Source organism: Vibrio lentus (assembly GCF_002875945.1).
GTDB lineage: Bacteria > Pseudomonadota > Gammaproteobacteria > Enterobacterales > Vibrionaceae > Vibrio > Vibrio apostichopi.
The window spans coordinates 1-115343 of the sequence record NZ_MCZK01000101.1 but is presented as its reverse complement, the minus strand read 5'-3'; the positions used below and the strand labels follow the sequence as shown (position 1 = coordinate 115343).

General features: G+C 44.0%; 92 protein-coding genes, 1 tRNA gene, 3 pseudogenes and 1 riboswitch (1 of these 97 running past the window's edge). Of the genes and pseudogenes, 37 read left to right on the top strand and 59 right to left on the bottom strand.

Annotated features, from left to right (window positions below):
* Positions 1 to 60, top strand: the final stretch of a protein-coding gene (locus BCT49_RS08110; protein WP_102311435.1) for a GspS/AspS pilotin family protein. It extends 336 nt beyond the left edge of the window; 60 of the gene's 396 nt are visible here — the last part of the coding sequence; the start codon falls outside the window, past its left edge; its stop codon occupies positions 58 to 60.
* 92 nt (positions 61 to 152) lie between these two features.
* On the opposite strand, the gene metE is transcribed toward BCT49_RS08110, so the two are convergent.
* A complete protein-coding gene (gene metE, locus BCT49_RS08105; protein ID WP_102434808.1) occupies positions 153 to 2519 on the bottom strand; it encodes a 5-methyltetrahydropteroyltriglutamate--homocysteine S-methyltransferase in 2367 nt (788 codons plus the stop codon).
* 279 nt (positions 2520 to 2798) lie between these two features.
* Between metE and BCT49_RS08100 the strand changes: the two genes are divergently transcribed.
* A complete protein-coding gene (locus tag BCT49_RS08100; protein ID WP_102434807.1) occupies positions 2799 to 3710 on the top strand; it encodes a LysR substrate-binding domain-containing protein in 912 nt (303 codons plus the stop codon).
* A 180-nt stretch (positions 3711 to 3890) separates the two neighbouring features.
* On the opposite strand, the gene BCT49_RS08095 is transcribed toward BCT49_RS08100, so the two are convergent.
* Together BCT49_RS08095 and BCT49_RS08090 are read right to left on the bottom strand one after the other, a co-directional pair.
* A complete protein-coding gene (locus BCT49_RS08095; protein WP_017076390.1) occupies positions 3891 to 4091 on the bottom strand; it encodes a DUF4250 domain-containing protein in 201 nt (66 codons plus the stop codon).
* A gap of 132 nt (positions 4092 to 4223) precedes the next feature.
* Positions 4224 to 4904, bottom strand: coding sequence for a hypothetical protein (locus tag BCT49_RS08090; RefSeq protein ID WP_065111093.1), 681 nt, complete (start codon positions 4902 to 4904; stop codon positions 4224 to 4226).
* A gap of 330 nt (positions 4905 to 5234) precedes the next feature.
* On the opposite strand from BCT49_RS08090, the gene BCT49_RS08085 reads away from it, so the two are divergent.
* Positions 5235 to 7541 (top strand): YgiQ family radical SAM protein, encoded by a 2307-nt coding sequence (locus BCT49_RS08085; protein ID WP_241908044.1) that lies wholly within the window; start codon positions 5235 to 5237, stop codon positions 7539 to 7541.
* Between the two features lie 128 nt (positions 7542 to 7669).
* On the opposite strand, the gene BCT49_RS08080 is transcribed toward BCT49_RS08085, so the two are convergent.
* Complete coding sequence (locus tag BCT49_RS08080) at positions 7670 to 8308, bottom strand: helix-turn-helix domain-containing protein (protein WP_102434805.1); 639 nt, start codon at positions 8306 to 8308, stop codon at positions 7670 to 7672.
* A gap of 132 nt (positions 8309 to 8440) precedes the next feature.
* Here BCT49_RS08080 and BCT49_RS08075 point away from each other — a divergent pair, with 132 nt between their 5' ends.
* Positions 8441 to 9655, top strand: a complete 1215-nt coding sequence (locus tag BCT49_RS08075; RefSeq protein ID WP_102434804.1) for a benzoate/H(+) symporter BenE family transporter — start codon at positions 8441 to 8443, stop codon at positions 9653 to 9655.
* Between the two features lie 82 nt (positions 9656 to 9737).
* On the opposite strand, the gene BCT49_RS08070 is transcribed toward BCT49_RS08075, so the two are convergent.
* Genes BCT49_RS08070 through BCT49_RS08060 form a run of 3 tightly spaced genes read right to left on the bottom strand, consistent with a single transcriptional unit; the run spans position 9738 to position 12692 of the window.
* A complete protein-coding gene (locus BCT49_RS08070; RefSeq protein ID WP_102434803.1) occupies positions 9738 to 10202 on the bottom strand; it encodes a GtrA family protein in 465 nt (154 codons plus the stop codon).
* Positions 10189 to 11676 (bottom strand): ArnT family glycosyltransferase, encoded by a 1488-nt coding sequence (locus BCT49_RS08065; RefSeq protein WP_102434802.1) that lies wholly within the window; start codon positions 11674 to 11676, stop codon positions 10189 to 10191. Before BCT49_RS08065 ends, BCT49_RS08070 begins: the two co-directional genes overlap by 14 nt.
* Entirely contained in the window at positions 11673 to 12692 is a 1020-nt protein-coding gene (locus BCT49_RS08060; RefSeq protein ID WP_102434801.1) for a glycosyltransferase family 2 protein, read from the bottom strand. Before BCT49_RS08060 ends, BCT49_RS08065 begins: the two co-directional genes overlap by 4 nt.
* Before the next feature lie 125 nt (positions 12693 to 12817).
* On the opposite strand from BCT49_RS08060, the gene BCT49_RS08055 reads away from it, so the two are divergent.
* From BCT49_RS08055 to BCT49_RS08040, 4 genes are all read left to right on the top strand, one after another.
* Positions 12818 to 13495, top strand: a complete 678-nt coding sequence (locus BCT49_RS08055) for a response regulator transcription factor (RefSeq protein WP_102434800.1) — start codon at positions 12818 to 12820, stop codon at positions 13493 to 13495.
* Complete coding sequence (locus BCT49_RS08050) at positions 13492 to 14790, top strand: sensor histidine kinase (protein WP_102434799.1); 1299 nt, start codon at positions 13492 to 13494, stop codon at positions 14788 to 14790. The genes BCT49_RS08055 and BCT49_RS08050 overlap by 4 nt, the downstream gene beginning before the upstream one ends.
* A gap of 127 nt (positions 14791 to 14917) precedes the next feature.
* Positions 14918 to 15847, top strand: a complete 930-nt coding sequence (locus BCT49_RS08045; RefSeq protein WP_102434798.1) for a 1-aminocyclopropane-1-carboxylate deaminase/D-cysteine desulfhydrase — start codon at positions 14918 to 14920, stop codon at positions 15845 to 15847.
* 217 nt (positions 15848 to 16064) lie between these two features.
* A complete protein-coding gene (locus BCT49_RS08040) occupies positions 16065 to 16802 on the top strand; it encodes a dienelactone hydrolase family protein (RefSeq protein WP_102434797.1) in 738 nt (245 codons plus the stop codon).
* Positions 16803 to 16880: 78 nt separating this feature from the next.
* Here BCT49_RS08040 and BCT49_RS08035 read toward each other — a convergent pair whose 3' ends face one another.
* The 6 genes from BCT49_RS08035 to BCT49_RS08010 all read right to left on the bottom strand — a co-directional run bounded on the left by BCT49_RS08035 (position 16881) and on the right by BCT49_RS08010 (position 23152).
* A complete protein-coding gene (locus BCT49_RS08035; RefSeq protein WP_102434796.1) occupies positions 16881 to 18134 on the bottom strand; it encodes a D-amino acid dehydrogenase in 1254 nt (417 codons plus the stop codon).
* A gap of 129 nt (positions 18135 to 18263) precedes the next feature.
* On the bottom strand, positions 18264 to 19196 hold the full coding sequence (locus BCT49_RS08030) for a LysR family transcriptional regulator (RefSeq protein WP_102434795.1): 933 nt from the start codon (positions 19194 to 19196) through the stop codon (positions 18264 to 18266).
* Between the two features lie 255 nt (positions 19197 to 19451).
* On the bottom strand, positions 19452 to 20237 hold the full coding sequence (locus tag BCT49_RS08025; protein ID WP_102434794.1) for an HAD-IIB family hydrolase: 786 nt from the start codon (positions 20235 to 20237) through the stop codon (positions 19452 to 19454).
* Between the two features lie 35 nt (positions 20238 to 20272).
* Positions 20273 to 21556, bottom strand: coding sequence for a TRAP transporter large permease (locus BCT49_RS08020; RefSeq protein WP_102434793.1), 1284 nt, complete (start codon positions 21554 to 21556; stop codon positions 20273 to 20275).
* Positions 21557 to 21565: 9 nt separating this feature from the next.
* The gene (locus BCT49_RS08015) at positions 21566 to 22030 is read right to left on the bottom strand and encodes a TRAP transporter small permease (RefSeq protein WP_102434792.1); all 465 of its coding nucleotides are present in this window, start codon (positions 22028 to 22030) and stop codon (positions 21566 to 21568) included.
* A 108-nt stretch (positions 22031 to 22138) separates the two neighbouring features.
* On the bottom strand, positions 22139 to 23152 hold the full coding sequence (locus BCT49_RS08010) for a C4-dicarboxylate TRAP transporter substrate-binding protein (RefSeq protein WP_065103288.1): 1014 nt from the start codon (positions 23150 to 23152) through the stop codon (positions 22139 to 22141).
* Positions 23153 to 23425: 273 nt separating this feature from the next.
* Here BCT49_RS08010 and BCT49_RS08005 point away from each other — a divergent pair, with 273 nt between their 5' ends.
* Together BCT49_RS08005 and BCT49_RS08000 are read left to right on the top strand one after the other, a co-directional pair.
* On the top strand, positions 23426 to 24130 hold the full coding sequence (locus BCT49_RS08005) for a glycerophosphodiester phosphodiesterase family protein (RefSeq protein ID WP_102434791.1): 705 nt from the start codon (positions 23426 to 23428) through the stop codon (positions 24128 to 24130).
* A 9-nt stretch (positions 24131 to 24139) separates the two neighbouring features.
* Positions 24140 to 24883 carry a DeoR/GlpR family DNA-binding transcription regulator gene (locus tag BCT49_RS08000; RefSeq protein ID WP_102434790.1) on the top strand — a complete coding sequence of 248 codons (744 nt, stop codon included), beginning with the start codon at positions 24140 to 24142 and terminating at the stop codon, positions 24881 to 24883.
* A gap of 80 nt (positions 24884 to 24963) precedes the next feature.
* Here the strand turns inward: BCT49_RS08000 and BCT49_RS07995 are convergent, their stop codons facing one another.
* The 6 genes from BCT49_RS07995 to BCT49_RS07970 are packed head-to-tail and all read right to left on the bottom strand — an operon-like array spanning position 24964 to position 35731.
* On the bottom strand, positions 24964 to 28737 hold the full coding sequence (locus tag BCT49_RS07995; RefSeq protein ID WP_102434789.1) for a cellulose synthase subunit BcsC-related outer membrane protein: 3774 nt from the start codon (positions 28735 to 28737) through the stop codon (positions 24964 to 24966).
* Positions 28728 to 29837: a cellulose synthase complex periplasmic endoglucanase BcsZ gene (gene bcsZ, locus BCT49_RS07990; RefSeq protein ID WP_102434788.1), complete on the bottom strand. Its 1110-nt coding sequence runs from the start codon at positions 29835 to 29837 to the stop codon at positions 28728 to 28730. Before bcsZ ends, BCT49_RS07995 begins: the two co-directional genes overlap by 10 nt.
* Positions 29834 to 32128 carry a cellulose biosynthesis cyclic di-GMP-binding regulatory protein BcsB gene (bcsB, locus tag BCT49_RS07985; protein ID WP_102434787.1) on the bottom strand — a complete coding sequence of 765 codons (2295 nt, stop codon included), beginning with the start codon at positions 32126 to 32128 and terminating at the stop codon, positions 29834 to 29836. Before bcsB ends, bcsZ begins: the two co-directional genes overlap by 4 nt.
* Positions 32118 to 34751: a UDP-forming cellulose synthase catalytic subunit gene (bcsA, locus tag BCT49_RS07980; protein ID WP_102434786.1), complete on the bottom strand. Its 2634-nt coding sequence runs from the start codon at positions 34749 to 34751 to the stop codon at positions 32118 to 32120. Before bcsA ends, bcsB begins: the two co-directional genes overlap by 11 nt.
* Positions 34752 to 34754: 3 nt before the next feature.
* Positions 34755 to 35537, bottom strand: coding sequence for a cellulose biosynthesis protein BcsQ (gene bcsQ, locus BCT49_RS07975; protein ID WP_102434785.1), 783 nt, complete (start codon positions 35535 to 35537; stop codon positions 34755 to 34757).
* Complete coding sequence (locus tag BCT49_RS07970) at positions 35534 to 35731, bottom strand: hypothetical protein (RefSeq protein ID WP_065585144.1); 198 nt, start codon at positions 35729 to 35731, stop codon at positions 35534 to 35536. The genes bcsQ and BCT49_RS07970 overlap by 4 nt, the downstream gene beginning before the upstream one ends.
* A gap of 476 nt (positions 35732 to 36207) precedes the next feature.
* Here BCT49_RS07970 and bcsE point away from each other — a divergent pair, with 476 nt between their 5' ends.
* Genes bcsE through bcsG form a run of 3 tightly spaced genes read left to right on the top strand, consistent with a single transcriptional unit; the run spans position 36208 to position 39592 of the window.
* A complete protein-coding gene (gene bcsE / locus BCT49_RS07965; protein WP_102434784.1) occupies positions 36208 to 37791 on the top strand; it encodes a cellulose biosynthesis protein BcsE in 1584 nt (527 codons plus the stop codon).
* Positions 37788 to 37964, top strand: a complete 177-nt coding sequence (locus BCT49_RS25800; protein WP_198595833.1) for a hypothetical protein — start codon at positions 37788 to 37790, stop codon at positions 37962 to 37964. Before bcsE ends, BCT49_RS25800 begins: the two co-directional genes overlap by 4 nt.
* On the top strand, positions 37964 to 39592 hold the full coding sequence (bcsG, locus tag BCT49_RS07960; protein ID WP_102434783.1) for a cellulose biosynthesis protein BcsG: 1629 nt from the start codon (positions 37964 to 37966) through the stop codon (positions 39590 to 39592). Before BCT49_RS25800 ends, bcsG begins: the two co-directional genes overlap by 1 nt.
* A gap of 84 nt (positions 39593 to 39676) precedes the next feature.
* Here the strand turns inward: bcsG and gltS are convergent, their stop codons facing one another.
* The 5 genes and pseudogenes from gltS to BCT49_RS07940 form a co-directional block, all read right to left on the bottom strand.
* Positions 39677 to 40891 carry a sodium/glutamate symporter gene (gene gltS / locus BCT49_RS07955; RefSeq protein WP_102434782.1) on the bottom strand — a complete coding sequence of 405 codons (1215 nt, stop codon included), beginning with the start codon at positions 40889 to 40891 and terminating at the stop codon, positions 39677 to 39679.
* Positions 40892 to 41144: 253 nt separating this feature from the next.
* A tRNA-Ser gene (locus BCT49_RS07950) sits at positions 41145 to 41235 on the bottom strand.
* A gap of 180 nt (positions 41236 to 41415) precedes the next feature.
* Positions 41416 to 41865, bottom strand: a complete 450-nt coding sequence (locus BCT49_RS07945) for an L-alanine exporter AlaE (protein ID WP_017105736.1) — start codon at positions 41863 to 41865, stop codon at positions 41416 to 41418.
* Between the two features lie 248 nt (positions 41866 to 42113).
* Positions 42114 to 42395 (bottom strand): annotated as a pseudogene (locus tag BCT49_RS26380) (histidine kinase); the annotation flags it as partial.
* 137 nt (positions 42396 to 42532) lie between these two features.
* Positions 42533 to 44681 (bottom strand): annotated as a pseudogene (locus BCT49_RS07940) (ATP-binding protein); the annotation flags it as partial.
* A 172-nt stretch (positions 44682 to 44853) separates the two neighbouring features.
* Here BCT49_RS07940 and BCT49_RS07935 point away from each other — a divergent pair.
* Complete coding sequence (locus BCT49_RS07935) at positions 44854 to 45423, top strand: UPF0149 family protein (RefSeq protein ID WP_017083925.1); 570 nt, start codon at positions 44854 to 44856, stop codon at positions 45421 to 45423.
* A gap of 110 nt (positions 45424 to 45533) precedes the next feature.
* Here BCT49_RS07935 and BCT49_RS07930 read toward each other — a convergent pair whose 3' ends face one another.
* The 18 genes from BCT49_RS07930 to aspS form a co-directional block, all read right to left on the bottom strand.
* A complete protein-coding gene (locus BCT49_RS07930; protein ID WP_102434780.1) occupies positions 45534 to 46565 on the bottom strand; it encodes a potassium channel protein in 1032 nt (343 codons plus the stop codon).
* Between the two features lie 212 nt (positions 46566 to 46777).
* A complete protein-coding gene (gene nadA / locus BCT49_RS07925) occupies positions 46778 to 47839 on the bottom strand; it encodes a quinolinate synthase NadA (protein WP_102434779.1) in 1062 nt (353 codons plus the stop codon).
* 206 nt (positions 47840 to 48045) lie between these two features.
* Positions 48046 to 48834, bottom strand: a complete 789-nt coding sequence (ybgF, locus tag BCT49_RS07920; protein ID WP_048659646.1) for a tol-pal system protein YbgF — start codon at positions 48832 to 48834, stop codon at positions 48046 to 48048.
* 33 nt (positions 48835 to 48867) lie between these two features.
* Entirely contained in the window at positions 48868 to 49410 is a 543-nt protein-coding gene (gene pal, locus BCT49_RS07915) for a peptidoglycan-associated lipoprotein Pal (protein ID WP_004736484.1), read from the bottom strand.
* 111 nt (positions 49411 to 49521) lie between these two features.
* Positions 49522 to 50874, bottom strand: a complete 1353-nt coding sequence (gene tolB, locus BCT49_RS07910; RefSeq protein WP_102434778.1) for a Tol-Pal system beta propeller repeat protein TolB — start codon at positions 50872 to 50874, stop codon at positions 49522 to 49524.
* 12 nt (positions 50875 to 50886) lie between these two features.
* Positions 50887 to 51954 carry a cell envelope integrity protein TolA gene (gene tolA, locus BCT49_RS07905; RefSeq protein ID WP_017105744.1) on the bottom strand — a complete coding sequence of 356 codons (1068 nt, stop codon included), beginning with the start codon at positions 51952 to 51954 and terminating at the stop codon, positions 50887 to 50889.
* A 13-nt stretch (positions 51955 to 51967) separates the two neighbouring features.
* Positions 51968 to 52411, bottom strand: a complete 444-nt coding sequence (tolR, locus tag BCT49_RS07900) for a protein TolR (RefSeq protein WP_017105745.1) — start codon at positions 52409 to 52411, stop codon at positions 51968 to 51970.
* A 3-nt stretch (positions 52412 to 52414) separates the two neighbouring features.
* Positions 52415 to 53098 carry a protein TolQ gene (tolQ, locus tag BCT49_RS07895; RefSeq protein WP_017111033.1) on the bottom strand — a complete coding sequence of 228 codons (684 nt, stop codon included), beginning with the start codon at positions 53096 to 53098 and terminating at the stop codon, positions 52415 to 52417.
* Positions 53088 to 53525 carry a tol-pal system-associated acyl-CoA thioesterase gene (gene ybgC / locus BCT49_RS07890; protein ID WP_102434777.1) on the bottom strand — a complete coding sequence of 146 codons (438 nt, stop codon included), beginning with the start codon at positions 53523 to 53525 and terminating at the stop codon, positions 53088 to 53090. The genes tolQ and ybgC overlap by 11 nt, the downstream gene beginning before the upstream one ends.
* A 173-nt stretch (positions 53526 to 53698) precedes the next feature.
* Positions 53699 to 54001: a cyd operon protein YbgE gene (gene ybgE, locus BCT49_RS07885; protein ID WP_017111034.1), complete on the bottom strand. Its 303-nt coding sequence runs from the start codon at positions 53999 to 54001 to the stop codon at positions 53699 to 53701.
* Positions 53994 to 54101, bottom strand: a complete 108-nt coding sequence (gene cydX / locus BCT49_RS07880; protein WP_000270284.1) for a cytochrome bd-I oxidase subunit CydX — start codon at positions 54099 to 54101, stop codon at positions 53994 to 53996. The genes ybgE and cydX overlap by 8 nt, the downstream gene beginning before the upstream one ends.
* A 31-nt stretch (positions 54102 to 54132) precedes the next feature.
* On the bottom strand, positions 54133 to 55269 hold the full coding sequence (gene cydB / locus BCT49_RS07875; RefSeq protein ID WP_017111035.1) for a cytochrome d ubiquinol oxidase subunit II: 1137 nt from the start codon (positions 55267 to 55269) through the stop codon (positions 54133 to 54135).
* 13 nt (positions 55270 to 55282) lie between these two features.
* Positions 55283 to 56869, bottom strand: a complete 1587-nt coding sequence (cydA, locus tag BCT49_RS07870) for a cytochrome ubiquinol oxidase subunit I (RefSeq protein ID WP_029223557.1) — start codon at positions 56867 to 56869, stop codon at positions 55283 to 55285.
* A gap of 552 nt (positions 56870 to 57421) precedes the next feature.
* Entirely contained in the window at positions 57422 to 58438 is a 1017-nt protein-coding gene (ruvB, locus tag BCT49_RS07865; RefSeq protein ID WP_017105751.1) for a Holliday junction branch migration DNA helicase RuvB, read from the bottom strand.
* Between the two features lie 118 nt (positions 58439 to 58556).
* Positions 58557 to 59168 (bottom strand): Holliday junction branch migration protein RuvA, encoded by a 612-nt coding sequence (ruvA, locus tag BCT49_RS07860; protein WP_102434776.1) that lies wholly within the window; start codon positions 59166 to 59168, stop codon positions 58557 to 58559.
* Between the two features lie 92 nt (positions 59169 to 59260).
* Positions 59261 to 60721 (bottom strand): methyl-accepting chemotaxis protein, encoded by a 1461-nt coding sequence (locus tag BCT49_RS07855; RefSeq protein WP_102434775.1) that lies wholly within the window; start codon positions 60719 to 60721, stop codon positions 59261 to 59263.
* Between the two features lie 215 nt (positions 60722 to 60936).
* Complete coding sequence (gene ruvC / locus BCT49_RS07850) at positions 60937 to 61458, bottom strand: crossover junction endodeoxyribonuclease RuvC (RefSeq protein ID WP_004736470.1); 522 nt, start codon at positions 61456 to 61458, stop codon at positions 60937 to 60939.
* A gap of 212 nt (positions 61459 to 61670) precedes the next feature.
* Positions 61671 to 63443 (bottom strand): aspartate--tRNA ligase, encoded by a 1773-nt coding sequence (gene aspS / locus BCT49_RS07845; RefSeq protein WP_017111038.1) that lies wholly within the window; start codon positions 63441 to 63443, stop codon positions 61671 to 61673.
* Between the two features lie 316 nt (positions 63444 to 63759).
* On the opposite strand from aspS, the gene BCT49_RS07840 reads away from it, so the two are divergent.
* The 6 genes from BCT49_RS07840 (at position 63760) to BCT49_RS07815 (ending at position 70202) form a co-directional block, all read left to right on the top strand.
* Entirely contained in the window at positions 63760 to 64644 is an 885-nt protein-coding gene (locus tag BCT49_RS07840) for a DUF72 domain-containing protein (RefSeq protein WP_102434897.1), read from the top strand.
* 139 nt (positions 64645 to 64783) lie between these two features.
* Positions 64784 to 65512 carry a carboxy-S-adenosyl-L-methionine synthase CmoA gene (gene cmoA / locus BCT49_RS07835; protein WP_102434774.1) on the top strand — a complete coding sequence of 243 codons (729 nt, stop codon included), beginning with the start codon at positions 64784 to 64786 and terminating at the stop codon, positions 65510 to 65512.
* Between the two features lie 182 nt (positions 65513 to 65694).
* On the top strand, positions 65695 to 66666 hold the full coding sequence (cmoB, locus tag BCT49_RS07830; RefSeq protein WP_102434773.1) for a tRNA 5-methoxyuridine(34)/uridine 5-oxyacetic acid(34) synthase CmoB: 972 nt from the start codon (positions 65695 to 65697) through the stop codon (positions 66664 to 66666).
* Positions 66667 to 66954: 288 nt separating this feature from the next.
* Positions 66955 to 67695 carry an ATP-dependent zinc protease family protein gene (locus BCT49_RS07825; RefSeq protein ID WP_102361408.1) on the top strand — a complete coding sequence of 247 codons (741 nt, stop codon included), beginning with the start codon at positions 66955 to 66957 and terminating at the stop codon, positions 67693 to 67695.
* Positions 67696 to 67712: 17 nt separating this feature from the next.
* Positions 67713 to 69218: an inactive transglutaminase family protein gene (locus tag BCT49_RS07820; RefSeq protein WP_102434772.1), complete on the top strand. Its 1506-nt coding sequence runs from the start codon at positions 67713 to 67715 to the stop codon at positions 69216 to 69218.
* A gap of 3 nt (positions 69219 to 69221) precedes the next feature.
* Positions 69222 to 70202, top strand: coding sequence for an alpha-L-glutamate ligase-like protein (locus BCT49_RS07815; RefSeq protein ID WP_102434771.1), 981 nt, complete (start codon positions 69222 to 69224; stop codon positions 70200 to 70202).
* Between the two features lie 154 nt (positions 70203 to 70356).
* On the opposite strand, the gene fdhF is transcribed toward BCT49_RS07815, so the two are convergent.
* The 5 genes from fdhF to cmoM all read right to left on the bottom strand — a co-directional run bounded on the left by fdhF (position 70357) and on the right by cmoM (position 82421).
* Positions 70357 to 74586 (bottom strand): formate dehydrogenase subunit alpha, encoded by a 4230-nt coding sequence (gene fdhF, locus BCT49_RS07810; RefSeq protein WP_102434896.1) that lies wholly within the window; start codon positions 74584 to 74586, stop codon positions 70357 to 70359.
* A 349-nt stretch (positions 74587 to 74935) separates the two neighbouring features.
* Positions 74936 to 79396, bottom strand: a complete 4461-nt coding sequence (mukB, locus tag BCT49_RS07805; RefSeq protein WP_102434770.1) for a chromosome partition protein MukB — start codon at positions 79394 to 79396, stop codon at positions 74936 to 74938.
* Entirely contained in the window at positions 79393 to 80193 is an 801-nt protein-coding gene (mukE, locus tag BCT49_RS07800) for a chromosome partition protein MukE (RefSeq protein ID WP_102434769.1), read from the bottom strand. The genes mukB and mukE overlap by 4 nt, the downstream gene beginning before the upstream one ends.
* Positions 80174 to 81511, bottom strand: a complete 1338-nt coding sequence (gene mukF, locus BCT49_RS07795; protein WP_102434768.1) for a chromosome partition protein MukF — start codon at positions 81509 to 81511, stop codon at positions 80174 to 80176. Before mukF ends, mukE begins: the two co-directional genes overlap by 20 nt.
* Before the next feature lie 124 nt (positions 81512 to 81635).
* Positions 81636 to 82421: a tRNA uridine 5-oxyacetic acid(34) methyltransferase CmoM gene (cmoM, locus tag BCT49_RS07790; RefSeq protein WP_102434767.1), complete on the bottom strand. Its 786-nt coding sequence runs from the start codon at positions 82419 to 82421 to the stop codon at positions 81636 to 81638.
* A gap of 115 nt (positions 82422 to 82536) precedes the next feature.
* Between cmoM and elyC the strand changes: the two genes are divergently transcribed.
* Positions 82537 to 83382, top strand: coding sequence for an envelope biogenesis factor ElyC (gene elyC / locus BCT49_RS07785; protein ID WP_102434766.1), 846 nt, complete (start codon positions 82537 to 82539; stop codon positions 83380 to 83382).
* 194 nt (positions 83383 to 83576) lie between these two features.
* Here elyC and torR read toward each other — a convergent pair whose 3' ends face one another.
* Complete coding sequence (gene torR, locus BCT49_RS07780) at positions 83577 to 84290, bottom strand: two-component system response regulator TorR (protein ID WP_102434765.1); 714 nt, start codon at positions 84288 to 84290, stop codon at positions 83577 to 83579.
* 288 nt (positions 84291 to 84578) lie between these two features.
* Between torR and torD the strand changes: the two genes are divergently transcribed.
* The 5 genes from torD (at position 84579) to BCT49_RS07755 (ending at position 88683) form a co-directional block, all read left to right on the top strand.
* Positions 84579 to 85226, top strand: coding sequence for a molecular chaperone TorD (gene torD, locus BCT49_RS07775; protein ID WP_102434764.1), 648 nt, complete (start codon positions 84579 to 84581; stop codon positions 85224 to 85226).
* Between the two features lie 317 nt (positions 85227 to 85543).
* The gene (gene purR / locus BCT49_RS07770) at positions 85544 to 86548 is read left to right on the top strand and encodes an HTH-type transcriptional repressor PurR (protein WP_017105767.1); all 1005 of its coding nucleotides are present in this window, start codon (positions 85544 to 85546) and stop codon (positions 86546 to 86548) included.
* 170 nt (positions 86549 to 86718) lie between these two features.
* Positions 86719 to 86804: riboswitch (cyclic di-GMP riboswitch) on the top strand.
* 127 nt (positions 86805 to 86931) lie between these two features.
* Positions 86932 to 87522, top strand: coding sequence for a TfoX/Sxy family DNA transformation protein (locus tag BCT49_RS07765; protein WP_076668914.1), 591 nt, complete (start codon positions 86932 to 86934; stop codon positions 87520 to 87522).
* A 133-nt stretch (positions 87523 to 87655) separates the two neighbouring features.
* Positions 87656 to 88336, top strand: a complete 681-nt coding sequence (locus BCT49_RS07760; RefSeq protein WP_065111049.1) for a TVP38/TMEM64 family protein — start codon at positions 87656 to 87658, stop codon at positions 88334 to 88336.
* Positions 88337 to 88365: 29 nt separating this feature from the next.
* Entirely contained in the window at positions 88366 to 88683 is a 318-nt protein-coding gene (locus BCT49_RS07755) for a DUF2007 domain-containing protein (RefSeq protein ID WP_102434763.1), read from the top strand.
* A gap of 107 nt (positions 88684 to 88790) precedes the next feature.
* Here BCT49_RS07755 and BCT49_RS07750 read toward each other — a convergent pair whose 3' ends face one another.
* The 4 genes from BCT49_RS07750 to topA form a co-directional block, all read right to left on the bottom strand.
* On the bottom strand, positions 88791 to 89588 hold the full coding sequence (locus BCT49_RS07750) for an alpha/beta fold hydrolase (protein ID WP_102434762.1): 798 nt from the start codon (positions 89586 to 89588) through the stop codon (positions 88791 to 88793).
* Positions 89589 to 89874: 286 nt separating this feature from the next.
* Complete coding sequence (glgA, locus tag BCT49_RS07745; protein ID WP_102434761.1) at positions 89875 to 91329, bottom strand: glycogen synthase GlgA; 1455 nt, start codon at positions 91327 to 91329, stop codon at positions 89875 to 89877.
* Positions 91319 to 92548: a glucose-1-phosphate adenylyltransferase gene (gene glgC / locus BCT49_RS07740; RefSeq protein ID WP_076668920.1), complete on the bottom strand. Its 1230-nt coding sequence runs from the start codon at positions 92546 to 92548 to the stop codon at positions 91319 to 91321. The genes glgA and glgC overlap by 11 nt, the downstream gene beginning before the upstream one ends.
* A gap of 524 nt (positions 92549 to 93072) precedes the next feature.
* Positions 93073 to 95703: a type I DNA topoisomerase gene (gene topA, locus BCT49_RS07735; RefSeq protein ID WP_102434760.1), complete on the bottom strand. Its 2631-nt coding sequence runs from the start codon at positions 95701 to 95703 to the stop codon at positions 93073 to 93075.
* A 440-nt stretch (positions 95704 to 96143) separates the two neighbouring features.
* Between topA and BCT49_RS07730 the strand changes: the two genes are divergently transcribed.
* Entirely contained in the window at positions 96144 to 96389 is a 246-nt protein-coding gene (locus tag BCT49_RS07730; RefSeq protein ID WP_017105775.1) for a YciN family protein, read from the top strand.
* 62 nt (positions 96390 to 96451) lie between these two features.
* Here the strand turns inward: BCT49_RS07730 and aroA are convergent, their stop codons facing one another.
* On the bottom strand, positions 96452 to 97732 hold the full coding sequence (aroA, locus tag BCT49_RS07725; protein ID WP_102434759.1) for a 3-phosphoshikimate 1-carboxyvinyltransferase: 1281 nt from the start codon (positions 97730 to 97732) through the stop codon (positions 96452 to 96454).
* A gap of 162 nt (positions 97733 to 97894) precedes the next feature.
* Positions 97895 to 98350 (bottom strand): glycine zipper 2TM domain-containing protein, encoded by a 456-nt coding sequence (locus BCT49_RS07720; RefSeq protein WP_102434758.1) that lies wholly within the window; start codon positions 98348 to 98350, stop codon positions 97895 to 97897.
* Between the two features lie 53 nt (positions 98351 to 98403).
* On the opposite strand from BCT49_RS07720, the gene aat reads away from it, so the two are divergent.
* The 3 genes from aat to infA all read left to right on the top strand — a co-directional run bounded on the left by aat (position 98404) and on the right by infA (position 100112).
* On the top strand, positions 98404 to 99117 hold the full coding sequence (gene aat / locus BCT49_RS07715) for a leucyl/phenylalanyl-tRNA--protein transferase (protein WP_102434757.1): 714 nt from the start codon (positions 98404 to 98406) through the stop codon (positions 99115 to 99117).
* Positions 99114 to 99812 carry an arginyltransferase gene (locus BCT49_RS07710; protein WP_102434756.1) on the top strand — a complete coding sequence of 233 codons (699 nt, stop codon included), beginning with the start codon at positions 99114 to 99116 and terminating at the stop codon, positions 99810 to 99812. The genes aat and BCT49_RS07710 overlap by 4 nt, the downstream gene beginning before the upstream one ends.
* Before the next feature lie 81 nt (positions 99813 to 99893).
* Positions 99894 to 100112: a translation initiation factor IF-1 gene (gene infA, locus BCT49_RS07705; RefSeq protein ID WP_001040192.1), complete on the top strand. Its 219-nt coding sequence runs from the start codon at positions 99894 to 99896 to the stop codon at positions 100110 to 100112.
* Between the two features lie 363 nt (positions 100113 to 100475).
* On the opposite strand, the gene clpA is transcribed toward infA, so the two are convergent.
* Positions 100476 to 102749 (bottom strand): ATP-dependent Clp protease ATP-binding subunit ClpA, encoded by a 2274-nt coding sequence (gene clpA / locus BCT49_RS07700; RefSeq protein WP_102434755.1) that lies wholly within the window; start codon positions 102747 to 102749, stop codon positions 100476 to 100478.
* 39 nt (positions 102750 to 102788) lie between these two features.
* Positions 102789 to 103109, bottom strand: a complete 321-nt coding sequence (clpS, locus tag BCT49_RS07695; RefSeq protein WP_017105781.1) for an ATP-dependent Clp protease adapter ClpS — start codon at positions 103107 to 103109, stop codon at positions 102789 to 102791.
* 568 nt (positions 103110 to 103677) lie between these two features.
* Between clpS and cspD the strand changes: the two genes are divergently transcribed.
* Complete coding sequence (gene cspD, locus BCT49_RS07690; RefSeq protein ID WP_017105782.1) at positions 103678 to 103899, top strand: cold shock domain-containing protein CspD; 222 nt, start codon at positions 103678 to 103680, stop codon at positions 103897 to 103899.
* A gap of 323 nt (positions 103900 to 104222) precedes the next feature.
* Here the strand turns inward: cspD and BCT49_RS07685 are convergent, their stop codons facing one another.
* A complete protein-coding gene (locus BCT49_RS07685) occupies positions 104223 to 106448 on the bottom strand; it encodes an NADP-dependent isocitrate dehydrogenase (protein ID WP_102434754.1) in 2226 nt (741 codons plus the stop codon).
* 320 nt (positions 106449 to 106768) lie between these two features.
* On the opposite strand from BCT49_RS07685, the gene BCT49_RS07680 reads away from it, so the two are divergent.
* Positions 106769 to 107497, top strand: coding sequence for a pseudouridine synthase (locus BCT49_RS07680; protein ID WP_102434753.1), 729 nt, complete (start codon positions 106769 to 106771; stop codon positions 107495 to 107497).
* Positions 107498 to 107630: 133 nt separating this feature from the next.
* On the opposite strand, the gene BCT49_RS07675 is transcribed toward BCT49_RS07680, so the two are convergent.
* Entirely contained in the window at positions 107631 to 108668 is a 1038-nt protein-coding gene (locus BCT49_RS07675) for a porin (protein WP_102434752.1), read from the bottom strand.
* A gap of 514 nt (positions 108669 to 109182) precedes the next feature.
* Here BCT49_RS07675 and dinG point away from each other — a divergent pair.
* The 5 genes from dinG to BCT49_RS07650 all read left to right on the top strand — a co-directional run bounded on the left by dinG (position 109183) and on the right by BCT49_RS07650 (position 114060).
* Positions 109183 to 111258 (top strand): ATP-dependent DNA helicase DinG, encoded by a 2076-nt coding sequence (gene dinG / locus BCT49_RS07670; protein ID WP_102434751.1) that lies wholly within the window; start codon positions 109183 to 109185, stop codon positions 111256 to 111258.
* A 128-nt stretch (positions 111259 to 111386) separates the two neighbouring features.
* A complete protein-coding gene (locus BCT49_RS07665; protein WP_102434750.1) occupies positions 111387 to 112166 on the top strand; it encodes a sulfite exporter TauE/SafE family protein in 780 nt (259 codons plus the stop codon).
* A gap of 22 nt (positions 112167 to 112188) precedes the next feature.
* Entirely contained in the window at positions 112189 to 112737 is a 549-nt protein-coding gene (locus BCT49_RS07660) for a primosomal replication protein (protein WP_102434749.1), read from the top strand.
* Positions 112727 to 112897: a pleiotropic regulatory protein RsmS gene (rsmS, locus tag BCT49_RS07655; protein ID WP_102434748.1), complete on the top strand. Its 171-nt coding sequence runs from the start codon at positions 112727 to 112729 to the stop codon at positions 112895 to 112897. Before BCT49_RS07660 ends, rsmS begins: the two co-directional genes overlap by 11 nt.
* Before the next feature lie 29 nt (positions 112898 to 112926).
* Complete coding sequence (locus tag BCT49_RS07650; RefSeq protein ID WP_102434747.1) at positions 112927 to 114060, top strand: cupin domain-containing protein; 1134 nt, start codon at positions 112927 to 112929, stop codon at positions 114058 to 114060.
* 173 nt (positions 114061 to 114233) lie between these two features.
* Here the strand turns inward: BCT49_RS07650 and BCT49_RS07645 are convergent.
* Positions 114234 to 115325, bottom strand: a pseudogene (locus tag BCT49_RS07645) (methyl-accepting chemotaxis protein); the annotation flags it as partial.
* Between the last annotated feature and the right edge of the window lie 18 nt (positions 115326 to 115343).

Here is a 115343-nt window from a genome sequence, read left to right as displayed (position 1 = left end):
CGCGGACAATTGATGGTTGAGAAGCTGATCAGCAAAGATACTTGCCAAAGCAGCAGCTAAATTCGAGATTCGAACAAGCATCAAGCAGAAAGGCCTCGCATTTGCGAGGCCTTTGTTTTTTGAGAGTAATCAAACCCTAACGTTAGCTAAACTTAAACTCCTGCCGATTCCCACTCTTTACGCAGTGTCTTAGTCGCCGATACAAGATTGGTCAGTGCGGCTTCTGTCTCTGCCCAGTTACGCGTCTTAAGGCCACAATCTGGGTTTGCCCACAAACGTTCTGCCGGGATTTTCTCTGCCGCCTTCTTCAGCAAATCAACAATCCACTCTTCTGATGGAATGTTTGGTGAGTGAATATCGTAAACACCTGGGCCAATCGCATTCGGGTAGTTGAACTCTTCAAACGCTTTCAGCAGTTCCATGTTCGAGCGAGAGGTTTCAATAGTGATCACATCGGCGTCTAGCGCAGCCACTGAATCAATGATCTCGTTGAACTCGCTGTAACACATGTGTGTATGGATCTGAGTCTCTGGCTTGGCACTCGCTGCTGAAATCTTAAAAGCATCGACTGCCCACTCTAAGTATTCGGCATGGTCGCGTTTTTTCAGCGGCAGGCCTTCACGAATAGCAGGCTCATCGATTTGAATAATGTTGATACCAGCGTCTTGTAAATCCGACACTTCATCACGCAGCGCAAACGCTAATTGATTGGTGATCTCTTTGCGTGAGATGTCTTCACGTGGGAATGTCCAACACAAGATAGTGACAGGCCCTGTGAGCATCCCTTTCATCTGCTTTGACGTCAGAGATTGAGCATAGGTCGACCATACCACCGTCATTGGTTTTTCACGTTCGATATCTGCAACCACAATCGCAGGTTTTACACAGCGAGAACCATAGCTTTGTACCCAACCAAATTTGGTGGTTTGGAAGCCTGCTAGATTTTCTGCAAAGTATTCCACCATGTCATTACGCTCGGCTTCACCATGCACAAGCACATCCAAATCGAGTGCTTCTTGACGTTTGACCGCATCCGCGATGTGACCTTTTAGTGCGGTGGTGTATTCCGCTTCACTCAATTGACCAGTGCGGTAGGCGCTACGTTGAACACGAATCTCACCGGTTTGTGGGAAAGAACCGATCGTTGTGGTTGGTAACAACGGTAAGCCGAGAACTTCAGACTGATGCGCCGCTCGTTCTGCATAAGGTGCACTTCGCTCAGCTAACGCTTTAGTGATGGTATTAAGGCGAGCTTGTACCTGAGGCTTGTTGACATGAGTCGCGCTCTTACGAGCAACAATTGGCTGGCTGTACGTCTCACAAGCTAAAATGGCATTTTGATCGCCGTCTAACGCAGCTCCCAATAAACTCACCTCGGTGACTTTCTGTTTCGCGAAAGCAAACCAACTCTTCACTTCTTCACTGAGCGAATCTTCTAACTCCAAATCTACTGGGCTGTGCAGCAGCGAGCATGAACTTGCCACCCACAGTTTGTCTCCTAGCTTCTCTTTCACTGGCTGTAGTAGCTCCAACTGCGCGGCCAAATCAGCACGCCACACATTGCGACCGTTAATCGCCCCTGCAGAAAGCACCCAATCTTCCGGTAACTTGTTCACCACCTCATCAAGTTGCTGCGGTGCTGCAGCCAAGTCGATGTGTAAACCGTTGACGGGCAGTTCTACGATTTTATCTAACGTGTCAGTCACTGAATCAAAGTAAGTGGTAAGCAGCAGTTTGACATCGCTTTGAATCACTTGATAAGCCAACTTGAATGAATCAGCCCAACGCTTTTCAAGTTCCAGAGAAAGGATAGGTTCGTCGATTTGCACCCACTCAACACCCAACTTGGATAGTTTAGCCAAAATCGCTTGGTAGGCAGTAAGAAGGCGAGGCAACAGGGTTAAGCGGTCAAAGCCCTCTTCCACTTCTTTGCCTAGGTACAAGTAAGACAGTGGGCCGAGAAGTACAGGCTTAACCTTGTGTCCTGCTTTTATTGCTTCGTTCACTTCGTCAAACAGCTGTGGCCAACTCACCTCGAACGAATCATCTTTACTGAATTCAGGAACAATATAGTGGTAGTTAGTGTTGAACCACTTGGTCATGTCAGACGCTGCTGAGTTATCTTTTGTGCCACTTTCCAAACCATGCTTACCACCACAACAGGTTGCCTGCGTTTGAGATTGTATTTGAGTTTGAGATTGACCACGACCAACGCGGAACAAAGTATCTAAATCTGGAAAGGCTTTTTCACCGTCGGAACCACCAGCATGACGCTTTGGCACGTGGCCTAGAAGTAATGTCGTTGTCAGAACATGGTCGTACCATGCGAAGTCGCCCGCAGTTGCAAAGCTTAGATTCGCGTCGGCTTGTACATTCCAGTTACGATTTCTTAGCTCGCTGCCGAGCAGCTTAAGTTCTGATTGGTCAATCTCACCACGCCAGTATTTCTCTAGTGAGAACTTAAGTTCGCGTTTTTCGCCGATGCGTGGGTAACCAAGAATATGCGTTGTTGTCGTCATGAGTCTGTTCCTTATTCGATAATTTTAATTTCCGGTCAGACTACCTTTGATGATTTTACTTTTTCACAAAGGCGTCTGGATGGCTAAACTATCGCCCTAATCCGATCTATGGACAACGTCCAAATATTCATCTTGTTTATTAATAATATTCATCTTGAATCGTCCAAAGATGAACAGTTTAAATCCATCTGGACATCTAGACGTTTACAAAGCATCAAAAACACCGTAGGGTGATTATTAAGAAATATTGAATTGGCTTAGGGAATATGAGGAATACTCATGATAGAGCTTAAACACCTTCGAACATTGACCACCTTGAGAGACAGCGGCTCGCTTACAGCCACTGCGACTTCTCTTCATCTGACTCAGTCGGCGCTTTCTCACCAATTGAAAGACCTTGAGGCTCGTATTGGCGGTCAGCTTTTCCTGCGTAAAACTAGGCCCGTAAAATTCACCTCTGAGGGGGAGATCTTGCTTAAGCTCGCAGATGAGATACAACCAAAAATTGCCAAAGCAGAGAATGAACTCGCGAGCCTGAAAGAGGATGTGAATGGTCGATTGCACATGGCGATCGAATGTCACTCTTGCTTCCAATGGTTAATGCCTGCTTTGAAGGAGTACCAAGTTGCTTGGCCAAGCGTGACGCTCGATTTCTCATCAGGCTTTGGTTTTGAACCTTTACCGGCTTTGATGGCTGGGGAATTGGACTTGGTGATCACCTCGGACATTCAACCGCGTTCAGAGGTCCATTACGAACCGCTCTTTGATTTCGAAATGCGTTTGATCACCGCCATCAACTCACCTTTGGCAGAAAAGCCAAGCATCGAACCACAAGATCTTAGCGATATCACGATGCTCTCTTATCCGGTTCAAAAACAGCGCCTCGATGTTGTGAAGCACTTTTTGCAACCGGCAGGTGTAGAGCCGAAGAAATGGAAACAGGCAGACAACACATTAATGTTGGTGCAAATGGTATCAGCCGGTCTAGGTGTTGCAGCCTTACCTAACTGGGCGATCAGCGAGTTTTCAAGACAAGGGTTAATCGCCAGTAAACCATTGGGCAACGGCCTTTCAAGACGACTGTTTGCGGCGGTAAGAAACTCTGAGAAAGACAAACGTTATCTGCAGGCTTTCTTTAGCACGGCAAGACAGCAGAGTAAGAGTCACCTAGATGGCATTGAAGTCGTTTAACGGTATTGATTGTTGAGTGGAATGAGCCTGCGCTCAACATTAGATGCAAGCTTCAAAAGCAAGCGCCAGAAACAAAAAAGTCACAGATAATCTGTGACTTTTTTCTCAGTATCTATTCAGTATCAACTAGTAGTAGACGATACTTAATTGAACACGAACAATGATGCGCCAACTCGATGTTTATCTTGGATAAGACTTGAACTGATTCGTCAATGGATCATATTGATAGCCAAGCATATCCAGCTTACCGACGACACTTTCTATATCCATTTCATACATGCTGACCAGCTCTTCAAAGCTATCACATTCCAAACGAAGCTTTTCGTTGACGATCCCGAGCAAGATAATGCTATCGAAACCTTTGACGTTGCTTAAATCCATCCTGAACTCCTAACGAACACACGATTAGAATTAAGTTTAGAACGCTTACCAGTCGCATGCTTAAAAACAGATCACACTTCTTTCGCTACAACGGATTTTATCAACTAAAAGTTTCGAGAGTTCGACAACCTCTTACAACGCCCAAACAGGTGTTAAGCCAATCACTGATGCTAATAACATCAGCAATGCTATCGTTAATTGCAGCTTCTCAGGTGTTTTGACAAACAGCAAATGCCAACACCAAACCACGATAGAAGAGATAAGCAAAGCAAAGCTAAACAACAAGGTTGAAATAACAGGTTCTAGTTGCGCTTCAGACAGTGAATAAACGTTAATCACGGTCGCCAACACCACCAGCATGCCACTCAATACGCCCACAACAGGCAGAACGCGGTGAAATGCTTGTAAGCGCGTTCTTGCGATAGTCAGCAGTAAATGTCCGAAAGAAGCACCCAGTAAAGCCACCAGCAACACAGTCGCAATAATACCAACTGGGTTTACCTGTTCGCTTGCTTGAATAGCAACGTATGACAGCGCCAAACCACACGCAAGATACATCACCCAGATAGGACCTGAATCACGCGTCTTCTTAGTTTGAACTTGAGAATAGAAATAGAAGATAGCGAATACGATCAGAAACGCTTCAATTCTTAATGAAGCAACAGCAAGCCAAAGCACGCCAATCGCAGGTAACATCTTGTGAATACGGCCACGTTGGCCAGGGCAAATATCACCCTTCACTAAGATTAAAGTTAAGATCAGTTGGGCTCCTAATAGCATGGGAGCAAATTGTACTAATAATGATTCGACCATTGTGGATCTACTTATTCAGACTTATTTTCGCGAATAATATCAAAAACTGCTGCGAACACTAATCAAAATCACAAATTAGCGACGTTATTCAAGGCTTCAACTATGCTGTTGTATGGTTCTTTTGTCAGCATTATCTGCAAAATGGCGAAAGACATCAGAACTAACAAGGGCATGTTCTACTGGCTAGTCTAGGCTCATGCCGCTATAATTCCCGCCTCAAAAATCAGAGGTTGAAATATGTACAGCGATATCACTCCTATTCATGAACACAAAAAATACTGGGCCGAGTGCTACGGAACAGCACCCTTTTTACCTACCAGTAGAAAGGAGATGGATGCTCTTGGATGGGATAGCTGTGACATTATTATTGTAACTGGTGACGCTTATGTCGATCACCCGAGCTTTGGTATGGCTATCATTGGCCGTTTGCTTGAAGCTCAAGGTTTCCGCGTGGGCATCATTGCCCAACCAAAGTGGGACAGTAAAGATGCCTTCATGGAACTGGGTCGACCTAACCTATTCTTCGGCATCACTGCGGGTAACATGGATTCCATGATCAACCGCTACACCTCTGATCGCAAACTTCGTCACGACGATGCCTACACACCAAACAATGAAGGTGGTAAGCGTCCTGACCGTGCAACTCTGATTTATTCTCAACGTTGTCGTGAAGCCTACAAAGGCACGCCAATCGTTCTTGGTGGTATTGAAGCGAGTTTACGTCGCGTTGCGCACTACGACTACTGGTCTGATAAAGTTCGTCGCTCTGTATTGTTTGATGCAAAAGCAGACATCCTTCTTTTCGGTAACGCTGAGCGTGCACTGGTTGAAGTAGCACATCGCATTGCTGACGGCGAAGACATGTCAACGCTGACAAACATTCGCGGTACTGCAATCAACCTGCCTGCAGCGCCTGAAGGTTACAAAATTATCGATTCTTCTCGTATCGAAAAACCGAACAAAGCTTATGTTCCGGTTAACCCATACGAAGTAGAAACGCAGTGTGATACCAAGAAAGACGAAAAAGAAGAAGTAAAGGCGCAACCAATTACGATTCGCCCTTCTCGTCACGATGCAAAAACAACCGCGGTTCGTATCCCTGGTTTCGAAAAACTCAATAACGACCGTATTCTTTACGCTCATGCTAGCCGTATTCTGCACCTAGAAACTAACCCGTATTCAGGTCGTGCTCTTATTCAACGACACGGTGACCGCGAGCTTTGGGTAAACCAAGCGCCAATTCCTCTTGCAACTGAAGAGATGGATTATGTGTTTGGCCTTGCGTACAAGCGTGTTCCTCACCCAATGTATGGCAAAGCAAAGATCCCTGCATACGACATGATCAAAACCTCGGTTAACATCATGCGTGGTTGTTTTGGTGGTTGTTCTTTCTGTTCAATCACAGAGCACGAAGGACGAATCATTCAGAACCGTTCGAAAGAATCAATCTTGGATGAAATCGAAGATATTAAAGATAAAGTACCTGGCTTTACCGGTACCATTTCTGACTTGGGTGGCCCAACTGCGAACATGTATCGCTTAGGTTGTTCTGATCCTAAAGCTGAAATTAACTGTCGTCGCCCATCATGTGTGTTCCCTAAAATCTGTGAGAAACTGAACACAGACCACCAGCACACTATTGACCTTTACCGCTCAGCGAGAAAAGTTCCGGGCATCAAGAAAGTAATGATCGCATCAGGCGTTCGTTATGATCTTGCGATTGAATCTCCAGAATACGTACGTGAGCTTGTGACTCACCACGTTGGTGGTTACTTGAAGATTGCTCCAGAGCATACTGAAAAAGGCCCTCTGGATCTGATGATGAAGCCGGGCATGGGCACTTACGATCGTTTCAAAGAGATGTTCGAGAAGTACAGCGCTGAAGCGGGTAAGAAACAGTATCTAATTCCTTACTTCATCTCTGCTCACCCGGGCACGGAAGATGAAGACATGCTTAACCTTGCGTTGTGGCTGAAAAAGCATAACTACGAGTGTGACCAAGTACAGAACTTCTACCCATCGCCAATGTGTAATGCTACGTCGATGTACTACTCAGAGACCAACCCTCTGAAGCGCGTGAAATACAAAAAACGTGAAGATGTTCCGGTGCCTAAAGGCGATCGTCAACGTCGTCTGCATAAAGCATTGCTTCGTTACCACGATCCAGAAAACTGGAAAATCATCCGTGAAGCACTGATCAGCATGGGCAAAAAGCACCTAATTGGTGACAAAGCGAACTGCTTGGTACCAGAAGAGGATTTTGAAGCTCAGACACCGGCACAGCGTCGTAAATCTGGTCGTCACGGCTCACAACGTTTCGCAACTAAGCACAGTAAAGCTCAACCGGGTCTTGGCGGCGAAAGCCCACGTAACCATTCTAAGCCTGGTGGCAATAAGCCTAAACCGGGTGGTAAGAAGCCAACAGGTAGCCAAAGCAACGGCAATCAGGGCAACGGAAAGCAGAACGGGAATGGTAATAAACCAGCGACTGGCTTCATCAAAAAAGCCCCTGCTAGTCAGCAATCACAAGGCAACGGCGGCGGAAATGGCAAGCCAAACCGCAGCAAAGCGGGCAATGGTCAAAGTGGTAAACCTGCAAGTAACGGAAAGAATCGCCAGCGCGCAACACAGCGTTAATATAGCGACCCGATTTACTTCACTATCGTAAAAATACAAAGCGCAGCTATCTAGCTGCGCTTTTTTGTGTCTGGAAAATTTTCAAATGCTTTCAATCAATAAACCTATCAACCTGTGGATCAATGGGCCTATGAACGCTGCCATTGGTCGGGATAATGGATAATGTCGTGGAAAACCGCTTTCTCTGTGCCTATGTTTTTATAGCCATGGGGCTGTTCAGCATTAAAGCGCACCGCTTGTCCCGGGCTCAATTCATACCAGCTATCGTCAAAGAACACCGCCATACGACCTGAGATACACAATATATGTTCAATCACTCCGGTACTGTGTGGTCCAGAAAAGTGCTCATAGTTTTCCGCTAATCCCAACTCATATACCTCAAAGCCTACAGAGGGTTCAAACGGAAAAACAACACTAACCGAGAAGCCCTCATTCAAGCTTTCATCACGCAATTCATTGGCGTCTCGGAACAAGCTCACCAGTTCATCACTAGAGCAAGATAGAATCAAACTCGAGAATGAAACGTTCAGGCCAGTGGCGATTTGCCATAGCTTCGCGACGGTTGGACTCGATTCACCACGTTCAATCTGTCCTAGCATCGCTTTGCTTACACCAGTCGCTTTGGCAGTCGCGTCGAGGCTCCACCCTTTCTCTTTACGAATTCGCTTTAGGTTGTGGCTGACTTGTACGTCGTTTTGGTCACTCAAACTCTCTTTTACATTAAAGCGAGTTTCCACATTCATGTTCTTCGGCATGTTTTCGTTTATCTACCTATTTAAGTTTGCTCGTGCTTAACTTTATCACGAACAAAATTTAAACAAATAACACTTGTGCGCTATAACGCACAGGTGCTAAGTTAAGTCCTATGTATGTTATAACGCACAACGAGAGTGGTTAGTATGGGTCAGATTAAGTTTTCTCACATCAGTACTGGTTTTATTGCGGTATTTATCGGTTATGCGAGTGCGGCAGCGATCATCTTCCAAGCAGCGACCAGTGCGGGAGCCAGCCAGCAGCAGATTGCTTCATGGTTTTGGGCGCTCGGAATTGGCATGGGCGCGTCGACGATTCTGCTATCGTGGAGATATAAGCAACCAGTAGTGACGGCATGGTCGACACCGGGTGCTGCGCTACTTATCACCTCGTTGGATGGGCTCACCGTAGAGCAGGCCGTGGCTATCTTCCTGTTTAGTTCACTGCTGATCACGATTACAGGTCTAACTGGCATCTTTGACACGCTGCTTAAACGAATACCCACATCAATTGCCTCTGCGATGCTGGCTGGTGTGTTGTGGATGTTTGGAATTGGAATTTTCACCTCCCTGTCTCAAGAGGCCATTATCATCGGCACTATGTTAGCTGCGTATATTTTTGCTAAGCCTAAGTTTGGTAATTTGTTGATTCCTTTTATCTTACTGCTTGCCGTCATAATGAGTGGCGTTGCCGGAAAACTCGATTTGTCAGATGTAGATTTAACGCTGACTCAACCTATGTTTATCACGCCCGATTTTGATATAGCGTCTCTGTTGAGTGTCGGGATTCCGTTATTTGTGGTGACAATGGCATCACAAAACCTGCCTGGGTTCGCCGTATTGAAAGCCAATGGTTACAACCCACCAGCGTCACGAATTATCACCACGACAGGCATTACCGGTTTATTGCTCGCTCCCTTTGGTGGTTTTGCGTTTAACTTGGCAGCGCTAACAGGGGCAATATGCATGAGCCCGAACGCAGACCCAAATCCGAAAAGTCGTTACAAGGCAGCACTAGCGATGGGCGGTTTCTATCTGTTGGCGGGAGTATTAGGCACAACTTTTGTTTCTCTGTTTTCATCGGTTCCGCAAGCCATCATTATAACCATTGCTGGATTGGCCTTATTGCCAACACTTGCGAACAGCCTCACGACAGCACTTGCTGACGACACACATAGAGAAGCGGCATTGCTCACCTTTTTGCTGACGGCTTCTGGGATTAACTTTGCGGGAGTTGGCAGCGCATTTTGGGGGTTGTGTTTGGGTTTAGTCTGCTACGGGATAAAGAACTGGCAGTTAAAAGCGGCTCAAACAAAGCAGGCTCAAACAACACAAGCGAACGAAGGCAAAGAACAGAGTTAGAATTGCCAATCGTCTAAATAATCAATGTTCAATAAAAAAGGCAAGTCATTGGATGACTTGCCTTTCTCTTTCTTTTTCTTTTTTAGCGGGTAAAGACCCAATACTGACTAAACAGATAGTTAGTCACCATACCAACCAAAATACCAACGGCCATTGCGATAAACACAGCCCCAGTAAACGCTGGCAGTAATTCCGTCATCAGCTTAAAACACAGTAAATTAGGTACTGCCGATATCGATGCTGACAACATGAACTTTTGCCACTGAATCAGTTTTTCAGACCAACTACCCTGCCCTTTGAACCCAAAGGTCAGCACACGATTACCAAACCAGGTTGTCGTTGCTGCAGCAATGAAGGAGCCAATTCTCGCCGTCATTAAAGGCAACCCAATAACGTAATGGAGCAATGCAAATACAAAGCAATCAACAACAAACCCGCCAACACCAACCACTGCGAACCGAACCATCTTGTGATGGGACTGAAGCCTTTGGCTGTGTCTCTGAAGCTTGTTATTGATCATTCGCAGCCCTGAGTTAACACTGAACATCACTTTCACTTCGAATGTGACTCAACGACAAATTTGGTTTGATATCTTGGCTATGACAACTGAATAAAGCGCGCTTTATTTTCACCGTCGGCTCCAAAATACACGTCAACGCGTTGTCTTTAATCTTGGTTTCCACTTCCGCTCTTTTTCCAATCAAGTAGAACTTGTCGATGCCGTCGAGTTGCTCGATATCAAGTAACTTCTTCGCTTGCCCATGGCTATAAAATTGCCCTGAGAACGGTCGTTTTCCTACATAAAAACTCGGTGATGAATCGGTAATCTGCTCGAAGATGATACGGTCACTTTTCTCGTTCGCCTTACCTAGATTCAGGTAAACCATCGCAATCATCAATAAGACTGGCAGAACTAAAGCCACGCTCGAGAACCACTTCTTATCTTTTTCCACCACAAGTATAGCAACCAACAAACCAAGGGCTGGAATACCCGGTAGGACGTATGCTGGGAGAATGTTGCCCGCCATAGTGAAAAGGATCAGAGGCGAAATCAGCCAGCACACAAGGAATGAAAACAAGCCGCGATTTTCAGTATTAATTTCTGCAATTTTCTTACGGCGAACAAGCGCTAGTATAGGTAATACAATCGACCAAGGCGCTGCGGCTTGAATCCAGAATACCCAGATCATGCCTCGTGTTTCATCGTGAGCGGAGCCGTAAAGATCGCCTTCCCAGCCACTCACTACAAAACGCTTAAAGTGTTCACCAACAATAAAGTAATCAATAAAACCCGGTGTCGCCATTTCTGCCATGATGTACCACGGCAGCGCGATCGCTAACATCACACCTAAGCCAGACAACAATGGGAAACGTTGCCAAAGCGCTTTGAAAGCACCAAAGAACCCATGTTGTAATACCAACCAAGGGAAAACTGCGATACCCATAATGACAATCGCTACCGGCCCTTTTGCAAGTAAACCTAGCGCTAAACCAATAAAGCCAACATAACCCCAATTTCTATTGGCCTTCGGACTTCCTTCACCTTTCCGACCCTCTCCTCCTAGCCAACATAGATAGAAACCTAACATGGCAATGGTCATCGCCAAGGTTAACGCGATGTCTGTCATCACAGCACCCGCAGCAATAGAGAAAATACCGCATGTCGCCAACACTACCGCGGCAACCAACGCACTTTGGCCAGTTCGCTTCGCCATGTAAGCCGTCAACAAAATCGTTACGACACCCGCTAACCAATGAGGTGCACGAACGGCAAATTCACTCAAGCCGAACAACTCAATACCTGCAGCACTCATCCATGTAAACAGCGGCGGCTTACCCCAGAAAGGAATGCCATAGTCAAACTGAGGCGTTAACCAATTCCCTGTTTCCACCATTAAACGAGCCATTTCGCCATAGCGCGCTTCTGTGGTGTCCATTAACGGGTAAGTCGCCAGAGATAAAAGCCTTAGAACCAATGCAAAAGCCAACAAGTACCATAGGTGCGTTCGGTTCAGGCTCATGCTGACTCCTCTAATTTAAAATGTGTTTTTAATGCAGGTGTATCGACCACCGATTGGATCAGATACAAAGGACGATTCTTGGTTTCAATGAAAATACGACCTATGTACTCTCCCATTAAACCAATACTCAAAAGTTGGATGCCGCCAAGGGCAAGCTGTACAACCATCATTGACGGATAACCCGTGATAGGCTCACCAAACATGATGGTTTTGAAAACGATAACCATGCCATACACAAAAGCAGTCAGCGCGACTAAGCCACCCAATGCGGTAGCAATGCGCAGCGGGCGAATCGAGAACGAAGTAATGCCATCCATCGCCAATCCGATGAGCTTGAGATAGTTCCATTTCGTTTCACCGCAGAAGCGAGCATCACGCTTAAATTGGAGTGTCGCTTGTCTGAAACCAGGCCATGAAAAAATGCCTTTCATGTAACGGTTACGTTCTGGAAGTTGATTGATATGGTCGACGACTTCACGGCTCAGCAGTCTGAAGTCACCCACATTCTCAGGAACATCGATTTTCGCAGCCACGTTCATGACCTTGTAAAAGCTCGCCGCTGAAAACTTCTTAAGCCAGGTTTCACCGTCACGCTGGCTGCGCTGCATATTGACCACGTCGTAGCCTTCGCGCCATTTCGCGATCATTTGCGGAATCAGCTCCGGTGGATCTTGTAAATCAGCATCTAATAGGATTACGGCTTGTCCACGACAATGCTCAAGGCCAGCACTCATGGCTGACTCTTTCCCAAAATTACGGCTTAAACCAATAACAGAAATTGAGCTATTGATTGAAGTGAATGAACTCACCAAGTCCAAGCTGTTGTCTTTGCTGCCATCGTCGACATAAACAATCTCGCTCGTGATCGGTAAGCTATCGAGAACCTTAGTGAGGCGAGAGTGAAACTCTTCCAACACCTCTTGTTCATCGTAGAAAGGCACAATGATAGACAGAGATACCGCAGGGTTAATCTGCGATGTGGATATCTTAGGGCGGCTAATATGAAGTTCAGACATAATACGTTCTTCTATTTTTTAATCTGAAGCCAATCTACCCTCCCATAAGTGAAAGTTATGTTATTGACATATTTTTCACGCTCACTCAGGATAATGTTACTGTCTATTTCTGTATGAGAATCAAAATGAAACGAGTTCTATTAGTCGAAGATAACCGTGAAATTGCAGGTGTCTTGTTTGATTATTTTGAGTGTATTGGCATGGAACTCGATTACGCGGACAACGGTGAACTTGGCCTACAACTCGCGTTGGAAAACTCATTTGATATCATCATATTGGATCTGATGTTGCCAAGAATGGACGGCCTAACGGTTTGTAATAAACTGAGAGACCAAGGCAACGCGACACCTATTTTGATGCTGACGGCCTTAGATAGCCGCGAAGATATGCTAAAAGGCTTTGAACACGGTGCCGATGATTACCTCACCAAGCCTTTCGATTTGGATATTCTAGAGGCAAGAATGAATGCGCTGGTTCGTCGTTACCGCGGAAAAGTCGCCTCTTCTAAGCTTCAGTTTGGTGAACTCACCATCGACCAAAAAACTCGTAAAGCTTACCGCCAAGACAAGCTTCTTGCGCTAAACCCAACCACTTACACCATACTTGAGATGCTTTGCCAAAGCGCACCTGAAGTAGTGACTCGCGAAGATATCTCATACAAGCTCTGGGAAGAAGACGAGCCCAACAACGATGTGTTACGCAGTCACATCTATCAATTGCGTAATCAACTCGACAAGCCCTTCGACACCCAAATGTTGATTACTGTGCCTAAAGTAGGATTCCGTCTGGAGTCATCGAATTGATCTTAAACGTTCTGACAAGCACTAAAACTCTAACTGGCCGCTTAGCGGTTTTCTTTGGGTTAATGGCCGTGATTGTATCTGCATTCGTCTATGTGGTGTTTGTCGCCGCACTGTACTTGTCGGAAGATCGAGTTGGCGAAAGGCGTATCCTGATCGACCGCAACTACGCGGTTGGCTTATTCCAAGCCGGTGAGAGTGGCGAGTTAAGAATTGATGACCTGACCATTGCCTACAACGATATTTCATTCTTACCTCCCGAATACTTGAAGTACATTGAAGGCAAAGAGAGCTTTGTTGGTGAGGTCGGAGAAGAACCAGACTCACGCATGGTGTATGTCGGTGAGTATTCTGATGAAGGTCAAACCCATCCGATCATCCTGTTGTCCGAAATAGACCGAGTTGAATTTGATATTTACGAATTGGTGTATGCGACCACCTTTGTACTGACTCTACTCTCAATTCTGATTTTTAGCTTTGGTGCACTGCTTTATCGATTATCAAAGCGGTTGATTGAACCCTTCAATTCCTTATCTGAGCAACTCGAATCCAATAAGCTTAATCTCAACGAAGAGTTTGGAGTGAGTGACGATGCGGCGGTGGAATTTCGCCAACTGACCGATCAACTCAATCAGTATCGTCGAGAAATCAATTCCCTACTCAAGCGCGAACAAGCCTTTGCACGCTATTCAAGCCATGAACTGAGAACACCGCTGACTGTTGCTCGCGGAGCGAATAAGCTACTCCTTCGCAGTGAAACAACTGAGTTTCAATCTCGCCAGGTTGAGCGAATCGATGACGCCATTGTTCAGATGTCTGAAATGGTCGATGCCCTGCTTGGTTTAGTGCGCTATGAAAGAAACAGTGACGATGCTCCGCTACGCTTATTTAGTCAGCAAGAGCTAGAGACAATCGTTTCGAAAAACTCGTTACAAGCAGACGAGAAGGAAGTAGAGATAACCTTACAAGTTCAATCAGAACCCACCATTCAAGCCACCAGCGCAATCATGAATATGTTGGTCGGCAACTTGTTGAGAAATGCGATTGCAGCAACTAATAGTGGCACAGTAACCATCACTCTCTCCCAAGACAATCTTGTGATTGAGGACCAAGGCGAAGGCCTTCAGGAACAATACAACCCAAATGGTCATGGGCTAGGCTTGTTGATTGTCGATGACCTGTGTCAGCGCTTCCATTGGGACTTTGAATTGTTCAATCGCAGCTGTGGTGGTTGCACCGCGAAAATCGCCTTTCAAACCGATTCACCCTTGTCCATATCAGAGCAGACAAACTCGTAGTACTAAGCTCAATATCCACCGAAAACTTGATTTAGTTGGTTTACAGCGCTCGCTCGCTACTAGATACTCATTGGTCCTATTTGATTTAAAAATGCTGGCTCTTTAGTCAGCATTTTGTCTAAGTGCGATGAAACTAAATAATAGCCCTGTAACTCAGCATCAATACAACGACCACACCTTTTTCTTAAAGCGTGACGACCAGCTTCACTCCCACTTTTGCGGCAACAAAGCCAGAAAATTCATGAAGCTGTTGGAAGATGAGCACCCAGAAACCACCACCTTGATCAGCTATGGTTCTGCTCAGGCGAACTCTCTGTTCTCACTCTCCGCACTCGCAAAGATTAAAGGTTGGACGCTTGAGTTTTACGTCGACCACCTTCCTCAATGGCTACAAGAACGTCCTATAGGTAATTACCGTGGTGCGATTGACCTTGGAGCTAAGGTTATCTCAACCAAAGAGATGGGCTCGGAACTTCATCCACAAGAGTATATCGATCAAGTAAGGCAACCAGACTCCCACTGTATTGTTTTGCCAGAAGGCGGCCGCTCTCAGCTTTCTGAATATGGTGTGAAGCAACTGGCGATGGAGATACTCAGCTGGACTCGCTTCGAAAACAAGCACGATTTTGTGGTTGCCCTGCCCGCTGGTACAGGCAGCACATCGCTGTATCTTCATAAGCATTTAAAGTTGCACAACATCCCTGTATTAACCTGCGCTTGTGTCGGTGGCAGTGACTATCTTACGCAGCAATTTAATGAGCTAGGTGAAACCGACCACCCACAGATATTACCGCTCAAAGCTAAGCATCACTTTGGAAAATTGTATCAACAGGATTATCAAACTTGGTTGGATCTACAAGAGCAAACCGACATCGAGTTTGACCTACTTTACGACCCATTGATGTGGCAATGCTTAGCACAATGGCAAAATGACAACCCAACCAAAACCATTATCTATATCCATCAAGGTGGAATCCTAGGCAATGAATCGATGTTGCCGCGCTATCAGCGTAAATATCCAGATATGTGCAGCAGCACGACCAACGCTTCTTGGTAACTGTTCTTCTTATTTCTAACTCAAGTTATTTGAATTTTCGTTTTCTGAAAACAACGCCAAACAGCCATCGTACTTCATCACGATGGCTGTTTTGAGCATTCCCCTTTATTCTTTACCTCCACCGTTACAATTCAAATTAGAGACGGAAATCTGGCGAGAATCATCGCGTTATCTATACTTTCGATTGGAACGTCACTGTCATCGAAAGGAATAACGCATGCGAACACTCACTACGCTAGGCTTGTTTTCAGTTTTGCTGCCCTTCTCTGCAATTTCGGGAGAAAACGTCACTTATCAAGTCGACGGTATGGATTACGAAGGTTATTGGAGTGAAGCCAGTGATCAGGCTCCTTTAGTATTGTTAGTACATGATTGGGACGGCTTAACCGATTACGAAAAGAAACGTTCTGAGATGCTCAACGAACTCGGCTACAACGTGTTCGCCATCGACCTGTTTGGCAAAGGTATCCGCCCAACCGAAGTGAAAGATAAAAAACAACACACGGGCGAGTTGTATAAAGACAGAGAAAAAATGCGCGCACTACTCAATGCAGGAGCAGTGGAAGCTAAGAGGCTTGGCGGTAACTTAGATAACAACGTGATGATGGGCTATTGTTTTGGCGGCGCTGCTGTTTTAGAAGCCGCGCGTGCGGGCATCCCTTCGAAAGCTTATGTCACTTTCCATGGTGGTTTATCAACACCGAAAGGCCAAGATTACTCTCAGACCAAAGCGCCTGTCGTCGTATTCCATGGCACAGCAGATTCGATGATTTCAATGGAAGACTTTGGGAGCCTTGCAGCTGAACTTGAAACGACCAAAGTTCCACATGAAATGATCACCTACAGTGGCGCTCCACATGCGTTTACTGTGTTTGGCTCAAATAACTATCAAAATGAAGCCGACCAAAAATCCTGGGATCGCTTCACTCATGTGTTAGAAACCACCACCAGATAAGCAGCAACACTAAAACCAAATCAGCCCATGCTTAATGATAAACATGGGCTGATTCGTATGACCAAGTATTTGGATGAACTACATGTAACGATGGATACTCAAGTCGTCTGCTTTTATATCGCAATCAGAGTCACTGACCACACTCGCTAGTAGCTTTCCTGAACCACATGCCATCGTCCAACCCAAGGTTCCGTGACCAGTATTGGTAAACAGATTCTTAATTGGTGTCTTTCCTATGATAGGTGTGCCATCTGGCGTCATCGGTCGTAGTCCTGTCCAATATTCTGCCTTAGAAAAATCCCCTGCTTGTGGGAAAAGATCTTTTATCACCATATCAATCGTGGCTTTACGTTTTTCAGGAATGAGGTAATCAAAACCAGCAAGCTCTGCCGTCCCTGCAATACGAATTCGATCATCGAAACGAGTCATCGCTACCTTGTAGGTTTCATCCATAACAGTCGAGGTTGGTGATTTATCAGCATTAACGATCGGTAGTGTTAATGAATAACCTTTGACTGGATAAACCGGGATAGACAAGTCGACTTGCTTCAGCAGCTCACGAGAATAACTGCCCGAAGCAACCACGTAAGCGTCTGCTTTGAATTCACCTTGGGTTGTGGTGATACTCTCAATGGTCTGATTCTGCTGATTAAGCCTCACCACTTCAGTATCAAACACAAACCTAACACCAAGCTGTTTTGCTTTTTCAGTCAAGGTTAAACAGAACTGATGACAATCACCGGTTTCATCGTGTGGTAAATACAGGCCACCCACCAGCTTATCTTTAACGTCTGCTAAACCCGGTTCGGTGGATAAGCACTGCTCAACATCAAACAACGAATGCTCAATTCCGCTCTCTTTAAGCAGCTTCATATCTTGCTGAATGAAATCCAATTGCTTCTCGCTTCGAAACACTTGCAACGTACCTTTCTGCCTGCCCTCATAAGCCAGTTCTTCACTGGTTCTCAGGTGGGTCAGACAATCACGACTGTAATTTGCCACTCTCAACATACGAGATTTATTCTGTGCGTATTTGGCTTCATTGCAGTTGGCGAGCATCTTAGTCGCCCAAGAAGCCAATTCAGGGGAAAGTGACGGTTTCACTTTTAATGGCGCATGTTCTTGGGTGAGCCACTTCATCGCTTTTAAAGGGATACCGGGGGCAGCCCATGGCGATGAATAGCCGTAAGAGATTTGGCCAGCATTTGCAAAACTGGTTTCCTTACCACTGCTATCTTGACGATCGATAACCGTCACCGAGTGACCCTCTTTCGCCAAATACCATGCGCTGGTCAACCCAATAACACCACTACCAATAACGATAACTTCCATTGCATCCACCTTTTATGTCACGCAACATTCTTGTAACTTTCGGACACTTTATTGGGCAGACATTGACTTAACAATACAGTTAGCGTTGATAAAAAGTCATCACTGTATGATTAAAAGAAATACCCGAGATTACAAAACAATAGCGTGGGCATCGCTACGTAAAAAAGACGTGTTCTCCATTAAGAAATCAAGGAAGGTTTCAGCTTGAATACTTAGCTCTCTCCCTTTCAAAGATTGCACCTTAACGGTCGCTTTAGATAATACCTCGATCTCAGTCGGCACGACTTCTATACGGCCTGATTCTATCTCTTCGAGAACCGTCAGCTTAGGCATAAAAGTGACGCCAAGCCCCGCGACGACAAAATTAGTCAGTGCAGTAACCGAGTTAGTTTGTAATTTAGGTTGGAGATTAAAATGCGACATTTGCTCTGCGTGTTTCACTAGTCGTCCCATGCCAGTCGAAGTGTCTATTAAAGCCAGCGACACATCTTTGATTTCTTGCAGCGTCACAGGTGTCTCTTTCATTGTCAGAAAGTGCCCTTTCGGAGCGATAAGTTCTAGTGGGTGACTGCGTTCTACATGCGTTCGTAGTTTCGGATGCGGTGCTGCTGCGTAAGTGATAGCAAAATCGATCTGCTGATCTTCAAGCATCTTAACCGCATCAAGAGCACCGGCTATTTCTATCGACAAGTTGATGTCTGGATAACGGGTCATAAAGGTCTGCATCGGCTCAGACACTAGATTAGTGATAAACCCTTCACCTATCGCAATACTGACGCTACCACCGGTCAGATTTTTAAGCTTGGTCAATTGAGTTAATACTGCCGCCTCACCTCTTATAATGGTGCGATAGTGATTCAACAACTCGTTTCCCGCTTCCGTTAAATAGGATTGGCGGTTATTGCGCTCCCACACCTTCATCTCAACCTGATCTTCAAGTTGAGACAACATACGACTCACTGCTGCAGGATCAACATTCAACATCTTCGACGCCTTACGTAACGACCCGTATTTCGATAAAGCATTAAGGTATTCCAGCGCGCGGATATTAAAGTGATGCATTCAACTTCCTTGTGATTCAAGTGACACTCAGAGCAAGCGTCTCATAAATTCGGCATTAACCGATATTCCAATTTGATGAGATAGGGTTTGCGCTCATCAACTTGTGCACCGAGTCACTTCAAGACTATGGTTGCTCAGCTATTCAGTATGTTTTTCCTGTTCCAAATAAGACAAAGGCGACAACTTTCGTTATCGCCTTTGCACTGCTGATTGATGATTGATGATTACTGTTTGCTGACTAAAAATGAATAACGACTATTTCAACGCCAATAATTTATCAGTGAACTCAGCAAAACCATATCCGCCGGGTTTCTTCATAACAACAACCGGATGATGCGATAACTTGGTCCAATAGTGTTCAATGTTCGCTACACCAACACTGAAGGGCAAAATTTCAAACATATATTGGTCGTTCATCGAGTCGCCGACATAGCAACTACGCTCGACAATCTCTTGGTCAGATAGCCCCTTCTCCTTGAGAAAAGCAGTCGATGTCGCTTTCTTAGAGTGCTCACCATACCAAGCATTAATGTGAATAGAGCTTGCTGTCGCATGCGCGCCTAACGCATGAATCTTAGAAACGATTTCTTCAATAATGGCATCGTCGACTTTAGGACGATTTTGACCGATATCGATCGCAACCTCACACAAGCGATAAGACTGATCCAGCGTTAAACTGAGCTCTGGGTAATCGCTCAAAATAGCTAATACTTGTTCTTTGAGCTTACTCTGATTTGCACTAATTTTTGGCAAAGGGATATCAGAACGCAATGTCAGATAACCATTTTTCTTTTCCATAATAAACGCACCATTCTCGCCAAGAACTGCATCAACAGGCCACAGCTGCGCGATATGATCACACCAACCAGCGCAGGCACCCGTTACAGCCACAACCTTTTTTCCCGCATCTCTTAGCGCTTTCAAGGCCACCAATGTTTCTGGTGGCAACTGTCCTTGCCAAGTTAAAGTATCGTCGACATCCGTCAGTACCCAATCAATGCTTTTCCAATTTTGGTCTAAATCATTCGTTACCGAATTCATTTCTACACCCTCAAATATAAACTAACTTATTAGTGTTAAAGTAAATTCGGTAAAAACATCACTAAACTTTCAGAGAAAGTCAGCAACATCAACACCGACAATAAAGCGAGTAGCAAAGGCACTACTTCTTTTACAAAGTCGACCATACGAACCTTCAAGATGGAACATACGGTAAACATCATCGAACCGAACGGTGGCGTCACACCACCAATCATAATATTAACGATCACGATAATGCCGAAGTGAACTGGGTTTACGCCTAAGTTAAGCACGGCCGGAAGCAGCAATGGCGTTAAGATGATCATCGCGGCGCCACCTTCAATGAACATGCCGACCACTAGCAACAACACATTAATCAACAACAGTAAGACTAACTTGTTGTCGGTAAGCTCAATCAAAGCAGAAGCAACATTGTGCGGGATTTGCTCAAGCGTCATGTAGTAACCGAAGACCATCGCTCCGATAATAATGAACATCACACTACTCGTACCCTGCACCGTTTCACGCATGATTAATGGGATATGTCTTAGGCCAAGTTGACGATAAACAAAAATGCCAATAATCGCACAAAGCAATACTGCGATTGCGCCCGCTTCTGTCGGTGTAAACAAACCAAAACGCATACCCAGAATAATACCGAAAGGAATCAGCAGTGCGGGAATCGCTTTAAGGAAGTAATGAAAGCGCTCTTTGGCAGACGCAGGCTCAGAACGAGAAGGCTTGTAACGACGCTTGCGAGCGATGAACGCAATAGTCACCATCAGCGACAAAGCCATCAAAAATGCAGGCACATATCCCGCAATAAACATCTGATGAACGGAGACATTCGCTAACAACGCAAAAATTATTAAGTTAATACCCGGTGGAATAACAGGGCTGATACTTGATGATGCCGCTGTTACAGCCGCTGTGAATGGCAGATCATAGCCACGCTTGGTCATTTCAGGTGCAAGAATCTTCGATTGCATTGCAGCATCCGCATTCGCAGAGCCTGAAATACCGCCCATTAACGTACTCAACGCCACATTAACCTGCGCCAGACCACCCGTTTTATGACCAATCATTGAGTCCGCAAACGCCAACAAGCTTTTACTGATCCCTGCATAATTCATCACCGAACCAACCATGATAAAGAACGGAATGGCCAACAATGGAAATGACTCTGTTGAGCTAATAAAGCGCTGCATTACCAAGCTGACGGGAATCGAGTCATTAATAAAAAGAAAGTACACCATTGCCGATGCGATCAATGAAAACGCAATGGGTATATTCAATAGAAACAGAACAAAAAGAATGAGGATTGGAAGATAGCTTTCCATTAATCGTACCTACTTAAAAGAGCGCTTTAGAGAAGCGATATCGCTGACGATGAATCGAACCGTATGGATTGCCATCAATGAAAAACAAAGTAACAACACACCATTGATAGCAAAATATGACATGCCCATCACTGGCGTTACCTTGTTGGATAACATCAGGTATTGATAACTCAGAACAGCCATCAAGATGTTCAGAGCCAGTAGGAAGAAGGAAACACATAACCTAAACGGGATTTTTGCTTTTTCTGGCAGCATGGCGACCACCACATCAACCCCCATGTGAAGCTTGTGTTTATAGCAGGAACTAATGCCTAAATAGACAGCCCATATGAAGCAAATAACCGAGAGTTCTTCGCTCCAAGGGACAACAAATCCAAACCCATAACGCAAAACAACGTTTATTATGACCACTAAAACGGTAATCGAAATAGCAATAGAGGCGAGGATTTCTTCAATATTTTTCAATAAAAACAAAAGACTTCTCCAATGAAATACCCAACATCACGTCGGTTACTTCAGGAATAAAACGGCCTGAAGGAAATCAGGCCGTCTTCATTAACAAATTAATCTACATTCGCACAATTACTGTGCAGCTCGAATCGTTTCCAACTCTTTCATGATCGTTGCGTGTATACCTTCGCTCCATGTTGGGAACTGGTTGTACACATCAGCCGTCAACTCATTAAACTCGTCAGAGTTAACTTCATTAAACGTAACGCCTAGCTCTTCAAGTTTCTGCGTGTATTCAACATCAAGCTTAACCAGCTCTGCAGTATTAGATTCAGCGCCCGCTTCTAGCTCTTCATTGATGATTTGCTGTTGCTCTGGCGTAAACTTGTCCCAAAGAGTCGGTGAAATGTAGATACCAACCGTGCCTAGGAAGTGTTTAGTCAAAGACATATTCTTCGCTACTTCATAGATTTTGGTTGAGTACATCGTTAAAATCGAACCTTCAAGGCCGTCAACAACACCTTGTTGAACACCTGCATAGGTTTCTGGGAATGGCAGAGAAGCTGGAGCCGCGCCCATTGCTGAAAGTGTGCTAATGAACAACTGACTTTGTGGAACACGAATACGCATCCCTTTCATGTCTTCAGAGTTCACAATCTCTTTATTGGTGATCATGTGACGGAAGCCAAACATGTAGTCTGCATTCAATACTTTAATGCCTTTCTCTTCAGCTTTAGCTTTCAAGCCCGCGACAAATTCTGTATCCATCATCGCTAAATATTCATCATACGTGTTGTACAACATTGGGCCAGCCAGTGCTGCAAAATCAGGTACGTAATCACCTAGGTAAGTCAAATCTTCTACAGCGATCCAGTTTGCGCCGTTAACCACTTGCTCCAAGTTGTCTTTATAAACCGGTAATTGACCACCTGGGAAAACTTTAATATTTACTGAACCTTCGGTTCTTTCGCGTATTTTATCGGTCGCTTTAATGAGTTCTTGGGTTAACAGCTCGTTTTGAGTGAACACAAGGCTCATGTTGATATTGATCGGCTCATCTTTAGCTTCAGAACCAGCCTTGTCAGCTTCACCACAACCAACAAGCAGCGTTGCCGCCATAATTACTGTACCTAATAGCTTTTTCATTTTTTATCACCTTTTCGTGGCTATCGTTTTCTAAATATAGAGGGTGTTATTAAGTTTTCGTAGAGTATGTAAGTGAATTATTACATTCATATGAACATTAATCTTACCGGTTTGAACATTGTGAGTATAAGGTCTCACTATTGTATAAACTCTGTACAACACCTTTAAGCTAGCTCTCATTTAAAATAAGTAGATATAGCGGATAGATAATAAATCTGTAATAAAGTAGAGCTACTGTTTCCTGAATTTTCAAATGAACATCGAGATTGAATTATGATCACAGGCCACCGCGGTGCCGCTTCTTTAGCACCAGAAAATACGTTAGTGAGTATTGAACAAGCAGCGAAAGCTGGTGCTACATGGATTGAAATTGATGCCCAACTCAGTGCCGACGGTATCCCTATGGTTTTTCATGATAAAGCGGTGAACCGTTGTACTAATGGGACTGGGAATATTGCAGACTTAGATCTCACTGCGCTCAAGGCGTTAGACGCTGGCAGTTGGTTTGGTAGTGAGTTTATAGGAACCTCGATTCCGATGTTGAGTGAAGCGCTAGACAAGTGCCTAGAACTCGGTCTTACTCTGAATCTCGAGATCAAGATATATGACGATAAGGCAATAAAACCTTTAGTCGACCAAGTTGTTGCTCTGATAAAGCAAAAGGACTTCCCTAGTGAAAAACTGTTAATCTCAAGCTTCAAAAAAGAGGCATTAAGTCTATGCCAAGAGTTAATGCCCGAAGTTAGACGAGGGTTTATCTGCGAGGTTTGGAATGATTTCAGCCTAGAGTCACTTCAATCACTCGACCTTTACAGCATTCATATTGACCACCGAATCCTTGATGAGAAAACAGCGAAAGCGATCAAAGACTCAGGCGTAGTTCTTAAAATATGGACACTAAACGATCCTCAATTGGCGGCTAAATATTTCAACCTTGGTGTCGATAACATCATCACCGACGTACCCAATAAATTTTAGTGAGCTTCTATGGAATTGAACCACCGCCAAAAACAAATACTCGCGACGCTTAAAGCAAATCAAGATGTGCAGATCGATCATCTAGCAGAGCTATTTTCGGTCACTACTCAAACCATTCGTCGTGACGTAAACGACTTATGCGAGCAAGGTTTAGCGCGAAGAGTTCACGGAGGCGTGAGCTTACCGACAACGCTGACCAACACAAGTTATCGATTCCGCGCTGGCGTTGAATCAGAAATGAAAGACAGTATCGCCATGGCGGTTGCAGACGCAATTCCTGAAGGTTCAACGGTAATGATGGGCATTGGCACAACTGTCACTCGTATCGCACAGTATTTATTGGCAAAGCCAGCATTACGAGTGATCACCAATAACCTACAAGTCGCTCGAATCCTCGAAGCAAACGAGCAGATTGAAGTGTACTTAGCGGGCGGCTTATTTCGAAGAGAACACCAAGACATGGTAGGAAGTAGCGTAGTCCACTTCTTTTCCGATTTTGAAGCCGACATTGGTATTTGTGGTTGTGGCTCAGTAACAGACAGCCATTTCGCCATGGAACATGAGCAAGTTGAAGCTGACCTATCCAAGTCAATTATTAAGAACAGCCGTGAAAGTTGGCTTGTTGCAGATGCCAGTAAATGGGGACGCTTTGCTGCGCTAAAGGTGGCGTCACTGGAGCAGTTTGACTGCATATATACCAATAACAATCAGCTGCCTTCAGAGCTAACAATAAGGCTGATAGAAGGAACTTAATATGAGGCCTTTATTCGTAAAGTATTCTATTCGAAATCAAGGCGACTCATTAAAGTCACCTTGATTCCTAGCCATTGATTCTAATAAAAATCACTATACAGAATCGGTGTCGCCGGTGGGAATTCAATAGGCTGCCAACGATCATTGAATGTATATTTGGCATAGAGCATAAAATGGTTTGGTGTGTAAAACTCCGAGCGCTGTAAATCCAGTAATGCACCTAAATACCAACGCTTACTCACGCGTTTTTCAACAGCCGCTTGAAAAGATGAACCAAAACCCCCACCCGATTCAGACGTACCATTTGGGCTCAGATAAGGCGCGTCTTCTTGCGTCCATGAATTGGAAATAGAGCCACTTAATAAATATGACCAAGTGTTGTCGTATCGACCGTAGTAATTGACGGGTAACGAAATCGACAGATAACTTTGCGGGCTGTAATAGCCACCATGGCCAAGCGAGTACTCACCAAGGTTTTTATCATACCCAAGATAAATCAGGTTTGTTCCGATACTCAAACGCTCGTGATCAGTAGAGATCAACTTGTAATAAGCACCACCAAGAACGCCAAGTCGATTGTTATCCTCGACATTTTCACCCGTTAGCGTGTGATATTGAAGGCTGCTCCAAAAACCATAAGGCCCCCCAATATCCCAACTGGTATTAAACTTGACTCCCGTTCTTACAACTCCACCCCACTTAGTTCCTTCTATATCGGAAGTACCGGAAGGAACTGACATTCCCGCGTAAGAGAGTGTACTGCTCGTTTCTGGACGACGAGAGGCAACTGCAGTCCAGCCAAACTGTCCTAAGTCACCATCAACACTGACACCCCCAACCCAAGTCGTGTGGTCAAAACCTACTGGTGTAGTACCGATATCAGCACTCCAGTTTTTAGCTTGCCAACCAACCCCCAAAGCTAAACCCGATGAGCTATCTTGGAACTGTTCGCCTGATGAATTCGATGATTTTTCATAATATTCGAGCTCTCCGGAATCTATTGATACATAGTCTGCTCTAAGTAACAAATGACCGTCCCACTCTTCAATTGGCAATCTAGCTTCAATCGGGACTTGATTCGATTGATTTTGACCATCACGAGCACTGTAATCCCAACCAATAAGTATGTGGCCATCACTACGGTCATGTAATGTATCTAGATCCGATTTCACATTACGTGTTAACCAATAATCATCACTATTATTGTACAACTCTCGCAACGTAGGAGTCGTCGTTTCTGCAGGGCTTTGTTGTTCTGCTTTCTCTATTCGGTCACTGTTCAGTGCTTGATAGGCTCTATCTTCAGCTAATAGCCACTGTTCATTTTCCATCGCAATTGCCATACCGTCTCGGTATTCGAGCACACCCGCATCTGCTTTGCTATCGAGTAATGCGTTGAGCTGATTCGCATCATCTACGTGTCCTTGCTGATTAAATATACTCGCCGTGGTCATCAATTGTGATGCCGTTAAGAAGTCAGCCTTTTGCTTTAAGATGGGATGATATTGGTTATAGACCTCTGTATCTCCATTTAATGCGCTGACACGTAACATTCCAATTTGAGCTTGGGTTTTGTAAGGTTCAGATTCTGACAATACCCTACTGTAAAGCTCTAAAGACCGATCTAAGCTTTCATTTTCTAGCATTAAGTCGGCCTCAGCCAAAATACAGCGTGTTCTTAGTTCATCAAACTGCAAAAACTCTGACGCACTAAAATCTTGAGCTTCAAAACTAGGGGTTAGTTCGTCAAACCAATCATCAAAATCTTCAAATTTAATTAAACTTACCATCAGCCCACCATAAGCCAGTTGCTCATCGGTAGAAATAAATGAAGAAGGTTCGATGCTACGGTAGATTCTCTCAGCTTCTGGTGATTCACCAACGTCAATCCAAGCCCCGGCAATGCGAGACAAAGGCTGAACCTGACCTTGATACTGTACTTCTAATCCCTTCAACAGATCCGAGACTGCTAAAGGGGATTCTTGATAGCGCGTTTCAATACCTTGGAGCTTAGAGTCTAGTTTTAACCGGGTAAGGGTTCTCTGCATTGAGCTGGTTACTTGTTGCTTTGGGATACTTTCCAGTTCAGCTATAGCTCGATTAACTCTCAAACTCTGTGCAAGATAAAGTGCATAAGCAAACTTCATTTCAGGATCAGAGGCATCTTTTGCCCAATCTTCCATCAACTGATCCGCACGAGGCTTATTTCCCATAGAACGAACAACGCCAGCGATGTCCAATCTAAGCCAAGGAGAACTAGGGTTTAATTGGATAAGAGCTTCGACTGACTCAACCATAGCTTTATCATCATTGTTAGCAATTGCGTTTCTTAAGCGAATAAGAATGATCTCAGAATCGATACTACTAATCTTATCTTCAACAACTTGCTGCTGAGTTGATGAGTAGCTATTTGCGACTTCTCGAGATCCATCCCAATCCCCTTGATTGATCTTAACATCAAGTCTCCCCCGCAATGCTGAACCATTCAATTTATCTAGTGCTAAAGCCTGGGAATATGCTTTATCTGCCGACGAATATTTTTTCTGCTCGAGATAGAGAGCACCGAGTGCAACAAATGCATATGGCTGTGTTTTATCAAGTACTAACGCCTTACGGTAGAGACTTTCAGCTTTGCCTCGTTCGCCTTTTGCTAACTGGAGATCACCTTGATCTAAATATGCCCAATACTGAGATGTTTCAACCAGCGTAGCCCATTTGGATGAGGTATCTGGATTTTTGTCCAATTGTTGAGCTTGCTTAAAATACTCTAGTGCTTTTTCTTGTTGTCCCTTGCGCAGGTAAACCTTACCCATCCCCCCTAAAATCTCTGGATCTTTAGGACGAGTAGTGAGCGCATAGCGCAACTGAGCTTCAGCTTGATTTGTTTTGCCTAATTCGAGGAGTTCTAACCCCTTCAGCTTTGCAAGGTAAGTAGGATCTTTACGTAATTCCTGTTCTAGTTTCCATCGTTCCTTCGCCGTTTGATTTGCTTTTTGAATCTCTAAATCTGAAGGATAGTAACTCGCAAGAATTGCGTATTGCTCGGTCACTGATTTTGATATGGGCAGTTGCTCTAAGGCTCTTAACCAAGAAGTAGCCGCGCTCGTTCCCACAACAGGTGCCAACGCTAGTTGTCGATAAGTATCCAAAATCCAAGGATCGCTCGGATTGTCTTTGCGTATATGATTGGCCAATGCAAGCTGAAATTGAGGAACTCCTGGGTAGTCAGCATTCAGACGTTCAAGTCCAATCTTCACTTGACGCCAGTTACCATCTAAGTTGGCTTGCAGTTGCAGGTATTCAAGTTTAAGAGCAGCTGAAGGCATACCGTTAGGGAAAATGATTTGGTAAGCTTTAATAGCTTCTGTGTAGCGGCCAGATTTAGCCAATAACTTAGCTCGCTGATAATCGCCTCTTTTTTCACCTTGAATGGCCATTATTGAAGACAAAGAGCGTGCTTGTGAGGAATCTGGGGCGATATCTTTTAAGCGCTGATAACTTTGCTCAGCCAGTTCCGGCTGCTTACGCTTCAAGAACATCGTTGCTTGATAATAAAGCCCTGATAGGTTGGCTCTTTCAATAGCAAACAACCTCTGTAGAGTACTTTCTACAATATCGTCGCGACCGATAGCATCAGCAAGCTTTAGTTGGTTGACTAGCCATTCCACAGAATCAACTCTAGCAAGTGAAGAAGAAAACTGAACAAGTTGCACAGGTTGATAAACAAGATCGAGCTGAGCCTTGGATAGAGGCGCTGAATTCACGCCTATCGCCTTAGCCGTACCGACAGAAAAAAGACCACTCACCACAATAGCAAGGGGTACTAGCCAATAAGAACCTACTCTTACTGACATTGCTTACTCCATGCTGGTTGCAACTCTCCATGTTCGCCAAATCTAAAACGCTCATTGTGCCAACCAAGACCAAACAAGCTCAAGACGTTGTCATAGTAATGGTTGTTTTTACCAGTCACTACTTCATTTTTAGCCCGAGTAGCCTGTGCTACAAGTAGTTCTGAATTGTCCATCGAAGCAAGTAATGGTAATGCGGCGGCTGAAAACCCTGCGCTTCCTTTTTGAGAATACTTGCCGGTTACTGTATCAACCTCACGTGGTGGTGCTCCCAACCGTTTAATCGCTGAAGCAAATGGCTGCATTCTATTAACAAGTTGTGCTTTATGTTGATTCTGTTCATTGAGCATACCCGCCCACAAATAAGTGCGAATTGCGTTATAACTCCCAACAGAGCCCGTGACTTTATCTTCGGTAAATTGTTTTTCGTTTAAAGTTACCCAGTCAGGGCTAAAACCTTTCGCCAATGTTTGATCAAGCATTAGAGCACTTGATTGGTACATTGAATCCCACGAGTATTGTGGGTAGAGTTCCTGCATACGGTCAATCAGCTGTAAAGGAACATAGCTAGGGTTCAAACGATAGCCATCATCACCGAGATCAAATCCCTTAGGCGCTGGAAGTAAAATAGTGCCAACATCAGCAAGTTGAACCGACTCTTCTCTCAATATACGAGCTGCTAATAAATGCCCTAAAGATTGATAGTAATAGTTATCCCACAAGCGCCCCGCCTCACCCAACGCATAAGCAATCCACAAGTCAGAATCTGATGCAGGGTTTGCATCGAGTATGCCAAATTGACCATCGACTCTCTTTCCCCACAGCCAAGCGGGTAACCTTGCAGTTAAGTCGCCACCCGCTAAATTTGTTTGAGTCCAATTCAATACTTGCTCAAATGCTTCTTGATCATTAGCAACCAACGCAAAAAACAAAGCATAAGACTGACCTTCAGACGTGGTAATTAAGCGCTCATCACTACCATCAATTACTCGTCCACTATCAATATATATCGATTTAAAACTGTTCCATTGAGGCCACTCACACGTAGCAGCCATAAGCTGAGGAGATAGCAATAGCGATATCAATAAGATTAGCTTTTTCATTGTTCATCCTCCTCCGTTTTCTCTAGACGCTTGGCTGCGACCTGACGCAATACTCTCCACAGCACTATAGTTACAATAACCATCATCAACGCGGCAAAACAGGCAATAAGAATCGGGTGACTAGAAAAGTGATACCAAATTAACTGCCAAACAGGCAACTCACCAACATAGTAGTGAGCACCTACATTGTAACTTGCGACTTCATCGTTCCTGAGCGTAATCAGGGAGCCAAACATATGTTGCACTTTACCGGAATCACTTAAAGCACTATCTATTGACGCAAAATCAGATGGGTGCGATGCCATGATCGATACCAAACTACGATTGCTTGTAAATGGTGACTCCATTCCATAAATCGCTGCAAATGACCCATTAGCCTCAACTGAAACATAATCTGTGGCGTCTTGTTTAGCATTCGAAGGGTTCATCCAGTTCATCCCAAGCTGTTGCTCATTTTTACTTGGCAATCGAATTTGACGCTGTCCGGCTTCAATTACAAGATTAAGTTGCTCTGGGTCATAGCCAGCCTCTTGAAGCTCGCTAGCAACGCCAATACTTAATATGTCTTTGTCTGCCAAAGATTCACGATCCCATTGATCGGTCACCATTACCTGAACACCCGGATAACCAGAGTCGCTGCCTAATGAACCCATAACATTAAGAAAAGTTTGCAGTGCTTCTATCGGCGCATGCTTCGGTAGAATTACCGCAGTTTCCGACAAATCAGCCATCCGTGTATATGGGAAGCCAGATGTCGCAAATGCACGCATATTAGGCATCTCGATGTAGTGAGGGAAGCCACTAAAATCGATAGTTGAATCACCATCAACGACCGCATACTGCTTACTAGGTTGAGTAACTTGGCATTGTCCATCCGTCACCGAAGCAAAGCCAAATTCAAAGTCGATTTGGTTCTTACTACCTACTTTAAATGCTGGGATTCTTACTCGGTCGTCCGAACTCAAAAAACTATCATCAAGGAGCGGGACTCGAACACGGTTAGAATCACCACCTTGCCCTTCTGTCGTTAAGTTGAATGCTTGAATAAACTGATCATTAATACTCAACGTCAAACGAGATCCCGAGTGATCGTCGGTTGGTGGAGAATAGCGATAGTTTAAGTCCATCGGTATACCACGACTCTGCCAAGTGAAGAGGTCCGGTGGCAAACGCAGGCTAACACTGATCGGCGGAGGTGTACGCCCTTCAACTTGGAGTGCACTTTTTTGTTCCACGAGCTCAGATAGAGCCACAGGACGATCGGTACTCACCCAATTAGGCGAATCATAAGGCACTCGTGGCTTTATCTGTTTAACTTCATTAATCTTCGCGATTGGTCCAGTCAAGATTTGGTTGCCTAACGCCAAACCTTGCACTGCCGTATTCAGGTCATCACTGTCACGCCCAACGACTAAAAGAAGTTTCACGTAAGGATTAGTCGGATGAGTAATAACTTGTAAGTAAGGACCATCGGTGTCGGGAAAGTCTCGTAAGAAATCGGGTTTGTTATCATTAGTGATAAACACCACTGCATTACGGTCTGGCAAAGTATCCAAGCTCAACGGAAATTGTGCTCCACGCCAACTCGCTAATGCACCAAAATACGAACTGAGTACACCAGCAGCTTTGATATCATCAAGGTCGTATTGATCGCCAATAACCACAGGTAAATCTAATTGACTGAAATCACGGACATCAAAAAACGGTGCTGGTAACAAGCTCAAATCACTCTTGATCAAGGTTTTCTGAACGAACATTTCAATTCGACTACTTTGACTTATCTCAGCCCAAATGCTCGAATCATTTGGATTTGCACAATCTGTTTTTGTATTGCCAATCAGCTCAAAGCGTATTTGATTATAATTGCTGAAATAACGTGTATCTAATGGCATAGACAAACTCAACTTTTGCCCTTGCTGCCCCTCAACAATAGAAGTCACTCCCATCAGTTCATTGTTCAAATACACTTTTACGTGTGAAACCAATGAAAGAAGTGCTGGGGATGGAGTGATATCAAAGTACAAAGTCGCCTTTGAAACGACTTCATCAAGTCGCGAACCGAACCCGACGTAAGCACTTGCCTCACTTCCTTGAATCGCAATCGAGCCTGTATAGCCAAGTTGACTAAATGGAATGACGCGTTTAACTACTGCGGCGCTTTCATTATCTCCGTGTAACGCCTTAGCAGATATTTCTGACTGATATTGATTGATATTTTGTGCGGCAACATTGCCCGACAAACACGCGATGGAGAGTGCAGCTAACGCTGTTATTGTTTTATTATTTAGCATGACTTTGGGTCCTGATTGGGACATAGCGTGGTCTTAGTGACCAAATAAATTCGAAACACTTTGAAAAAATATCCACACTATCCCTTATGAATCTAGGGCTGTGCTTCAATAAACGTTTATAGCCGTTAAATCCTACCTGAAGTACTGCTCGCATACTCGATAGCGGTTTATCTGACTGATACCCTTGCTGCCATTTCGCCCATGTATCAGCTCGGGCGAATGTACATTGGACATATTGAATTTGTTGCTGGTGAGACAGTTGCTCCAACTGAAGACCAAATATACCTTTAGAAGCATAGGCAACGGTCATTGGGAAAACGAACTCTTGTCCACCACGTTTGAGTACGACTTCTAAACACTGGCCAAGCAAATGCTCACAGGTTCTATCCTCAACACCATCAATCTCTACTCTAATCCCACCTAGAGAGAAGTCTTTCATTTCCGCTTGAATTAGATGCCCTGTATTAAGCTTTACAGCAACCGGCATCGAGACTTCTACTCGATGGTCTTTACGGACTTGTTTTGCCTCAACCGCTACGGCAACCGCGGCGCCCAAGATCAAGAGGTTATATAAAGTCCAAACAAGATTCACAATGACTGTACCGACCTCATCATTCGGCCCCCACCCTAAACGGTAGAAACCCACGCCAGCCCCTAGAATATTCAGTGCAACGAGGACGAGATAAGGCCTAGAGATCACCCAGTCGTAGTGAGATTTTTCAACTAAGCCGCCTTTAGCCGTTACGTTAAAAGTACCTTTATGAGGAGCAAACAATGCAACAGTAGTTGGTCTTGCGATATACCAAGCTAGAACTGTCTCGTAGACTTCCCCCCAAAAAGAGTAACGATGGTCACCCTGCATTCTCGAATTAGTCATGCTGGCATGCACCATGTGTGGTAATACATAGAGAATAATGGCTAACGCCGGAGCGTAAATTACATATGAGTGCAAAATTAAAAAGGCTAGAGGTGCAATTAGAAACACTATCCTTGGGATACCGGACAAGAAATGCATCATCGCATTTAGATAGCAGAGTCGTTGTGACAGCTTGAGCCCTTTTCCTTTTAGGGGGTTATCTACACGGAATATCTGAGCCATACCTCGAGCCCAACGGATACGTTGACCAACGTGTGCAGATAAGGTTTCAGTAGCCAAGCCCGCCGAAATGGGTTGCTTTAAATACGCTGAACGATAGCCAAGACGGTGCATTCTAAGAGAGGTGTGCGCATCTTCTGTCACCGTCTCAACCGCAATACCCCCAACCTCTTCTAACGGTTCACGCCTTAAAACAGCACAAGAACCACAGAAAAAAGTCGCGTCCCATAGGTCGTTGCCATCTTGAATCAAACCATAAAACAAGTTCCCTTCATTAGGCACATTTCGAAAGTTCGATAAGTTGCGCTCAAATGGGTCAGGAGAAAAGAAATGGTGAGGTGTTTGTATCAACGCAAGCTTAGGATCTTTAAGGAACATTCCCATCGTCAATTGAAAGAAAGCACGCGTAGGAATATGGTCACAATCGAAGATTGCGACATACTCACCACTAGTACGCTCTAATGCGTAATTGATGTTGCCAGCTTTGGCATGTTCATTAGTAGGACGACGGATATAGTTAACTCCGACACTCTTAGCAAAGTCTCGAAAGCTGTCGCGCTTACCATCATCAAGGATATGAATGTTTAATTTATCTTTTGGCCAGTCAACGCCAAGCGACGCATAAACGGTTGCTTTAACAACGTCCAAATCTTCGTTATAAGTTGGAATCATCAAATCGATAGTAGGCCAACTTGAATGGTCTTTGGGCATAGAAACAGGCTTTCGACTTAAAGGCCAAATATTCTGAAAGTAGCCCAGTAATAGCACGATCCAAGAATAGGTTTCAGCCAACAACAAAATGCTACCAAGAATCAAAGCTATCGGGTCGTCCCAATTTAGAGTGGACGAATAACGCCACCACAAGTAACGACACGAGGCCGTAACAGAAAGAATAATGAGCAACATGGTTGGAAAACGCCCTGGCATACGACGAACCATCATGGCCAGAGCCCAGAGTAACAATATAAATACAGTTTGAGCCTGATAACCGAAAGGGACGGTAAAACAGAGCAACGCGATAAAAACAACAAAGAAAAGCAGCGTGTAGTTTAAAAACATCGCTAATTTACTTTCTTTCATTCGCTCGCGTATTTCTGAACCATTGGTTTGATCCGCTGTTTTCTCTAGCCAAACAACCAATTTAGATATTTGATCAAGCGGTATATAAAAGACTTTTTTAAGCCAAGCCGAGACTTGACTTAAAGCTTTAGTCACTTTCTTAGACACAAGAACACAAGGGGTCTGCTTAAAAAAAACAAGCCACAGCGTTTGAATCATAAACCTAACAGGATCAACTAATCTCGGAGCAGCGAAGTTGATATGAGGGTACAAATGTAAAGGCAGCTTCCATGTAGGTATACCCGCAATAACTGGTTTCAAAAAGACAAAACTCAAAGAAAACCAAACCGACAAAATAAACTCACCAGCTCTTGTACCACTGCAATTCCAGAATTGCTCATAGGCAACCTTCTGGGATTTAAATTGATCGGTTATCCAACGCTGGAAAATCAAATTCAGGCTACGCATAAGTTAGCCCTGGGATTGCTTAGATGAAAACGTTGAAACGCACCAGAAAGCGAGAGACTGAAAATCTTTAGCAGCCTGACTAATCGGGGAAAAATGCTGAACAGTAGTAAGGTTAGCAACACAGTCCAGTAAGGCAGTATCACGATGGATCAGTACTGGCACTAATATTCGACCGTACTCTTTTTTCAAAACCAACATAAAATCACGCCCTACTTCAGTTTCTGGTTGATAGTGACTAATGAGAATTCGGAGTTTTCCCACAGCGACTAAGTCATGAAAGAGTGGATGATTTTGAATCCACGATTGAAGTGCACTATAGCTAAGTGCATCGGCCGTAATTGTAAGAAATACCGCATCTATTGCATCAATAGCGCCGTCGGCCAATAGGTTGTTTAGATCAGAAAGCTGCGAATGGAACAATTGCCACTGTTCACCCTGCTCTTCGCTCGCATTTAACGTGGTTTCAACTAATGAGTTCAGGAACTGAGCTCTATTCTGTTCGAATTGATTCTGTTGTTTGGAGGATAACTGACCGAAGGGAAGGAACACCGCGCCTTGTGGGCTCTGATAGCCAGCTTCAAATAAGGAAAGATTGTGCAACACTTTTGCTGCCCATCCATCGTGCTCGTCATTAATGAGGCCTAGATGGAGCCTCATTAAATTCTCAGGTGAAGCATCTATCGCCAGTACCTGCTTATTGATCTTCACTAAAGCCTGAGACAGATTCGCAGTAATAGTCGTAGAACCACAACCACCGCGCAAGCTAACAAAAACGAGACGTTTCATATCGCTTTCGCTTCTAAACCTGTCTGCTTTTTACCAACAAAATGTTCGGTATCGTTGACTCGCTTTGATTGAAATATTAACCACTTACTTTTCACTTGTGTATAAGACTCATTCTCTGTCATTTCGATATACTGATGTTCAGTTAAGTTATATGAAGCGTAGATCGAATTAATGTCTTTTGCTGGTTCAGCCACTCGATATTTCCAAAATAAAAGCACAAAAACACAGAGGTAAAGACGTTCCTGTCAATTCCTTAAGTCTGTATCCATTACGCTGATAACAATTTAACGCACGAACCTATGCGCAGAATCTTAGTAGAATTTAAAAAATGAACCGTGGAACCTTGATTCGCACTCGTTCCATTTAATAAATGGTGTCTTCTTAGGTATTGAGTAATGAATAATTTAAAGCCAAGTTGTAACTGCTTATTAAATATCTATATTTAAAATCAATAGCACGGAAAGATTCATTCACAATGACTATAGTATACGGTGTGATACATGACTTTTTGAAAAATTATAATATCTCTATTTTAATTTTCGATCAAACTTGATTAAAATATCTACGTCATTTTATTGTCATAAATTAGTTGCGTAGCTTTAAAGTATAACTCCCTTCGTTATATTCTATTTACCAGCTGATAAATAAACCACTGAACTTAAGGAACTTTATGCACTCGATTCATGGATTACCGGTGACCACCAGTGAAAGAGAGTATGAATCTGTATACGTCAATTTGTTTACTCATAAGCGACTAGCAATTGATTCCTTATTCAACTTACTAAAAAATCAAGGCAACACATCACTTACAATCTTCACAGACAAAGAAACATTCTTGACTGGTATCACTGACGAAGTCACCTCAAAGATCAATAACTTAGCCAATACATCACTAGATCAAATGTATTTTGTTAATAACCATCAGCCAAAGAAAACCATTAACCCTATTTTGCTATCCAGAGATATTCACAGGGTAAATATAAAGGCAGGTTCTACTTATATTTTATTTATTCATGACTCCTTACTCGCTCATTGTAATGACAATGAAATTAATGAGTTTCTACGAAACATCGAAAAGTTGTCCATTAACAAAAACCTAGCCATCAGTTTGTGTATTTATGGGAACCTTGCAACATCCATATTAAAACCTAAACTGCTCACGAATAACCGATATATAGCTGGGTTAGCTACTATGACACCAATAGACGAGTCAACTTATAATTACCTCGTTGATTTTTGGTCGAACAAACATGGGGTTAAGTCAGATAGTGAATATATTCTAACAAGCTCAAACAGCCATCAATTGGAAGCCACTTTGAATCAGAGCCTAAACTCAGCAGGCACTACTGAAGACAGAGCAGACAGCGATCGGATTTATGTCAGTAAAGAAGTTTTAGGTGAGGGCGTTAAGGCACCCAAAAGCGTGCATTTAGCCAATGACAATCAAACACTATTGAGCATGATTGATAGTCCAAGAGCATCAACCGTGATCTTTAGTTGTGGCGATCAAAGTGAAGTCAGGCAGCTAGCTATCGACTGTTACAGGTTGCGAGCTAAAGCGGGTAATCAGTTAAAAATAGTTATTCGTGAGACCAACCAGTGTCTGCGATATACAGATGAAAAATTTCTACTGCGGGCAGGAGTCAATTTGATCTGTCCAGTTCAAGTTCCTCACATGCGCTTTATGACTCAGGTCGAGGCCATACAAGGCCAGGTGTCGACTCGATCCTTACCTATAAATGTTGAATCACTGCTCAAATATGATCTTAAGTTCGGCAACAAAGGCTATTTACTCAACAAAGAGTTCACTAATTATTGTAGCGATGTTATTGCAATGTCATCACGCTCAAGCATTCGATTTGCACTGATCAAGCTTAATCTATTACCCGGAATGACCCCAGAGGAATGCTTGCGACTTTGCCATATTCGCCGAGACGGAGATATTGTCACCGCCTGTAATAATGCCCTGTATGTTCTTTTTAGTGCTATCCGTCATAACGATATCAATGTTGCGCTGAATAACATCTTCGAGTTTCCTATTCGCGATCTGTTCCATACGGTTCAAACCTATGACACTCAACATGATATCGAAGCCGAACTGCAGAACATCATAGAAGATCAAACTGCAATCTCACCTGAAGTATCGAAACTAACCACAGAACAGAAAATATTTTCAGATATTTCTCAACCCATTGCTGACATACCTCCCCTATTCGCCATAAAAACAGTCATCGCCTCTAAGGGAAATATATGAACATTAACGATTTTCTGCTTACGGCAAGCATCAGTATCTCTATCGGGATGCTACTAGGGTACTTCCTGCGCGATGCTATTGAGCTTGGTAAACGCTTTTATCAACGTCATCTCACTCGTTCACGATATTTCGAACAAGATGTGATTATCACTAAAAATAAGAAGCTTAAATAATGAAACCTCATGTTAAGGATTCCATTTATGCAAACCTAAGTTTAGGTTGGTGGAATATCTATTTTATCGCAAAAGTAGCCCTTTTCGCTCAAGGGACAATTGACTTCCACCCAGTTGAAAACTTCGCTTTATTACTATTTATACTGCTCCCAGTGACAGTGAAACCGATCAACGCATTTCGCCACCTAATAGCTATAGTGATAGCAGCTTGGCTATTACATTATGACTCTTACCTTCCACCACTGGATAGGCTTTGGGCACAAGCGGGACAATTGATCCAGTTTGAGATCGGATACCTTATTGAGCTTATGGGTAGATTTGTTTCAATCGAAACTCTCGTTGGCTTATTCACACTATGTGCGGGTTACTTCATTCTAAGTAAATTTTTGCGCATCTCAGTCTTTGTAGTGATAGCCATGCTTTATGTCAGCCTGCCGGACAATACCGACTCTTCTGCTCAAGTTGTTGTTAGTTCAGATTTACCACAAGAGAATGCTCCTACAGAGCAACGTCCAGAACAACCGCAAATTGCTGAAATAAACGATCAGTCCCTCAACAAAATGACAGCCGACTTTTTCGAAAAAGAAGCGTCTCGCTCTGTCTCGTTTAGTCAGGACACTAATGCAGATGCACCGTTTGATTTGCTGTTCTTAAGTATCTGCTCTGTTGCATGGGACGATATAGAGATTGCTGGATTAGCAAATCATCCATTGTTTAAAGAGTTCGACATCATGTTCGATAACTTCAGTGCTGGCACCTCGTACAGTGGCCCTGCTGTTATTCGACTCTTAAGAGCGAGCTGCGGACAGCAAGAACACAGCCAACTGTTCGCATCAGCGCCATCAAACCAATGCTACCTGTTTGATAACTTGAAAAATCTGGGGTTTGAAGAGAACCTGTTAATGAACCATAACGGTGTATTCGACAGCTTCCTCGAGCTAATAAAGAAGGATGGGGACTTACAAACAGACCTCATGTCTCAAGAAGGATTTAAACCTTACCAAAAGTCATTTGATGGCTCATCGATATTCAGAGACAAACAAGTCCTAGATAACTGGCTACAGCAGAGGCTCAATAGCAGCGACGAAAAAGTAGTCGCACTGTATAATTCAATATCATTGCATGATGGCAATAGAATCATCAATTCAAAATCCAGTACTTCAATGATCAGTTATAAAAAACGTTTGAAGAACCTACTTGATGACCTTTACGGTTTTTTCAAGCAACTTGAAGCGTCGAAACGCAATATCGTCGTTGCTCTCGTACCAGAACACGGAGCAGGTATGCGTGGTGATAGAATGCAAATACAAGGTATGAGAGAAATACCCGCTCCTGCCATTGTACATACCCCGGTTGGCATTAAAATTTTTGGAGAAAATATTGAGCGTAATGGTGAAACCGAGCATGTTAAAGCACCTTCAAGCTATCTAGCGCTTTCACAATTGGTTGCCAATATTTTAGAAGACGATATCTATAGTCGCCGCCAATTCACCCCGGCTAAACTAGCTGAAAACCTGCCAGAAACACCTCTAGTGGCACAAAACTCGGGGTCGACAGTGATGGAGGTAGATGGAAAGTACTACATCACTCTCGATGGTTCTAGTTGGATTGAATACCCAAATAAATAAAAGGTTACCTACGGACAATCAAAAAATCCCTATCAACAAAGTTGGTAGGGATTTTTACTTTTATGTTAGAAATAACAAATACACTTACATCCCGACAAAAAAGCTAATCACCAGTGCGTTAATCAAGTCGACAAAGAAACCACACACTAATGGCACCACGATGAAAGCTTGTGGGCTTGCGCCATAACGATGCGTCACGGCAGTCATGTTGACTATCGCTGTAGCAGTCGAACCCAGAGTGATGCCACCGAAGCCCGAACATATCACCACCGAGTCATAGTTTCTTCCCATCAAGTAATAAACGACAAAGATGGTAAACAGCAGCGAAAGCAAAATCTGGATACTCATTACAACGGAAATATAACCAAACAGCCCGTCAAGATCCCAAATACGCAGCCCCATCAAGGCCATGGTCAAGAACATACCTAAGCAGATGTCAGAGATCATCGCTAAGCCTTTGCGGCCTTGAGCTATTTTCTCTTGCGTGCGGCGCTTCTTAAACAGTGCTCGACCAATATTTCCGATCAAGATACCGGCGATTAAACAGCTTACGAATAACGGAAGTTTTAAGCCCATCGAATCAATAACTTCACTCAGGCTGTAACCAAGCATCAGAGTGAGGTTTAAAATCAGCCATGCCCACAACACGCCGTAGTGACTCAATTCAGTGCGTGTTTCGCTTTCTTGGTACGCACCAACCGTCACGTCTTCTTCATTAGACGGGCTGATCTTGTGTTTATTAAGTAGGTAGTTTGCAATTGGACCACCAATCACACACGCCGCAATTAAGCCAACCGTGTTTGACGCCACACCGAGCTCTAGCGCGTTCGAAATACCAAACTCTTCAACGAACATTGGCGCCCACGCCAACGTTGTACCTACGCCGCCGATTAAGCTCACTGAGCCCGACAACAAGCCCGCTTTAGGATCCATGCCAAAGCCCGAAGCTACGGCCATCCCGGCCACGTTTTGTAACACGATAAAGACAGCGGCAAGAAATAACAGAATGAACAGCGGTCGCCCACCCTTGATCAGCGTTTTAATATCCGCTTGAAGTCCGATGCCAGCAAAAAAGTAGAGGAGCAAAAAATCTCTGACATCTAGGCTAAAAGTGATTTGGATTTCAAAAATATAGTAAAGCGCTGCTACGGTAGCCGCACAAACAAAGCCACCGATCACAGGCTCTGGCAGTGAATACTTTCTTAATACTTCAGATCGCTCGATCAAACCTTTACCGATAAACAGTAAAGAGATCGCGATGGTAAAGGAGAGCATTGGAGAAACGAGGGTTTCTGTCATGGGGTAATAGATTCCTAATGGTAAGGTTATTCATAATGTTGCTTACCCTTAATCATCTAGATCCAGACCAAAAAATCAAGCGTTTATCGGTGACAAAAACAGCTAATATGGATCAATTTGAGTCAGTATAAATAGAGGAAATGACTATCAAGAAATGATTTAAGAAACTCATACTCGGATGTATGTAGATGACGTGAAATATAGAGGCTCTAAAACGAGAAAACCCCAGCATTTCTGCTAGGGTTTTGAATAGTGGTGGAAGGATGGGGATTTGAACCCCAGATACGCTATAAACGTATACTCGCTTTCCAGGCGAGCGCCTTAAGCCACTCAGCCATCCTTCCACAAATTGTGTGTTGAGCTTGTCACTCAACGAGGCGCTACTTTATTGATTCTGCTTGCTTTGGTCAAGGGGCATTCTCAAAAAAAGTGCCTTTTTCGGCTTGTTCGATTACAAATTAACTCATTAGATCAAAAACAAACCAAATTTCATTCTATCGTTGTACTTACGCTTGTTGCTTTTCTTAAGCTTGTTGATAGTAGCCCGGAACTCTAAACCATTTACGGCACATATCTAAGAAGTAACCGTACAACACGCCCATACCACATGAGATAACAGCGTTACTGGTTACAGCGGTAACGATCTGGTCGCTTGAAGCACCAACAGCCAATAAAATACCGGCATACACAGGCGACTGGAACAACACGTAAGCTAAAAGGTCAGATATATTCTTCATCAACGAACTTTGTGAAAGCTTTGCACCATTACGCAAAAACCAATCACGAAAAACGCCATAAGGCCAAGCGATAGCAATGTTTACTGGAATAGATAACGTTCGAGAAGCAAGAGATTGCTCAAACGTCATACCTGAAATAAACACTTCTACGATCATGCCAGAGATAAAACAGAAAACTACCATAGCAAATGTATCCGCCGCTGCGTTACGGATACAAAATGGACCACGAGACTTCATTGATGCTAAACCTAAAATATATCACTGCCTATTGAGTGATTTAGTAACATATAAATAAGGTGTATTTACACCCTACCAGATAATGTCGCTATTAAATCATAAGATTAGCAGTCATACATTCCAAATTAAAAATCAAGTTGTAAATTAACAACCAAAAACCATTTAAAAAGCAGTCACTTCCACCAAAAAATCACACCAAGGTCAAATAATAGACAATTCGTCATTTACTTTCTGTAATTAAACAACATCTAGGCCATTGGTAGATTTACAGTAATGATATTGATGACATCTTGAGAAGGGAGCTCTCCCAAAGAAACCTGTTCAAGTGCCTTATCAACTTGATAGGTCAGTTCAGCATTGTTCATAGGCTTAACGTGAACACGCAGGCTCTCTAATGCAAATTGAATCAACTCTAGATTATTGTCTTCGAGCGCCACGTAGAGCGTGACCAGGAGTTCTTCTGTATTGTCTTTGTTTCGCAGATCAGGTTTAGGCAACGAACGACTTTGGCTTTTTTCCCCATGAGGATGTGCTTTGGGAGCATTTCCGTTATGCCAGTTTAATTCGTGTTTCTCTATTCCATGTTTTGCTATTCCATGACTTTCTCTTTCATGAATAGCTTGATCATGGTTGTTGTCGCGATTAGCACTGTCACTTTGTTCATTATCGCCCTCTTCCTCGTGGAACTGGTAAAGCTTGTTTGAATAACGGAATAAGGCGTCATCAAGCTCTCGCTCATCGATTGGTTTTGCAATAATGTAATCCACACCAGCGCCGAGCATACGTTCACGAGTCTCTTTGAAGACATCAGCAGTACAACCAAATATCAAGACAGATGAAACATCGCCAATTAGAGCGCGAATCGCGGTTGTTGATTCCACACCATCCATCACTGGCATATGGTTATCCATCAACACCAAATCAAAGTGCTCAGCAACGACGGCTTGTATGGCAAGCTCACCATTTTCTACACTTTTACACGTGAACCCTTTACTGCTCATGAAGGTTTCGATGATGACGGTATTGGTTCGGTTATCTTCAACAATCAACACTTTCAAGCCAGAGTAATCCAACTTCTTATGTGGCAAACTCTCGATCTCGCCAGGCTGACAAGGTTGTATCTTCAATCGAACATCGAAGCTTGTACCTATGCCCTCTTCACTGGTAACGGTAATACTGCCATCCATGAGCTGAGCAATCTTCTTCACAATCGCCAAGCCAAGGCCAGTACCGCCAAAGCGTCTTGTGGTCGACGACTCAGCTTGTTCAAAAGGCTTAAAGATACGCTTTTGGGCTTCTTTAGAGATACCAATTCCGGTATCGCGAACTCGAATACTGAGGTAGGTGTCGCTCCCTTCTACAATTTCTTTCAGGTACACCTCAACAAAGCCTCTAGAAGTGAACTTCACGGCATTGTTCAGTAGATTAAACAAGATTTGACGCAGGCGTGCTTTGTCCGAGAAGTACCAACGGCCAGAAGGCACCTCAGAATACACTTTAAATTGAAGTCCTTTCTCGGATGACAATGTGTAGTAGACGCTGTTAATACTGCCGATGATCGAATCAAGCGGGAATCGAGTCTCATCGAGATCTAACCTGCCCTGCTCGATCTTTGAGTAATCCAATATTTCATTGAGCAAAGTCATCATATGATCGCCCGAATCGTACAAGCTCTTAAGATGCTTCTCTTGTTCAGAATTTAGAGGCGTTTTGAGCAGGATTTGAGCGGTACCCAATACACCATTCATTGGCGTACGGATTTCATGTGACAGGGTCGCGAGGAAAGCAGTTTTAGCATTGGTTGATGCCTGAGCTTTGACCTTTTCCGCTTCGAGGTAAATGGTCTTTTCGTTGAAGGTTTTAATCAAGTGACCGATTTCATCATCACTGGAGTAATCAACATCGATGATCTCACCCGCTTTAGATCCATCGACCTTAGCGGCAATGGTTGTTATCGGGCTAATCAAATAGCGATTCAACAAGTAGTAACCGGCCATTACACACAGTAGTAATAGCGGCACAATACCACCCTCGATACTCATCACTTGGCGAAAGACTTCATCTGCCACACGTGACTTTGAGTTAACCACGTCTACTTGCCAACCGAACTCGCCAAATTGGCTGCTACTGATGTAGATCCCTTCAACGAGATTGAAGTTATGAGACACCAAGACTTGGTTGAGTTTATCTCTCAACGTAATACCGAGGTTGTACTCTTCTGCGTGGTTTTTAATGAAACCCAATAACTCTTCAAGAGAGAGATCTACTGTCGCAATCCCAGCAAAGGTTCCGTCGTAATAATAAGGGGAAGAAGCCGTGATCATTCGAACGTGAGTGTATGGGTCGATATACACATCGCTCCACGAGATGGTTCCTTGAGGCTCGTCGACAACAGACGTATACCAATACTCTTCGTGATAAGGGGCGTTTTTAGGGTTGTTGTAAGAAAACAGCTGGTCAATAGTGCCATCGTCAGCTTTGTTGAAAAAATAACTGTTAAGCAGCTTCTTAGAATCTAAGACGTAAGGTTCTGGCCAAATGCCCGCGCTGACGATCGTGTCATCGCTCGCCGCCAACATCGACTTAAACAGCGGGATGACATCCTCACCATTACGATGTGCCTGAGCAAAACCAACTAAACTATCAACAAAGCCTTGAGAACTGCTGAGTGGCTCTGTAATCAATGAAGATAACAACTCTGTACGCAAGTCGAGGTTTTGTTGTAACTTGGCACGCACAGGGGATTCTACGACGTAATACGTCACACTGCCGACAATGGCAATAAACATTGCAAGGTATAAACCAAGCGCTACCATGCTTTTTTTCTTAAGAGATGACCGTATCTGCATAATTTTTTTTGTTGTTTTCTTTTCTGTTAAACCTAGTGTTTATCACCAACGACATCAAGCCTTTTTAGATTGAAGCTTGATTGGCACAAGTTCATTGGTACTATAAGCGCAAATATGTTCCCTTTTACGGTACCTCACTTTGACCTTACAAGATATTCTTGCGCTTCCAGAGTTGGAAGGAAAGCTAATCACAGAACACAAAACCATGGGATTTGTCACTGCAATGGCAGCGGCGCCTAATGTGTTAACACCGCATGAGTGGCTACCGTTCCTTTGGGGTGGCGAAGAAGTTGCTCCATTTACAGACGGTGAACAACTTGAAAGCTACATTGAAGTTATCATCACGCTTTGGAATAAAACACGCCCTGAGCTAATCGAAGGTACTTGGGTTTGGCCTGAAGCTTGCCAATTGGATGATGCAGAAGTGGTGAACACTGCTGCCCGTGATTTCTGTGAAGGCTTACTTCAAGGCTGGCAGATCGCCCGTGATGACTGGGAAACACTGATGCCTGAAGAGAGCGAAGACAACGCACTTGTCGGGGGTGTATTACTTTCTCTAAGTATGCTTTACGATCCAGAAACGTCAATTGCAACGCTTGCAGAACAAGGCATTGAAGGCCTAGAGCAATTCGAAGAGATCTTCAACGCGGTTCCTGTGATGCTTTGTGGACTAACTCAGCGTGGTATCGCACTAGCAGAAGCTCAATAAGCTAGATAAGCAGTGCAAAAGAATTAAGCTCAACTTGCTTAGCTCGATCAAACGATAACAAAAAGGCCTCACGATGAGGCCTTTTCTAGATCTGAAGGAACGGTGTTAGCTTAAAAGCCTTTCCAATCAAAATGATCGATACGTTCATCGGCAATATAAAACAACTTAGTCCCACTGCTGACAACTTGATCAAGTTCTGGGTTAAGTTCAATACCACTACCCGTATCAATCGCGATCAACGTTGCTTGATATTTCTCTTTAAACACAGAGAAAATAGGCGCAACGGTGACAGGCTCAGAGTTTTCAGGGAAGTACGTTGAATACTGTGTCATGCCTCTTGTGGAACTCAATAGCTCTTGGTGAAGCGCACTAGAACCAGGATCGACAGCAGCTTTGGCCAACATTTCCGCACCAACAGCAGGAATACATTCTGAATTAGGACAATGCTTGTGTAGCAGGTCGCTCAATGCTTCATCTTTAAAGTAAACCAAAAGGTGGGCCTTCGGGTTTCGGTTCGCACAGTAGAGCGCCGCAGATAAGGTGATGTCATCTTCCGGGTTATCAATCAGAATACAACTGGCTGACTCAATGCCCGTTTTCTCCATCTCTTTGCCATCAGTGTAGCTATTCACTTTGACGAAATTGATTTCGCCAGGTAACGGATTCTCAATATCTGAACGAGTACATAATACGATTGGTCGCTTGCCCGTTTCTTCATGCTGCAACATGCGAATGAGATGAATGGTTCTTTGCTCATTCCACCCAAGCATCAAAATGTGGTTGTCCACTCTAACTCTCCTTTTTCCTAGCAAGCCTGCTCGCCAATATTCAACACCTTCGGTTGCAACCTTACCGAGTAAAGCTGCGAAAAGGCTCAGTCCACCTGGAATAACAAATAGGATTACAATCCATCGACCTGCATCCGTTGTCGGTGAAAGGTCTCCGTAACCAACGGTTGACGCTGTCACGACTAGATAATAGGCAAATGTTGTGATTGAGTTGGTTAAATCCGTTTCACCAGCAACGTACAGCATCGACCACGACAAAAATATGTAGCCTAGAAACGTGAATAGTAAATTTTTGCCATTCAAAACAAAGATATTCGCTTTGATCCAGCGTTTGAGTTGTAACCAGATTATCATTCGAGCCTCTAATCCTTCTATCTTATTTACATGCTAGAAAAAATACGCGATATCAACAAGATGTATCATCAGAAAAAGATACATAAGATCAACATTGATATCGATAGCCAATATTCAGATACAAAAAAACCAGCACTCGGCTGGTTTTTTTCTTGATGGTGAAAGCAAAACAGTGATTAAGCTGGACTGCTTATATCATCACGACAACGAAATTAAGCGTTGCCTTTAACCTGTAGGTTAAGCTGTTCAGCAAAATCTAGCATGCGGTTCAATGGGATAAGAGACTTAACACGTAGTTCGTCAGAAACGAAAATTTCGTGTTGCTTACCACCATGCTCAAGTGCGTTTTCAATCGCTTCAAGGCCGTTCATTGCCATCCAAGGACAGTGTGCGCAGCTACGACAAGTAGCACCAGCACCCGCTGTTGGGGCTTCAATCAGTTCTTTTTCAGGAACTAATTGCTGCATCTTGAAGAAGATACCTTTGTCAGTCGCGACAATCATCTGTGGATGAGGGAGCTCTTTCGCTTTCTTGATCAGTTGGCTTGTTGAGCCTACCGCATCAGCCAGTTCAACAACACTTGCTGGTGATTCTGGGTGCACCAAAATAGCCGCTTCTGGGTAGACCGATTTCATTTTCTTCAAAGCATCCGCTGAGAATTCATCATGAACGATACACTCACCTTGCCAAAGCAACATGTCAGCGCCAGTTTGATTTGCGATGTAAGAACCTAGGTGACGGTCTGGCCCCCAAATAATAGGTTTACCTTCAGCATCTAGGCTTTCAACGATTTCTAAAGCGATGCTCGACGTAACCACCCAGTCTGCACGAGCTTTAACAGCGGCAGAGGTGTTCGCGTATACAACCACGGTGTGGTCAGGGTGAGCATCACAAAATTCTGTAAATTTGTCAGCAGGACAACCAAGATCAAGTGAACATTCAGCTTCAAGCGTTGGCATTAGAATGCGTTTTTCAGGCGTAAGAATCTTCGCAGACTCGCCCATAAAACGAACACCAGCGATGATCAAAGTGCTTGCTGAATGACGGTTACCGAACTTAGCCATTTCTAAAGAATCGCCAACGAAACCACCAGTTTCTTCAGCCAGAGCCTGAATTTCAGGATCTGTGTAGTAGTGTGCAATTAGAACTGCATATTTTTCTTGAAGTAGTTTTTTGATGTTCGCGATGTGGGCCTGTTTCTGAGCGTCGCTCAATGGAACTGGCTTCGGCGGAAACGGGTAAACTGTATCGATTTTATCTAGTATATGACTCATTGCTCTTGCTCTACGCAACTTCTTCCGAGGATTAGAGTATTCTACACAGGACAGCGATGAGGATCAAAAAGGATTGGTTGCAAGCGGTGTCTAGCTAATACTTAAAACGCATAAACAAGGTGATGCATTGGCGTCACAAAGCGGCTAAGTAAATATGGAGGAAGTAAATAGATATAAAAAAGAGGTACCTGAGCACCTCTATTTGTTTATAAGTGGGTTTTAGCCACTTTTGCCGAAGCACTGTTTGGGTACTCGGTCACGACTTGTTGGTAATATTTCTTAGCTTGCGTCGCGTTATTATTGCGCGCAGCTATGTCACCAAGCTTAACCAGCGCATCTGCTCGCTTGTTTGAGTCTTTGTACGACACAACAGCGGCAAAGCTCTTCACGGCTTCTTTATCTTGCTTCTTAGCGAAATAAAGCTGACCTAACCAGTAATGTGAGTTAGGTGTGAAGGTTGAATCTGGGAAGTCTTTTTGAAACTTTTGGAATGCTGCGATAGCACCCGTGTAGTCTCGTTGCTTTAGAATCATATCTACAGCATTTTGATAAGCGGTTTGCTCATCGACATCAGTACTGAACGTACCAGAAGCATCTTTAGAGCCTTCGCTCGCTGCCACTGCTACCGTTGCTGTTCCTGCTGCTTTCACCTCGCCTCTTACACGATCCAGTTCAATGAACAGTTCACGTTGGCGCTCTAGCATTTGCTTCATATCGTAACTGTTTCGTTCCAGCTCACCACGAAGTTCACTGATCTCCAGTGCCATGTCGTCGATTTGCTGTTGCATTTGAAGCTGAACGAGGTTGCGATTTTGAAGCAGGCGTTCTAAACGCTCAATATCTGATTCGTTAGATGCAGACGCTGCTCGAGAGGAAGATGATGAATTGGTTGCGGTGCTATTGAGATCGGATACTGGAGCTGGTGCAGCGAACGCGATGTTCGCTGCACTTGCCAGTAACGAAAGCAAAATGACTCGCTTTGTGTTACTGAACATGAGGCAATTCCTCAATTATATAGCCTACTAAAATTAGTAAACTAGTACTGCGCGACGGTTTTTAGCGTACACATCTTCAGATTGACCTAGAAGAAGTGGCTTCTCTTCACCGTAGCTTACGATAGAGATTTGGTCTGCTTGAACACCTAGAGCTTGTAGGTATTTCGCTACAGCTTGTGCACGACGCTCACCAAGTGCGATGTTGTACTCAGGAGTACCGCGTTCGTCAGCGTGACCTTCGATAGTAACGTTCATGTCAACGTTATTGCTTAGGTAAGCTGCGTGAGCTGCTAGAATTTCTTCGTAGTCGCCAGCGATAGTAGAGTTATCGAATGCAAAGTAGATTGTTTGAGTTTCGCGTAGCGCTTGCTCTTTAAGCTCTTGCTCAGACAGTTGAGCGTTAGCATCAATTGGCGTTACAACAGTTGTGTCTACGTTGCCTTCTGAACCTGAAGTTGTTTGGTTGCTTTCAGTACCTGAAGTTGCAGATGTTGCTTCATCAGTTGAGCTACATGCCGTTACTGCCATCACTGGTAGTGCAATCATCAAGCCTTTAAGAACTTTGTTAAGTTGCATCTTTTTTTCCTTACGTTATCAAACTTAGTTTCTACAGCGACTAAGTGCTATAGATAGTTAATTGCCACAATAGTTAACACTATCAATAGCTAAAAGAATGTATCACTTTAACTAGAGGAACGGTGACCATGCAGGCGCTCTTACGCGTCCGTTGGTTGCCGGTAATCTAGCTTTGAAACGACCATCGATAGAAACCATCGATAATACGTTTGTTTTGTTGTAGATAGAGCTATAGATAACCATACCTCCATTCGGTGCAATGCTTGGAGATTCATCTAACAGAGTTTTTGTTAGCACCTGAACTGCACCGGTTTCCAAATCTTGCTTAGCCAAGTTAAAGCCTGAGTTGCTACGATTCACCATGATAAGGAATCGACCATCAGGAGTAATCTGGCCACCTAAGTTTTGGCTACCTTGCCAAGTAATACGAGAAGTCGAATTATTGGACAAATTTACATTATAAATCTGAGGTTTACCACCGCGATCCGACGTGAAAATAAGAGACTTGCCATCTGGGTGCCAGAACGGTTCGGTATTATTAGAACGTCCGCGGGTAATTTGAGTCAGCTTACGGCTAGCAAGGTCAAGTGTGTACACTTGAAGGCTGCCTGTTTTCGACAATACCAATGCCAATGTTTTACCGTCTGGAGAGAATCTTGGCGCGCCATTGTGACGAGGGTATGACGTCACCTTCTCACGTTCACCTGTGTAAATATTCATAATGAATATTTCAGCTTGGCCATTTTGGAAGCTTACATAAGCAAGTTTCTTACCGTCTGGAGACCATGCTGGTGACATAAGAGGTTGCTTAGAACGAAGTACTAAACGCTCATTGAAACCATCGTAATCAGCAACACGAAGCTGGTATGGGTATTTGTCTTTGTCGTTCACTACCACGTAAGAAATACGAGTTAAAAACGCGCCTTTCTCACCAGTCAGTTCTTCATACACTAAATCAGAAATACGGTGTGCGTACTCTCTTAAGCGTTTGCCCTGAACCGTCGCTTTCTTGTTGAACAAAACGTGGTCTTTAGAAAGTACCAGTTGGCCTTCATCACTCAGCGCACGGCTTTGTCCTTTGGTCAGTTGACCACGAACAATGTCGATCAACTGATAGTTGACTACGTATTGCCCTTCAGCATTTTTAGTAATGCTACCGGTTAGCAATGAATCTACGCCTAAGTTAGTCCAAGCATCAAAGTCGACCTCTGTTTCGCTGTAAGGCGTTTGAGGCATTTTGCTTGTTGCAACTGGGCTGAATTTACCACTGCGCTGTAAGTCAGAAGCAATAACCGCTGATACATCGTGTGGTAGTGGCTCTGCGCCTTCCCAGCGGAAAGGTACAATAGCGATAGGTCTAGCAGAGTTTATACCGTCTGTAATAACCAGCTCCAGCGCTGCATGTGCAAACTGGCTGCTTGTCGCTATTACGAAAACAAAACTCAGTAATAGTTTTTTTAACACAAGTTCGTCCTTTTACTCTGGTGATACAGTTAAGTTGATGTCTTTAAGTGATTTCACAATGTCTGGGTCTTTAGGCAATGGATAAGATTGCACTTGTGCCACGGCACGCTTGGTTGCTGCGCACAAACGGCTGTCTCCATCCAAAATACTCAAGCTTCCCAGAATCGCATTCGAACCCGTAGGAATGAGCTTAAGGTTCACTCGACATGAGCGTCCTCTGTAGCTGTCTTCTAACAATAAATTCTGTTGAATGAGCTGAGTATAAATCGCACCGTAACGCTGTGCTTCATCACTAATAAATTGTTGTTTAGCCGAAGAGTTTTGAGTCGACTCAGTTTCAAGCCCAGCAAAGATATCGTTCAATGCCGCCTCTTGTTGCTTGCGCTCTTTTTCAGCTCTTGCTGCAGCTTCTTTTGCTTTACGGGCTTTCTCCGCTGCTGCTGCCGCTTCTTTCTCTTTCGCTATACGCTGCTTTTCAGCACGTTCAGCGGCTTCTTTTTCTTTACGAGCTTTGTCTGCTGCCTCTTTCGCGGCTTTTTCTTTTGCCACGCGTTCTTGTTCAGCTTTGGCGACAGCCGCTTCTTTAGCCTTGCGTTCTTTCTCTGCCTTAACCACAGCGGCTTCTTTTAGCTTACGATCAGCTTCTGCTTTCGCGGCTTTCTTTTGTTCTGTCTTTAAACGAGCCTCTTCGACTTTACGTTGTTTCTCTTTTTCAACTCGGCGTTTTTCAGCTTCTCGCGTCGCTTTCGCTTCTTTGGCTTGTTTTTCTTTCAGCTTGCGGATGTTTTCTTCTTCCGCTTTACGATTCTTTTCAAGTCGCTCGCTTTCGCGACGTAACTTGTCTAACCGTTCTTGTTCTTTCTTACCCGCAGCTTCTCTTTGTTGACGAATCTGTTGAGCTTGCTTGCGAACTAACTGAGGGTCAATCACGACCGCCTGAACCATCTGCCCTGTTGGCTTAGGTTCTGACATCGTAAAGTCTGCTCCCCAAATAAGAGCGACGAATAGAATGACATGCAGCCCGATTGAAATTAGAAGCGGCGTTTTGAAATTATTGGATTTTTTATTATTCGCTTTCATGAATGCTACGGAGCTATTCCCTTATATCCGTTAAAAGGCCAACCTTTGGCACACCTGCACGGCTTAATTCATCAAGTAATAAAACAACTTCAGCGTAAGGCGTTGCGGCATCACCGCCGACCGCCACTGGAGAGTTAGGATTCAGAGACAATTCCGCTTTAACCCGAACAATAATGTCTTCAATTGACAGGCCTCGTTGAACCTCTTCATCGTTAACGCTCAAGCCAAGCTCACCATCTTTGTTCACTTCAACGATAATAAAGCTCGCGTTCTCGTCACCCAGTAAATCTTGAGCTGACTTAGCCGTTGAAGCCTTTGGCAATTCAACATCAACACCTTGTGTGACGAACGGTGAGGTCACCATAAAAATAATCAGCAAAACCAGCATAACGTCGATGTAAGGTACAACGTTAATCTCTGCCGTCATTTTGCGTTTTTTAGGTTGGTATCCAGCCATCTATTATTCCCTGCCAGCCATCGCTTGACGGTGAAGAATGCTGTGGAACTCTTCAGAGAAAGTCGCGTAGTTATGTTCGAGTTTACCTACTCGGCTACTGAAGCGGTTGTAAGCCATAACAGCCGGAATAGCAGCAAATAGACCCATTGCTGTTGCAATCAGTGCTTCTGCAATACCAGGTGCAACCATAGCAAGTGTCGCCTGCTTCACTTCGCCTAGTGCGATGAATGAGTGCATGATGCCCCATACCGTACCAAAAAGGCCGATATAAGGACTGATAGAACCGACGGTCGCTAGGAAAGGTAAATTGGTTTCTAGCTCATCCACTTCACGGGCAACCGCAACGCGCATTGCGCGACCTGTGCCTTCCATAATGAAATCTGGAGAAGTGGCATTAGATTTACGAAGGCGAGCAAATTCGGTGAAGCCTGCGTAGAAGATTTCTTCAGTACCAGAAAGCTCGTCTTTGCGTTTATTACTCTCTTGGTACAATTTAGCAAGATCAACGCCAGACCAAAATTTGTCTTCAAAGACTTCTGTTTGTTTAGAAGCTTGAGATAATACTTTACTTCTTTTTATGATCATTGCCCAAGAAACAACAGACATGCCCATAAGAATCAGCATGACCATCTTAACTAGTAAGCTAGCTTCTAATATTAGGCCTAAGATTGAGATTTCAGCAGTCACTATTCGTTAGCTCCGTGAGAATAAATGTTGGCATTGCTTTGGGTTTCATTTTTTGATTATCGATACATGCTACCTTAACCATTGCTTTACACAATGCCTTGCCATCAGGATTTACGATCTCTTGACAGAAGACCAAGGTAGCTCGCTTCAACTCGTAAATATTTGTAATGACTTGTAAAGAATCATCAAGTCGCGCACCTTGAATAAAATCAATGTCCATATGTCGGACTACGAAACCGATATTTTGTTCTAACAAGACTTGCTGAGAGACGCCAATTGAGCGCAACATCTCAGTTCGAGCGCGCTCAAAGAACTTAAGATAGTTGGCATGATATACCACCCCACCAGCATCGGTGTCTTCGTAATACACTGTCACAGGCCAAGTAAATGGCTTAAATAATCCCTGCAATTTGCTACCACAACCCAAAACGATAAAGATCTCACTATAACCTAACTCTTTATCATTAAAAGCATATGGCAGTGATTTATTTGATTTGAAAGACGAAAAAAAAGGCCATCTGTATAAGATGACCTCTTTTTGGCTAAAAACCCAACAACTACCTAGGTTTACTTTGTTATAAACCTAGTCCACAACCCCATTTAGATAAGGCGCAGCACGGTTAGATAGAGCAAAATCGTGAGTGAAACGTAAGGGCTGAATAATAACTGCCACATCCAAGCTCTTGGTTTAAAACCGATACCATAAACCATGCTCGAGCATACAGCCCAGATGAACATAGGCCCAATGATAGCGTTAAAGCCACCGATGCTTGCCGCATACGTTTCAGGATCCCACATTACTAAACCAACATGCATGAAACCCAATATTAAGGATAAAGCTCTTAACAGAGTCTTATCCATTGGTTGATGTAATTTAGCAACTTGCTCTGCGAGATTACTCACTGTCTTTATCCATCATTTCTGAATGCTCAAGCCAAAGAGCATTGATGATGCCGAATGCACATGCTAGAAGTACACCCAAAATCCATGCGAAATACCACATAAAATTTCTCCTAAGTTATTTAACTTCTAGCTTAGTAAGCTGAAACGTCGTTATCTTCGATGTGTTTCTTATCTAGACGACCAAACATTTTGTAGTATGTCCAAGTCGTGTAGCCCAGAATCACAGGAACCATTACCGCCGCAACTCCAGTCATAAGACCAAGCGTTAGCTCACTTGCTGTTGAATCCCACATAGTCAAACTATGGCTAGGGTTCAGGCTAGATGGCATTACGAATGGGAACATTGCAAAACCAGCCGTTAAAATAACACCAGCGTTAGATAGGCTTGAGAACAAGAATGCGAAACCACCACGCTCAAAGCGAGATGCAATCACAGCAAGCAGTGGCATTGCTACACCAAGAATCGGTGCAGCCCACATTGCTGGATACGTTTCGAAGTTTGTCATCCAAGCACCAACTTGAAGTGATACTTCTTTGTTTAGTGGGTTTGAATCAGCAAACGTATCGATAGTGCTTGTAATTACATAGCCTTCGATAGATTGAACCCAGAAGCCACCAATAACGAATAGAGCAATAGCAATTAGGCCAGTGATCTGAGCAACGTTACGAGCGCGACTGTGCAGCTCTTCTGTTGTCTTCATTTGAAGCCATGTTGCACCTTGCATCACGAACAACATCAGAGCCAACACACCACAAAGCAATGCAAACGGGTTTAGCAGAGCGAAGAACGTACCATGGTACTTAGACATCATGAATTCGTTCAGTTCGAATGGAACACCTTGTAATAGGTTACCAAATGCCACACCGAAAATGATTGGTGGAACTGTGCCACTAAAGCAAAGTGCGTAGTCCCAAGTCTTACGCCATTTTGGATCTTCAATCTTAGAACGGTAATCAAGAGCAAGTGGTCGTAACCAAAGCGCTGCTAACGTCGCATACATTGCGAAGTAGAAACCAGAGAAAGATGTCGCGTAAACCAGTGGCCATGCAGCAAACAATGCACCACCCGCAGTGATAAGCCAAACTTGGTTACCATCCCAGTGAGGGGCAATCGTGTTTAGCATAATACGACGTTCAGTGTCGCTCTTACCGATAACAGGTGAAAGGGCTGCAACACCCATATCGAAGCCATCAGTTACGGCGAAACCAACCAGTAGAACACCGATCAATACCCACCAAATAAGTCGTAAGCTTTCGTAATCAAACATAATATTCCCTCACTTATACTTCGACTGAACGGCTAACTTTGTCTTCAACAGAGTTATCGTTTTGTTCAAAGTGGTAACGGCCTGTCTTTAAGCTACTTGGACCTTTACGTGCGAATTTCAGCATTAGGTAAACTTCAGCAATTAAGAACACTGTGTACAGTGCCAGAATAGCGAATAGTGAAGTCCAAAGCTGTTCAATAGTTAGTGCTGATGCAGCCACGTTAACCGGTAGGATTTCACCAACCGCCCATGGTTGACGACCAAATTCAGCAACGAACCAACCCGCTTCGATCGCAATCCAAGGTAGTGGGATTGAGAATAGCGCAGCTTTAAGTATCCATGGTTTCTGTTCGATCTTCTGACGACACGTTTGAACAAACGCCGCACCGAATACAAACAACATGATGAAGCCACAAGCAACCATCAGACGGAATGACCAGAATAGAGGCCAAACTGTTGGGATAGAATCATCCGCAGCCATTTGGATTTGATCTTCTGTTGCGTCAACAACGTCGTCTGTGTAGCGCTTAAGAAGCAGACCGTAACCTAGGTCACCTTTCACTTCGTCGAACGCTGCAATGTTTTCTTCAGACTTGTCACCTGAACGTAGCTTTTCAAGCAGCTCGTATGCGTACATACCAGTACGGATACGATCAACGTGATCATCACGTAAGTCACGCAGGCCCGTTACTTCAGTATCAAGCGAACGCGTTGCGATGATACCCATCACGTAAGGGATTTTAATTGCGTAGTCAGTATTCATTGTTTCTTGGTTTGGAATACCAAAAACAGTAAATGCAGCTGGTGCTTCTTCAGTGTGCCACTCTGCTTCTACCGCAGCGAGCTTTACTTTTTGAACTTCACCAAGCTCGTAACCAGATTCATCACCTAGCACGATTACTGACAGGATCGCCGCCATACCGAAAGATGCTGCAATCGCAAAAGAGCGACGAGCAAAGGCAAGGTCACGACCTTTAAGAATGTAGTATGAGCTGATACCAAGGATGAACATTGCACCCGTTGTGTAACCAGACGCCACTGTGTGTACGAATTTAACTTGCGCTACTGGGTTTAGTACAACTTCAGCAAAGCTCACCATTTCCATACGCATGGTTTCAAAGTTAAATTCCGCACCCACTGGGTTTTGCATCCAGCCGTTCGCTACCAAGATCCAAAGCGCTGAGAAGTTAGAGCCAAGTGCTACTAACCACGTTACCGCTAAGTGCTGACGCTTTGACAATCTGTCCCAACCGAAGAAGAAAAGACCAACAAAAGTAGACTCTAGGAAGAATGCAACAAGCGCTTCAATAGCTAGCGGAGCACCGAAGATGTCTCCAACGTAGTGAGAATAGTAAGACCAGTTTGTACCAAACTGAAACTCCATGGTTAAGCCTGTCGCTACACCAAGAGCAAAGTTAATACCAAACAATTTACCCCAGAACTTGGTCATGTCCTTGTAAATTTGTTTGCCCGTCATTACATATACTGACTCCATAATGGCAAGAAGAAATGCCATACCTAAGGTCAGTGGAACAAATAGGAAGTGATACATCGCTGTAAATGCAAACTGCAATCGCGACAGATCAACAACATCAATCATGGTAACTCCTTTGTGTCGGCTGAATGACACTTGTGTGATAATTCACCGCAAAAATCCATGTTAAAACAATTTATATAATTGTTATTACAAATTGAAATTTGTAGCAAAAACGTACCGTTATAGTTAGATTATTGTTAAGCATGAGCTAATATAGCTGGCGCTAATATTACTGGTAAAATCAGTATGTTTCAAAAGGTTTATGGGAGAACCCTGCGTTGATTTGTATCAAATTTATTCGAGCAAATTAGAGTTATTTTTGTACAATTATGATTAAAATCACACCAATTCTGCTTGCCTTAATAACAGCGCATGATATCTGTGACAAAAGCTCAGCACCGCCTCAACATACGAATTACAACTACCTATAAAGTATTAACAAAAAATATGACAACTTATTTCATTTTTTGTTGCCCAAATCAAACCTGCAATCAAAGTTTTCATTTTTGAAGCGCCCTTTTCGACCTTTTTACCGACTCGCTCAAAGAGTTGTTATTCAGTAAAAAGCAAAAAATCCCAGCGCTTATGCAACTGGGATCTTTAGAAATGAATAAGTTAACGATTAGAAGGCTTATCTATTCCGAAGTGTAAATACGCTCTGTCGGTAGCAATTCGACCTCTTGGTGTTCTTTGCAGATAGCCCTGCTGAATCAAATACGGTTCCAATACATCTTCAATCGTATCTTTTTCTTCACCAATCGCGGCTGCCATGTTGTCGATACCGACCGGACCACCACCAAACTTCTCCATAATCGCAAGTAGAAGCTTCCTATCCATGTAGTCAAAGCCTTTAGCATCAACGTCCAACATGTTGAGTGCCTTATCCGCCACGTCTGGACAAATATGTCCATCAGCTTTCACTTCCGCGTAATCTCGTACACGGCGTAATAAACGGTTCGCGATACGCGGTGTACCACGAGCGCGACGAGCAATTTCTAATGCCCCATCCGACTCCAATGAAAGTCCAAGGCAATCTGCGCTGCGCTGAACGATGTTTTGAAGGTCTTCAACCTTGTAGTACTCAAGACGCTGAGTAATACCAAAACGGTCACGTAATGGCGATGTCAGTGAGCCAGCACGAGTGGTTGCGCCAATCAGAGTAAAAGGAGGAAGGTCGATCTTGATAGAGCGAGCCGCTGGGCCTTCACCAATCATGATATCCAGTTGGTAATCTTCCATTGCTGGATACAGAACCTCTTCAACCACAGGGCTTAAGCGGTGGATCTCATCAATGAAAAGCACATCGTTTTCTTCGAGGTTGGTTAATAGCGCGGCCAAGTCGCCCGCTTTTTCTAAAACCGGACCTGAAGTCGTGCGGATGCTCACATCCATTTCATTGGCAACAATGTTCGCCAACGTGGTTTTACCCAAACCGGGAGGGCCAAAAATCAACAGATGATCCAGAGCTTCATTTCGCATTTGAGCGGCTTGAATGAAAATCTCCATCTGGTTACGAACGTGGTCTTGACCTTGATAGTCGGCTAGCGCCTTTGGACGTATTGCACGGTCGATAACATCTTCATCTTTAAAGACCGGATTATCCGGTGCAATCAGGCGATCGGCTTCAATCATAAATTCTGTTATTCCTAACTCTGCTATTGCTGACTCTGCGCATCTTGACTCTGCGCATCTTGACTCTGTGTAAAGGCAAAGTGAATGAGTCTATTTTGTAGAACAAGTATATGAGGTATTAAACCATCGACTTCAGTGCTTCGCGAATCAATTGTTCGCTGGTCATGCCACCTTTAGCCACTTGAGCAACAACTTTAGAGGCTTGAGTCGGTTTATAACCCAACGCAAGTAGTGCGCTTACTGCTTCTTCTTCAGCATCGTGAACCGCTGGCATTGAGTCCATTGGCGCTGCATCCGTTGCAGGCGTAAACAGATCACCTGCTCCCCACCCTTTGAGGCGGTCTTTCATTTCAACAACCAGACGCTCTGCCGTTTTCTTACCAACACCCGGCAGTTTAACCAGTGTTGAGATATCTTCGCGTTCAACACATTGAACGAATTGGCTTGCCGTCATTCCAGAAAGGATACCAAGACCAAGTTTAGGGCCGACACCATTCGCTTTTATCACTTCACGGAACAAGGCGCGCTCTTTAACAGTGTTAAAACCATAAAGTAGCTGAGCATCTTCACGTACTACAAAATGAGTGTAGATAATTGCTTCTTCGCCTACGTTTGGTAACTCATAAAAACAGCTCATTGGCATTTGGACTTCATAACCAACACCACTGACTTCAATCAATAATTCTGGTGGCTGTTTTTCTATTAATGTACCGCGGAGACGTCCGATCACAATTCACTCTCTTGATGGAATTTAATTTGAAGGACAGAATATAAAAGAACTGGATACTTATCCAGTTCTTTGTGTTTTTTGAAGTGAATTATTTAGGCTTGCTTAGCTTGCGAGACCACGCTGTTCAAGCTCGCAACCAGTTCTTTAACCGAAGTAACATGACCTGTTAGCTCAGAACCATAATTAGCGACTAAACCTGACACCGATTTAGTTTCCGCCACGCTTTGAGCCACTTCTGAACTGGCCAGGTCGAGTTCTTTCAAGGAGTCCATCTGCATTGCCATAATATTGGTGAGCTGATTAACATCTGTTGAGATGGTTTGCACCTCTGAGATAATGCCGTTCATCTCGCTCGCCGTGGTTTCGATGATCGCTCTGCCGTGTTCAACTTCTTCTTTACTGCGGTCTAACAACGTTCGAATCTCTATTGCCGAATGACTGCTTTTCGCCGATAGCTCTCTCACCTGATCCGCGACCACAGCAAAACCTCGCCCCTGTTCACCTGCGCGTGCTGCTTCGATTGCAGCATTGAGTGCCAATAAGTTGGTTTGCTCAGCAACCGAGGTAATCAAATCAGCGACTTTCATGATTTCTTGATTACTTTGAATGATCTGACTGATCGCATCTGTTGAGGCTTCTAATGACTCTGAGCTCTTTTGCGCTTTGGTGCCCACCGCTTCGCTGCGCTCTTTCAGTTCACCCACAAATGAATTGGACTCTTCGATGCCTTGAGTCATTTGATGGAGTTGTTGACTCATCTCTTCTGCAGCACTCGCTTGAGATTCACAGTTGATGTTTAGCACTTCAACTTGAGTATGCAAGTCTTGTGACTGCTGATCCAAATGAACTGAAACACCTTGTAGGCTCTCTGAATTCGAATTGGCTTGATCGAGCACGATAGAGAGTCGGCCTTCGCTTTGCGTTGCTTGGTTGGCAACATGTTGGCTTTCTGAAATCGCCTCCTCTGCCATTTCGATTGCCACCTCTTTTTGCTTAGCGGTAAAGGCTTGAGCAATGCAGATAACCACCAGCGGCATGATCACGCCAGACCAAGTTTCTACCACTACCGCATCAGGGGTTAGCTCAAGCTGGGGAAATGCAAATCCATTGAGATGTGCTGAGGTCATCACCAGTGACACACCGATAACCAGGCCACTCCACACCAAGGCCACAATTCGTGTTCCTGATAAGAAAAAAGCGACCACTAACAAAGGCACCCAATAAGCTTGCGTGGAAGCCACAACCCCACCGCTTTGATAAATGATGTTCAACGCGTGGACAGCCATGCCGACAAAGCCAAAGTTAAGTGCAAGGCTCGGTTTACTCGTCACACGGAGTAGCAGTGCAGAGATCAGTTCAAATACGATAAGAAATACAGATGTGGCGACCAAGAGTTGCTCTTCATGCTTAGTCCACTTGATTAAGCTATAGACGCCCACGAAGAATGCGATAAAAGTGAAGAGTAATAAGATATCGGCTTGTCTGACTTCGTTGTTACTCCACCCGTTACTTTTGGGTAGAAACAGCGCGCGCCACAGCTTGATTGGGTTCATCAGTGATCATCCTTGATTAACTTGTAAGACCTCCGACCAATGTTAATAACATGTTAAATGATACGCAATGTTATTATCTGGGTTATGTTCGAAAGATCTCATTTCATCAAGGATTTAGCGGCGTATTGTGTTGATATGAGCCAAACAGGGCGTGAGGCTCATCAATCGTATAAGTTTAAAAGGCAGAATGTTAGGAACTAACAATAGAATGAGATTTAGCGGTAACGCCCTTTTCTTGCCCCTGTTGCTTTGCCTGCGAGTGCGACCAAGGTTTTGTTGGTGTTAGCGTGAGTGATCGCTACGCCTAGAGCATCGGCTGCATCGGCTTGTGGCTTAGCGGGTAGTTTGAGCATGCTCATCACCATATTCTGAACCATAGACTTATCAGCGCCACCGTTACCTGTCACTGCTTGTTTGATCAAACGAGCCGCATACTCATGTACAGGCAAATCAGCATTCACTGCTGCTACAATCGCACTTCCACGAGCTTGGCCAAGTTTAAGTGCTGAATCGGCATTCTTCGCCATGAACACTTGTTCGATCGCGAATACGTCAGGCTGAAACTGAGTAATGATCTCACTCACGCCCGCATAGATTTGCTTTAAGCGACCTGGCAGTTCTTTTTCGGAAGTACGAATACAACCACTACCTAAGTAATATAGATGGCGACCATTTTGACGAATGACGCCATAGCCGGTAATACGAGAGCCAGGGTCAATCCCTAAGATAATAGACATAACTTCAAATACTGATTATTTATACATGCTTTATGAGCTTAGTATATCGAACGCAAAAAAAAATGCCCGTCAAATTAACGGGCATTTCGTTGTTCTGCGAAAGAAAAAGTTCTATCAAAAACTAAGTGTTGTTTAAAGCTTAAGTGCTATCTAAGACTTAAGCTCTATCGAAAACTCACTGCTTGATTAGAAAGTTGAGCTTAATCGTTTGATTAGTCTTCTTTCTTCGCTAAGTTAACAGCGATTGCTAGCTCTTCCAGTGATGCTGGGTTTGCTAAGCTTGGCGCGTCTGTTAATAGACATGCTGCAGCTGTTGTTTTCGGGAATGCGATAACGTCACGGATGTTCTCTGTACCACAAAGAAGCATCGCTAAACGGTCAAGACCGAATGCTAGACCTGCGTGCGGTGGCGTACCGTACTTAAGTGCTTCAAGTAGGAAACCGAACTTCTCTTGTTGTTCTTTAGCTTCGATACCTAGAATACCGAATACAGCCGTTTGCATTTCTGCGCTGTGGATACGTACAGAACCGCCGCCTACTTCGTAGCCGTTGATTACCATGTCGTATGCATCAGAGTTAGCTGCAGCTGGATTTGCTTTTAGCTCTTCCGCGCTTACACCAAGTGGTGATGTGAATGGGTGGTGCATTGCGTGAAGGTTGCCTTCGCCATCTTCTTCGAACATAGGGAAATCAATAACCCAAAGTGGAGCCCACGCTTTCTTGTCTGTTAGCTCTAAGTCATCACCTAGCTTGATACGAAGTGCGCCCATTGCTTCAGCAACAATGTTCGCTTTATCTGCACCAAATAGGATGATATCGCCAGATTCAGCTTGAGTGCGCTCAAGAAGACCGTTGATTACGTCTTCGTTTAGGAACTTAGCAACTGGAGATTGGATACCTTCCATGCCAGCAGCACGGTCGTTAACCTTCATCCAAGCTAGACCTTTCGCGCCGTAGATACCTACGTGCTCTGCGTAACCGTCGATTTGCTTACGAGTTAGCTTAGCGCCACCCGGTACACGGATTACGGCTACGCGACCTTTTTCGTCGTTCGCAGGACCAGAGAATACTTTGAACTCAACATCTTTCAGTAAGTCAGCAACGTCTACTAGTTCTAGTGGGTTACGTAGATCTGGCTTATCAGAACCGAAACGACGAATCGCTTCAGAGAATGGCATTACTGGGAATTGACCCAGTTCAACATCTAGAAGCTCTTTCCACATATCGTGAACCAGCTTTTCAGTGATGTTACGTACTTCTTGAGAAGACAGGAATGATGTTTCGATATCGATCTGAGTAAATTCAGGCTGACGGTCAGCACGTAAATCTTCATCACGGAAACATTTAACGATTTGGTAGTAACGGTCAAAACCAGACATCATCAGCAGTTGCTTGAACAGCTGAGGAGATTGAGGAAGTGCGTAGAAGCTACCTTTATGAACACGGCTTGGTACTAGGTAGTCACGAGCGCCTTCAGGTGTCGCTTTAGTTAGTACTGGTGTTTCGATGTCTAGGAATAGGTTCTCGTCTAGGAAACGACGAACGAAGCTAGAAGCACGTGCACGAAGCTTAATACGATCACTCATTTCTGGACGACGAAGATCGATGTAACGGTACTTAAGACGCTGTTCTTCAGAGTTCGTTTGGTTGAAATCCAGTGGAAGCGCTTCTGAACGGTTGATGATCTCAAGGCCAGTTGCGTAAAGCTCAACTTCACCCGTCGCCATATCTTTATTTACTTGGCTGTCAGGACGAACACGTACTTCACCAGTAAATTTGATACAGAATTCATTACGCAGTTGGTTAGCGATCGGGAAGATATCTTTCATATCTGGATCGACAACAACCTGAACGACGCCTTCACGATCTCGCATATCGATAAAGATAAGACCGCCTAAATCACGGCGACGGTTTACCCAGCCGCACAATTCTACAGTTTGTCCCGCCAGGGACTTGTTCAGGTTACCACAGTAATGGGTACGCATAATGAATTTCCCAATCTCTTAATTATTTACTAGTTTCCAAGCTGTCAGTGGTCATTCCACACAACAGAGCAAAGGAACATTTATACGCGGAAACTCGCTTAAAATCGACCTTCCACATTCGAATTTATTGTGTTTTATCTGGCTTTGCTGCTTTTTAGCCCATCAAGTGCGCAAAGATTCATCAAAACCGAAAAAATTGCGCTAATTATATCTCGAAAGTACCTTAATCGGCAAAAGTCTCGTACAGTAGTTTTTCGTTTCAACTTAAAAACGTTTTGTGATGACTAATGGCGTAACGACTAACGGTGTAATGACGATGGAAACTTTACCTTTAAGACTTGGATTAACAATGTGGTCTCATTCTGAGTGGCAAAGTCAGTTCTATGGTAAAGGAACAAAACCTGCTGAGCGCTTGGAAAAGTACACCCAAGTTTTTCATACCGTCGAAGGCAACACGACTTTCTATGCGACACCCAGTGTCTCAACGGTCAATAACTGGAAAGCCGCGAGTCACGATGATTTTAAGTTTACGTTTAAGCTGCCTAAGTTCATCACCCACCAGCAGCACTTAAAACATTGCCAAGCCGAACTCAAAGAATTTCTGCTCACCATGTCGCCCCTACACAGACGCATTGGTCAGTGGACGATTCAATTACCCCATAGCTTCGAACCCAGCATGCTCCCTGCACTACAAAAATTTTGTACCTTGTTTCCAAAAGACATGCAGCTTGGCGTTGAAGTTCGTCACCTTGGGTTCTTTGATAAAGGCGATGCCGAAAAACGTTTCAATCATTGGTTAATAGAAGAAGGGATCAATCGCATCATTATGGATAGTCGCCCTGTTTTCTCCGCACCACCAACCACAGAAGCGGTGATCGACGCACACCAAAAGAAACCACGTGTGCCGGTTCATGCTATTGCGACGGCAAACAATCCGATGGTTCGCTTTATTGGGCATCCAGACCAGGAACCCAATCTCGCATTCTTTAAACCTTGGTTCGCGAAATTACCAACTTGGTTAAATGAAGGAAAACAACCTTATTTAATGATCCACACCCCAGACAATAATCACGCACCTGAGTTGGCGATTGCTATCTATAAGCAATTACAGACGCAAGTTGCTGAACACACACAGATAACCTTGCCTAATTTAGCAGAGTTTCCTGCTCAAAAAGGTGACCATCAAATCTCGATGTTTTGATAGTAAACAACCACTAACACGCGTTCACTTTCATCAATCTCAGTTTTCGTGACACAAGCGATTTTTTTACGTAAAATACGTCCCCTTTTATTTGGTACGAATTCTGTGCCGATTACGCTGACTGTCGAGAGAGAATGCAATGAGCAACAAAGACAATATCTTTTCCGCTCCCATTGATAAAATTGGTGATTTCACCTTTGACGCAAGGGTTGCTGAAGTATTTCCAGATATGATTCAACGCTCGGTTCCTGGATATAGCAATATCATCTCTGCTATTGGCATGTTGGCTGAACGCTTCGTAAAACCACACTCAAACATCTACGACTTGGGTTGCTCTCTTGGCGCCGCTACATTGTCGATGCGCCGCCACATCCAGCAAGAAGGCTGTACGATTTTTGCTGTCGATAATTCGGAAGCCATGGTTGAACGCTGTAAGCTGCATGTAAACGCCTACCGAAGCGATACGCCAGTCGAAGTCATCGAAGCTGATATCCGTGAAATCGAGATCAAAGACGCTTCAGTTGTTGTGTTGAACTTCACCTTACAGTTCTTATCACCAGACGACCGCTACGCGCTGCTTGAAAAGATCCATGCTGGATTGCGTCCGGGTGGCATTTTGATTCTGTCTGAAAAGTTTGTGTTCGAAGATAAAAGTTCAAATGAACTGCTTATCGATCTGCACCATGATTTCAAGCGTGCAAACGGATACAGCGAGCTTGAAGTCAGCCAGAAACGCAGTGCTATCGAAAATGTGATGCGTCCAGACTCGATTCCAGTTCATAAGCAGCGTTTTGAAAAGATTGGCTTCTCAAGTAGCGAAGTGTGGTTCCAATGCTTCAACTTCGGTTCGATGTTCGCGATTAAATAGCGCACATAACCAATCAGCTCGCACTAAAACGTCATCCTCAAGAGCGAGGAACGAGCGAGTTGGGGATCTCTATCAAGTACGATAAACCGAGATTCCCTATCATGTTCGTCCCTCACTGTAGGGAATGACAAATTTAATTTTTATTTTAGGGTTTATTGATCCTATTAACTCAGTGAAAAACTATGTTTAATTTTGCCAATTTTTATCAACTCATTGCCCAAGACACTCGCCTACAGCCGTGGCTCAATGTTCTCCCTCAACAGCTGACGGATTGGCAAAATGCAGAGCACGGTGACTTTGACCGTTGGTTACGTGCACTGAATAAGATCCCGCAAGGCGTGCCTGATCAAGTTGATTTAAAGAACTCTGTGACTATCGGCAGCAGCACACCATTTCAAACAGGTGAACTTAAAAAGCTAGAGAGCTTATTAAAGACGTTCCACCCTTGGCGTAAAGGTCCTTATACCGTTCATGACATTCATATCGATACAGAATGGCGCAGCGACTGGAAATGGGACCGTGTACTTCCACATATCTCACCGCTTAAAAACCGTTCAGTACTCGATGTAGGTTGCGGTAATGGCTACCACATGTGGCGTATGTTAGGTGAAGGTGCTCGTTTGACCGTCGGTATCGACCCGTCTCACCTTTTCCTTGTTCAGTTTGAAGCTATCCGTAAACTGATGGGCGATGACCAACGCGCTCACCTTTTACCTTTAGGTATTGAACAGCTGCCAAAACTGGAAGCTTACGACACTGTATTCAGCATGGGTGTGCTTTACCACCGCCGTTCACCGCTCGATCATTTGATCCAATTGAAAGACCAATTGTTATCTGGTGGCGAGCTGGTGCTTGAGACGTTAGTGATTGAAGGTGACGAAAACGCTGTTCTTGTGCCTGTTGACCGCTACGCGCAAATGAGAAACGTGTACTTCTTCCCATCTGCTCGCGCATTGAAACGCTGGCTTGAACAAGTTGGCTTTGAAGACGTTCGAATCGTTGATGAAAATGTTACGACGGTTGGCGAACAACGCACAACAGAATGGATGACACATAACTCTTTGCCAGATTACTTAGACCCGAACGATCCAAGTAAAACAGTTGAAGGTCACCCAGCGCCAAGACGTGCTGTTCTTGTGGCGACAAAACCGTAAATTCATTGTCCGTAAGCTATTGTTCTGGTGACCACCGAATAATAGCTTTTAGTAGCAATGAAGCCATCACATCTGTCGCAGTAAACTTTGACTTAAAAGCGCGTAAATTGAACAAAAATTGACTTATGTTTAATAAGTGAGCTATTTCAATTGGCGATAACTGGCGCAGCGCTCACATTGCGATTCAATATGACCAGACTCTTACATTAGGATGCTTCACGCATCCTTTTTTGTAGGCTAAACTTCTAAATAGTCTGAACTATTCTCTAATTTCCAAAGGTTTTTTTTATGTTTAAGCGATTATCGCCAATTGTGGCGGTTGGTTTGCTCTCTGGCTGTACCCTCACCAACGGTGCGGCCTACCACCAAGAAACTCTCGACGCTATTGCCCGCTCAGAGACAAACATCGCAAATAAGGTTCAAAACCTTGAACTGCAAGTCAGTAATCAAAGTGATTATATAGAAAGCTTAGAAGACGAAATCATCACCCTTTCTAGCCAATTAGATGTTCACCTAACGAGCATGGAACACAAAGTTATTGAACAGCTAGAGGAAGAAGAACCTGTAGCAGTAGCAACCCCACCTATCGCTCCTACATCACAACCGACCATCCTTGGCGGAATCGAAAAAGTATCCATTGATTCTATCAACCAAAGCTTTGATGCGCGTGTTGATACCGGCGCAACAACCTCTTCTTTAAACGCTGTAGACATCAAAGAATTCGAGCGTAACGGTAAAGACTGGGTGAAGTTCCACTTAGCAGATAAAGCACAATCACCAGAAGACCAGAAATGGATTGAAGCACCTGTTGTACGTTTTGTGAAAATCCGCCAATCAACCAATGATCAGACAGAACGTAGAGCTGTGATTGAATTATGGGTGAAAGTTGGAAAAATCCATGAAAAAGCGCAATTTACATTGGCGGATCGCTCTCAAATGAGTCACCCTGTATTACTAGGGCGCGAATTTATCAAAGACATAGCGCTAGTAGATGTAAGTAAAAAATACGTACAAACGGAAGTTAAATAACAATAGTAGGGTAAGCTATGACGTCAAGAATTCCATTTTATATCTCAATTTTCCTGCTCATCGTAGCAGGTATAACACTGAGTATGTTCAGACATACAACCTACGGTGTACCCTGGACTCCAGGCGAAACTAATCAGGTTTGGGACATTGAAGCTCGTATCGAATTCAATGCAGTGGGCAAAGAAGCAAAAGTTTCACTAGCCGCACCTCACACACAGTCTAACTTTACACTTATCGGCGAGTCAGCGTCATCACCAGGCTACGGCATTTCATACTTGAACACAGATTCAGGTCGCCGTGCTGAGTGGTCAATTCGTCACGCAGATGGCCCGCAGACTATCTACTACAAGACACAGTTCTTAGTCGATAGCCAAGCGAACGTTACCTCAACACCTCCAGAAGGTGAAGTGGCTCAACCAAGCTTTGACGGCCCGGAAGAAGCTGCAGCTCTTGCTTTGATTGACAGAGCAACCAAGCGTTCAGCAGACAACATCACCTTTACTCGTGAGTTAATCAAAACGCTTAACGATCCAGACAGCCAAAACTCAGCGCTGATTCTGAATAACATGACCAAAGTGGAAGCGACACACAAGCTACTTTCTGCCGCTAAAATCCACAACAAAGTCGTCGGTGTTATTGAACTGGAAGACGGACGTCGTCGCCAATCAATCCAACACATGAACCAAATTTGGGATAATAACCAGTGGGTTCTATTCTCCCCTGAATCTAGCGAGCAACAAGTTCAACCAAACCTACTCATCTGGGACGAATCAAATGTCTCTCTATTAGATGTAGTGGGTGGCCAGAACAGTAAAGTTCACTTCTCGATGATTGCTCAGGAAATCTCACCAACAGAAGCAACCAGCAGTAAAGTCTCTGCCGACCAACTGTTGAACCTGTCGATCCACAGCCTACCGTTAGAAGAGCAAGCGATGTTTAAAACCATCATGCTGATTCCAATTGGTGCGCTTATCGTTGTGTTCCTGCGAGTTATCATCGGTCTTAAGACTTCTGGTACGTTCATGCCCGTTCTGATTGCCGTGGCATTCGTTCAAACGCAGTTGGTGACAGGTATTGTAGGCTTCCTACTGATTGTTGGTACTGGTCTTGTAATTCGAAGTTACTTATCCAAACTCAACCTCTTGCTCGTGGCCAGGATATCCGCCGTAATTATTACGGTAATTATGATTATCTCGATATTTACTGTAGTCGCATTTAAAATCGGACTCACCGAAGGCCTATCGATTACGTTCTTCCCAATGATTATCTTGTCTTGGACTATCGAACGTATGTCTATCCTTTGGGAAGAAGAAGGCGCGAAAGAAGTTGTACTACAAGGTGGCGGCTCACTATTTACCGCGGTACTTGTTTACTTAGGTATGACTAACCCGTTCATTCAACACTTAACGTTCAACTTTATTGGTTTGCAGCTTGTTATTCTAGCGACCATCTTGCTACTAGGTAACTACACAGGCTACCGCCTAACCGAGCTTCGTCGCTTTAAACCGCTAGCGGAGGACTAAGTTATGTTTGATCAATTTACTTCACCGTTTAAGTTGAAAGACAAAGGCATAATGGGAATGAACAAGCGTAACCATAGTTATATTGGTCGCTATAATGATCGTTCCAAGTATCCACTCGTTGATGACAAGCTTAAGACTAAGATTATTGCTGAACAGGCTGGTGCAACCGTACCAAAATTGATTGGCGTAATTGGTCACCAAGCTGAAGTAAAAACAATCCATAAAATGGTTAAAGAGTGGCCTGGCTTTGTGATTAAGCCAGCGCAAGGAAGTGGCGGTAAAGGCATCCTTGTCGTGATCTCTCATAAAGATGGGGTTTACACCAAACCATCGGGTTCAACCATTAACGAAGAAGACGTAGAGCGTCACATCAGTAACGCTCTAGCCGGTCTTTTCTCACTAGGTGGTAAGAACGACGTAGCTGTAGTTGAAAACCTCATCAAGTTTGATGAGTGTTTCGAAGGCTTCAGTTACGAAGGCGTGCCAGATGTACGAATCATCGTATTTAAAGGCTACCCTGTGATGGCGATGATGCGTCTTTCTACTTCAGCTTCTGACGGCAAGGCAAACTTGCACCAAGGTGCTGTGGGTGTCGGTATTTGCATCGCGACCGGAAAAGCCGTTCGTGCAGTTCAGTTTGACCAACCAGTAACTCACCACCCAGATACAGGGAAAGAGTTAGCCGCACTTCAAGTGCCGCATTGGGAAAAACTGCTGACTCTTGCATCAAGCGCTTGGGAAATGACAGGTCTTGGCTACATGGGTACCGACATGGTTTTGGACCAAGAAGAAGGCCCTATGGTACTGGAGCTTAATGCTCGTCCTGGATTAGCAATACAGATTGCGAACGGCGCAGGTTTATTACCTCGCTTGCATCATATTGAAAATCTAGGCACACCTGCTGAATACCCAAAAGCTGCAGAGCGCGTTGCCTACGCGGCTAAGCAATTTGGTGTTCACGGTAGCGAGATTGTACCGAGCTAAACTAAATGAAGAGCTAGTTAAGTTAAGAGCTAGCCAAGTGAAGCTTAGTGACTGAGTAAGTAATTCGATACCTAATCGAGTTCAATAGAAAAGCCGCATAACTCTGAGAGTTACGCGGCTTTTTAATATCTGAAGTTTAAGTTAGCGTATTAAGCTAGGCCTCTGTTGCTTCAATTTCGGGCTTGCGGATTGGGTCAATACGCACAGCCGCTACCTTAAACTCTGGGATCTTGGCATGCGGATCCGTCGCTGTCGTCGTCAAGCGGTTCACCGGAGATTCGACAAAATGGAATGGAATAAACACCACACCCTTTTGCATTCGTTTCGTGATAAAAGCAGCAATTTCAATTTCACCACGTCGTGTCGATACCTTTAACATTTGACCATTCGAGATCCCTAACGCTTCAGCATCATGAACACTGACCATTGCACGCGGACCAGCTAAGTTATCTAACCCTTTTGTCTTACGAGTCATGGTACCGGTATGGAACTGCTCCAGCACACGACCCGTCGTTAGCACTAATGGGTATTCTGAATCTGGCAGCTCCGCCGCGTATCGAAACGGGATTGCTTCCATTTGACCACGCCCGCGAGTGAATTGGGTCTGGTGCATGATGCGAGTGCCGTCAGGGTTGTTCTTATTGCTCGGCCACTGGACACCATTCACGGTAATATTCTCCCAACGTAAACCACCATATTGCGGAGTTACTCTAGCTATCTCATTGGTGATATCGGCAACGGTGTTGTAGTCCCAACCGCCGCCCATTGCGTTGGCGAGCATCTGAATAATCACCCAATCTTCTTTCGCTTCACCGGGAGGATTAACCGCAGGATTAATACGTTGAACACGGCGTTCAGTATTAGTGAAGTGGCCAGACTTTTCAGCAAACGAGCAAGATGGTAGAACCACATCAGCATACTGTGCCGTTTCGGTTAAGAAAATATCTTGAACCACTAGGAAATCCAACGCTTCAAGTCCTTCAATCACGTGCGCTTGGTTTGGATCACTGAGCACTGGATTTTCGCCCATCACGTATAAACCACGTACGTCACGGTGACACGCCGCATCGATAATCTCAGTGAGCGTAAAACCCGTTTCAGCAGGCAAATCGTAAACGCCCCACTCCATCGCAAACTTTTGACGAACCATTGGGTTATACACTTTCTGATAACCCGGTAGATTGTTTGGCAACGCGCCCATGTCACATGCGCCCTGAACATTGGATTGACCACGTAATGGGTTGATACCGCCACCTTCAATACCAATATTGCCGCACAAGAGTTGCAGATTAGCAATCGAGCGAACATTGTCGTGCCCTGTGGTGTGTTGCGTTATACCCATTGAGTAATACACAGCTGTGCGTTCTGCGGTGCCAATCAAACGCGCCATCGCGAAGATGTCTTCTGCTTTCACACCTGTCACCAATTCCACTTTATCTAATGAATAGCTTGGTGACATCACCTCTTGCAACAAGGTATCAAAGCCATCAACTCGATCTTCAATGTACTCTTGATCATACCAACCGTGCTTGATGATCTGTTGCATCACACCATTGATCAACATTACGTCAGTACCCGGTCGGTGCGCTAAATAGAGTTCCGCATGATCGGCGATATCGATCCTTTTTGGATCGGCGACAATAAGACGAGCACCACCATGCCTCACCGCTTGCTTGATGTGCGAACCAATAATTGGGTGCGCCGAAGTGGTATCTGATCCAATAATAAAGATCACATCTGAGTGCTTGATACTCGGAATATCATTGGTCATCGCTCCACTGCCCAGAGAAGCTTCAAGCCCAGTTACGGTTGAAGCGTGGCAAAGGCGAGCACAATGGTCGACGTTATTGGTTCCAAGCTCACGGCGGATGAATTTTTGGAAAGCATAGTTGTCTTCGTTGGTGGTTTTCGCCGAAGAGAAACCCGCTAGAGCATTACTGCCAAAGCCTTGTTTAATAGCAGTAAATTTATCAGCGATCAATTTAATCGCTTCATCCCAACTTGCGGGTTGTAGCCAGCCATCTTTGCGGATTAATGGTGTGGTTAGCCGCGCATCGCTGCCGACAAAGTCGAAACCAAATCGCCCTTTCACACACAACATCCCTTCATTGACCGGAGAGTCCCCGCCCTCGATATAACGGATTTTGTTCTTCGCCTCATCAACGTGCATGGTGAGCTTGCAACCCACTCCACAATAGGTGCAGATGGTGTCGACTTTCTTGAGTGTATCTGTGTCGCCTTGCTTTTTGTCTCTCGCATCGACCATCGCGCCCGTCGGACACGCCTGAACACATGAGCCACATTGAACACAGTTAGAATCGCCCATTAAGGTCTTATCGGCCCCAAAGTTAGGACGACACTCAGGCCGTGACGCAGGCTTACCATCGGATTGATTCATGAAGCTTAAAACGCCATGTACATTCTGTTCGCGACACGCTTGGATACACTGACCGCAACTGATGCAGCGATTGGCATCAAAAATGATGAATTCAGAACTGTCATCAACCGCGAATTTTTGTCTGGTTAAACCGACCTTAGTTTCTTCAGCGCGAATCGCTTGCCAACTGTCGTTAGAAGCCACATCGATTTTGTATTCTGGATGCGTTTGCGTAGCCTTGTATTCAGTCGAATAATCTCGTAGGTCGCAATCGGTATTAGCTTGGCAGCCACACTCTAAACATCTTGCCGCTTCAGCTATCGCGTCGGCATTATCAAAGCCAGTTTCTACTTCGTCAAAACTTTGCTCGCGTTGCTTTGGGGTGAGTTCTGGCATGATCTTACGAGCCATTCGCTGTATCGATTTGTATTGTTCTGGATCAACGGCTTTTAGCTGCTTTTGCTTTCTTGAATTGAAAGGCTTAACAGGGATCTGATTCATGTCACCATTAAAGAATCGGTCGATCGCTTGCGCAGCAATTCGGCCATCCCCAACAGCTTCAACAGCGGTTGCTGGACCACGTCGGAAATCGCCAATACTGAAGATATTACCTGTTCCCGTGTGCATGGTTTGTGGGTCCGCGCCAGCCGTATTCCAACGCGTTAACGGAATTTCTAGTGACTCATTGTCCATAAAGCTCAGATCAGGCTTTTGCGACACGGCAGCAATCACGGTATCGAAATCCTCAACAAAAAACTCACCCGTAGGTTTCGGGCTTCGTCGACCAGAAGCATCTGCAGGACCAAGTGCCATGCGCTCTAATCGGATTTCAGATACATGACCATTGTCATCCGCGATATTTTCAGCAGGGTTAGTCAAGAAATGGAATTTGACGCCTTCGTGTTCAGCTTCTTCGATTTCGTAATCTTCAGCCGGCATCTCGTCTCGTGTACGTCGATAAATTAGCGTGGTATCAGCACCATCACGAACTGCGGTTCGAGCGCAATCAATCGCGGTATTACCACCGCCGATCACTGCGACTTTTTTACCCGTGATGTATTGTTTATCGGTGACATAGTCTTTTAGGTAATCGACGCCAAGGTAACAACCTGCTAAATCGCTGCCTGTGTAATTCATTTCGACCGCTTGTGATGCACCAACCGCTAAACAAACCGCATCGAAGTCGTTGCTTAAATCAGACAATGTAAAATCAACGCCCAACTTTTTATCACACTCGACAGACATCCCGTTACGACACATTAACTCGATTTCTTTGTCTAGAATCGACTTAGGCAAACGGTATTCAGGGATACCGTAACGTAGCCAACCACCAGCCTTAGGCATCGATTCATACACACTGACATCGTAACCCTCATTCGACAGGTAATAGCCAGCAGTCAGGCCACCAGGTCCACTACCGACAATCGCAATGCTCTTACCTTTGTTAGGCTTCTTTGTAGGCATATAGCTTTCTTGAGCGGCTAAATCTGCGTCGGCAGCATGTCGTTTCAGTTGGCGAATAGCAATAGAATCATCCACTAGGTTTCGGCGACATTCTGTTTCACAAAAGGCAGGACAAACACGTCCAATGGAAAGCGGCATCGGCAATGTCTGCTTGATTACCTCGATGGCTTTAATATGGTCATTCTGAGCGATATGGTGCAGGTAAGATTGAATATCAACACCAGCAGGACAAGCGGTTTGGCATGGTGCTTCACAATCCGCGTAATGGTCTGTCATGATCCGATTCAACGCTTCTTGTCGATGTGTCGTTAACTGTTTTGATTGAGTAGTGATATTCAATCCATTAGACACTTCCAGTTCACAAGAACGGGTCATCCCCACGCCATCGACCTCGACCACACACAGGTCGCACGGTACTTTATCCGCTGTTTTATTCAAACCACATAACGATGGAATCTCTAAACCACATGTTTTGGCTGCCTCAAGAACGGTTTGCCCTTGTTCAACGATTCGAAATTTTCCATCAATGACGATTTGAATCATAGTTTGTCCTACCTTCCAGTTTGCGTAACAGTCACGCTCAAAAATAATGATTGGCACAGCAATGCAATGCAATGACACCACTGCCATTCATTACCATACATTAATTGTGGTTTTGTGCGTGTGACCTCAAACAAGTTCCATTGATAATAACCATAAGGTATGAGTGGTCTTATCAGTGGCTATGAGTGGATTGGACGGAGAGTTTGAATGCAGAGAGTTAGATTCGAGATACAAAAAAGCCCCTAATGATTAGGGGCTTTGAATAAATATCATTGAGTCGCTTTCGATCTTATTGCTCAGTTATCAAGCTTATTGCTCGGCTATCAAGGCTATAACTCAGCTATCAAGGTTATTGCTCAGTTTCTTCGAGAAGCTCTTGCACCGGAGATGCCGGCTTGTTTTGAGCAAAGCCTCTTAGGCCAACAACGTGTACATGTTCATGGTCTTTAAATACCTTACGAACCAGTTTGTAGGTTGTACCTTTCTCTGGGCTAATGTTCTCTGGCGCAGCAATCAGAAGCTGCATGCCTAAACGGTCACACAGTTCAAACAGCGTAGAGATTGACTTAGAATCCAGACGTGCTGCTTCATCAAGGAACAACAAACGACATGGAACAATGTCTTTACTACGAAGTCGACGAGACTCTTCTTCCCAGCTCTGAATAACCATCAATAGAATTGACTGACCCGTACCGATCGCCTCACCGGTAGACAGCGCGCCCGATTCCGCTTGTAACCAGCCATCTGAACCACGGTTAACTTCAACACTCAGCTCTAGGTAGTTACGGTAATCCAGTAACTCTTCACCAAGAACTTGTGGAGAACGTTGACCCATATCGATATGTGGATTCACACGTTGGAACAGTTTCGCCATCGCTTCAGAGAAGGTAAAACGCGTCGATTCAAACAAGTCTTTGTGCTGCTCTTGTTGAGTCGCTAGGCCTGATAACAAGATCTCGTGGCTTTCACGGATCTTAACGTTCAGACGCACGCCCTTAACCTGGCCAAAGTAAATATTCGACAGACCTTGGTTCAGCATACGAATACGGTTCTGCTCACGCTGAATCGTCTTCTTGATGATGCTTGCTACCGATTCAGAGCTGATCGCTAAGCGATTTTCACGCTGCGTCAGTTCTTCTGTTAGACGAGCAAGTTCAACTTCCATCTCTTCGATTGCTTCAACCGGATCATCCGTATGAATGATGTCTTGGCGAATACGCTCACGAAGGTGTTGGTAAACCGCAATGTAGAACAGAACTTTACGCTCTGGATGGGCGTTGTCTTCAGATAGACGCAGCGAATCACGAAGGTCTTCATTGTCAGACACAGCCAAACGCAATGCACCCAGTGATTTATCCGACATAGAGCGAAGCTCGCCTGCCGTTAGATAAGCCAGTTCACGTTTATGCAGACGACGTTCAACATCATTCTCACGCGCTAAACGAAGTACTGAACACCAACCCGCTTTCGCTGCAACAACGAAGGTACGAAGCTCGGTGTACTCTTTCTGTACTTTCTTAAGACGCTTAGCCAGTGCTTTCATCTCGAGTTCAGTCGACGTAATGGTGCGCTCGTATTCACTCTTACGACCACGTGAAGTGTGCAAACGCTCATGCAGTTCGTCACGACGACGTACAGCACGCTCTTCAGCACCTTCATCAGCATTTACGCCAAACTCTTGAAGCTCTTGCTTGAACTCTTGAACCGTTTCTTGTTTCGCTTGATGTGAGCTCTTCAGTGCTGCCAAGACTTGGTTGTACTGGTTCATCTGTTCACGAGCTTGCTTCAAGCCATCACGGCCTTTGGTTCTTGCTTGTTCTGCTTGAACCAACTTCGCTTTCAATTGCTCACTCAGTTCGCTGCTCTTGTTTAGAAGATCAACAGAATCCGCGTAAGCAAAGTAGTGACGACGTTCGATTAAGTCAGACAGAGCAAACACTTTACCTTTCAAGCTTTGTAGAGCTTGGTCAGCTTGTTGGTATTGCGCTTCTAGTGCCTCGAACTGTTCTGGGTCAGCATCGAGTGCTGAAACGATCTGATCGAGCGAAGCCAATGCTTTACCGTGGTTGTTCAGATACGACTTAGCTTCACTTAAACGCTCAAGTTGTGCTTCTAATTCAGCAAGACGTTCAACCAATGTTTCGTCTTCTAAAATACGAACCATTGGTGCTAATTTATCTAGTGCACCGATTGCCTGCTTGCTTTGTAGAAGCTGGCTGCGTTGCTGTTGTTCTTTAGAATCTAGCTCAGCCAGAGAACGAACAACTTGGTTACGCTTATCGCGAATAGACGCTAGCGCCTGCTCTGGATCAGCGTTAAACGCAACGTGTAGGTGTTTAGCAACAAAGCTATTGAAGGCTTGGTATAGGCGATTCAGTTTCTGCGAATCAAACGCAGCTTTCGCGTGGTTCTCAACAACCACATCACGCTCTTCACGCAACTTCTCTAAACGTTGCTCACGAGCCGCACGTCCAAACAGAGGGATCTCAGGGAAACGAGAATAACGCATTTGGCGATCGTTCAGCTGAACACATACCGCACCTTCAAGCTCATCGGCATTAAACGAGCTGTCATCAAACGCGTCTACATCGCCTTCTAGGATGTAAAGGTCTTCTGGACAATCATCAAGATCCACCAGCTTCTCTTTAATACCATCAAGATCCGAAACCACAATCGCGTGACGAGCTGGGCCGTACATCGCACTAAAGTACGGCGCATCACCAATCGTGATGTCATCGTAGATCTCAGAAAGCAGTACACCACCAAGCGTATCCGCCAGGCCTTTCAGGCGAGGATCGTTAGAACCACCTGGCGAAGCTAAACGCTCAATCTCTTGCTCAAGTTCAGCTCGGCGCGTTGCCAACTGATCTTTTGCTACCGCTTGAGATTTCTCGTCTTCAAGTACTTGCTGCATTTGAGTCATTACCGCTTGGCTATCTTCTAGCTCAGCGTCTGTTTGATCTCTTAAAGCTTCAAGTGCATCGTTTGCCGTGATCCACGCAGGAGCAATTGACTCAAGTTTTTGAATCTCTTGATCGTGATTTTGTTGAACACGACGTTGCTCACTCTTCGCTTCACGCAGTTCTTCTTGAGCGTACTCAAGCGATTCGATCTGCATAGCATGACGTTCGCGTTCTTCATCAAAGATCGCTTCATCTGTGAGTAATACGTTGTGTTGTTTTTGGTATTCGGTCGCTAGCTCTTTAGCCTGACGCTGCTGCGCTACATCACGAGCCATATCGCGGTGCTGTGCACGCCACTGCTGTTCGTTTTCGACAACGTGTTTTGCGTTGCGGCCTTTCTCTAACGCTTGTTTAGCGCTATGAGAGGCGTCTTTACGCTCTACATCGCGAACAATACTCTTAACAAGAGAGAGCGCTTTGTCGAACTGCGCAGAGGCAGCTGAAGACATATCTAGCTTATGTTTAGTAGACAGTAGCCTTTGAGTGCTTGATTCTTCTTGTGCTTTTAGCTCAGAAACCAGAGTTAATGCGCTTTCTGCGGTAATCGATTCATCACCGAGTAGCTGCTTGGTTTTTTCTAACGCTTGAACCGCTTGCTGATATTGCAACGCACGAGTCTGCTGAACATCCAACGCTTGTTGGTAGTCAGCAAGCTGAGTTTTCAGGCTATCCACTTCTTCTTCAGTAATGGTTGCCTGCTCTTCCGCTAAAAGTACTCGTTCTTGAGCTTCTTCAACCACCATCATCTGCTCTTCTAGACGCTCATTAAGCTCTTCTAGATCTTCGCTGTAGCGAGCAATTTTCTCTTGCTGGCGAAGTGCAGTTTGAACCAATTGAAGATGATCCGAAGCCGCTTGATAATCTTGCTCAAGTGCCGATTCTTGATCAACCAACTGCTCCAACTCTTCTTGAACACGATTCAACAGGTTGTTTTGATTAAGCAAGGTTTCACGTGAACCAAACAATTCACCACGGAACTTCATGGTTTGATCAAGTTTATTACGGCGATCATTCGCATGGCGCATGTAGTCTGCTGCCACGTAATTGGTCGATTCGGTGATCAAGTGCTTGAACAAGTCACGATCCGACTGAGTCGTTTTGATCGCTTCAAGTGTCATGCGGTTTTCGCGAAGTGCTGATTCCATATCTTGGAATGCTTTCTTCACACCACCATTTTGTGGCAGAAGGTAATCACGCAGTGAACGCGTAATCGCACTTGAGATACCACCATAAAGTGATGCTTCAATCAGGCGGTAGAATTTAGAACGGTCGCTGCTGTTACGCAGTTTCTTCGGCACCACACCGTATTCAAACATTTGCGAGTGGTAATCAACAATCGAAGAGAAGGCTTTGAAGTGCGCGCCTTCGTACTGTGCTACCGCGGCTTTTACGTCGTTCAACTGACATACGCGAGCATGGCTGTCGGAAACGTTCTGAATTAAGACATCCGTTGGTTTTACGTGGCTTGGAAGACCTTGAATAACAAATGGTTTGATGTCTACTTTCTTATCACGACCCGCAACTTGCTGCAGTTTTACCGCAAACAATAGGCGTTGGTTACGAGAGTTCACAACATCTAACGCGGCATAACATGCGCCAGGCTGAAGCTTACCGTAAAGGCCTTTATCACGAGAAGACTGTGAGCTGCCTGCCTCCGTTGTATTACGGAAGTGCAGAAGGCTTTGGTCAGGAATTAATGCCGTGATGAATGCCGCCATTGTGGTCGACTTACCCGCACCGTTACCGCCAGAAAGCGTTGTAACCAATCCATCAATATCAAAGGTACGCGCAAAGAAGCCGTTCCAGTTGATCATGGTTAATGATTGATACTTACCTCTTTCAATCATGCATCACCTTCTACTTTGTTCTGTTCGCCAAGGTTTGATTCGTCATCAAAGTCGGCTTGATCGTTAAAAATGTCTTGCTGACCGTTTTCGTCTACATCTAGTTCCGATATAGCTTCCGCTTGTTCTTCATTTAACAAGCTGCCTTGGTTTGGCTCTTGCGTGTGAACCACGGCTTCACCATCACGGATAAGACGTAATTGCGCTTCTTTCATGTCGTCGCCAACACGAACATCAGCACCAAAACGGAATACCGCTTCACTGATTCGGAACTTGCCCGTTTCACCAATCGCAATCAGCATGCCGATACGACGTAAACGACGTAAAGATGTGCGTACTTTTTCAAAGAGCTTTTCTTTGTCCAAGTCAGAACCAGACGCTCGGTTCGTCGCCAGCTTCATGAGTTTTTTCTCATCCGCTAGCGAAATCAGCTCGTCAAATAGCTCTTGATTGGTAAAGATACCTTCGTGAGCTAAACGCTCTGGGCTCAGGTATAAGAAACACAATACCTTACCGACGAGCATATCGAGCTCAGACAAAACGCTTCGACCAATCAAAGACGTAGAACGCGGGCGTAAATAGAAGAAACCTTCAGGCGCTTTCACCAGTTCCGTGTTGTAGCGTTGGTAAAAATGCTGAAGTTCCACTTCGAAATCAGAAAGCAACGCGTGGTTGTCTAGGTCTTCTGTTGAAACATGCTTACCTGAACGCAGCATGCTATCTAGCGCAGGAAACAACGGGTTCGCTATCGCTTTTACCAGTTTCTCTGGCATGTAATCATCAGTACTTGTTAATGACATTTGCTTGTACCTTTGCACCGAAATCGTTGATTGCCTGCCAATCTGGCTGAATAGCCTGATAGTCAGACGCTGAGTAACCTAAGCGCACAGCTTGGTCGACAACAATTCTGGCTAAATCAAAATGGTGTGTGCGAGGGTGTGCTGCGAGGTAATCGCGTAGCACAAGACCAAGATCAATTGGCGTACCTTGCTGTTTGTGAGCTTTTAACATCTCTGCTATTCGGTCTGAAAGCAGATCGTTCACTTGCTCGAATTCTTCGTACTCGACTTCCATCGGTGCTTGCCCCATCACTTCGTCATCACGAAGCACCAAGGCTTCATCACGAAGATCGGTCAGCTTTTCAGCATCGGCATAAGTCAGTAACCAAGGCGCATCAAAGTAGTCGGTAACCGACTGACGCAAGCGTTGGCTAAAGGCACGGTTTTTATCCATATCAATCGCGGTACGGATAAATTTATGTACGTGGCGGTCATAACCGATCCATAAGTCGATCGCCTGTTGGCCCCAACTTGTGATTCGATCGAGTTTCATTTGCAAACCAAACAAGGTTTCGCCTACGAACTCGAGTTCATCGTCACCGTACACAATTTCTTGAATATCGAGGATCTGGGTTTGCAGTTCGTCACCGGCCGCTTGCAAGGTGTCTTGCAATTCTTTTAGCGTAGCTGAGGTTTCCGATAGCAAAGACTCACAGTTATTGATCGCTTCTCGCCAATCTTTATTAAGAAGATCGGCGATTTGCTGTTTGACGGTTTGTTGCTGCTCGTCCATCACACGCTGGTTTAAATCGATCTGATCGAAGATCTCACCCACTGAATATTTCAAAACGCCATAAACGTTCTTTTGCCAGTGACCAGGTGTTCCGCCTTTTTGCGCAGCTTCAATCGCTTTTGCCATCTCATCTGCAACCATCGAAAGTTGAATCGACAGTTTTAACTTAGAGAATTGACGGTGACGTAAGTAATAATCTGAAATTCCGATCGCAAGTGGAGAAAGACGGTAAATACTCGCACCGTCGGTAATCTCACTAGTAAAACGACTGATCAGTTTTTGTTTAACCAACTCGTTGATCGCGTTGTTTGCACGGAATGCAGACGCTTCGCCGGTATCTTCAAACAGACGAGTGACAATGGTAAATGCATCGTGCAATTCACCTTCGCCTAGCTCTTCATCGAACCTTTCATTGCTTAGCACAGCGATAGCAATCAAAAATGCTAAACGCTCTGGCGGCAAGTTTAATGAAAAGTCATGCTGCTTGACCCAGCCTACCAACTCATCAATTGGCTGCTCTTCGGCAGTTTGAGTCATTTCACTCATTGTGGTTCCTGTTACTGTTTTTCGTAATATCGAACATGTTAGATATTACGCCTATTTCTTTATGACGCGGACTCTTACGATTGCATAGCGCATGTTGTGGCTTCTTTTACCACATTCACCGCTGTTATTGCGCAGGTTTTTGAGCCCAAACGTGAATATAACGGCCTAGCGACAGATATGGCTCTTGGCGGCATAGCTGTTTTTCTAGTTCCAATACATCTTCAAATTGGTAATCGCCCATGTACTCCATATTACCTATGTAGTCACTGAAGGAGCGAATGCCTGATTTACCGCAGATTTCTAGACCAGCGTCTTCGATCCATTGATAAACCTCTTCTGGCTTCAAACCTTTTTGTGGTTGCAGCTTAAACCGTTTTCGATGTGGCATCCCATTCAATACATGAGGAATGTTGCCACAAATCACATTTTTCAGGACTAATCCGTGGTGGTTGTAAAACATTATCGAGGCAACGCCACCGGGTTTGACTTGTTCCAGTAATAAATCAAGCGCCTCTTTAGGATCTGCGAGCCATTCCATCACGGCATGAAACATCACAAAATCAACTTGGCCTTCAAGGTGCTCTGCGACTTTTTGTACCGGAGAATGAATAAACCGATACTGCTCTAACAAACCCGCTTCGCGGATACTTTCTTCTGCAAGCTTAAGCATCTCAGAAGAGAGATCACACAGAGAAACGTTATGCCCTAACGCCGCAATTTTTTGCGACATCTGTGCAAGACCGCCTCCGGCATCAAGAACATGCAGAGGTAAAGCTGATTGCTCAAATTTGCTCAAAGCTTGTTCTAAATCTTCCCATACGATGATCTGACGGATCTCTCCTTTGTCAGAGCCGTAAATATTTTTTGCAAATTTGTGGGCAATATCGTCGAAATTACGGTCTTCAGTCACGGCTACTTGAGTTATTATGTCCTATCGTGCCTGCTATTCTGTCACAGGAATTTCAGGAATAAAGAGGCGATGTCTCTTTTTACTACTAAGTGATGTTTTTTCGGACTATTCGGATATGTTTGAGCTGAAAAAAGTAGTGTCTTCGCTATTGATGCCACTGCCAGCAATGTTAATTCTCGCTTTTCTGGGTTTAGCCCTAGTGATGTTTACTACCAAAAGGAAGACTGGTTGCCTAATTACCCTTTCAGCCCTCTGTGGTATTTTCCTAATCGCTTTCCAACCAGTTTCTAGTCAACTTTTAATGCCAATGGAAAGGCAACACACCGCATTTTTACCCGTAGACGACACCATCGACTACGTTATGGTTCTTGGAAGTGGTCACGTCGTCGATGACCAAATTCCACCAACATCAGAACTTAGCCGCACAGGGCTCATGCGTTTAAGTGAAGGCATTCGTATTCTACGTCTTTACCCTGGTGCAAAACTCATTTTGTCTGGCTACGGTGCGGGCACTGAAGTGAGCAACGCAAGAATGATGGCTAAAGTAGCGTTAGCATTGGGCGTAGCAAAACCCGATATCATTCTGCTTGAAACCGCTAAAGACACGTGGGAAGAAGCACGCCAAGCGGCCGCGTTCGTTAAAAATAAAAAGATGGTGTTAGTAACATCGGCGAGCCACATGACTCGCGCGCTAAATGAATTCCATGCGGCAGGCATGAAGCCATTACCCGCGCCAACCAACTACCTTGCACAAGAAGGCATTGTTGAACCTTGGAATAAGTACATGCCTAAAGCGCTCTATCTTGAACAGACAGAACGTTACTGGCACGAAACGATGGGATTGGTTTGGCAGAGCCTACGTGACTGGCTAGACACAAGTAATGACAATATCGAAGAACCTGTCGTTATCCCTGAGCCTTCTATTTTAGAAGATGACGATGGTGTAGCTTCTGCAGCGTAGTCTTAATGAGAGTTATTGATTTCAAATAGCTGCTTTCGTGTCACTGCTTTCATGTAACGGCTTTCGAGTTACTAATGAATCGTCAAGGAAGCTATAAGCTATAAAATGAAACGCAAATAAAAAGCCGAGACATCAATGATGTCTCGGCTTTTTTACGTTCAAATTTTGTTGCTGACTAGAACTCCCGAAGAGAATCAGTCTCCAGCAAACATGTAACCTTCACCGTGAACCGTCACAAAGATTTGTGGGTTCTTAGGGTCAAACTCCATCTTCGCACGCATGCGACGGATTAACACGTCGATGGTTCGGTCATTTGGAGCATCCACTCGGTGGCTGATCATGTTCAAAATACGTTCACGACTTAACACTTGGTTAGGGTAAGAAGAAAGCGCAACGAGCAGCTCATATTCTGCTTTAGTCAGCTTAACTGGTTCACCGTTTTTACTTAAAGCACGACGAGGGATATCAAACGTCCACTCACCAAAACGAACCACAGATTCGTCTTCTGCTTCGACTGTCGCACCAACCGCTGTTTTACGAGCAGCAGCAATACGCCAAAGTAAGTTTTTAACTCGAACTAATAACTCGCGAAGTTCGAAGGGTTTAGTAACATAATCGTCTGCGCCCATTTCTAGGCCTACAATTTTGTCGATGCTATCCGTGCGTCCAGTAACTAAAATAATCCCAATGTCCGATTGACTGCGTAATTCGCGAGTTAGCATCAATCCATCTTCGCCTGGTAAGTTGATGTCTAGCATAATGAGGTCAACGTTGTTTTCTTCCAACACGTTTCTCATTTGAGCGCCGCTTTCCGCTTCACTCACTGTGTAACCTTCGTTCTGGAAATATCCAACCAGCTTACTGCGGGTTACCACATCATCTTCTACGACTAATACGTGATAGCTCATCTACACCACTTTTCTTATTTAATAGTTTCAGTAACCATTCTATTCATAACTAGTAACAATTCTAGTGGTACAGCAGATAAAAGCGAGAAACATGAATCTTTTTTGATACAAGACAATCTAAAACCTTGCTATTTATCGTCCATCGCAATTCAATATAGGCATTACGACTAACGAGCCACTTTGCGTTTAGCAAATAACCTTGTTATTGAGCCTTGGTGTGCTTATGCCCAAATGACTTCACGATGCTTGGGTATATAAACATCACAAGACTAAATCAGGATCTATGAAATGAAAGATACGAAAGCATTCAACGAACAAAGAGCTGAAATATACTGGTGGCTATCAAGCTTGTTCGCTAAAGAGCTCACACAAGAAGAACTCGATCACTACCACTCTGTTGAGATTCGTTCTTTTCTGACTGGTTTAGGCGAAAACGAAACACTTAAGCCTGCGATTGATCAACTGGTAGACGCATTGAACCGTCTACAAACACGTGAAGATGCCCAACTAGAACTGTCTGCTGACTTCTGCGATCTATTCTTAAAGACAGATAAACATGGTGCTCTACCTTACGCTTCAATGTATATCGGCGAAACGGGTCTGTTAAACGACAAGCCAGCTAAAGACATGGAAGACATCATGGCTAAGCACAACTTGGTGGTAAACCAAGATCTAAAAGAGCCAGCAGACCACATTGCTATCGAGCTTGATTTCCTTGGTAATCTCATCATCCGTTCAAATGAAACTGAGCTTGAAGAAGAATTAGAAAAATCGTTCGCTGTTCAACAACAGTTTATTGAACAACAACTTCTTACTTGGGTACCAAAGTTCAACGCTAGATGTCGTGAGATCGATTCATTCGGTTTCTATGCATCGGTTGCCTCTCTTCTCGTTGCCTTCTGTAATCTGGACACTCAGTATTTAGCGGGTGAATAAGATTCGCTGATGATTAAGTAAACAAATTCAATAGAATGTGACAATTCACCCAGATTTCTGGGTGAATTTTATTGCGAGTAATTTCTAGTCAGTCTAAAATTGTGACCGCAAACGATAAAATATGAAACATTCACGAAATGCTATGCTTATTTAAGTTCAGAGCATTTCGGTGTTAAGACAAGCCGCTCAATAGCGGTTTTTTGTTTTTTAGCACTTTAATACCCCAAAGAGCCCTACAAATTTAAGCTCTTAGTTAGGTAGCTTAACGGCTACTTTATTCCGTACTTTGGGAAAGTAGCTTCTAATAGGATAAAACCATGGCCACTATAAAAGATGTCGCTCGCTTAGCAGGCGTATCAACTACCACCGTTTCTCACGTAATCAACAAAACGCGTTTTGTTGCAGAAGCGACTCAAGAGAAAGTAAACAAAGCCGTAGACGAATTAAACTACGCGCCAAGTGCTGTTGCTCGTAGCTTGAAATGCAATTCAACACGTACTATCGGCATGCTAGTGACTCAATCAACAAACCTCTTCTTCTCTGAAGTGATCGATGGTGTTGAAAGCTACTGCTACCGTCAAGGTTACACTTTGATTCTGTGTAACACGGGTGGTATCTATGAGAAGCAACGTGACTACATTCGAATGCTTGCAGAAAAACGTGTAGATGGCATCTTGGTTATGTGTTCTGACTTAACAGAAGAACTTCGTGGCATGTTAGATCGCCATGCTGATATCCCAAAAGTTGTCATGGATTGGGGCCCTGAAACCTCTCAGGCTGATAAGATCATCGATAACTCTGAAGAAGGCGGCTATCTAGCAACCAAGTACCTGCTAGAACGTGGTCACACAAAGATTGCTTGTTTAAGTGGCCACTTAGACAAAGCAGCATGTGTAGAACGCATCGCGGGTTACAAACGCGCACTCAATGAAGCGAAGGTCGCAACCGACGAAAAGCTCATCATTGAAGGTAACTTCGAGTGTGATACCGCTGTACTTGCGGCTGATAAAATCGCTCAGATGGAAGATCGCCCTACCGCTGTGTTCTGTTTTAACGACACAATGGCACTTGGCCTAATGAGTCGCCTGCAACAGCAAGGCATTCGTATTCCTGAAGATATTTCGGTTATCGGTTACGACAACATTGAACTTGCAGAATACTTCTCTCCACCATTGACGACGGTTCACCAACCTAAACGTCGTGTTGGTAAAAATGCATTCGAAATTTTATTGGAACGCATTAAAGATAAAGATCATGAAAAACGTGTCTTCGAAATGCATCCTGAAATTGTTGAACGAAGCACAGTTAAAACGTTAAATTAATTGATAAATCGAGTTTAATTTCATTAAGCGCACCTTTGGGTGCGCTTTTTTTATAAGCAGCCAAAGTAAACCCAGTTGCATAACACCAAGATCATTAATTGAAGCAATATCACATTTTGAAATATCAGGTGTGAGCCTCATTCAACAAAAACTTTATTCTATTAAGTCAGTCACGCACAGGGCAAACCACTCGAAAGAGTGAGACGCAAAGCTTCCGGCCTAAACCACTCGTTGGTATGGTAGCGGGGTTACCGATGGCAAAATGCAGTAGTTACTAACAATTTAGTAATTTACGGCTTATTGACAATTTAATTGCAACATTTTGCTAATCTCTCGGACCTGCTTATTTGGTGGCGTAGTTCAAATACACCGAGATAAATAACATGGATAAACCGATACTAAAGGACTCAATGAAATTATTTGAGCCCCTAGGAAAAATAAAATCACGCTCAATGTTTGGTGGATTCGGGCTTTTTGCTGATGACACTATGTTTGCTCTGGTTGTAAATGACCAGCTGCACATAAGAGCGGACAAAGACACAACAAAGCAATTCGAGCAACAAGGGTTTCAACCATACGTCTACAAAAAACGTGGTTTCCCTGTCGTCACTAAGTATTTCGCATTGCCGGAAGGTTTGTGGCAAGACCAAGAAAAAATCTTGCAGCTTGCTACGACGTCTCTGGGTTTTGCTAAAGAAGAGAAAGCTGAGCAGTCTTCTGCTAAGCCAACTCGACTAAAGGACCTCCCTAACCTTCGACTGGCTACCGAGCGTATGTTGAAAAAGGCGGGGATCGATTCCGTAGAATGTTTATATGAATCTGGCTCTGTAAACGCATTTAACGCCATCAAGGAATCGCATGCTTCCTCTGTCAGCATTGAGCTGCTTTGGGCGCTTGAAGGTGCGATCAATGGTACTCATTGGTCTGTTATACCGCAGCAACGTCGTGAAGAGCTTATCAGTCGCGTCAATTAATATTGTCAGTTCAATCTATCTACATAACTAAGCCGCATTCTTGCGGCTTTTTTTATATCTGTTGAAAGTTAATCTATGCTTTGCCTGTCTATCTATACTAATGGTATGCATTGAAAAATTAGAGGAAGTATCAATGAGTAAGAAAATGATATTGGGTATCGTGTTGGTCGTAACCATCGTCTTATTAGGCGTCAATTTCGGCCAATACCTAACACTTGAGAATGCGAAAGCTCAACAAGCTGTTTTGAATGACTACATCGAGAGCAATTTTATTGCCGCTGCAGCGATTTACTTCGCCGCCTATGTCATGATCACGGCTTTCTCAATCCCTGGCGCTGCGGTTGTTACACTCTTAGGTGCTGCGCTGTTTGGTTTCTGGAACAGTTTACTGCTGGTGTCTTTCGCGAGTGCTATTGGTGCAACCCTCGCCTTCTTAAGTAGCCGTTACCTGTTACGTGACTGGATCCAAACCAAGTTTGGCGACAAGTTAGCAACGATTAACAAGGGCGTTGAAAAAGACGGGGCATTTTACTTATTCTCTCTGCGTCTGATTCCTGTTTTCCCATTTTTCCTTATCAATCTGTTAATGGGCTTAACCCCAATGTCGGTGACTCGTTACTACATCACGAGCCAAATAGGGATGTTGCCAGGCACTGCGGTTTTCTTGAATGCTGGTACTCAACTCGCAGAAATTGATTCACTTTCGGGTATCGTATCTCCTTCAGTATTATTGTCGTTTGCTTTGTTGGGGGTATTCCCAATTATTGCTAAATGGTTGATGAGTAAGTTTCGCTCAGCACCTGTCGCTGACTAAAATCCAAAGCCGAATAAGGTTCTATTTCAATGAAAATCTTCAGTGCATCGAATCCTACAGAAGCCCATATCATCTGTGGATTGTTAGAAAGTGAGAATATTGCGTGTGAAGTCCGTGGTGAGGGTTTGTTCGGTTTGAAAGGGGAAATCCCATTCACTGAGGAAACTGACCCTTACGTATGGTTATATGAGCCAGAATTGGCCAGTAAAGCCCGCGCGATCGTCAATGACTACCAAAAACAGCAAGATTCGATCATCTATGAAGAGTGGCGTTGTGGTGAATGCCATGAAGTCAACGAAGCGCAATTCGGTTCTTGCTGGCAATGTGGCGCGGCATCACCAGAATAAGAACATAACGAACGATACTCCTCCCTCAAAATAAAAACGGGAAGCTAATACTAGCTTCCCGTTTTTATTTAATTCGATTTATTTGTTCTGATAGCGAACCAAGAGAATCACTGGATTTGTTTTTGAATAAACGCGATAGAACGTTGGTTGAACTCTTCAGGATTTTCAACATTACACACATGTCCGCAATTCGCTATTTCTACTAACTCACTCGACTCGTGCGCTGCAACCATCTCTTTTACGGGTTTGATGAACATGTAGTCACGTTCTCCCATCAAGTAAAGGGTTGGGATCGGCAACTCTCTATCTTTGAAGTACTTCATAAGAGGGTTCACATCAGCAGTTAGGATAAACCAGCGTTTAAACTCTTTTTGACACAGTTTCTTGGCTTCGCGGATAAATAGATGGCGAGATTCTTTTTGGCTCTTCTGCGGCATGACAACATAAGCAAAAAGACTGTACAGCCACATGTATGGAATGATGTGTTTGCTTAAATTACCCAGCTTTATTAATACTTGAGAACGGGTATTGAGCTTAGTCACCGCCCCACCAAGTACCATTGAACGCACGCGTCCCGCGGCTAATTCTGCTACGTTGCGAACAATAATTGTCCCAAGAGACATACCAACGAAATGCGCTGAGCGGATTTTTAGATGATCCAGTACTTTGAGGATATCAAGTGTGACCGATTTGAACGTATAGCGGTTCGCTATCAGCTCTTTTAAAATATTGTCTGACTTACCATGCCCTCTCAGATCAATGAGAAGCAAGTTGAAATGTTGTTTATACGCTTTGATCTGCTTGAACCAGATTGAGGAGCTGCCTCCCGCGCCATGCACAAACACAACCCATTCATCGCTCGTAGGGTGAGTAAATGTTTTATGAAATAATAAACTCTCAGACATACCTATCGCTTTAATTATAATAATGGAGCTATGCCTCATCACGAGGCGATGGCTAAGGATATCACGCTATTAAGAACTTTAAGTGATAATAGTGTCAAACCTAACATTAGTCATGTGAATACCTGCCCCACCTTTTTTACCTGACTAAAATGAGTTTGCAAGTTTTGTCTTCGTAAACGTGATGTGTTCTGACCAGAAAACAAAAAGGCACTCTAGTCTCAGAGCGCCTTCTTTCATTACAAACTATTACTAGCTATCAGCTTAATTTTAAAACTATTTCAGCGAGTTAAAGTGCAGAATGGTACATTGCAAGATACTCTTTTGCGGCATCTTCCCAACTAAAATCTTGTTGCATGGCATAAAGCTGAACACGCTTAATTTCAGATGGGTTTTGTGCATAGAGCAATAATGAACGATGTAACACAGCCAGTAACGCTTGTGGTGTCGGTTCATCAAAAGCAAAACCAGTCGCGACTTCAGGATTCTGATCGTAATCATTCACGCTGTCTTTTAAACCACCGACAGAACGAACAATTGGTAACGTACCGTAAGCCATGCTGTAGATTTGATTTAAGCCACAAGGCTCAAACTCAGAAGGCATCAAGAAGAAATCTGAACCGGCCTCGACCAAGTGCGCTAATTCGTTGTTATACGCTTCAACAAACGAGAACTTGTCTGAGTGAAGTGCCGACAACTCTTTTAGCTGACTCGCCAATACAGGATCGCCTGTACCCACAATCACAATTTGCAAGTCGTTCTTCAAGAATTGCTCGATGATTGGCAATAGGTAATGAACGCCTTTTTGATTGGTCAGTCGGCAAACCATTCCGTACACAGCACAATCGATAACGGGTAGACCGACATCTTGTTGCAGCTTTTGCTTACAAGCCGATTTCCCGCGAACCATGCTGTGCTTGGTCGCTTTGTATTTGCGAGGCAGGAACGCATCCGTTTCCGGGTTCCATGTACCGTAATCACAGCCATTCAAAATACCTAACAGGTCGTCAGATCTGTGTTGGAATTCAGCCGCCATACCATGGCTGCCTAATTCCGTCTTCAGTTCTTGTGCATAAGTCGGGCTAACTGCATTCACTTTATCGGCACACAATACACCCGCTTTCAGCATGGTCACGTGAGTATCACTTACCGCTGCTTCTGGGACATTATGACTGTGCATTTCAGGCAGAGATTGCAACTCTTCGTAAGAAAAGACGCCTTTAAAAACAGCATTGTGAATCGAAATTACGCTGCGTGTATTTTTAAAAAAGTCGTGCTGTTGATAACGAGACTTAAGCAAGAAAGGGACAAAGCCCGTATGCCAATCATTGGCATGGACGATATCCGGCTGAAAGCCAAGTTTAGGAAGCATATCCAAACACGCAGCGCTAAAGAACGAGAAACGCTCTCCGTTATCGGCATAAGCGTGATTATTTTCAGCGTACATCTCAGGGCGATCGAAATACTTGGCACATTCAATACCAAAAACTTGAACACCTTCGACGCTCAATTTCTTAACTTGATAAGCAGTGTGAGGCCAATGATCCAGCTCGGTAGCCAAGATGACTTCTGCTGAATCAATGTTTGGGATGTTTCGATAAGCGGGGATGGTCACTCGAACATCTTGCTCGAGTGTTTGTAACGCTTTAGGCAGTGCCTTGGCTACATCAGCCAAGCCACCACTTTTAATTAAGCCTTCAACTTCAGACGCTACAAAAAGTACCGAGAGAGTCTTAGTAACCAACTCGTGCTCCTTTAGAAATCACGACTACACCATCGTCAGATACGTGGTAATGCTTTTTATCTTCTGTCAGGTTTACACCAATTTGAGTGCCTGGTGCAATGTCTGCATCTTTATCGATGATAACGCGACGTAGTATACAACCTTCGCCAACTTTCACATCACCAAGTAAGATACTCTCGCTGATATCACACGCTGATGCGATATTGCTGCGGAAACCCAATACACTCTTTTCAATGCGCGAACCGCGAACATAACTACCGCTGCACACAAGGCTATCAATGATCTGAATTCGACCATTTGCCGAGTCAGTAAAGGTAGCCGGTGGTAGTGGCGGGTAATAAGTGTGTAGAGGCCATTTACGGTTGTATAACGAGAATGGTGCATCTTTCTTAAGAAGGTCCATATGTGCTTGCCAATACGCGTCAATCGTACCTACATCGCGCCAGTAAACTTCTTCTTTTTCACCGGTAATGCGGTTAGTGCTGAAGTCATAAACAAACACATCACCACGTGGGAACATGTTTGGAATAATATCTTTACCAAAATCGTGAGTAGAATCAGGCTTATCTGCATCTTCTGTTAGTTCGGCAAAAAGCTCTTTTGCTTCGAACACGTAGTTGCCCATTGAAACGAGCGCAGATTCAGGATCGCCTGGAATCGGCTTCGGATTTGCAGGTTTCTCTTCAAAGCCAATCATACGGCCTTCAGCATCAACCTCGATAACACCGAATTCTGATGCTTCAGCAAGCGGCATGCGCAGTGCAGAAACAGTTAGTGCTGCTTTCTTCTCTTTATGGAAATCAAGCATCTGTTTGATGTCCATTTTATAGATATGGTCAGAACCGAAAATACATACTTGATCAGGTTCTTCCAACTCCATAAAGCCCATATTTTGGTAGATAGCATCTGCTGTGCCTTCGTACCAACGCTTTCCTTTACGCATTTGCGCAGGAATAGGGTCAATGAAGCGATCTGTTATACCACTGATATTCCAACCTTTTTTCATATGGTGGAACAGTGATTGTGACTTGAATTGTGTTAATACATAGATCTTCATCAGATCAGCATTAACGAAGTTGTTCAAAGCGAAATCAATTAAGCGGTAGCTACCACCGAAAGGAACCGAGGGTTTGCTGCGAGATTCAGTTAAAGGTCTTAAGCGAGAGCCTTCACCACCAGCAAGAATCATTCCCAATACACCAGCCATTTTATTCTCCATATATTTATAGCTTGTCGATGTCAGTACTCGTAGAGGTATCTTCCTCTGGGGGATGAGCACTAACACTTGTTTCGGTACTTAACGAATATCCATTCACATACAGTGACAGTATCCTAAGCCAAACGTTGTTACGTGTGCACTATTCTTTGCACTTGGTTTTATATACGTTATCGACTTTCCTGCCGATTTCAATTTTTAATACGCCATTCTGTGCTACGTAAGCTGATTGCTTTCCTAAGACTTAAAGCAGCTCACATTACACCGCCTGAGCGAAACATTACATTAACACCCGACACACATCAGGTATACAACTAAACACTGATCTGTGACTTACAATATTTTAATTAAGTTACATTCTCGTTACAGTTGCATAAGAAGATATTATTAATTCATTTATTTATTTTACGGTGTGAATTTAATAAATTTCCACAAATGAGATGAAAGCTCAATCAGTTGCATAATTAGTCATATTTAGATCAAAAAAAAGCAGCCTCGTGGCTACTTTTTTAGTCAATAACATTCAATTACTTTTCTTTGGGCTTTTTACGTTTATCCGTTACTTTCCATTTGCCATCGATATATAAAGCAGTCCAACCAGAAGGTTTTCCGTCTACTTCAGTTCGAACATAGTTTTCTTTTGTCTTACGACTAAAGCGAACTACTGCTGGCTTACCATCTGGATCAGCAGCAGGTGCTGATGCTAGGTATTGGAATTTAGGTGAAATACGGTCTTTAAAACGAACAAGCTCTTCCACTAATGGGGCACGTGTTTCACGTGATTTAGGGAAATTACTCGCCGCCATAAACAAGCCAGAAGCACCATCACGAAGAACAAAGTACGCGTCTGAGTTTTCACATGGAAGCTCAGGGAAGTGCACAGGGTCTTCTTTCGGTGGCGCAACTTCGCCGTTTTTCAGAATCTTACGAGTGTTTTTACAATCTTCACTCGTACAATCCATGTATTTACCAAAACGGCCGTTCTTAAGAACCATGTCCGAACCACACTTGTCACATTCAACAAGTGGACCATCATAGCCCTTCACTTTGAACTCGCCGTGTTCAACCACATAACCTTCACAGTTAGGGTTGTTACCACAAACATGCATCTTACGCTTATCATCGATCAGATAAGCATCCATTGCCGTTTCACAGATAGGACAACGCTTTTTAGCTCGAAGTGCTGCGGTTTCAACGTCTTCTTCTAGAACGTTGATAATGCCTTCTTCATCACCAAGGTTGATCGTTGTCTTACAACGTTCTTTTGGTGGAAGCGCATAACCAGAACAACCTAGGAATACGCCTGTTGAAGCAGTACGAATACCCATTTTACGGCTACAAGTTGGACACTCAATATCGGTTTCAACGATATGGTTTGGCTTCATGCCACCCGCGTCTTCTTCGAGATCCGCTTGTTCTAGGTCGCCAGTAAAGTCTGTGAAGAAGTTATCTAAAACGCCTTTCCAGCTTGCTTCACCTTCTGCGATTTGGTCTAACTTTTGCTCCATACGAGCGGTAAAGTCATAGTTCATTAGGTCATTGAAACTGCCGTCTAGACGGTCAGTAACAATTTCACCCATCTTTTCAGCATAGAAACGACGCTGTTCAACTTTCACATAGCCACGATCTTGGATCGTCGAGATGATTGATGCGTACGTTGAAGGACGACCAATACCACGCTTCTCAAGCTCTTTTACTAGCGCCGCTTCAGTGAAACGTGCTGGTGGCTTAGTGAAGTGCTGTTTAGGGTCTAGAGCAATCAGGTCAAGCTTATCGCCAATTTGAACTGCAGGAAGAATAGTATCTTCATTCTTGCCCATTGGACGTTGAACGCGAGTCCAACCATCAAATTTAAGGATACGACCTTTCGCTTTCAGCGTGTACTCATCCGCTTTAACACTTACTGTTGTTGAATCGTATTGCGCTGGCGTCATTTGACACGCGACGAATTGATTCCAAATCAGCGAGTAAAGTTTGTGAGCATCAGCATCAACACCATTTAAGTCTTCAGACTTCACATCAACACTTGAAGGACGAATCGCTTCGTGGGCTTCTTGTGCGCCCTCTTTGCTACCGTAAACAAGTGCTTTAGCTGGCAAATATTGCGCACCAAACTCAGAACCAATATATTCACGTGCGGCCTCTACAGCCTCTGAACTCAAGTTAGTCGAGTCAGTACGCATATAAGTGATGTAACCCGCTTCATAGAGGCGCTGAGCCAGCATCATGGTTTTCTTTACGCCGTAGCCAAGACGCGTACTCGCAGCTTGTTGCAACGTTGACGTGATGTAAGGGGCAGACGGCTTACTCTTCGTTGGGCGGTCTTCACGTTTACATACTTCGTATTGAGCTTTATCTAAAACACTGACGGCAGCCAAAGTTTGCGCTTCGTTTACCGGTCTGAAAGCAACACCATCTTTTTGTGCGACTTGCAGTCTGAAATCGGTTTTATCCGTTGTTTTAGTATCAGCGTGCACATCCCAGAACTCTTCAGGGATAAAGGCGTTGATCTCGCGCTCACGTTCAACCAGTAGTTTTACAGCGACTGATTGAACACGGCCAGCGGATAGGCCTCGTGCTACTTTTTTCCAAAGCAGAGGTGACACCATAAAGCCCACAACACGGTCCATGAAACGTCGTGCTTGCTGTGCGTTTACGCCATCAATGTTTAGCTCACCTGGAGTTTCGAAAGCTTGCTGAATAGCATTCTTAGTAATTTCGTTAAAAACCACTCGTTTGTATCGCGTTTCATCGCCACCGATGATCTCACGAAGGTGCCATGCGATAGCTTCTCCTTCGCGATCCAAATCGGTTGCGAGATAAACATGGTCTGCGTTCTCAGCCAGTTTTTGCAATTCAGCAACGACTTTTTCTTTACCAGGTAGAATTTGGTAGTTCGCTTCCCACTCATTGTATGGGTTGATGCCCATCTTTTTAATAAGCGCTTTGCGATCTTTTTCTTTCTTGATACGAGCTTTATCTTCTGGGCTCATACCCTTGGTTGAAACTGCAGTAGCCTTTTTACCGGTGCTTTGACCTGCCGTTGGTAAATCACGTACGTGACCTACACTCGACTTAACGACAAAGTCTTTGCCAAGATATTTATTGATGGTTTTAGCCTTGGCCGGCGACTCCACTATAACTAGCGATTTACCCATATTGACTCTAACGTCCTTAATCACGATGCTTCAGCACCAACAATTTAACTTGTGGGCTTTTACGCATGATATTCTAAATTCATTGCTTCTTTTTTTACTATTGTGCGAGATTACTAGAAGATCAACCGCTTTTTTCAAAATTGGATCTGATCGGTCGACAAATCGACGACTCAGCGGATAAAAGGGTCACAATGTAAAAAAGCGATCAAGTACTCACGAAGAATACTTGCAAGAGCCTATTCATCAGGCATTACGTATAAACGCGGTCATACTAAGCTTGTCCGCGAATCTAACGCGAGCCCCATTCAATTATTTTTGTCATAAATCACAAAATAAATGATGGAGATTCGAAAAGACTCTCTTATTCGGCTGTGAAATCATTGAATTTCTAGTGCTACACAATAAACTCAACGATATATATAGTAATCAGAGATAAACTCATGACAAAGAAAGTAATAGCAGAATTTGATTTACTGCTTATCGCAAACCAAATTATCCAATCACATGATGACTACATTGAAGGCATGCGCACAAACAGCGTAGTAGAAAAAGACGACGTACTCGTCTTTAAGGGTGAATACTTCTTAGACAGCAACGGATTGCCAACAGAGAATACAACCGCAGTGTTTAACATGTTTAAATACTTAGCGCACCATCTTTCAAAAGAATTTACGCTTCAGCAATAATGAAAAAGCTTGCCATTTAGGCAAGCTTTTTTACTTCCTGAATCTTTATACACTCAGTATTTTTATTGACTCAGCATTTTCAACTTGTCGAAGTAGTCAGGGAAAGTCTTTGAAGTACAACCTGGGTCATTAATGGTCACAGGTGTATCACTCAACGCCACCAACGAGAAACACATCGCCATACGGTGATCATCATAGGTATCAATCGCCGCATGTGTCAGTTCAGCAACAGGGTTAACGATAATGTAATCTTCACCCTCTTCCACCTCTGCGCCAACTTTACGAAGCTCTGTCGCCATCGCCGCTAAGCGATCGGTCTCTTTAACACGCCAGTTGTAAACATTACGAATGGCCGTTGTACCTTTAGCAAACAAGGCTGTCGTTGCAATAGTCATCGCTGCGTCTGGAATATGGTTGTAGTCCATATCAATGCCTTTCAGCTCGCCACAGCGAGAGATAACGTAATCATCACCCCATTCAATTTCAGCACCCATTTTTTCAAGCGCATCAGCGAATTGGATATCACCTTGGATACTGTTTTTACCAATACCCGTCACCTTGATCTCACCACCTTTGATCGCAGCTGCTGCAAGGAAGTAAGATGCTGATGATGCATCGCCTTCAACTAAGAAGTCACCCGGAGCTGTGTAAGATTGACCAGTCGGAATCACGAACTCTTGGTAGTCGTTGTTGATCACGTCCACACCAAATTGTTTCATAATGTGTAGCGTAATATCGATGTAAGGTTTAGAAACCAATTCACCTTCAATTTTGATGGTCACTTCGCCTTCGGCTAAAGGTGCAGCCATCAAAAATGCAGTCAAAAACTGACTAGAAATAGAACCATCAATAGAAACCGTGCCACTCTTAAGGCCAGTGCCCTTAATTTTTAACGGTGGAAAGTTTTCATTTTCTAGATATTCGACATCAGCGCCTGCTGCTCGCAATGCGGTGACTAGATGACCAATTGGACGCTCTTTCATGCGAGGTTCGCCAGTCAGTACATATTCGCCATGACCTAAGCATAACGCCGCGGCTAGTGGACGCATCGCTGTACCTGCGTTACCTAAGAAAAGTTCAAGAGCTTGGTCGCTTGAGAATGCACCACCAACGCCCGTTACTTCACAGACGGTTTTATCTGCAGACAATTGATAGTCAACGCCCAACTGAGTCAAAGCATTCAGCATATGGCGGATATCATCACTGTCTAACAAATTGGTTAGGCGTGTTGTTCCAGTCGAAAGTGCCGCTAAAAGAAGTGCACGGTTAGATACACTTTTTGAACCAGGTAAGTTAACTTCCCCGCTCACTTTTTGAATTGGTTGTAACGTAAGGCTTTCCATTAAATCTTTTAGTCCTTGTACCACCCGAAGCCACTGGCGCGTATTTATTTTCGGGTGATGAATAATTCTTCGTACTTGCAGACTAACGAACTTTTCCGATGAACTCCAGAGCTAATCCCTCCGTTAAAGGCTATTAATTCGCCAACTAAACGTATTTACATACTAGTATGCTAGATCCACTCGCACGCCATCAGAAAAATAAAGGATTCGCACGTCATCACCACGACTAAACAACATAGAGTTGTCGACATCTTGAATGATATTGACCAGCTTATTGTCTTTGGTTTTGACCAACAACTCGACCAACTTGTATTCAACCCTATATTGGGTGTTACCTCGATTACGCGCAATACCAGCCCCGGCAACAGCACCAACGGCCGTAGCCACCTCTTTACCCGTGCCACCACCAAATTGGTTACCAATCAGGCCACCAATCGCCGCGCCTAACAAGGTTTCCCAACCATTTGCTTTCGATTCAACGATTTCTTGTTGTGTGATATATCTGACCGTATCAATTTCACCATACACGACCTCGTTAACAGGACGAGCTTCGTTCCGGTTGTAAGCTGCATTTGCCAACATGGGCAAAACAAGTAAAATCCAAAGCAACTTTTTCATGATAAAACTCCTGAAGACCTCTAGGTCATTGATTAATCTGTAATGCGGTACTTATGACTATATACCTAACCGAGCTTGATACTACTAGTATAGAGTTTCCTTCGCCCTTTGAAGCCCTCGACGAACCGAATGGCTTGCTCGCCTTTGGGGGTGATTTATCACCGATGCGAATTTTAAACGCTTATAGCCAAGGTATATTTCCATGGTATGGGCCTGGGGAGCCTATACTTTGGTGGAGCCCTGCACCGCGAGCAGTATTTAATCCTAAGACATTCGAACCGTCAAAAAGTCTTAAAAAGTTTCAAAGAAAGCACAATTATCGAATCAGCATCAACCAAGCGACCGATAAAGTGATTGGTTATTGTTCATCGCTCAGACCTCAAGAGGAAACGTGGTTAAACGAAGACATGCAAACCGCCTACCGCGAATTGTCAGCATTAGGTTTTTGTCACTCGGTAGAGGTTTGGCAAGGCGATGAACTGATCGGCGGGCTTTATGGCTTACAAAGAGGCCAAGTCTTTTGCGGTGAATCGATGTTTAGCTTGAAGACCAATGCCTCTAAAATTGCGCTATGGTATTTCTGCAGACACTTTAAGCAATTTGGAGGAAAGCTCATCGATTGCCAAGTCATGAATACTCACTTGGACTCATTAGGCGCTATCGAAGTAGAAAGAGATGAGTTTCTTAGTACTCTGAAAATACTCAAAGAAAATCAACTTAACGATGGATGTTTTGAAGCACAATGGCTAGAGGAAATGCCTTCATGAGTTCAGATTTACAACAAATCAGAATTGGATTGACCGATAACCATGCTTGCAGCTATCTGCCTCACCTCCAAGAACGTGTAGCAGTAACGCTCGATGAATTTATGCACACGGCAGATAACTACGAAGTACTGCTTGCGAATGGGTTTCGTCGCAGTGGCAGCACGATCTACAAACCGCATTGTGACAACTGCTCAGCTTGTCAGGCTATTCGCCTTTCCATACCTGAAATAAAGTTTTCAAAAAGCCAGCGACGAATCCTGAACAAAGCCAAGTCATTCTACTGGGAATTTAAAGACGAGATGGATGACAACTGGTTTGATTTATACAGCCGATACATTACAGCTCGTCACCAATCCGGAACCATGTATCCTCCAAAGAAGGAAGAATTCCTACAGTTCTCCAAAAACGAGTGGCTTACTACACAATACATGCACATCTACAATGAGAAACAGTTGGTTGGCATTGCCGTTACCGATGTTATGTCTCATTGCACCAGTGCGTTTTATACCTTCTTCGACCCTGACATCGATATATCTATGGGAACCTTAGGCGTTTTGTTCCAGATTCAACACGCCCAAAAAGAGCAAAAACAATGGCTATATTTGGGTTATCAAATCGATGAATGTCCTGCTATGAACTATAAAGTACGATTTCAACGTCATCAAAGGCTAGTAAATCAACGGTGGCAAGGGTAGAATACGCGACAACTTTACATATTTTGATTTTAACGGCACAATCAAGCCGTTGAAAACCGCCAAGTTTCGAAAGAGGATTAGATGGCTAAAGAAGACGTAATCGAGATGCAAGGCACTGTCCTTGATACTCTACCAAACACGATGTTCCGTGTTGAGCTTGAAAATGGTCACGTAGTGACAGCACACATCTCTGGTAAAATGCGTAAGAACTACATCCGTATTCTTACTGGTGATAAAGTAACTGTTGAGATGACTCCATACGACCTTTCTAAAGGCCGCATCGTCTTCCGTGCTCGTTAATTTTTAATTATCGAATACGATAAAAAACGGAGCTATATGCTCCGTTTTTTACCGCCTATACAAAAGCAAACAGATTCGCTAATCGCTTTATAAGTCATTCTATTTCCTAAAGTAGCGTTCCTAACCCGCATCACGCCCAGCCAAAGCCTCACCCTTCAATGTTTAGCCCTCAACTCTATATCGCCAAGTAAATACTCATGATCACGCTCTAGTTGCATCTACGCGCATTGCTAGCTGTCTTTTCAAGCACGCAGACACAAAAAAACGCACAACCGAAGTCATGCGTTTTTATCAAAGTATTGCGTTTAAGTGCGTCTACTCTTCGTTAGTGACTAATATTAGTTCGCTGCTAGTCTCTAGCTCTTAGTGCATCACTTCTTCTTTAGCGCCTACGTAAACGAAGTCCAGTTCATCTTTCTTCAGAGACACTTTCACAGTACCGCCGTCGACCAAACTACCGAACAACAATTCATTCGCAAGCGGCTTCTTAAGCTTCTCTTGAATAACTCTACCCATAGGACGTGCGCCCATAGTCTTGTCATAACCTAGATGTGCCAACCAGTGACGAGCATCTTCAGACACTTCTAACGAGACACCACGTGCGTCCAGTTGAACCTGAAGCTCTACAATAAACTTATCGACAACTTGGCTGATCACACTTGGGTCTAAACTGTTGAACCAAATGATATTATCAAGGCGGTTACGGAACTCCGGTGTGAAGACTTTCTTAATCTCACCCATTGCATCTGGCGCATGATCTTGTTGGATCAGACCGATCGATTTCTTCTCGGTTTCCGCGACACCTGCGTTAGTCGTCATTACTAAAATCACATTACGGAAATCCGCTTTGCGACCGTTGTTGTCCGTCAAAGTACCGTTATCCATTACTTGTAATAACAAGTTAAAGATATCTGGGTGAGCCTTCTCGATCTCATCAAGTAACACAACAGAGTGTGGATTCTTGATAACGGCATCAGTGAGTAGACCACCTTGATCGTATCCAACATAACCAGGAGGAGCACCGATCAAACGGCTCACTGAGTGACGTTCACCGTATTCAGACATATCAAAACGCAGCAGCTCAATGCCCATCAGTTTAGAAAGCTGAACCGTAACCTCCGTTTTACCCACACCAGTAGGACCAGCAAATAGGAATGAACCAACAGGTTTATTGTCTGCTCCTAATCCTGCACGAGTTAGCTTGATCGCTTCGCTCAATACATCGATCGCTGGGTCTTGTCCGAATACCAACATTTTCATGCGGTCATCCAGTTTCTGCAGCGTGTCTTTGTCTGAAGATGAAACTGACTTCTCAGGAATACGAGCCATTTTTGCAACCATTGACTCGATATCAGCCACGCTCACTGTCTTCTTACGACGACTTGCTGGAGCCAAACGACTACGAGCACCCGCTTCATCAATAACGTCAATAGCCTTATCTGGAAGGTGACGTTCATTAATATACTTAGCAGACAGCTCCACAGCAGCACGTAATGCTTTATTTGTATAACGTACTTCGTGGTGAGCTTCGTATTTTGGCTTCAAGCCAATCAGAATTTTGGTCGTGTCATCAAGTGATGGTTCAACAATATCAATTTTCTGGAAGCGACGAGATAACGCACGCTCCTTCTCAAAAATACTGCTGTACTCTTGGTAAGTGGTTGAACCGATACAACGTAATTTACCACTGCTTAGTAGCGGTTTGATTAAGTTTGCAGCATCAACTTGTCCACCAGATGCAGCACCCGCACCAATGATTGTGTGAATTTCGTCGATGAACAAGATAGCGTCTTCTTCTTTTTCAAGTTGCTTAAGAATGGCTTTAAAGCGCTTCTCAAAGTCACCACGATATTTAGTGCCTGCAAGCAGTGAACCAATATCTAAAGAGTAAATCACGCTGCTCTGAATGATTTCAGGCACCTGCCCTTCAACGATACGCCATGCAAGACCTTCTGCAATGGCCGTTTTACCTACACCCGCTTCACCGACTAACAGAGGGTTATTTTTACGACGACGACACAATACTTGAACGGTTCGCTCAAGCTCTTTGTCACGGCCTATCAGTGGGTCGATGTTACCTTGCTTAGCCACTTCATTAAGGTTGGTTGCAAAGTTTTCTAAACGGTCTTCAGAATTTGCTTCTTCAGCATTTTCTGCACCACCGAATGAGTCAGAAGATGAAGCGCTGTCGCCTTCATTGCTTGCTTTAGTAATACCGTGTGAGATGAAGTTAACGATGTCTAAGCGACTGATGTCATTTTTCTTAAGTAGGTATGCCGCGTGAGATTCTTGCTCACTAAAAATAGCCACAAGCACGTTTGCACCTGTTACTTCACTGCGACCTGAAGATTGGACATGAAAAACCGCGCGCTGAAGTACTCGTTGAAAACTCAGTGTTGGCTGAGTTTCTCGAGTTTCATCGTTTTCTGGGATAAGCGGGGTTGTTTGATCAATAAAAATATCGAGCTCATTACGAAGAGCATCGAGATCAGCCTGACAAGCTTGGAGCGCTTCCTTGGCCGCATCATTTTCTAATAATGCTAGTAGGAGGTGTTCGACAGTCATAAATTCATGTCGCTTGTCTCGCGCACGAGCAAATGCGCCATTTAAACTCGACTCTAATTCTTTATTTAGCATAAGTACCTCCTAAGGGAACAACAGTGTTGTTCGAGCAATTTATACTTGCTCCATTGTACATAGTAGCGGATGCTCATTTTCCTTTGAGTACATCCTTACCTGCGCTACCTTTGTTTCCGCTATTTCAGCACTGTATGTGCCGCAAATAGCTTTACCTTCATAATGAACCTTGAGCATCACTTCCGTTGCTTGTTCGATATCTAGTGAGAAAAACCGCTCGAGGATCTCAATTACAAAATCCATTGGCGTGTAATCATCATTGTTCAATACAACGTTATACATAGCCGGTGGCTTTACTTTTGTTGCTTCTTTCTCCAGTAAATCTGAGCCTGGAGCTGCCCATTCGAAGTTTCTGCTCATATCAGCTTTGCTAGGGTTATTTTTCGGAATTCGTGAGTGCTTACTTAACTCAAATCTACCACATTCACGCTTTACGGTGTACTAAGAAACTGCACCAAGAAACAGTACCAAAAAATATTCCTCTATACTGAGCCTAATCCACCATTTCCATCGCTGCAAATAAAAGATGTCTATTAACAGGATTAACATATGTGATTGATTAAAAAGACACCATTACTATTGACGCCGACCATAAGATCACCACTAAGTTACTATTTAGTTAATAGTTTGTAGTTAATCTCGAATGTGATTTGTTATTAAAATTGATCACTTTTATACCAATTTACTATTGACTGCGCTCAATCATTAGCTACATTGGTGCTAAAAGGTTTTTCTTAAGCAACCTTAACAATAAGCAAAAAAATGCAATAACAAGGAATTATTACGCAAGGTAGCGTTAATTTCCGTAAGCAATGTACGAGATTCAAGTTATCAGCTGAAATCCGTTAGCTGGTAAGAATGATATCAATCGCACTTACGACAATTGATATAACAACGTTAGTAACAAAATGCATGAGGGATGTATAGCATGGCTACAGGTACAGTAAAATGGTTTAACAACGCCAAAGGGTTTGGCTTTATTTGTCCAGAAGGTGAAGACGGCGATATTTTTGCGCACTATTCCACAATACAGATGGATGGTTATCGAACCTTAAAAGCGGGTCAGCAAGTCGACTATGAAGTAGAAAGTGGACCTAAAGGCTCCCATGCTAGTTCCGTTGTTCCTGTCGAAGGCAGCGCCGCTAAATAGGCGATTGCCAAATCATGTTGACCTCCATCAGCGTTAGTTAACGGCTGACAGGTAAGCAGAATATTGAAACCGCTCATTTGATACCTTTAATACAGGATTAAATGAGCGGTTTTTCGATCTGCGAGCTATAAAGTTGCTCACAGTACAATTCGTCCGAGGATGTTCGACCTCAAGCTAGGTCGAGGAAAGTATCATGAAAAAAAAGACGCTTTAACGTTATCGTTAAAGCGCCTTTCGTTTTGACTTAATCTATGACTTAACTGTCAGATCAAGCGACTCGTTAGCAACCCATATCTATGACTTGCTAACGGTGAGTCTAATCACTATGCGTCAATAAATGCGTTCAATGTAGCACTCGGGCGCATTAGCTTTGAAACTAGTGCGTCATCTAGTAAGTAGTAACCGCCTAAATCGCCAACAACACCTTGAGCATTGTTCAGCTCAGCAACAATCGCTTCTTCGCTTTCAGCCAGTTGACTTGCAACACCTGCAAACTCAGCAGCTAGGTCAGCATCAACTGTTTGCTCAGCAAGCGCTTTAGCCCAGTATGTTGCTAGGTAGTAGTGACTACCACGGTTATCAAGCTCACCGACTCGACGTGAAGGAGATTTGTTTTTGTCTAGGAATTCACCGGTCGCTTTATCAAGTGCGTCAGCGAGAACTTGTGCTTTAGCATTGCCTGTCACTACGCTTAGGTGCTCTAGTGATGCCGCTAATGCCAAGAATTCGCCTAAAGAATCCCAACGCAGATGGTTTTCTTTCTCTACTTGTTGCACGTGCTTAGGCGCAGAACCGCCAGCACCTGTTTCAAACAGACCGCCGCCATTCATGAGTGGAACAATCGACAGCATTTTAGCTGACGTACCAAGCTCTAGAATTGGGAACAAATCAGTTAGGTAATCACGTAATACGTTACCTGTAACAGAAATAGTATCTAAACCATCTTTGATACGAACCAGAGAGTATTGAGTTGCTTCAAGTGGAGCCAGAATCTTGATTTCCAGACCATCTGTATCGTACTCAGGAAGATAAGCTTCTACTTTCTTAATAAGCTGAGCGTCGTGTGCACGAGCTGCATCTAACCAGAATACCGCAGGAACACCCGCAGCACGTGCGCGAGTTACAGCAAGCTTAACCCAGTCTTGAATTGGTGCATCTTTAACCTGACACATACGGAAGATATCGCCTTCCTCTACGTCTTGCTCAAGAAGAACAGAACCAGAAGCGTCAACCACTTGAACCTGACCAGCAGCTTCTAGGATGAAAGTCTTATCGTGAGAACCGTATTCTTCCGCTTTTTGAGCCATCAGGCCAACGTTTGGTACGCTACCCATCGTTGTTGGATCGAAAGCGCCGTTCTCTTTACAGAAATCAATAACAGCTTGGTAGATGCTTGCGTAGCTGCGATCTGGGATCATAGCTTTGGTATCTTTTTGCTTACCTTCTGGATCCCACATTTGACCTGAAGAGCGCAGCATTGCAGGCATAGATGCATCAACAATGATATCGCTTGGTACGTGTAGGTTGGTAATACCGCGGTCTGAATCTACCATCGCTAGTGGTGGTTGAGTCTCGTATACCGCTTGTAGGTCAGCTTCAATCGCTTGCTTCTGATCTTGAGGAAGCGCAGCAATTTTTGCGTATACATCGCCGATGCCATTATTCACATCAACACCGAGTTCTTCGAATAGCTGACCGTGCTTAGCAAATACGTCTTTGTAGTAAACCTTAACCGCATGACCAAAAATCACAGGGTCAGATACTTTCATCATCGTTGCTTTCATGTGAAGTGAAAGCAGAACGCCTTGCTCTTTAGCTGATGCGATCTCTTTTTCAAAGAATGCAACCAAAGCGGCTTTGTTCATTACAGACGCATCAATGATCTCTTGGTCTTGTAGAGCAAAAGCTGGCTTCAATGTTTTCTTCGCGCCATCTTTGCCTACGAATTCGATGCTGACTTCTGTAGCACCTTCAATCGTTACTGACTTTTCGCTACCGAAGAAGTCTTTGTCTTCCATGCTTGAAACGTGCGACTTAGAGTCTGCAGACCAAGCACCCATTGAATGTGGGTTTTTCTTCGCGTAGTTCTTAACAGAAAGTGGAGCACGGCGATCCGAGTTACCTTCACGTAGTACAGGGTTTACTGCACTGCCTTTGATTTTATCGTAAGTCGCTTTAACGGCTTTCTCTTCGTCAGTATTTGCTTCTTCTGGATAATTAGGAAGTGCGTAACCTTTTGACTGAAGTTCTTTGATCGTTGCTTGAAGTTGAGGTACAGATGCCGAGATGTTTGGAAGCTTGATAATGTTTGCTTCTGGTGTCTTAGCCAATTCACCTAGTTCTGCTAATGCATCACCGATACGTTGCTCTTCGTTCAAGTAGTCAGGGAAGTTGGCAATAATGCGCCCTGCAAGTGAAATGTCGCGAGTATCAACGTCAATACCAGAAGAAGCTGTAAAAGATTGAATAATTGGCAGCAGAGAATAAGTTGCTAATGCCGGAGCTTCGTCTGTAATTGTGTAGATGATAGTTGGTTTTTCAGTAGGCATGAAATTTCCCTATAGTTCTGACAACCTCACTTTAATAGTGAGAATGTTATAAATTGACCAGTAAGCCACTCAGAGAGTGAAAACTGCTTACTCGTTAGTCGTACTCTATCTTATTTTTCATGCAATCTTGATGACAGCATGAACCAAATCCGTGAGTGCGTTGTTATAATAAAACACGAAGGTATAATTAAACAAATCAGGCTTAAGAGTCCATCAACTTGTTCTATTTTGTGTCTTTTAGGCGCGCAAATGATAGCTCAATTCCGTTTCAGTGAAAACTTTTCAGCACACTTCGTTTACATTTTTGCAAGGTAGTTAACATGTCTACTCGCTCTCGAGGCGCATCTAGCTCAGACAAACCAACTCGTTCTGGTACAACATTAAAACAAAACGGTAATAGACCGAGCCGCGGCAGTGATAAAAATAACACTGGCAATTCGCACAAGAAACCTCACTCAAGTAAACATCGATACAAAGGTAAGCCTACTAACGCAAAACCCAAGGTATCACTTGAAGATCGTAAAGTAATTTTGTTCAACAAGCCTTTCGATACTCTCAGCCAATTCACAGATGGCGAAGGCAGGAAAACACTCGCTGACTTTATTCCAGTTAAAGATGTTTATGCTGCTGGACGACTTGACCGTGATAGTGAAGGGTTGATGGTCTTAACCAACGATGGCATCTTCCAAGCCAAATTGACCCAACCAAACTCAAAGTCACCAAAGACTTACTGGGTGCAGGTTGAAGGCGCACCTTCTGAGGAAGATTTAGATAAATTGAGAAAAGGCGTGAAGCTAAAAGACGGCATGACACTGCCAGCTCAGATTGAAGTGATGTCTGAACCTGTTGTGTGGGAAAGAACCCCTCCAGTGCGTTTCAGAGCCGCGATACCAACAACATGGTTAGCCATTACTATCATTGAAGGGCGCAACCGCCAGGTAAGACGGATGACAGCAAATATCGGCTTCCCTACCCTGCGTCTTATTCGCTATTCGATGGGGAATATAAACGTGGGTCAGCTTCAGCCAGGTGAGTGGAAAGAGATCTAAAGTAATAACTCGACAAGTAGAGAAATGGCCGCTATATAAGCGGCCATTTTTATATGCGTTGATAAATTTCAGGCACAAAAAAGCCAGTCCTAAGACTGGCTTTTACAGCGTTACTTAACTAAGAGTTAGACTATTAGAAGTAGTAGTAAGCAGCTGCGAATACGAATGTCTCTTCGTCAGAACTTTCAGCGCGAACACCGTTTGGTACGTCAAGTTCTTGTTTGATATCGATACCCATGTCCATGCGGTCACTATGCTTGTACATTACAGCAACGTTCATGTAGCTGTAATCTTTATCAGCTGAGTTGTTTTCTTCAGTAGTGTTTGCACCGTAACCAGCAGCAACAGTTACCTGCTCAGAAGCATCGAATGCGCCTGATAGGTAGTAACCAGTGTTTTTCTTGTCAGTTGTGTCAGCGCCAGATTTGTTGCCTTCATCAATCCAAGAGTTAAAGCCTAGTTTAACTGTATCAGCAACTTTAACGTTACCAGAAACAGAAGTTACTGTGTACTCAGCTTCATCACGATCTTCGTAACCAGCGTAGATGTTGAAGATTTCGTGTTCGAAACCAACGTAACCGTTCACACCTTTGTCTGCAGCTGCGTGGCTATCTTTAGTTTCGAAGTAAGAGATACCGTAAGCAACACCTGAAGTAGCACCTTGGAATTTAACTACGTTAAAGCCGTCAGAAGCATCGCCAGCAGAAGCACCAAATTCGTAAGTCATGTCACCAGCACCATCAACTTTATCTAGAGCTGTGTCATTTTCCCAACCGAAAGATGCAACACCGAAACCAGTGTCGAAACCTAACCATGCTTTGTCTACATCAGTTGTAGGACCTGACTCAATGCTGTCGTAAACTTCAGCAACTTTAGCTGACTCATTTGTATCAGAGATGTAGTTCATCTCTAGGTCTGTTTCGAAGTAACCAACCCAACGGTTGTTCTTGAAGCTTACCGCTAGAGTTAAAGCTGTAGCCCAATCATCGTAGATTGCACCAGAGTAAGAATCGTAGTAACCACCAACGCCCCATGCACCAGACACTGAGAATTGGTCTTTATGCATGTCGTCAAACTCAAACATTGGCTTAGAGTTTTGAGAACTTGTTTCAACTGCGAATGCAGAAGTTGATACCGCTGCGATAGCTAGCGCTAATAGAGTCTTTTTCATAATAAATCCACTGCCTTTTCTAAGAATGGGAGATCCTTGCCCGGTTCCCTTTTATTTTTTATGACTGGTCATTACCACTCTTTGTTGGTTAATCACCGTCACTAAATTTCGAGGTCTAGATTGCAAAAGATTATCCTGCGTGTCAAATAAACTAAAAATAGACCTAAAAAAAACACAAGAACATAAAAATCAAACACTTACATTTTTTTTCATCATTTTACGAGCAAGTTATCCTTAGTTTTATCAGGAAATATAATAATCCTAAAAAAGAACAATACAGAACTTAACACTGAAAAAAGTATGAATAACAAGCTAAAATCAGAACTTAACACCTGTAGCTAAGTCTTTTTTAATATTTATATTTCGCAAGATAAATAAAATCGTTAAGTTCCTGATGGTTCAGTTTTTTTTTGTGAACAAGATCTACCTTTGATTCAAAAGCAAGCTATTTCGCCGTAAATGTACCGACTAGTGATATGTGCTACTATCCTCGCTCCGTTACGTAGGTCACAGTATGCTAACTACTAAAATTCAAAAATCCATTCGCACCAGTTATCAAAACCTCCAAGATCAGTTGGACAACTTTGTACCTAGACGTGCTCAAAATTACCTTGTAGCCGAAATTGCGAAGACACTTTGTGGTCAATACCATAAAAGTAATCGTATGATCGTGGCTGAAGCAGGAACCGGGATCGGAAAATCACTCGCCTATCTCATGGCTACGATTCCTGTCGCTGTCCTCAACAATCGAAAAATCGTCATTTCAACAGCGACGGTTGCACTTCAAGAACAGCTCGTAAATAAAGATCTCCCTCTATATAGAAGACTTACTGATAGAGAGTTCTCTTTTATACTCGCCAAAGGTAGACAGCGTTATTGTTGTGCCGAGAAGTTAGCCGCCGCTTGTGGGGTTGATGGTGGACAAATGGCAATGTTCGAATCTAAGCCAAAGAAGAAAGACATCGAACAGCTTCAAACCATGCATCGTAGTTTGGCTCAAGGTAAATGGGACGGGGATCGTGACTCATGGCCTAAACCAATCGACAATATGATTTGGCAAATGATTGTGAGCGATAAGCACAGCTGTAACAACAGTATGCCGACTCATCGAGATTGCCCTTTCCAAAAAGCACGCTCGGAGTTAGATAAAGTCGATGTGATTATTGCTAATCACAGTTTGGTTATGGCTGATGCTGACCTTGGTGGCGGAGTTATACTCCCTGAACCAGAAAACAGCATCTATATATTCGATGAGGCTCACCACTTACCACACGTAGCAAGAGACCATTCCTCCGCAGCAGCAAGTTTAAAAGGTGCAGCTTCATGGTTAGAGCGTTTGAATCAATCAATCACCAAGCTTTCGGGCTTGGCGGATGAAAAGCGAGTCGGCCGATTCAGAAATGAACTGCAAGACTCTGTTCAACAGTTGATTCCGACCCTGAGTCAAATGAGCAAACAATTTGATGCTAACCACTTTGAAGATGGCCTGTATCGTTTCGAACACGGCGACTTACCGGAATGGCTGGAAAGCGAATCGAAAGATCTGAAACAGTTGACTCAAAAGACAAGCCAAGCCGTAGCGAAAATCGCCGACCTCATAGCAGAGCGTGTAAAAGATGGGGAGCTTTCGGCAAAGTTAGCAGAGCCAGCTCTGGCTGAAATAGGCTTCTATATACAAAGAACAGAAAATCTTGCTCAAGTTTGGCGTTTAATGGCTGAACCTAAACGCGAAAAAGGTGCGCCTTTGGCGCGTTGGCTTGAATTGAGCAAAGAAAGCGAAGGGGACTTTGTTGTTAATGTCTCTCCGTTAGAAGTTGGTTGGCAGCTAGACCAACAGATTTGGAGCCGCTGTGTCGGTGCTGTGCTCGTTTCAGCGACAATGAGAGCGCTTAACTCCTTCAGTTTTTTCTGTCATCAAGCAGGTATCAGTCAGAAAGAAGAGGATGGAGTACAGTTTTTAGCATTGGCATCCCCATTCGATTACCAAAACCAAGCAGAGCTGATCGTTCCAGCGATGAAATACGAGCCACAGGCGCCTCAGTTTACTGAATATCTTATTGAAATTTTGCCTAAGGTAATAGAAGACAACAAAGCCAATCTCGTTCTATTCTCTTCATACTGGCAAATGAACAAAGTTGCGGAAGCTTTGGCAACAGATTTCGTTAAAAAGTCATGGGCTTTACAGGTTCAAGGTGACACTTCACGCACTGAAATCCTAAAAAAACATAAAAAGCTAATAGATCAAGGTAAAACAAGCGTTCTATTTGGAACTGGAAGCTTTTCTGAAGGTCTTGATTTACCGGGAGAGCTTCTTGAAAATCTGGTCATCACCAAGATTCCATTCGGAGTACCAACCTCACCAGTTGAACGAGCACACTCTGAATATATCGAATCAAGAGGCGGTAATCCCTTCATGCAGATTACCGTTCCAGAAGCGAGTAAAAAGCTTATTCAATCTGTCGGACGGTTACTGCGTAAAGAAAGAGATTCTGGTAAAGTCACGATCCTTGATCGGCGCATAGTGACAAAGCGTTACGGGAAATCCTTACTCGACTCGCTACCGCCTTTTAAAAGAACAATAAAATACTAATTTAGCCATCGTATCGGTGGCTCTGGGTCTACCATCGCTTGACCTTTGCATTCACAATTGTGCATGGCTAACCCTCAAGTTACCCATGCCGCTGCCCTACCAGCACAGAACGAGAACAATAGCTATTTATGGAAATGATTGAACCAACCATGTTGGTTGTACTTGCTTTGGTTGCATTTGCAGCCGGCTTTATTGATGCAGTGGCTGGCGGAGGCGGAATGCTGACCGTCCCTGCTTTGTTATCACTAGGGCTGCCGCCACACATTGCACTTGGTACCAATAAACTTGCTGCGACCTTTGCTTCATCAACGGCCGCTGTCACTTATTATCGTAAAAAGCTATTTAAACCTGAATGTTGGATAAACGCGTTCATTGCGACATTAATTGGTGCAACCATAGGTACTTTAGCGGTCGATACTATTAGCACGAAGTGGTTAGAGAAAGTGCTGCCATTGGTCATTCTTGCTGCTGCGGTCTATACCATTTTCCACAAGACTCCGGATGTCAGCCACAATGTGTCTCCGAAGCCTTGCCCCGTTCTTAAGAAAAAACAAAAGTACCAAGGGTTCATACTGGGGTTTTATGATGGTGTTGCAGGCCCAGGCACTGGCGCTTTTTGGACAGTTAGCTCTATGGCTCTCTATCGTCTAAATATTTTGCTTGCTTCTGGCCTATCAAAAGCAATGAACTTCACCAGTAACTTCACCTCTCTAGTTACTTTTGCGATTCTAGGGCATATCGATTGGGTACTTGGTTTAACCATGGGTGTATGCTTAATGGCAGGTGCATTCGTAGGGGCACACTCAGCCATTCGTTTTGGCGCTACTTTTATAAGACCTGTGTTTGTTACGGTTGTTAGCGTTCTTGCGATTAAACTGGCTTACGAAGCGTGGTTTGTAAACTTATAACCACCAGCGTTCGGGAAGAGACATGAATCATTTTTCAAAGCTTAAAAGTGTCCTTGATACCTTGATTGGTCATTGCTCTCAAGTTGATAAATCGAGGGGCGCTTATCATCAAGCGTTATTCGACAGAACCTTATTTAAATGTAGTGCGTCTATTTTACTTCCCTACGCAATGGAAGCGCAGACCACCTACCGAACCATATTACGAGAGCAGGCTAATAATCAGCTCACTGCATCTCGCGCGACTTACCTGACCGAAAAGCTAACCAATCAGATAGCGGCTGTCCAAAGAGAGTTAGCCAACCATGATTTAAGGTTAGATCGAAAAAGCAAGTCGGGGAAAAGTCTCAATGACTTGTATAACGAACTCGCTCAGCACCAAGATTGGCAAAAGCGATTGGTCGATTTAGTACGAGTACGAAAGTTAGCGTTTGATTCTGCGCCTCGCCACAGTAAGAAAAAAGCGGAAGATGCCTGGCAGTTAGCAAAAGAGCGATTAGAACGCTGCGAAGACTCCATGAAAAATATTGAAAGATTGATCAACTTAGAGAACCCTAAGCGAAATGAGCACTGATAACACATCATCACCACTGGATAACGCCCCAGAAGAAGTTAAGTTAGCTGTCGACCTGATCTATCTGCTCGAAAGCAACGAAATCGACCCAGAAGTAGCGTTAGAGGCAATTAAAATTGTCCAACAAGATTTACAAGCCAAACTAGCATCTAGCATCTAGCATCTAGCATAAATATAGACAGGATTCACATGTACCAACTTAGCTTTTCTATGCCCGAGTTTCTTGAAAACTACTGGCATAAAAAACCAACCATCTTAAAAGGTGGATTCCAAAACTTCGTCGACCCTATTTCGCCAGAAGAACTTGCTGGTTTATCGATGGAAGAAGAAGTGGATTCTCGCTTTATATCTAACCTTGATAATAAATGGGAAGCAGAACACGGCCCCTTCTCTGAAGATAAGTTCGGTGAACTCACTGAAACTCATTGGCAACTAGTAGTGCAAGCAGCAAACCATTGGCACCAAGGAGCTAACCAGTTGACTGAAGCTTTTCAACAATTGCCAAACTGGTTATTCGACGATCTGATGATCTGCTACTCAGCACCTGAAGGTGGCGTAGGCCCGCATATCGATCAATACGATGTGTTCATCATCCAAGGTCAAGGTAAGCGACAATGGAAGGTTGGAGCAAAAGATGTTGGTCAGTACCAAGAAACCATTCAAGCTTCTGCTCTTCGTCAAATTGAAGGCTTTGATCCCATCATTGATGAAACTTTAGAGCCCGGCGATATTCTTTATATCCCGCCAGGCTTTCCTCATGAAGGTACAACCTTAGAACCTTCAATGAGCTACTCTATTGGTTACCGTTCACCAAAAGAACAAGAGCTAATCAGCAACTTTGCAGATTTTGTACTGGCGCATGATATGGGTGACGTTCACCTACATGATCCTGAATTCAAATCTCAAGATAACTACGGCAAGATTCGTGCGTCTGATATGAACAACCTAACGGAGATGTTGATGTCGGCGCTTGAAGAGCCAGAAACCATCAACGACTTCATGGGCTGCCTGCTAAGCCAATCACGCCACCAGCTTGATATCGTTGCACCTGAGCCTCTATGGACAGCAGAAGAGATCGCTCAACACCTAGAGTCAGAAGGTGAGATCCACCGTGTATCTGGCTTAAAAGCGCTCTACCACGAGAATGAAAGCAACACGGCTTACATCAATGGTGAAGTGGTCAAGGTTGAAGAATCGGATTCATCGCTACTAAACGTGCTGTGCGATGACACCATCATTAATTCAGCAACCACGTTGTCTCCTTCCGGTGTTACTGTCGTGACTGAATTAGTGAACAAAGGCTACTGGTTCATCGAGGACTAATATCTCGATAACGGGTTACCCCATCCAATAGTAAAACAGTCGAACAAACTCTGTATCTGAAAAGACACAACTAAAAAGGGCCAAATGAAATCTTCATTTGGCCCTTTTCTAATTCAACTGTTTACCTAGCCTTATACAGCTGCGTCTTGTCTTATAAAGCTAAGTCTTAACAGCTAAACCTTAAACTGATTCACCAGCTTTTTCTGCTGCTGAGACAATTGGTCAATTTCACTTCCCACTTGCTCAGACGCCGCGGCTTGCTCCAGAATCTTCGCACTTAAATCACGTATGTTAACCACACTTTGATTTACTTCACCGGAAACGGATTGCTGCTCTTCAGCGGCTCGAACGATCTGACTGTTCATATCACTGATCGCCTCGATAGAAGTAAAGATCGAACCTAGATCTTCAACCGCTTTCTGAACGTGCAGTGCTGTATCGTTCGCCAGTATGTTGCCTTCTTGTATCGCTTCAACGACATCTTGTGTTCCAGCATGAACCTTATCGATCACGGCTCTAATTTCACCAACCGAGGACTGTGTACGACTCGCTAGGTTTCGAACTTCATCAGCAACCACAGCAAAACCTCGACCTTGTTCCCCTGCCCTCGCGGCTTCAATAGCAGCATTCAAGGCTAGCAAGTTGGTCTGCTCAGAGATCCCCTCAATAACACTTAAGATCTCAGTAATATTGCCGTTATTCTTCGCCAGCTCTTCAACAATAGGCACAGCGCTCGACATACGATCCACCAGCTTTCTCATTTCACCTGCTGAAAGTTCGATAACCTCTTGTCCTTGCTGAGCAGAACGGTTCGCTTCACAAGCAGCATCTACCGCGATTTCTGCATTTTGCACCACTAAGCCCGAAGTTTGAGTCATCTCTTCGGCAGCAGTAGCCACTAGATCCACTTCTTTGAATTGAGATTCACTACTTTCACGCGTACTCGACGCAGACGACTTAGCCTGACTGGTTGTATTCGCGACTTGCTCTGTGGTTTGAATGACTTCTTTGATCGTGTGCTGAAGTTTATCTAAGAATTGGTTGAAGCCTTTCGACAGTTGGCCGATCTCATCTTGCGATTTAACTTCCAATCGCTGAGTAAGGTCACCTTCACCAGAAGCAATGTCATTAAGCCTCTCAACAACTTGGCGAATAGGCCTAACGATAGACAATGAAGCAAAGGCGATGATTGCCAGTCCGAAAACAATGAAAATGATACCAGCGATCACTTCGGTTTTTATACCTTCGCTCAACTTAGCGCTGAGGCTCTTCTCCGCTTAGAT

Coding starts and splice junctions, on each gene's coding strand:
- metE (WP_102434808.1), bottom strand. CDS start 2,519: ATGACGACAACAACGCATATTCTTGGTTACCCACGCATCGGCGAAAAA.
- BCT49_RS08100 (WP_102434807.1), top strand. CDS start 2,799: ATGATAGAGCTTAAACACCTTCGAACATTGACCACCTTGAGAGACAGC.
- BCT49_RS08095 (WP_017076390.1), bottom strand. CDS start 4,091: ATGGATTTAAGCAACGTCAAAGGTTTCGATAGCATTATCTTGCTCGGG.
- BCT49_RS08090 (WP_065111093.1), bottom strand. CDS start 4,904: ATGGTCGAATCATTATTAGTACAATTTGCTCCCATGCTATTAGGAGCC.
- BCT49_RS08085 (WP_241908044.1), top strand. CDS start 5,235: ATGGATGCTCTTGGATGGGATAGCTGTGACATTATTATTGTAACTGGT.
- BCT49_RS08075 (WP_102434804.1), top strand. CDS start 8,441: ATGGGTCAGATTAAGTTTTCTCACATCAGTACTGGTTTTATTGCGGTA.
- BCT49_RS08070 (WP_102434803.1), bottom strand. CDS start 10,202: ATGTTCAGTGTTAACTCAGGGCTGCGAATGATCAATAACAAGCTTCAG.
- BCT49_RS08065 (WP_102434802.1), bottom strand. CDS start 11,676: ATGAGCCTGAACCGAACGCACCTATGGTACTTGTTGGCTTTTGCATTG.
- BCT49_RS08060 (WP_102434801.1), bottom strand. CDS start 12,692: ATGTCTGAACTTCATATTAGCCGCCCTAAGATATCCACATCGCAGATT.
- BCT49_RS08055 (WP_102434800.1), top strand. CDS start 12,818: ATGAAACGAGTTCTATTAGTCGAAGATAACCGTGAAATTGCAGGTGTC.
- BCT49_RS08045 (WP_102434798.1), top strand. CDS start 14,918: ATGAAACTAAATAATAGCCCTGTAACTCAGCATCAATACAACGACCAC.
- BCT49_RS08040 (WP_102434797.1), top strand. CDS start 16,065: ATGCGAACACTCACTACGCTAGGCTTGTTTTCAGTTTTGCTGCCCTTC.
- BCT49_RS08035 (WP_102434796.1), bottom strand. CDS start 18,134: ATGGAAGTTATCGTTATTGGTAGTGGTGTTATTGGGTTGACCAGCGCA.
- BCT49_RS08030 (WP_102434795.1), bottom strand. CDS start 19,196: ATGCATCACTTTAATATCCGCGCGCTGGAATACCTTAATGCTTTATCG.
- BCT49_RS08025 (WP_102434794.1), bottom strand. CDS start 20,237: ATGAATTCGGTAACGAATGATTTAGACCAAAATTGGAAAAGCATTGAT.
- BCT49_RS08020 (WP_102434793.1), bottom strand. CDS start 21,556: ATGGAAAGCTATCTTCCAATCCTCATTCTTTTTGTTCTGTTTCTATTG.
- BCT49_RS08010 (WP_065103288.1), bottom strand. CDS start 23,152: ATGAAAAAGCTATTAGGTACAGTAATTATGGCGGCAACGCTGCTTGTT.
- BCT49_RS08005 (WP_102434791.1), top strand. CDS start 23,426: ATGATCACAGGCCACCGCGGTGCCGCTTCTTTAGCACCAGAAAATACG.
- BCT49_RS08000 (WP_102434790.1), top strand. CDS start 24,140: ATGGAATTGAACCACCGCCAAAAACAAATACTCGCGACGCTTAAAGCA.
- BCT49_RS07995 (WP_102434789.1), bottom strand. CDS start 28,737: ATGTCAGTAAGAGTAGGTTCTTATTGGCTAGTACCCCTTGCTATTGTG.
- bcsZ (WP_102434788.1), bottom strand. CDS start 29,837: ATGAAAAAGCTAATCTTATTGATATCGCTATTGCTATCTCCTCAGCTT.
- bcsB (WP_102434787.1), bottom strand. CDS start 32,128: ATGCTAAATAATAAAACAATAACAGCGTTAGCTGCACTCTCCATCGCG.
- bcsA (WP_102434786.1), bottom strand. CDS start 34,751: ATGCGTAGCCTGAATTTGATTTTCCAGCGTTGGATAACCGATCAATTT.
- bcsQ (WP_102434785.1), bottom strand. CDS start 35,537: ATGAAACGTCTCGTTTTTGTTAGCTTGCGCGGTGGTTGTGGTTCTACG.
- bcsE (WP_102434784.1), top strand. CDS start 36,208: ATGCACTCGATTCATGGATTACCGGTGACCACCAGTGAAAGAGAGTAT.
- BCT49_RS25800 (WP_198595833.1), top strand. CDS start 37,788: ATGAACATTAACGATTTTCTGCTTACGGCAAGCATCAGTATCTCTATC.
- bcsG (WP_102434783.1), top strand. CDS start 37,964: ATGAAACCTCATGTTAAGGATTCCATTTATGCAAACCTAAGTTTAGGT.
- gltS (WP_102434782.1), bottom strand. CDS start 40,891: ATGACAGAAACCCTCGTTTCTCCAATGCTCTCCTTTACCATCGCGATC.
- BCT49_RS07945 (WP_017105736.1), bottom strand. CDS start 41,865: ATGAAGTCTCGTGGTCCATTTTGTATCCGTAACGCAGCGGCGGATACA.
- BCT49_RS07930 (WP_102434780.1), bottom strand. CDS start 46,565: ATGATAATCTGGTTACAACTCAAACGCTGGATCAAAGCGAATATCTTT.
- nadA (WP_102434779.1), bottom strand. CDS start 47,839: ATGAGTCATATACTAGATAAAATCGATACAGTTTACCCGTTTCCGCCG.
- ybgF (WP_048659646.1), bottom strand. CDS start 48,834: ATGTTCAGTAACACAAAGCGAGTCATTTTGCTTTCGTTACTGGCAAGT.
- pal (WP_004736484.1), bottom strand. CDS start 49,410: ATGCAACTTAACAAAGTTCTTAAAGGCTTGATGATTGCACTACCAGTG.
- tolA (WP_017105744.1), bottom strand. CDS start 51,954: ATGAAAGCGAATAATAAAAAATCCAATAATTTCAAAACGCCGCTTCTA.
- tolR (WP_017105745.1), bottom strand. CDS start 52,411: ATGGCTGGATACCAACCTAAAAAACGCAAAATGACGGCAGAGATTAAC.
- cydX (WP_000270284.1), bottom strand. CDS start 54,101: ATGTGGTATTTCGCATGGATTTTGGGTGTACTTCTAGCATGTGCATTC.
- cydB (WP_017111035.1), bottom strand. CDS start 55,269: ATGTTTGATTACGAAAGCTTACGACTTATTTGGTGGGTATTGATCGGT.
- cydA (WP_029223557.1), bottom strand. CDS start 56,869: ATGATTGATGTTGTTGATCTGTCGCGATTGCAGTTTGCATTTACAGCG.
- ruvB (WP_017105751.1), bottom strand. CDS start 58,438: ATGATTGAAGCCGATCGCCTGATTGCACCGGATAATCCGGTCTTTAAA.
- BCT49_RS07855 (WP_102434775.1), bottom strand. CDS start 60,721: ATGAACCCAATCAAGCTGTGGCGCGCGCTGTTTCTACCCAAAAGTAAC.
- ruvC (WP_004736470.1), bottom strand. CDS start 61,458: ATGTCTATTATCTTAGGGATTGACCCTGGCTCTCGTATTACCGGCTAT.
- aspS (WP_017111038.1), bottom strand. CDS start 63,443: ATGCGTACCCATTACTGTGGTAACCTGAACAAGTCCCTGGCGGGACAA.
- BCT49_RS07840 (WP_102434897.1), top strand. CDS start 63,760: ATGGAAACTTTACCTTTAAGACTTGGATTAACAATGTGGTCTCATTCT.
- cmoA (WP_102434774.1), top strand. CDS start 64,784: ATGAGCAACAAAGACAATATCTTTTCCGCTCCCATTGATAAAATTGGT.
- cmoB (WP_102434773.1), top strand. CDS start 65,695: ATGTTTAATTTTGCCAATTTTTATCAACTCATTGCCCAAGACACTCGC.
- BCT49_RS07825 (WP_102361408.1), top strand. CDS start 66,955: ATGTTTAAGCGATTATCGCCAATTGTGGCGGTTGGTTTGCTCTCTGGC.
- BCT49_RS07820 (WP_102434772.1), top strand. CDS start 67,713: ATGACGTCAAGAATTCCATTTTATATCTCAATTTTCCTGCTCATCGTA.
- BCT49_RS07815 (WP_102434771.1), top strand. CDS start 69,222: ATGTTTGATCAATTTACTTCACCGTTTAAGTTGAAAGACAAAGGCATA.
- fdhF (WP_102434896.1), bottom strand. CDS start 74,586: ATGATTCAAATCGTCATTGATGGAAAATTTCGAATCGTTGAACAAGGG.
- mukB (WP_102434770.1), bottom strand. CDS start 79,396: ATGATTGAAAGAGGTAAGTATCAATCATTAACCATGATCAACTGGAAC.
- mukE (WP_102434769.1), bottom strand. CDS start 80,193: ATGTCATTAACAAGTACTGATGATTACATGCCAGAGAAACTGGTAAAA.
- mukF (WP_102434768.1), bottom strand. CDS start 81,511: ATGAGTGAAATGACTCAAACTGCCGAAGAGCAGCCAATTGATGAGTTG.
- elyC (WP_102434766.1), top strand. CDS start 82,537: ATGTTTGAGCTGAAAAAAGTAGTGTCTTCGCTATTGATGCCACTGCCA.
- torR (WP_102434765.1), bottom strand. CDS start 84,290: ATGAGCTATCACGTATTAGTCGTAGAAGATGATGTGGTAACCCGCAGT.
- torD (WP_102434764.1), top strand. CDS start 84,579: ATGAAAGATACGAAAGCATTCAACGAACAAAGAGCTGAAATATACTGG.
- purR (WP_017105767.1), top strand. CDS start 85,544: ATGGCCACTATAAAAGATGTCGCTCGCTTAGCAGGCGTATCAACTACC.
- BCT49_RS07765 (WP_076668914.1), top strand. CDS start 86,932: ATGGATAAACCGATACTAAAGGACTCAATGAAATTATTTGAGCCCCTA.
- BCT49_RS07760 (WP_065111049.1), top strand. CDS start 87,656: ATGAGTAAGAAAATGATATTGGGTATCGTGTTGGTCGTAACCATCGTC.
- BCT49_RS07755 (WP_102434763.1), top strand. CDS start 88,366: ATGAAAATCTTCAGTGCATCGAATCCTACAGAAGCCCATATCATCTGT.
- BCT49_RS07750 (WP_102434762.1), bottom strand. CDS start 89,588: ATGTCTGAGAGTTTATTATTTCATAAAACATTTACTCACCCTACGAGC.
- glgC (WP_076668920.1), bottom strand. CDS start 92,548: ATGGAGAATAAAATGGCTGGTGTATTGGGAATGATTCTTGCTGGTGGT.
- topA (WP_102434760.1), bottom strand. CDS start 95,703: ATGGGTAAATCGCTAGTTATAGTGGAGTCGCCGGCCAAGGCTAAAACC.
- BCT49_RS07730 (WP_017105775.1), top strand. CDS start 96,144: ATGACAAAGAAAGTAATAGCAGAATTTGATTTACTGCTTATCGCAAAC.
- aroA (WP_102434759.1), bottom strand. CDS start 97,732: ATGGAAAGCCTTACGTTACAACCAATTCAAAAAGTGAGCGGGGAAGTT.
- BCT49_RS07720 (WP_102434758.1), bottom strand. CDS start 98,350: ATGAAAAAGTTGCTTTGGATTTTACTTGTTTTGCCCATGTTGGCAAAT.
- aat (WP_102434757.1), top strand. CDS start 98,404: ATGACTATATACCTAACCGAGCTTGATACTACTAGTATAGAGTTTCCT.
- BCT49_RS07710 (WP_102434756.1), top strand. CDS start 99,114: ATGAGTTCAGATTTACAACAAATCAGAATTGGATTGACCGATAACCAT.
- infA (WP_001040192.1), top strand. CDS start 99,894: ATGGCTAAAGAAGACGTAATCGAGATGCAAGGCACTGTCCTTGATACT.
- clpA (WP_102434755.1), bottom strand. CDS start 102,749: ATGCTAAATAAAGAATTAGAGTCGAGTTTAAATGGCGCATTTGCTCGT.
- clpS (WP_017105781.1), bottom strand. CDS start 103,109: ATGAGCAGAAACTTCGAATGGGCAGCTCCAGGCTCAGATTTACTGGAG.
- cspD (WP_017105782.1), top strand. CDS start 103,678: ATGGCTACAGGTACAGTAAAATGGTTTAACAACGCCAAAGGGTTTGGC.
- BCT49_RS07685 (WP_102434754.1), bottom strand. CDS start 106,448: ATGCCTACTGAAAAACCAACTATCATCTACACAATTACAGACGAAGCT.
- BCT49_RS07680 (WP_102434753.1), top strand. CDS start 106,769: ATGTCTACTCGCTCTCGAGGCGCATCTAGCTCAGACAAACCAACTCGT.
- BCT49_RS07675 (WP_102434752.1), bottom strand. CDS start 108,668: ATGAAAAAGACTCTATTAGCGCTAGCTATCGCAGCGGTATCAACTTCT.
- dinG (WP_102434751.1), top strand. CDS start 109,183: ATGCTAACTACTAAAATTCAAAAATCCATTCGCACCAGTTATCAAAAC.
- BCT49_RS07665 (WP_102434750.1), top strand. CDS start 111,387: ATGGAAATGATTGAACCAACCATGTTGGTTGTACTTGCTTTGGTTGCA.
- BCT49_RS07660 (WP_102434749.1), top strand. CDS start 112,189: ATGAATCATTTTTCAAAGCTTAAAAGTGTCCTTGATACCTTGATTGGT.
- rsmS (WP_102434748.1), top strand. CDS start 112,727: ATGAGCACTGATAACACATCATCACCACTGGATAACGCCCCAGAAGAA.
- BCT49_RS07650 (WP_102434747.1), top strand. CDS start 112,927: ATGTACCAACTTAGCTTTTCTATGCCCGAGTTTCTTGAAAACTACTGG.